Here is a 111,539-nt window from a genome sequence, read left to right as displayed (position 1 = left end):
GGGCGATCCGCTGCGCGACTACTACCTCGACCTGCGTCACCTGGGGGAGACCAGCGAGGCCGACGTCGAGCGGCTGCTGCAGAGTTTCTGGACGCGCATGCAGGGCAGCGAGGAGAAGGCTGCCGCCCTCGCCCTGTTCGAGCTGGAAGGCGCGGTCGACTATCCCGCCATCAAGCTGCGCTACCGGCAACTGGTCAGCCAGCACCATCCCGACCGCGGCGGCAGCACTGCGCGCCTGCAATCGATCAACAAGGCGATGGAAATACTGCAACGCTATTACAGCCGGCCGTGAAGCTTCGATTTGCTCTAAACCCGCGAGCGACGCGGGCTCGGGCCGTTCCTATACTGCGACATAAGGTCGCATAGGTCGGCCGAGCACCGGGTGGCGCTGTCCATGCGCGCCCGGCGCTTCGCTGGGGGGCGACCACATAAGAACGAGGAGGAAACGGCATGATCCATCATGTATGGGGGCTCTTCACCCATCCCGATCAGGAATGGCAGGAAATCCGTGGCGAAGAAGAAAGCATCAGCCACATGTACCTGACCCACATCCTGATCCTGGCTGCCATTCCGGCGATTTCCGCCTATATCGGCACGACCCAGGTCGGCTGGGTGGTCGGCGGCGGCGATCCGGTCAAGTTGACCCAGGCCAGCGCGTTGCAGATGACGGTCCTCACCTACCTGGCGATGCTCGCCGGGGTGGCGGTGATGGGCGCGTTCATCCACTGGATGGCGCGGACCTACGACGCCAACCCGAGCCTGACCCAGTGCATCGTGTTCGCCGCCTACAACGCCACGCCGCTGTTCATCGCCGGGCTGGCGGCGCTGTATCCGCACCTCTGGCTGGGAATGATCGTCGGGGTTGCGGCGATCAGCTACACGGTCTACCTGCTCTACGTGGGGATTCCCACCTTCATGAACATCCACAAGGACGAAGGCTTCCTGTTCTCCAGCTCGGTGCTGGCGGTGGGCCTGGTGGTGCTGGTGGCGATGATCGCCCTGTCGGTGATCCTCTGGGGCAGCGGGGTCGGCCCGGAATACACCAGCTGACGTCCAGCGAACGCATCGTACGACCGGGCCGCGGGCAACCGCCGCCCGGTTTTTTCTTGCCCGCCGCCGCGCTTGCCTGATCCTGCACCCCGGACGAGCGGTCGTCCCGACGCCTGCGCCCGCCCTCCTGTCTCCGGCATAATCGCCCGCTGCTGGAGTCTTCCCGAATGCCCGAACACCTCAACGCCCGCGTCGAGGCCTGCTATCGGCAGGCCGAACACTTCTTCCAACGCAGCTTCCCCCGCCCGACCGTCAGCTTCCGCCTGCGCGGCCAGAAAGCCGGGGTCGCCCATCTCGACGAGAACCTGCTGCGCTTCAATCCCCAGCTGTACCGCGAGAACCGCGAGCACTTCCTGGAACAGACCGTGGCCCACGAAGTCGCGCACCTGATCGCGCACCAGTTGTTCGGCCCGCGCATTCGCCCCCACGGCGAGGAGTGGCAGTTGATCATGCGCGGCATCTACGGCCTGCCGCCGGACCGCTGCCACACCTACGCGGTCAAGCGCCGCGCCACCACCCGCTACCTGTACCGCTGCCATTGCCCGGAGCACAACGACTTCCCGTTCTCCCCGCAACGCCACACCCTGGTGGCCAAGGGGCGCCGCTACTACTGCCGGCGCTGCAAGGCGACCCTGGTGTTCACCGGCGAAGTGCTCCGCGAGTGATTCAGGCGATGGCCCCGGCCGCCTTCAGCTCGGCGATCCGTTCGGCGGAGTAGCCCAGGCCTTCGAGCACCGCCACGGTGTCGGCGCCGAGCGCCGCGCCGATGTGGCGAGGCGCCGGCAGGCCGGCGGAAAACTTGATCGGACAGGCCATCTGCGCCTGGCTGCCGCCGTCCGCCAGCGGCACCCGGGCGACCAGCCCGCGCGCCTGCAACTGCGGGTGTTCCAGCGCCTCGGAGAGCGGCAGCAGCGGCTCCACGCAGGCATCCAGGGCGGCGAACACCGCCTGCCATTCGGCGAAGTCGCGTTTCTCGAACTCCATCTCGATCTCGCGCTTCAGCGCCCGCTGCTCTTCCGGCTTCGGCGACAGGCCGCGGGCGGCCAGTTCCGGGCGGCCGATGGCGGCGCAGAATTGCTGCATGAACTGCGGTTCCAGGCTGCCCACCGAGAACCAGCGGCCATCGCGGGTGCGGTAGTAGTCATAGAAGCTGCCGCCGTTCAGCGCCAGCGCCTCCATCTCCGGCTCGACCCCGGCCGCGAGATAGCCGGCGCCGGCCATGCCGTTCAGGCTGAAGGCGCAGTCGGTCATGCTGATGTCGACGAACTGCCCCTCGCCGGTCTGCTGCCGGTGGATGACCGCCGCCAGCAGGCCCATCACGCCATGCAACGAACCGCCGGCGAGGTCCGCCAGTTGCACCCCCAGCGGCAACGGGCCACGCTCGCGGCGCCCGGTGTAGCTGGCGACGCCGGCCAGCGCCAGGTAGTTGATGTCATGCCCGGCGCGCTCGCGGTACGGCCCGGTCTGGCCGTAGCCGGTGATGGCCACGTAGATCAGCCGCGGGTTCGCCGCCTTCAGCGCCTCGTAGCCGACGCCGAGCTTGTCCATCACCCCCGGACGGAACTGTTCGAGGACGATGTCGTATTCGCGTACCAGCTCCAGCACCACCTCACGTGCGCCCTGCCGCTTCAGGTCGAGGCCGATGGAACGCTTGTTGCGGTTCAGGTAGGCATGGCTGGCCGAGGTGCCGTCGACGTGCGGCGGCAGCACCCGCACCAGGTCCATGCGCCCGGGCGACTCCACGCGCAGCACGTCCGCCCCCATGTCGGCCAGCAGCAGCGAGGCGAACGGCCCCGGCAACAGGGTCGAGAAATCCAGCACTTTCAACGATGACAACGGGCCTTTCATGCTCCCTCCTCTGGGTCGCCGGGCATTGGTCGGGATCGCCTGCCGAGCAGCCTATCCACCCGCCGCGCGGCGCGACATGGCCGTGGCGTCAGAGCTTCATGCCGCGGCTGATGATCTCTTTCATGATCTCCGAGGTACCGGCGAAGATCCGCTGGATGCGGGCGTTGGCGTACATCCTGCAGATCGGATACTCCCACATGTAGCCCCAGCCGCCATGCAGTTGCACGCCTTCGTCGACCACCTTGCCCAGCAGCTCGGTGGTGAACAGCTTGGCTTCGGCGGCGACCTCGGGGGACAGCTTCTTCTGGTTGTGGTCCATCACGCAGCGGTCGGTGAAGACCTGCGCCACGTCGATCTGGGTACGCATTTCGGCGAGCTTGAAGCGGGTGTTCTGGAAGTGCGCCACCGGCCGGCCGAAGGCCTGGCGCTCCTTCACGTAGTCGATGGTCGCCTGCAACGCCGCCTCGGCCCCGGCCACCGCGCCGCAGGCGTTGGTCAGGCGTTCCTGGGCGAGCATGTTCATCAGGTAGAAGAAGCCGCCCTTGGCGTCGCCCAGCAGGTTTTCCTTCGGCACCCGCACATTGTTGAAGAACAGCTCGGCGGTGTCCTGGCTCTTCATGCCGAGCTTCTTCAGGTTGCGCCCGCGCTCGAAGCCTTGCATGCCGCGCTCCACCAGGAACAGGCCCATGGCGTGCTTGTTCGCCGGATCGGTCTTCGCCGCGACGATCACCAGGTCGGCCAGCAGGCCGTTGGAGATGAACACCTTGGAGCCGTTGAGCAGCCAGTGGTCACCCTTGTCCACCGCGGTGCTGCGCATGCCGGCCAGGTCGGAGCCGGCGGACGGCTCGGTCATGGCCACGGCGAGGATGGTCTCGCCACGGACGATCCCCGGCAACAGGCGGGCCTTCTGCTCGGCGCTACCGTATTCGGCGATGTACGGCCCGCACAACGCCGAGTGCAGCGGGATCATGAAGCCCGGTTCGTTGATCCGCGCCAGCTCCTCGCACATGATCTGCTCGTAGCGGAAGTCCTTGAGCCCGGCGCCACCGTACTCCTCGTCCGCCCAGGGCAGCAGGAAGCCCATCTCCCCCGCCTTCCTCCAGACAGCGCGGTCGACCACCCCGGCCTCTTCCCAGGCGTCCTGGTGCGGCACCACCTCTTTGTCGAGAAAGGCGCGGAAGGCATCGCGGAACAGGTTGTGTTCGGTCTCGAAGATCTGCCGTTGCATGTACGGGGACTCCCTGCGGTCAGTGGTTCCGCAGGGTAGGCGGCGCCGGCCGGCGCCCTCAATGACGCGAGCGCTCAGGCTCGGTTGACCGAATCGGTCAGCTACCAGTCCATGCTCGCCGGCTGCACGCCCGGGTGGGACGGGAACAACGGCAGCACCTCCTCGGCCAGTTCCTGGATGACTTCCGCTGCCGGCCTGGCGGCGAACTGGATGCCCAGGGCGGCATGGTTGACGCCCGCCGCGCGCCATTCGCCGAGCAGCTCGATCAGGCCGTTGCGCCCGGTGCGCAGGACGTAGCCGCCGTGCAACGGCGTACGCGGATACGCCGGGTCGTCCACCAGGTCCAGCCATTCGTTGGTCATGTGCGGGCGGAACCCGCCGTCCGCGATGGACATCCTCCAGGCGCGGATCTTCCGGGCCAGGCGACGTGGTCCGGACGCATCGACAGTCGACTCCGGATAGGTCAGCCAGCCATCCGCCTGGCGTGCCAGCCAGTCCGCCGGCTGCCGCGCGGAGCCGGTGACGACCAGCGGGATGGCGCCGGCCGGCGGACGCGGCAACAGTTCGGCGTCGTCCAGCGTACCGAGCGGCGAGGCGACGTGCCGGCAGCCGTGCAGCAGTTGGCGCAGGTAGTCCAGGCCCTGGGCGAACCGCTCGCCGCGCTGCGCATGCTCCAACCCGTAGGCGGGGAACTCCACCGGCCGGTCGCCGGAGGCGAGGCCCAGCACCAGGCGTCCGCCGGACAACCGGTCGACGCTCGCCGCGGCCTTGGCCAGGTCGACCGGTTGGCGCAGGGCAAGCACCGCGCTGCCGGTGGCCAGGGCGATACGGCGGGTCCGCGCGGCCAGATAGCCAAGGTAGGTGAACGGGTCGAACACTTGTCCGGCATCGCCGAAGCGTGGGTCGAACAGCGGTACGTCGCGTACCCAGACGGCGGCGAATCCCAGTCGATCGATTTCTTCGACCAACCGCGCCTGGCCCAGCAGCACCCGCATGTCGCCCTGGTAGAAACGCAACGGCAGGAACAGGCCCAGGGTCAGCGCGTCTGCGGCGAACATGCGCCGATAGCCAGGGTGCCCGACGAAGGCCGGCGCCGAGGCGCCTTGCAGCAGGGCGCTCATGGACCCACCGCCGGTTCCGGCAGGAGGATCCCGCGCTGCACCGCAGGCCGCAGGGCCATGCGCCGGTGCCAGTCGTCCAGGTGGCGATAATGGCTGAAGTCGAAGTCGACGATCCGCGCCGTATGGGTCCAGCCGAAGGTGGCGATATCGGCGATGGAGTATTGCTCACCGGCCAGCCAGGGCCGTCCGGCCAGGCGCTGGTCGAGGGTGGCGAAAACCTCCTCGGAGAGCCGCCGATAGCGTTCGATGGCCGGCGGGTACCGCTCTTCGGCGGAGATCTCGAAATGCACGCGCTGGCCGAGGATGGGCCCCATGCTGGAAGCATGGAAAGTCAGCCAGGTCAGGGCCTCCCAGCGTTCCCGGGGGGCGTCGGGAAGCAACCGCCCGCTGGTCTCCGCCAGGTACTGCAGGATCGCCGCCGACTCGAACAGGGTGATGCCGGCGGCCCGGTCTACCAGCACCGGTATCCGGCCATGTGGATTCAGGCGCAGGAATTCCGGGCGGCGTTGCTCGCCATGGTCGATGCGAACGTGGTGCAGTGCGTAGGGCAGCCCCAGTTCCTCGAGGGCGATGGTGATCTTGAATCCGTTGGGTGAACTGTCGCTGTAGAGCTGGAGGGAAGGCATGGCAAGTATCCTTGCAGCGCTGGACTATCCGGCGCCTGGGCGATGGGGGCGGCGCCGACCGGGGAAACCGCCTCGGCCGCTTCCCGCACACCGAAGAAAGCAGCTAGGCTAAAGTCTCTCGTTTCGCCACACATGCTGAAGCCCAGGCCGGTGGATGAAAAACGATCCTTTCTACAATCTGTTTATAGAAAAACTGAATTCATGGGTGCCGTCCTCCCGCTTCTCGCGCTACGCGCTTTCGTCGAAACCGCCCGCCATGGCAATCTCACCCGCGCGGCCGCGGCCATGGGCGTCACTCCCGGCGCGGTAAGCCAGCAGCTCAGGGCTCTGCAGGCGCGCACCGGCGTCGTCCTGTTCCAGCGCTTCAGCCATGGCATGCGCCTGACGCCGGAGGGCGAGCAGGTCTATCCCGGCCTCCGCCAGGCCTTCGAGCAGATCACCGCGAGCCTTGCCCAGCTGGAGGCGATCAATGCCCGCCAGACCCTCACGGTCAGCACCGAGCCCTCCTTCGCCGCCACCTGGCTGGTGCCGCGCCTCGGTCAATTCAGCGCGTCGCACCCGCAGGTGGAAGTCCGCGTGGAGGCTACGGCACTGCTCGCCGACCTGCGCCGGGAACGAATCGACGTCGCCATCCGCCACGGGCTCGGCGACTACCCCGGACTCGACGTGCAGGCACTGATGGCCCCGCCGCTGATCCCGGTGGCCAGCCCGCGCCTGCTGGCGGAAGGTCCTGAGATCCGCGAAGCGATCGATTGCCTGGCCTACCCGCTGTTGCAGGAGTCGGAGCGCAATGACTGGCGCCTGTGGCTGCGGGCGATGGGGGTGGAGGACGACCCGCGCAGCGAGAGAGGTCCGGCTTTCGCCGACGACCTGCTGCTGGTTCGCGCCGCCGAGGCCGGCCAGGGTATCGCGCTGGTACGGGAGATCCATGCCCGCGCCGAGATCGCCAGCGGCCGCCTGGCGGTCGCCCTCGAGCGGCCCTGGCCGAGCCGCTTCGCCTATTACGCGGTGAGCCTGCCAGGAGCGGCGCAACGAGCGCCCCTCTCGCTGTTCCTCGCCTGGCTGCGCGAGCAGGCCGCCGCCGAGGCATAAAAAAACCCGCCACGAGGGCGGGTTCGAAGGGCGGCAGGGAGCTCTTCACTTCCCCCTGCCGAACAGGTTTGAGCTTAGACCGCTTCGCGGCCGCCCACCGGAATATCGCTGGCAGGCGACGAAGCGTTGCCCTCGCCGGCCAGTTCGCGCTGCAAGGTGCCCTCGTCGAGCTGCTTGCACCACTTGGAAACCACTACCGTGGCCACGCCGTTGCCGACCAGGTTGGTCAGCGCGCGGGCTTCGGACATGAAGCGGTCGATGCCGAGGATCAGCGCCAGGCCGGCGACCGGCAGGTGGCCGACGGCGGAAAGGGTCGCGGCGAGCACGATGAAGCCGCTGCCGGTGACGCCGGCGGCGCCCTTGGAAGCGATCAGCAGCACCAGCAGCAGGGTGATCTGGTGGGTGATGTCCATCGGCGTATCGGTGGCCTGGGCGATGAACACCGCGGCCATGGTCAGGTAGATCGAGGTGCCGTCGAGGTTGAAGGAGTAACCGGTGGGAATCACCAGGCCGACCACCGACTTGTTGCAGCCGAGCTTCTCCATCTTGTCGATCATCCGCGGCAGGGCCGACTCGGAAGACGAGGTGCCCAGCACGATCAGCAGCTCCTCGCGGATGTACCTGATGAAGCGCAGGATGCTGAAGCCGTGGGCGCGGGCGATGCCGCCGAGGACGATGAGCACGAACAGGATGCAGGTGATGTAGAAGCACAGCATCAGTTGGCCGAGCTGCACCAGCGAACCCACGCCGTAGGCGCCGATGGTGAAGGCCATGGCGCCGAACGCGCCGATCGGGGCGACCTTCATGATCACGTTGATGATGTTGAACATCACGTGGGAGACGCGCTCGATGAACTCGAACACCGGCTTGCCGTAGCTGCCCAGGCGATGCAGGGCGTAGCCGAAGAGCACGGAGAAGAACAGGACCTGGAGGATGTCGCCGTTGGCGAACGCGCCGACCACGGTGCCGGGGATCACGTTCATCAGGAAGTCGACGGTGCTCTGCTTCTCGCCGGCAGCGGCGTAGGCAGCGATCTTGCTGGTGTCGAGGGTGTTCGGGTCGACGTGCATGCCGGCGCCCGGCTGGACCACGTTGACCACTACCAGGCCGATGATCAGGGCCACGGTGGAGACGACCTCGAAGTACAGCAGCGCCATGCCGCCGGTCTTGCCGACCGACTTCATGCTCTGCATGCCGGCGATGCCGGTGACCACGGTGCAGAAGATGATCGGCGCGATGGCCATCTTGATCAGTTTGACGAAGCCGTCGCCGAACGGCTTCATCGCCACCGCCGTTTCCGGGTACCAGTGGCCGAGCGCGATACCGATGGCGATGGCGACCAGAACCTGCACGTACAGGCTCTTGTAGAAGGGTTGTTTGGTCATGGGCAGAGTCCTCACGGGGGCGCTTCGCCAGTTCCCTGGAACGCGCTCACCGGTAGCGTTACCCCCCTTGCTGGGGAGATTTTTTGTCGTGAACCGCCGCGGCGGAACCTTGCCCAGGCATTGCAGAGGCTGTGCCAGGATGCTCTTTATCTAAATAAAATCCTTATATATCAACAAGTTAAATAATAAATGAAAATTGCATAGCGGGCTAAGCGTGGCGGATTACCGCCCGGCGGGCCGGCTGTGCCGCGCGAGCATGGCGGGAGTCCGCCACCACCCTTGTCGTCTTCCGGGTGGCGCCCTACCATCGCCGTTCCAACAACAAGGACGCCGCCATGCGTGAGCGCACCATCGCCAGCCATTTCGTCCGCGCCGCGTTGCGCGGGGCCACGCGCCAAGGCCTGGACGGCCCCGCCCTGCTGCGTCGCGCCGGCATCCAGCCGGCCCTGCTGGACGAACCGCGGGCACGCATCGCGCCGGAGCAGTTCACCCGCCTGATGCAGTTGCTCTGGGAAGTGCTGGACGACGAATACATGGGCTTCGGCGAAGTCCGCAGCAAGCGCGGCACCTTCGCCATGATGTGCCACACCCTGATTCATTGCCGGACCCTGGAAAAGGCCCTGCAGCGCGGCGAACTGTTCTACGGCCTGTTCCCCCAGGCGCCGCTGATCCACCTGCGGCGCGACGGCGACCTGGTGCGCCTGAGCCTCGAGGAACGCCACCTGTCGGACCCGGATCACTTCCTCGCCGAAAGCCTGCTGGTGATCTGGCACCGCCTCGCCAGTTGGCTGATCGGCCAGCGCATCCGCCTGGAGGAAGCCACCTTCAGCTACTCGGCGCCGGACCACCAGGCCGAGTACGACCTGCTGTTTCCCTGCCCCCGGCGGTTTTCCGCCGGCTGCACCAGCCTGCTGTTCGCCGCCCGCTACCTGGGCATGCCGCTGCTGCAGGACGAACGCACCCTCAAGCAGTTCCTCCAGTACTCTCCCGCCGACCTGCTGGCGCGCCCGGACGGCGGCGACAGCCTGACCAGCCAGATCCGCCGCCTGCTCGGCCGCGACTGCCGGCGCTGGCCAGACCTCGACCAGGTCGCCCGCCAACTGCACATGAGTTCGCAGACCCTGCGACGCCACCTGCGCGAGGAAGGCGGCAGCTTCCAGCAACTCAAGGACCACCTGCGCCGCGACCTGGCGATCTACCACCTGGGTCGGGACGAGCTATCGATCCAGGACATCGCCGAGCAGCTCGGCTTTTCCGAGCCCTCGGCCTTCCATCGCGCGTTCAAGAAGTGGACCGGCCTCACCCCCGGCGCGTACCGGCACCAGGCGGAAGCCTGAAGCTCAGCCCAGCTCCTGGCGACGAAGCCCGCTGCGCAGTTGGTCGAGCACCGTGGCGAACGGCTGCGGCCGCCCGACCGCGTAGCCTTGGGCGAAATCCACCCCGAGGCGCGCCAGGTGATCGAGGATTTCCCGGCTCTCGACGAACTCGGCCACGGTCACCGCGCCCAGGCGGTGGGCGATCTGGTTGATGGAGTCGACGATGGCCTGGTCCACCGGGCTCTTGTCCAGGTTACGGACGAAGCTGCCGTCGATCTTGATTACGTCGACGACGAAATTCTTCAGGTAATTGAAGGAACTCAGGCCGGAGCCGAAGTCGTCCAGCGCCACCTTGCAGCCGAGGTCGCGCAGCTTGGCGACGATCCGCGAAGCCACCGACAACTGGTTCATCAACGCCGTCTCGGTCAGCTCGAAGTACAGGCGCTCCGGCCTCAGCGGCGAGTGTTCGATGCGATCCAGCAGGTAAGGCAGGAACAGCGGGTCGTTGAGCGAGTTGCCGGACAGGTTGATGCCGATGCTCAGGCCCTCCACCGCGGCGATCCGCGCGCCGAAGTTGATCAGCGCCTCGTTGATCACCCAGCGGTCGATGCTGGCCATCAGGTTGAAGCGCTCGGCGGCCGGGATGAAGGCGCCCGGCGGAGTCATCTGGCCATCCGGATCGTACAGTCGCAGCAGCAGCTCGTAGTGCCGGTCGCCGTCGCGGCGGGGGCCGACCGGGACGATCTCCTGCGCCTGCAACTGGAAGCGGTCGTTCTCCAGGGCCTCGCGCAGCCCGCTGGCGAGGAGTATGTCGCGGTGCTGGCGCTCCACTTCCTCATGGCCGAACTGGTACACCGAAACCCGGTTGCGCCCGGCATGCTTGGCCGCGTAGCAGGCCACGTCGGCCTGGCTCATCAGTTCGCTGGTGCTGCGCGAGGTGGCGGTAAGGGCGGTGATACCGATGCTCGCGCCCACGTCGTAGAGCCGCCCTTCCCAGGGGAAGCGCACCGAGCAGATCTGCTCGATGAGCTTGCTCGCCACCTGCTCCGCCTCCGCCAGGTCGCAATCGAACAGCAGCAGGCCGAACTCATCGCCGCCCAGCCGCGCCAGGGTGTCGGAGGCGCGGGTGCGGTCGGCGAGAATCCGGCTCAGCTCGCGCAGCAGCATGTCGCCCGCCGCGTGCCCGGCGGAATCGTTGACCACCTTGAAGCGGTCGAGGTCGATGAAGCACAGCGCATGCTGGGTCGCCCGCTCCTGGGCGTTGGCCAGGGCGCGTTGCAGCTCCTCCTCGAACTTGGTGCGGTTGAACAGCCCGGTGAGGGCATCGTGGGAGGCGTGATAGCTCAGCTCGCGCTGCATCGCCCGGGCCTTGGTGACGTTCTGGAACACCAGCACGGTGCCGATGATCTCGCCATCGCGGGTGCGCACCGGCGCCGCGCAATTCTGGATATCGTGCTGCTCGCCCTTGCGGCTGATCAGCGTGGCGCCGTCCTCCAGGTAGAACACCCGGGTGTTCTGCAGGCAGCGTCGCACCGGGCTTTCCAGGGCCTCGCCGGTGTCGCTGTCGAGCACGTTGAAGACCAGTTCGTGGGGCGCGCCGATGGCGTCCTGCAAGGTCCAGCCGGTCATCGCCTCGGCCACCGGGTTCATGAAGGTCACGCGGCCGCCGGCGTCGGTGGTCAACACGGCATCGCCGATGGAATACAGGGTCACCTGCAGGCGTTCCTTTTCCTCGTGCAGGGTTTCCGCCAGGGTGCGGATCTCGGTGATGTCGCTGTTGATGCCGATCATCCGCACCGGCCGATTGTCCTCGTCGCGCGTCAGCGTGGCGATCGCCCGCAGGTGGCGAACCTCGCGGTTGGGGCGGACGATACGGAACTCGCAGTCGAATTTCTGCAACCCGCTGACGGCGCGCTCCAGCTCGCGCAGCACGCGGTCGTGATCCTCAGCATGCAGGCTCGCCTTCCACTGCTCCACCGTGGTCTCCCCGGGACCGCTGCGGATGCCGTACAGGTCGAACATGCGGAAATCCCAGTGCAGGCGGTTGCGCGCCAGGTCCCACTCCCAGATGCCGATCTGCCCGGCGTCGGTGGCCAGCTTGATCCGTTCGGCGAGGCGCTCGCGCTCCAGCTCGGCACGCTTGCGACTGTCGATATCCTCCACCTGGGTGACGAAGTACTGGGCGACTCCCTCCTCGTCGCGCACCAGCGACACGCTGATGCGCGCCCAGAAGGTTTCGCCGTCCTCGCGCAGGTAGCGCTTCTCCATCTGGTAGGAGTTGATACGCCCGGCGAGCAGGTCGCGCACCAGGTCGAGGTCCAGTTCCAGGTCGTCCACATAGGTGATCTCCTGGAACGACAGCTCGCCCAGGCGTTCGGCGGAATAGCCGAGCATCCGGCACAGCGCCTCGTTGACCTTGAACAGCCGCCCCTCCAGCGACACCAGGGCCATGCCGATCGCCGAGAATTCCATGGCGCCGCGGAACTGCGCCTCGCCGATGGCCACCTGATGCTGCTCGCGGCGGCTGCGCTCCATGATCACCGAGACCAGGAAGGCGGGAATGAGGGTCAAGGCCATCGGCAGGTACAGCAGCGGCTCGCCGAAACGCTGCTGGGACGACTCGGGGACGAACACGCCGAGGGCGATCAGCACGGCGATGAAACAGGTGTTCAGGCAACCGATCAGCGCGGTACCGAACACGCTGGTGCTGGCGGCGGCCACCAGCAGCGGCAGGAGCACGTAGATGAAGGCGTAGGGCAGGCGAGTCAGGGCCACGAAGCTGATCACCAGGGTCACCAGCAGGAGCATCGCGTTGTCCACTCCCGCCCGCCCCGACAGAGCGTGACGCCAGGCCGCCAGGTTGCTGGCCATGCACAATGGCAGCAGCGCGAGCATGCCCATCGCATCGCCCACGTACCAGCGCGCCCACATTTCCGGGAAACGCCCCATGCCGAAGACGCTGACCAGCACCGCGCCCACCGAGGCGCCGAGCAAGGGCGGGATCAGCGCGCCGGCCCAGAGCACGCGAACCGCCGAATGCAGGTTGAATTCGAAGTCCTCGCGCACCCGGTTGATGCGTAACAGCATCGCGGCGAAGATCGCTTCGCTCAGGTTGGCCGGCAGGAACGCCGCGCTCATCCACAGGCTGTCGCCATACAGGCGGTTGGCCGCCAGGTTGGCCACGGCGGAGCAGAGCAGGATCGCCGGCCACTGGCGCAGCGGCGCGCGCAGCAGGGCGGCGGTGAGGATCGCGTTGGGCAGCCAGATCGCAGCGATGGTGGCGGGCTGGCGCGACAGGTAGATGCAGGCCAGGGCGGCGAGAAAGAACAGCACACCGGCCTGGATGCCCGCCCACAAGCCCCTGTCGTCGGTTTTGCCACTGAACATCCGCTCGAATCCCCGGTACCTGCGTCAAAGGAACTGCGCCAGCCGAACAGACTTCAGCGTAGCGCGGAAACACCTCAGACGTAGGTAACGGCCGCCAAGTCTCAGACTGTAGCGAAACGTATGCGGAAGCAGGCGCCGCCCAGCTCGGAATCGTCCAGGCTCAGTTCGCCGTCGTAGCTCTCGATGATGTCCAGCGCCACGGCCAGGCCGATGCCCTGCCCCGGGTGCTGGGTATCGGCGCGCTCGCCGCGGCGGATGATTCGTGCGCGCTGTTCGGCAGGCACTCCGGGACCGTCGTCCTCGACCCACAGCTCCGAGTAACCCGGCCCCAGCCGGGCGCCCACGCGAACCCGGCCCAGGCACAGGCGATAGGCGTTCTCCAGCAGGTTGCCGAGCAGTTCCAGCAGCGCGCCGCGCTCCACCGGCACGCTGAAGGACGGCGAGAAGTCCCGCTGCAGGCTTACCCGCTTGTCGCGATAGACCTTGTCCAGCGCGTCGCACAGGGTCTCCACCAGCGGCGCCAGTTGCTCGCGATGGCGTACCAGGCCGCTCTTGCGCAGGCTGGCGCGCTGCAACTGATAGCCTATCTGCTGGCTCATGCGCTCGATCTGGCCCTGTAGCACCCGCACCTGCTCGCGGTTGCCGGGCTCCTCGGCGAGCTGGTCGCCGACCCCCTGCAAGACCGCCAGCGGCGTCTTCAGGCTGTGCGCCAGGTCGCCGAGGGAGTGGCGGTAGCGCTCGCGCTGCTTGTGCTCGCTGCGCAACAGGCGGTTCAGCGAGTGGGTCAGGCGCAGCAGCTCGCGCGGATGCTCCTCGCTCAGGCTCTCGCGCTCGCCGGATTCGATCTGGTCCAGCTCGGAACTCAACCCGCGCATCGCCCGGAAGCCCCAGGTCAGACCCAGCCAGAGCAGCCCGAGCAAGACCAGCAGGGCGCCGCCGAGCCACAGGTAGAGCTGCTCGCGGAACCCCTTGAGCAGGCTCTCGAACTCGCTGACCGATTGCATGGTGACGATGCTGTAGGCCGCCTGCTTGCCGCGCAGCAGGTCGATCTCGACGTCGAACACGAAGAACTCCTCGCCCTTCGCATCGCGGGTGGTGTGGAATTCGTTGCCGCGGCCGTCGTAGCGCGGCGTGTAGTTGATCGACTCGTCGGCCGCCGAGGTGGAGCGCCAGAGCAGATCGCCATTCTGGTCGTAGATATAGCCGAGGACCTTGGCCTCCGGCAGGTTGAACTCCTCCACCGGCAGGTGCTCGGGCATCACCAGGCGGCCCTTCTCCACCCGCGCCGCCGAGACCAGGGTCGCCACGTCGGCGGCCAGGCGCTGCTCGATGGTGTTCTCCAGGGCGATGCCGAAGGCCCGCTGCAGGGCCGGCAGCAGCGCCAGCATGAACAGCACCGCCAGGGCGGCGGCGCCGAGCATCAGACGGATGCGCAGGGAACGGATCACCGGCAGCGCTCGGTGAACAGGTAGCCCTGGCCGCGCACCGTATCGATCGGCTTGAAGCCGCCGCAGGCCTCCAGCTTGCGCCGCAGGCGGCCGACCAGCACCTCGATGACGTTGGCGTCGCGCTCCTCGTCGTCGGGGTAGAGCTGTTCCATCAGGCGTTCCTTGGCCACCACCTGCTGGTGATGCCGCATGAGGTATTCGAGGATGCGGTATTCGTAGGCGGTCAGCGCCACCGGTTGCTCCTCGACCAGCGCCTGCTTGCGGTTCAGGTCGAGGACCAGGGGGCCGGCCTCGATGGTCGACTGGACGAACCCCGAGGAGCGTCGCAGCAACGCGTTCAGGCGCGCTTCCAGTTCCTCGAACTGGAACGGCTTGACCACGTAGTCGTCGGCCCCGGCGGCCAGGCCTTCGACCTTGTCCTGCCAGTTGCCGCGGGCGGTGAGGATCAGGATCGGGAAGGACTTGCCCTGCGAACGCAGCTCGCGGATCAGGTCCAGGCCGCTCATGCCCGGCAGGCCGAGGTCGATCACCGCCAGGTCGTGGTGGTATTCGCTGACCCGGTAGAGGGCTTCCTCGGCATCCGGTACCGCGTCCACCACGTGCCCCTGTTCACCCAGGCGGGTATAGAGGTGGTGGCGCAACAGCGCCTCGTCTTCCACTACCAGCAGTTTCATGAGGTTCCTCCGGATGAGATGCGGCCGGACCTTCCGGCCCGGCCATCGAAGCATGCCCTCGCGGGCGCTGCGCGGTCATTTAGAACTTGTAGTTGGCGCCCAGGTAGAATTGCGAGCTGCTGTGCAGGTCCAGGGAGCCCAGCTTGTTGCCGCCATGCGGGGTCATCTCGGTGCTGGCGTTGGTGCGCAGGTAACGATAGCCGCCTTCGATCGAGGCATTCTTGCTCAGCTCCTGCAGGATACCGGCCTGCAGCCCGGCAGCGTAGCCGACATCGCTGTCGCGCTTGAAGCCCTTGCCGTCCTGTTCCAGCTTGACCAGGCCGAGGGTGGCACCGCCGAACAGCTTGGTGTTGTTGTCGCCGATCGGCAGGAAGGCGTCGTAGCTGCCGAGCAGGTTCTGCTGGCGCAGCTTGTTGCCGCTGCTGGTGTCGGAGATGTTCTCGTAGGTCGCGTAGTAGCGGCCCTGCTCGAACTGCTGGCCGGCGCGGATGCCCCAGGTGCCGGTGTTGTCGATCACCTTGTCGAGGTTCGGGCTGTTCAGGTTGCGGTTCAGCGACTTGGATTTCTGGATGTTGTTGCTGGTCTCGCCCCAGGTCAGGCCGACGAAGTTGTCGGCGGCCTGGACGCCGGCGGCGGAACCCAGCAGGGCGGTGGCGATGAAGAGAGTCTTGAGTGCTTTCATGGTGTTTCTCCGTTCTGCGAGAGTCGTGTCGTTCACGGCTTGCAGAGTACGGACAGGGTACTGAACCGCCCCTGAACGCTTGCTGAACCCGGGCTGAACGACTCGCGTTTGCCGGCGAACGCTCTGTTTCCAGGCTGCCGCGCGCCGGCTCGGCGAGGTTTTTGCCCGTACTGCAAGTAGGGTCTAGGCTTTCTACAGTCGCCTGCATAGAGGCTGGGCCAATGAACGAACAACCCGACCAGGGACGCGTCAAGGGCATGGAAGCCAGGCTCTTCCTGTTTCTCGTGATCTGCCTGTTCCCGCTGCTGTCCGTCGCACTGGTCGGCGGCTTCGGTTTCTGCGTCTGGATGTACCAGCTACTGGCCGGCCCGCCCGGGCCGCCGGCCTGAGGTCGGGTATGAGCAGTCGCCGAGAGCTGTTCCGCCGCCTCGGCGGGCACCCGCCGACGCGTCGCCCGCCGTGGACCGCCGCCGACTTCGCCGCAGGCTGCACAGGCTGCGCCGCCTGCGTCGAGGCCTGCCCGGAAGGCGTGCTGAAGCTCGGCGCCGGTCGGCTCGTCGAACTCGACCTCTCCAGCGCCGGCTGCACGCTGTGCGGGGAATGCGCCAGCCGCTGCGAGGCCGGCCTGTTCGATGGCGCGGGCCCGGCCTTCCCCTGGATCGCCACGATCGGCGAAGCCTGCCTGGCCCTGGCCGGGATCCACTGCCGCAGTTGCCAGGACGCCTGCGAACCCGCCGCGATCCGCTTCCGCCCGGCCCCCGGCGGCGTCGCCCTGGCCGAGCTGGACAGCCAGCGCTGCAACGGCTGCGGCGCCTGCCTGGCGCCCTGTCCGAGCCAGGCCATCCAACTGCGCGCGCTATCCACCAAGGAGTCTCCACGACATGCCTGAAGCCCTGCAGATCGCCAGCCTCATCCTGCATTGCCGACCCGAGCGACTGCCGGCGGTGAAGGCCAACCTGGCGCTGCTCGACGGCCTGGAGATCTACCAGGAAAGCCCGCAGGGCAAGCTGATCCTGGTGCTGGAAGCCGAACGCGAAGAACAGATTCTCGACACCCTGGGCCAGTTGCAGAACCTGCCAGGAGTGCTCAACGCCGTGCTGGTCTACCACGAGATCCTGCACGACGACGATAGCAACGACGCGGCGGCCATGACCGACCGCGCGATACCGTGCTCGCCCGAGGAGACAATCGATGAACCTCACCCGTCGTGAATTCGCCAAGGCCAACGCCGCCGCCATCGCCGCGGCGGCGGCCGGCCTGCCGATCCTGGTCCGCGCCAGCAACCTGGTGACCGAGGCGGACGTCACCAGCCTGGTCTGGAACAAGGCCCCCTGCCGCTTCTGCGGCACCGGTTGCAGCGTGATGGTCGCCACCCGCGACGGCCAGGTGGTGGCCACCCATGGCGACATCAAGGCCGAGGTCAACCGCGGGATCAACTGCGTGAAGGGCTACTTCCTGTCGAAGATCATGTACGGCAGCGACCGCCTGACCCGCCCGCTGCTGCGCATGAAGGACGGCAAGTTCGACAAGCAGGGCGAGTTCCAGCCGATCAGTTGGGAACAGGCCTTCGACATCATGGCCGAGAAGTTCAAGGCCGCGCTCAAGGCCAAGGGACCGGAGTCGGTCGGCATGTTCGGCTCCGGCCAGTGGACGGTCTGGGAAGGCTATGCGGCGAACAAGCTGTTCAAGGCCGGCCTGCGCAGCAACAACATCGACCCCAACGCCCGCCACTGCATGGCCTCGGCGGTGATGGGCTTCATGCGCAGCTTCGGCATGGACGAGCCGATGGGCTGCTACGACGACATCGAGGCCACCGACAGCTTCGTCCTCTGGGGCTCGAACATGGCCGAGATGCACCCGGTGCTCTGGTCGCGGGTCACCGACCGCCGGCTCAGCGCGCCGCAGGTCAAGGTCGCGGTGCTGTCCACCTTCGAGCACCGCAGCTTCGAGCTGGCCGACTTGCCCATGGTGTTCAAGCCGCAGACCGACCTGATCATCCTCAACTATATCGCCAACCACATCATCGAGAGCGGCGCGGTGAACCGCGACTTCGTCGAGCGCCACGTGCGCTTCGCCCATGGCGCCGAGGACATCGGCTACGGCCTGCGCCCGGACGACCCGCTGGAGAAGAAGGCGAAGAACGCCGACAAGGCCAACACCTGGAGCGATATCGACTTCAAGGCCTTCGCCGAGTTCGTCAAGCCCTATACCCTGGAGCGCACCGCGCGCGAAAGCGGCGTGCCGGCCGAGCGGCTGAAGGCCCTCGCCGAACTCTACGCCGACCCCAAGCGCAAGGTGGTGTCGTTCTGGACCATGGGCTTCAACCAGCACACCCGCGGGGTCTGGGCGAACAACCTGATCTACAACATCCACCTGCTCACCGGGAAGATCAGCGAACCGGGCAACAGCCCCTTCTCGCTCACCGGCCAGCCCTCGGCCTGCGGCACCGCGCGCGAGGTCGGCACCTTCTCCCACCGGCTCCCCGCCGACCTGGTGGTGACCAACCCGAAGCACCGGGAAACCGCGGAGAAGATCTGGAAGGTGCCGGCCGGCACCATCCAGGAGAAGGTCGGCTTCCACGCCGTGCAGCAGAGCCGGATGCTCAAGGACGGCGTGCTCAACGTCTACTGGACCCAGGTCAGCAACAACATGCAGGCCGGTCCCAACGTGATGCAGGAAGTGCTGCCCGGCTGGCGCAACCCGGACAACTTCGTGATCGTCTCCGACGTCTACCCCACCGTCTCGGCCCAGGCCGCCGACCTGATCCTGCCCAGCGCCATGTGGGTGGAGAAGGAAGGCGCCTTCGGCAATGCCGAGCGCCGCACGCAGTTCTGGCACCAGTTGGTGAAGGCACCGGGCGAGGCGAAGTCCGACCTCTGGCAGTTGGTGGAGTTCTCCAAGCGCTTCACCACCGACGAGGTCTGGCCCGCGGAACTGCTGGCGAAGGCCCCCGAGCTGAAGGGCAAGACCCTCTATGACGTGCTGTTCCGCAACGGCCAGGTCGACCGCTTCCCGGCCAGCGACCTGGCCAAGGGCTACGCCAACGACGAGGTCGACGCATTCGGCTTCTATATCCAGAAGGGTCTGTTCGAGGAATACGCCGCCTTTGGTCGCGGCCACGGCCACGACCTCGCCCCCTTCGACGCCTACCACGAGGCGCGCGGCCTGCGCTGGCCGGTGGTGGACGGCAAGGAGACCCGCTGGCGCTACCGCGAGGGCTACGACCCCTACGTGAGCAAGGGCAGTGGCGTGCAGTTCTATGGCTATCCGGACAAGAAGGCGATTGCCTTCGCCCTGCCCTACGAGCCGCCGGCCGAGGCGCCGGACCAGGACTACCCGTTCTGGCTCGCCACCGGCCGGGTGCTCGAACACTGGCACACCGGGAGCATGACCGCGCGGGTCCCGGAGCTGTACAAGGCGGTGCCCGACGCGCTGGTCTACATGCACCCGGAGGATGCGCGCCAGCTCAAGCTGCGCCGCGGCAGCGAGGTCAAGGTGGTGAGCCGGCGCGGCGAGATCCGCGCGCGGGTCGAGACCCGCGGGCGCAACAAGCCGCCCCAGGGGCTGGTGTTCGTGCCGTTCTTCGACGCCAACAAGCTGATCAACAAGGTCACCCTGGACGCCACCGACCCGATTTCCAAGCAGACCGACTACAAGAAGTGCGCCGTTCGCATCGAACTGCTCAACCTGGCCTGAGGAGCGCGCCATGAAACCTCTGCTGACTGCCCTGCTCCTCGTCCTGCTCGGCGCCCCCGCGGCCTTCGCCGCCGACCTCGGCTACCCGCTGGACGCGCCCGCCCCCGACGGCCGCCGCCCCGGCGGCACGCTGGCCGAAAGCCGCCCCGCGCCGCCGCTGGCGGCCGAGGAAAACAAGGACCTGAAACGCGAGCGCAACTACCCCGAGCAGCCGCCGACCATTCCCCACAGCATCGTCGGCTATCGCATCGACAAGGACAGCAACAAGTGCCTGTCCTGCCACAGCCGCGCCAACAGCGCGCGAACCCAGGCGGTGATGATCAGCATCACCCACTACATGGACCGCGACGGCCAGCCGCTGGCCGCCGTCTCGCCGCGCCGCTACTTCTGCGTGCAGTGCCATGTGCCGCAACAGGACGTAAAGCCGCTGGTCGACAACCGCTTCGAGAACATCGACCAGATCCTCGAGAAAGAAGCCGCCAATGCGGCGCGCAACCCCTGAGGGAGGCCGCATGAAAGCACTCATCGCCTGGCTGGCCGGTTACTGGCGGGTCCTGCGTCGTCCCAGCGTGCATTTCAGCCTGGGCTTCCTCACCCTCGGCGGCTTCATCGCCGGGATCGTCTTCTGGGGCGGCTTCAACACCGCCCTGGAGGCGACCAACACCGAGACCTTCTGCATTTCCTGCCACGAGATGCGCGACAACGTGTTCGTCGAACTCAAGGACACCATCCACTACAGCAACCGTTCCGGAGTCCGCGCCACCTGTCCCGACTGCCACGTGCCACACAAGTGGACCGACAAGATCGCGCGCAAGATGCAGGCCTCCAAGGAGGTCTGGGGCAAGATCTTCGGCACCATCAACACCCGCGAGAAATTCCTCGATCACCGCCGCGAGCTGGCCGAGCACGAATGGGCACGACTCAAGGCCAACGATTCGCTGGAATGCCGCAACTGCCACAACTTCGAGTTCATGGACTTCACCCGGCAGAGCGTGCGCGCGCGGCAGATGCACTCCACCGCCCTGGCCAGCGGCGAAGCCACCTGCATCGACTGCCACAAGGGGATCGCCCACCACCTGCCGGACATGACCGGGGTGAAGGGCTGGTAGCGCCGCCCGCGGACCGGGCGGCGCGGCGCAATCAGGGCTGGGCGCCCTTCAGCGCCTCGAGGATCTTGCGCCCGGCGCGACCGTCGGCCGGGGTCAGGCCGAGGCGCTTCTGCTCGGCCTGGATCGCCTTGCGCGTGCTGGTGCCGATCAGCCCGTCGGCCTCGCCGATGTCGTAGCCGCGCGCCAGCAACGCCTTCTGCAATTGCTTGCGCTCGAGCCGGCTGATGCCCGGGTCGTCGGTCGGCCAGGACGCCACCAGGCCGCTGCCGCCGCGCAGGCGGTCGGAAAGCAGGGCGATGGCCAGCGCGTAGCTTTCCGCGGCGTTGTAGGAATAGATCGCATCGTAGTTGCGATAGACCAGGAAGGCCGGGCCCTGGGCCCCGGCCGGCAGGAGGATCGCGGCCTTCTCGTCGCCGCCCGGCAGCGGCTGGCCGTCGACCCGCCTCACCCCACGGGCGACCCAGGCCGACAGCGGCTGGCGCTTGCCGCGCCCGGCCAGGCTGGCGGGGAAGTCGGCCGGCACCTTCACTTCATAGCCCCACGGCTGTCCCGTGCGCCAGCCAGCCTTCTTCAGGTAGTTGGCGGTGGAACCGAGGGCATCCGGCACGCTGCCTACCAGGTCGCGGCGACCGTCGCCGTCGAAGTCCACGGCGATCCGCGCGTAGGTCGATGGCATGAACTGGGTATGGCCGAAGGCCCCGGCCCAGGAGCCGGTGATGCCGGCGTCGCGGATGTCGCCGGCCTGCAACAGCTTCAGGGTGGCGAGGAACTCGCCCTGGAAGAACGACTGGCGGCGCCCGTAGCAGGACAGGGTCGACAGCGAGGTCAGCAGCGGACGCTTGCCGAAGATCCGCCCGTAGTCGCTTTCCACGCCCCACACCGCCACCACCGTGTACTTGTCCACGCCGTAGCGCGCGGCCACCTGGTCGAGCAGCTTGTCGTGCTGGGCGAGCATCGCCTTGCCATCGCTGACCCGCTGCTCGTCCACCAGACCGGCCAGGTAGTCCCACAGCGGGGTGGTGAACTCCGGCTGCGCGTCGAGCAGGTCGAGCACGCTGAGGTCGGCCTGCAGGCCGCTGGTGAAGCGCTCATAACTGTCGGCGGAAATGCCCTGCGCCTGGGCCTTCTTCTGCAGGCCGGCGAGGCAGGAAGGGAAGCTCGAGGCGTCGGGTTGCGCCAGGGCCAGGGCGGGTAGCAGGGCCAGCGAGGAGAGAAGAAGACTGCGCATGGGGTTTCCTTGTACGGTGAACGGTCATCCATGGCACCGGCGGGCTTCCCCCGGCGCCGAAGGCCTGGTGGCCTGTACGGTTGACTCGGTGATCGGCGTTCGACTGGTCGAGTCAGCCACACGGGCCACTAGCCTACCGTCCCGCCGGGTGCGGCGCCATCTCCGCCCTGAAAGGCGGGTGAAACCTTGCTCGGGCAGACTGGCGATGGAATACGCATGCCGGGTGTCTCGCGGCCGATCCGCCGCGTCACATCCGTGCCCGAACGCGCTGCGCCACCCGCGCGTCCGTTTTCCGGGCACTGGCCGGGCGTTCGCCGGTCCAAGCAGTGTTCCCCGCCTCCGTCCACAAGCCGGAGCCGGCCCCGACGGTCCCAGACCACCGCAGGAAAGCCGGGCGGCCGCCACCCGCCACCGCCCCGGGCTTTCCACCCTCACTACACGTTTCGGAGTACAACCTTGATCCACTGGTTGAGCGACCCGACGTTCTGGACAGCCCTGCTGCAGATCGTCGCCATCGATATCCTCCTGGGCGGCGACAACGCCGTAGTCATCGCCCTCGCCTGCCGGCACCTGCCGGCGCACCGGCGCAAGCAGGCGATCTTCGGTGGCGTCGCCGGCGCCATCCTGATCCGCATCCTGCTGCTGTTCTTCGCCCTGCACCTGCTCGACCTGCCCTACCTCAAGGTAATCGGCGCGCTCCTGCTGCTGTGGATCGGCATCAAGCTGCTGCTGCCGGAGGAGGAGAACGGCGACGACATCAAGGGCAGCACCCACCTGCTCGGCGCGATCAAGACCATCATCATCGCCGACGCGGTGATGAGCCTGGACAACGTCATCGCCCTGTCCGCCGCCTCGGCCGGGGATTTCTTCCTGGTCTCCCTGGGCGTGCTGATCAGCATCCCGATCATCGTCTGGGGCAGCCAGCTGATCCTGCGCCTGATCGACCGCTTCCCGCTGATCATCCTCTTCGGCGGCGGCCTGCTCGGCTGGATCGCCGGCGGCATGCTGCTCACCGACAGCGCCCTGAAGCCCTGGCTGGCGCCCTACGCGCAATGGGATTCCTACCTGCACTACGGTGCGGCGGCCTTCGGCGCGCTGTTCGTGATCCTCCTCGGCAGCCTCCTGGCGCGCCGCCAGTTGAAGCAGCGGCATGCCGCGCCGGCGGACGCCGCCGAAAGCGAAGGCCGCTAAGAGCAACGGGGCGCCCAGGGGCGCCCCGTCCTCTTTCTCCGGCTCAGATATTGGTGCTCGCCGGGATCCGGCTCGGCAACAGGTACTCGTAGGGCCTGCGGCGCGCCTGGTTGCGCGTGCGAATGGTCGCCTCGACCTCCTTCAGGCGTGCCTGGAAGCGCTCCAGCGGGCCGCCGCTGGCGGTCACCCGCCTGTCCGAAAACACCGGCGCGTAGGGGAACCCGGTCTGCCGGTAGTCGCCCAGGCGACCGTGGTAGACCGAACCGAGCAGGTGATAGATGTTCACCTTCTCCAGCGCCACCAGGGTCGGCGGCATCATCTTCAACCAATCGGCCTCGCTCTTGCCGCTTGGCGAGTCCGGTGCCGGCGCCGCGCTCATGGCACAGATGGCTGGTGCGTAGGTCATCATCGAAGGCTGGGGAAAATTGACCGCCGCATGCTGCGCGGAGGCAGTGAAGATCACCATGGTCAGCACCTCGACCAGTTGGCTGCGACCGGTGATCGGGCGGAACCCGGCCACCTTGCCGCTGCCGATCACTTCGCCGACCCAGGCCGCCAGTTCGACGTCAGCGGTGACGTCGCCGTCGCTGGCGTAGTACACCGCCACGTAGTCGGCCGCCCACTGGCGGATGGCATTCCATACCAGCAGGCCGTCGTCGCGATAGGGGTAGTCCGGTAGCGCCAGCGGGTCGTCGACGTTCCGCGCCTTCAGGCTCTCCGGCAACATGCCGCGGTAGAAGTCGAAACCCAGCCGATTGCCGCCGGCGGTGGCCTGGGTGTCCTGGATCGGCGCGGCGAACATCACGTCGATGAAGCCCGCGCTGGGCAACAGGATCCGCGCCGCCCCCTCGTTGATGAACAGGGTGCCCTCGAAGTGCGGGGCGAGCAGGACGTGCAGCGGATGGCTGGGCGCCAGGGTGCGCTGGGTGGCCAGGCAGAACGCCTCGCTCACCAGGTGGGTCTGGGCCAGGTGGACGAACATCTCGTGGTAGTTCTCCTCGGCGACCTGGACCACCGTCTTGGCCATCTGCCAACCCCAGTACAGATCACTCTCCGACTCGGCGGGACGCACGAACATCGGATGGGTAGCGGGGTCCTGACCGCACTGGATGGCCACCGGCAATAGCCTCGCCCGATCCTTGCCAAGGGCGAACAGGGCGATTGGCGCATAGGCGAAGCCCGTCCCGGTGAGCAGTTTGTCCACCGCTCCCGACGGCGCCAGCTTGCCCAGCTCGGCGTAGTCCAGCAGATACAGGCGGCGGCTGGCGGCGGCCTCCAGCAAGCTGTCGTCGGCGCCCATCACCCGGCGGAACTGCTCCTCGCCCAGCGGAAAGTTGGCCGGCAGCGCATCGACGCGACGGATCAGCAGCGGATTAGGCCCGGCCACCCGCCAGTAGGCGAACGCTTCGTCGTCACGGAAGCTGTCGGCGACCTCCGGCAGGCGCAGGGTGCCGAACACCGCGCGGAAGCGATTCAGGCCGTCGCCCTGTCCACCCTGGGTAACCAGGTTGCTGGCGCTCTTGAGGATGTCGTCGACCAGCAGGCCGACCCGCGTCAGCAAGGCGATCACCCGCGTCTGCAATTCCGTGAAGCGCAGCAGCAGGCTGCCGGCCGCGGCCGGATCGTTCTTCGCCTCCTCCAGCAACGCCTCGTGGACCTGGCGCGCCGCCTCCAGATCGCCGCTGAGCCCGGCGGCGATCCGCTCGAACTGCGCGGCGGCCGACGCCGGCAACGAGGCGACGAAATTGACGATCAGCTCGACGATCACCCCGGCGGTCTTCAACAGCCAGTCGACATTCGGCAACTCGCCCAGCGGCACCGAGCGGGCCATCGGCACGCCTTTGACATTGGCGAAGTTCTCGGTCCAGACATATACCAGTTTCTTGCTGGTCAATACCGCACGCCGCGCCAACTTTCCGGCCAGGTTGTCATATTGCGGCAAACTCGGCGGAATCAGGTTGTCCAGCAAACTTCGCGAGGCATCGATAGATCGCTGTTGTTCCGCCCCGAGGTATTTCAAGGGCGAAAAGAATATCGAGTCATTGGCCAGCGCGGTTCCACTCAGGGCGACACCCGACAAGAGCACACTCCTGCGTTTCATATCATCGACTCCATCAATGCATTAACCAGGAACGACTCGATGCCTGAGCATCGAATCGCTCTTTCAACAGGTTGCGATCAGCTGTAAAGCCCTTCGCCGCTTTCCTTGTTGTAATGCAACGGAACATTGTGGTTGTCGGTCCCGCCGAGAATCTTGCCGACGGTGATCGCCGCCACCGAAGGCACCTGGAAGGCCAGCAGGTCGACCAGCTCGTGGGTACGGTTGAGGCCGATGGCGCTGGCCGCGTTGCCGATGCTGGAGAACAGCGGCGAGTTCAGGAAGGAGTTGGCCGCGTAGACGCCATTGATGATGGCATCGCCCAGGAAAGTCCCGGCGCCAGAAACTTGTTCGATTTCACCCACACTTAGAACCGCCAGGGCATTCACCTGATTTTTCATGTCTGAATCTCCACGTATTCAAATGATCGAAACGAATGGTTCTCGCTGAAAACAGCAAAGAAACCTGTACGTCCGAACTTCTTCGGAACGTGGAGAAAGCAATAGCGAGAGGAAAAATCGGCAATAAGCTGACGCTTCGCACAGTTGACAGGAAAAGCCTGAAACAATAGTTATCCACAATAATTATTGACGGCAAACTTTTGACTTGCAAAGAACTACGCCGGACAACGGCAATAGCCGATTTTATCCCGCCAGGCCTCGACCCATTGTGCAAACCCGGCAGGCCGTTGCGCAGAACGTGGCATTTATTCGGGGCGATCCGCCAAGGCGATTTCATGTACTGAAGTACCAGAATCAGCGGATCGTGAGACCTATTCCCCCCTGGAAAGATACGGATATTTTTTCCCGCGCCCGGTTTCCTCTCTTCCGCGCCTGTCAGATCTGGCAGTTGCAAAACGCCACGGCAACGCGAAGTCCGCGGCGCAGACGCCTCGACCGCTCATTGATGGCTAACGCGCAGCTCGCTGAACGTCGCCCGCCCGCCCTCGCTGGACGGCCCGCGGTTGTCCTGCAGGTAGAGTCCGGCCTTGAAATAGAGGCCCTGGTAGGCCCACTGCGGGTCCAGTTGCTGCTCCAGGGCGCTGCCATTCACCGACACGCTGAGCAATCCGCTGCGAGACACGCCGATGCGGTAGCTGAACGACTGGCCGAGAGGAATCCCGTCCATCAGTGTGTAGGCTCTGGTCCCGCCGTCGTCCGGCCGCTCGCGGACCAGCGCCTGGACCCGCCCCTGGTCGAGCCGCAACTGGTAGAGCAGCTTCACCAGCGGCGCGGCCTGGCCGCTATTGCTGCCATCGCTGTGGATCTGGCCGATGATCATGCGCCGGGTCGAGGGCACCGCCTCGATGCGCAGAGTCGCCTCCAGCCAGTTGTCGGCCCTGGCGTAACGCCAGTTGTAGGGCCTGCCGCTGGACAGGGTCTCGCGCAACTCGCTGCGCGGGAACTCGCTGTTGCGCGTGTGGCTGCCGTTCACCGGCACCCAGAAGCGAATGCCGTCGGCGGTGCGCTGGAAATAGTCGCTGCGGTAGTCGCGCTGCAATTGGCTGGTGGAGATGGTGATGGCCGGGCGGCCCTGGGGAATGGTCAGGTTCCAGGTACTCAGGTCAGGCATCCAGACGGTGTCCTAGCGAGGGGAAGGGACTCGCCCATAGGGTAGATGAGCGGCGCACGCTTTGCCTGGCCGAATGGCCCGCGTTTGAGCGGCGCAAGGCCGGCACCGAGGGTTTTCCCCGCGTCCCGCGCACAAGCGTCTATCTTGATCGGGGACCCTTTCACGGAGAGATGCCATGCGCCTGTTCTGCGCCCTGCTGCTCATCGCCTGCGCCGCCAGCGCCCAGGCCGCTATCCAGACCCGCGAGATGCCTTACCGGAGCGCAGACGGCACGCGCATGGTCGGCTATTTCGCCTACGACGACAGCAAGCCGGGGATCCGCCCTGGGGTCATCGTGGTCCACGAATGGTGGGGGCTCAACGACTATGCCAAACGCCGCGCCCGCGACCTCGCCGAACTCGGCTACAGCGCCCTGGCCATCGACATGTACGGCGAAGGCAAGCACACCGAGCACCCGCAGGACGCGATGGCCTTCATGCAGGCCGCGACCCGGGATGCCGACGCCGCCAAGGCGCGCTTCCTCGCCGGCCTGGAACTGCTGAAGCGGCAACCGCAGACCGATCCCAGCCAGATCGCCGCGATCGGCTACTGCTTCGGCGGCAAGATCGTCCTCGACATGGCCCGCCAGGGCCTGCCGCTGGCCGGCGTGGCGAGCTTCCACGGCGCCCTCGGCACCGCCACCCCGGCCAGCAAGGGCAGCGTCAAGGCCAAGATCCTGGTGGAGCACGGCAGCGCCGACAGCCTGGTCCCGGCCAAGGACCTCGACGCCCTGAAACAGGAACTGAACGCCGCCGGCGCCGACTACCGGGTGGTGATCCAGGACGACGCCAAACACGGCTTCACCAACCCCGACGCCGACGCGCACAAAGGCCACGGCCTGGACATCGGCTACGACCGCCAGGCCGACCAGCGCTCCTGGGCAGACCTGCAGGCGTTCCTCAAGGACATCTTCGGGCAGGGTTGAACCCTGCGCCGACGCATAAAAAAACGGGAGTCCCCGGAGGGACTCCCGTCTTGAAAGGTCGAGACAGGACAGTATCCCGTCATCAACAAACAACCTCACCTGCATTCCACAGGAATGCGCGGCGCAGTCTGTCAAAACCGGGCCTCGCGGTCCGTTTTCCTTTGTTGCGCTTTTGCAATCTTGTGTAAGCGCCGCGTGACTGGTGGGCCACGTCGGGAACCGGCACAATGCGCGCCATGAACGACCGTCTCCCCTCCTTCTGCACCCCACTGGACGACCGCTGGCCGCTGCCCGTCGCGCTGCCCGGCGTGCAACTGCGCAGCACCCGCTTCGACCCGGCGCTGCTGCAACCCGGCGACTTCGCCCTGGCCGGCATCCAGCCGCCGGCGAACATCCTCCGCGCGGTGGCCAAGCGCCAGGCCGAGTTTCTCGCCGGGCGCCTCTGCGCACGCGCCGCCCTGTTCGCCCTCGATGGCCGCGCCCAGACGCCGGCCGTCGGCGAGGACCGCGCACCGGTCTGGCCGGCCGCGATCAGCGGCTCGATCACCCATGGCGACCGCTGGGCCGCCGCCCTGGTGGCGGCGCGCGGCGACTGGCGCGGGCTCGGCCTGGACGTGGAAACCCTGCTCGAAGCCGAACGGGCGCGCTACCTGCATGGCGAGATACTCACCGAAGGCGAGCGCCTGCGCTTCGCCGACGACCTGGAGCGACGCACCGGCCTGCTGGTGACCCTGGCGTTCTCGCTGAAGGAAAGCCTGTTCAAGGCGCTCTATCCGCTGGTGGGCAAGCGCTTCTATTTCGAACATGCGGAACTGCTGGAATGGCGCGCCGACGGCCAGGCCCGGCTGCGCCTGCTCACCGACCTGTCGCCGGAGTGGCGCCACGGCAGCGAGCTGGACGCCCAGTTCGCCGTGCTCGACGAACGCCTGCTCAGCCTGGTGGCGGTCGGCGCCTGATCAGGCGTTCCCCGGCGTGCGCCGCGACGGCCGCAGCGCGCGGCCTTCCGCCAGGCGCTCGACGGCGCGGGCGGCGGCGACCATGCCGAAGGTGGCGGTGACCATCATCACCGCGCCGAAGCCGCCGGCGCAGTCCAGCTTCACCCCTTCGCCGACGAAACTCTTCGACTGGCACACCGTGCCGTCCGGCTTCGGGTAGCGCAGTTGTTCGCTGGAGAACACGCAGGGCACGCTGTAGGTGCGCCCCGGCGTGCGCGAGAAGTTGTAGTCGCGGCGCAGGGTGGAACGCACCTTGGCCGCCAGCGGGTCGTTGAAGGTCTTGTTCAGGTCGGCGACCTGAATCTGCGTCGGGTCGACCTGGCCACCGGCGCCGCCGGTGGTGATCACCGGGATCTTGCGCCGCTTGCACCAGGCGATCAGCGCGGCCTTGGCGGCCACGCTATCGATGCAGTCGATCAGGTAGTCGAAGTCGACGATGTACTCGGCCATGGTCTCGCGGGTGACGAAATCGGCCACCGCGTGGACCCGGCAGGCCGGGTTGATGGCCCGGATGCGCGCCGCCATCACCTCGACCTTGGCCTTGCCCACCGAGCCTTCGATGGCATGCACCTGGCGGTTGGTGTTGGTCACGCAGACATCGTCGAGGTCGAACAGGGAAATCTCGCCGACGCCGCTGCGGGCCAGCGCTTCCGCCGCCCAGGAACCGACCCCGCCGATGCCGACCACCGCGACGTGGCTATCGGCCAGGCGTTGCAGCCCCTCGCGACCGTACAACCGGCCGATACCGCCGAAGCGCTGTTCATCCACCTGCATCACCAACCACCTCTGAAACCGAATCGCGGATTGCCGCGCGCATTATAAAAAGCCGCGGCCGCCGCGTCGCCTGCGTTCTTACGGCTCGTCGCGCAGGCCGGACTAGACTTGCAACAGACCCGCCGGCTCAGCGCCTGTACACCCCGGGGGGTGCGGGGTAGCATGCGCCGCCCCGTGTTCAGCGAAACATCCGGAACCTGGTTTCATCTCTATGTCTTCACGCAAGATCGGGCTCAACCTGGTGGTCATCGTCGCCCTGGCCGCCCTCTTCACCGGCATCTGGGCCCTGTACAACCGTCCGGTCAGCGTACCGGACTGGCCGGAACGCATCTCCGGCCTCTCCTTCTCGCCGTTCCGCCTCAACCAGAACCCGCAGAGCGGCCGCTACCCCAGCGCCGAACAGATGCGCACCGACCTGGAACTGGTCGCCCGGCACACCCACAGCATCCGCACCTATTCGGTCCAGGGCGCGCTCGGCGACATCCCGGCGCTGGCCGAGGCGTTCGGCCTGCGCGTCAGCCTGGGCATCTGGCTCGGCCCGGACCTGGCCAGCAACGAGGCCGAGATCGCCCGCGCCATCCGCATCGCCAACGAGTCGCCGAGCGTGGTGCGAGTGATAGTCGGCAACGAGGCGCTGTTCCGCCGCGAGGTGACGGCGGAACAGTTGATCGCCTACCTCGACCGGGTCCGCGCGGCGGTCAAGGTTCCGGTGACCACCGCCGAACAGTGGCACGTCTACCGCGAACACCCGGAACTGGCGCAACACGTCGACCTGATCGCCGCCCACGTCCTGCCCTACTGGGAGGCCACGCCGGTGGCCGACGCGGTGGACTTCGTGCTCGAACGCGCGCGCGAACTCAAGGCCGCCTTCCCGAGGAAGCCGCTGCTGCTCGCCGAGGTCGGCTGGCCGAGCAACGGGCGCATGCGCGGCAGCGCCGAGGCGACACCCGCGGACCAGGCCATCTACCTGCGGCGCCTGACCAACGCGCTCAACGGCGAAGGCTACAGCTACTTCGTCATCGAAGCCTTCGACCAGCCCTGGAAGGTCAGCGCCGAAGGCTCGGTGGGCGCCTACTGGGGCGTCTACAACGCCGACCGCAAGGCCAAGTTCAACTTCACCGGGCCGGTGGTGCCGATTCCCAAGTGGCGCGCCCTGGCCATCGCCTCGGCGGTACTCGCGGTACTCGCCTTCACCCTGCTGCTGATCGACAGTTCCTCGCTGCGCCAGCGCGGGAGGACCTTCCTCGCCGTGGTCTCGTTCGCCTGCGCCTCGGTGCTGGTGTGGATCGCCTACGACTACAGCCAGCAGTACAGCACCTGGTTCAGCCTGACCGTCGGCGCGTTGCTGGGCGCCGGCGCGCTGGGGGTGGTCATCGTGCTGTTCACCGAGGCCCACGAGCTGGCCGAGGCGGTCTGGACGCGCAAGCGGCGCCGGCCATTCCTGCCGATCACCGCCGCGCGGGCCTATCGGCCCAAGGTGTCGATCCACGTGCCCTGCTACAACGAGCCGCCGGAACTGCTGAAGCAGACCCTCGACGCCCTTGCCCGCCTCGACTACCCGGACTACGAAGTCCTGGTGATCGACAACAACACCCGCGACCCGGCCGTCTGGCAGCCGGTCGAGGCGCACTGCGCGCGCCTGGGCGAGCGCTTCCGCTTCTTCCACGTTGCCCCGCTGGAAGGCTTCAAGGCCGGCGCGCTGAACTTCGCCCTGGGCCACGTGGCGGCGGACGTCGAGGTGGTCGCGGTGATCGACGCCGACTACTGCGTCGACCCCGACTGGCTCAGGCACATGGTGCCGCACTTCGGCGACCCGCGGATCGCCGTGGTGCAGTCGCCGCAGGACTACCGCGACCAGCACGAGAGCGCCTTCAAGCGGCTCTGCTACGCCGAGTACAAGGGCTTCTTCCACATCGGCATGGTCACCCGCAACGACCGCGACGCGATCATCGAGCACGGCACCATGACCATGATCCGGCGCAGCGTGCTGGACGAGCTGAGATGGCCGGAATGGTGCATCACCGAGGACGCCGAGCTGGGCCTGCGGGTGTTCGAGAAGGGCCTGTCGGCCGCCTACTTCGAGCGCAGCTACGGCAAGGGGGTGATGCCCGATACCTTCATCGACTTCAAGAAGCAGCGCTTCCGCTGGGCCTACGGCGCGATCCAGATCATGAAGCGGCATACCGACGCCCTGCTGCGCGGCCGCGGTCCCGACGGCAGCCGCCTGACCCGCGGCCAGCGCTACCACTTCGTGGCCGGCTGGCTGCCGTGGATCGCCGACGGCCTGAACATCTTCTTCACCCTCGGCGCGCTGCTCTGGTCGGCGGCGATGATCATCGTGCCCAAGCGCGTCGACCCGCCGCTGCTGATCTTCGCTATCCTGCCGCTGGCCCTGTTCGCCTTCAAGGTCGGCAAGATCCTCTTCCTCTACCGGCGCACCGTCGGCGTCGACCTGCGCGACTCGTTCTTCGCCGCCCTCGCCGGCCTGTCGCTCTCGCACACCATCGCCAAGGCGGTGCTGTACGGCTTCGTCACCCGCGGCATCCCGTTCTTCCGCACGCCGAAGATGCGCTCCAGCCACGGCCTGCTGGTGGCCCTGGCGGAGGCCCGCGAGGAAGTCTTCGTGATGCTCCTGCTGTGGGGCGCGGCGGCCGGCATCGTGGCGGTTCAGGGCGTGCCGAGCCGCGACCTGCTGATCTGGGTCGCCATGCTCCTGGTGCAATCGCTGCCCTACCTGGCGGCGCTGGTCATGGCCCTGCTCTCGTCGCTGCCGAAACCGCGCGAGGAACTGGCCGGCGGCGCCGAGCAGATCGGCGGTTGAGGTCGGGCGAGGCGTCGGGACAGCCGGCCCCGCTCGCCTAAACGGCGTCCCTTCGCCCACGTTTATGCTTTAAGATTCCCCCTTTCCGCTCGACCCGCTCAGGATGCCCTCCCCATGACCGCCTCTTCGCCGAGTCTCTCGCCGACCCTCGAACTCGCCTGCGAGTTGATCCGCCGCCCCTCCGTCACGCCGCTCGACGCCGACTGCCAGGCCCTGATGATGCGCCGCCTGGAAGCCGCCGGCTTCGCCCTGGAGCCGATGCGCATCGAGGAGGTGGACAACTTCTGGGCACGGCGCGGCGGCGACGGCCCGGTGCTGTGCTTCGCCGGGCACACCGACGTGGTCCCCACCGGCCCGCTGCAGGCCTGGCAGCACCAACCCTTCGACGCCCTGATCGACGACCAGGGCATGCTCTGCGGGCGCGGCGCGGCGGACATGAAAGGCAGCCTGGCGTCGATGATCGTCGCCGTCGAGCGCTTCGTCGCCGACCACCCGGAGCACAAGGGTGCCATCGCCTTCCTCATCACCAGCGACGAGGAAGGCCCGGCCCACCACGGCACCAAGGCGGTGGTCGAGCGCCTCGCCGCACGCGGCGAGCGCCTGGACTGGTGCATCGTCGGCGAACCGTCGAGCACCAGCCTGGTCGGCGACGTGGTGAAGAACGGCCGCCGCGGCTCCCTCGGCGCCAAGCTGACCATCCGCGGCGTACAGGGCCATGTGGCCTACCCGCACCTGGCGAAGAACCCGATCCACCTGGCCGCCCCGGCGCTGGCCGAACTGGCGGCGGAACACTGGGACGACGGCAATGCCTTCTTCCCGCCGACCAGCTTCCAGGTTTCCAACCTGAACTCCGGCACCGGCGCCACCAACGTCATCCCCGGCGAACTGACCGCGCTGTTCAACTTCCGCTTCTCCACCGAATCCACCGTCGAAGGCCTGCAGAAACGCGTCGAGGCGATCCTCGACAAGCACGGCCTGGACTGGCACGTCGAATGGGCGCTGTCCGGCCTGCCGTTCCTCACCGAGCCGGGCGAACTGCTCGATGCGGTGGCCGCCAGCATCAGGGCGGTCACCGGCCGCGAGACCCAGCCCTCGACCAGCGGCGGCACCTCCGACGGACGCTTCATCGCCACCATGGGCACCCAGGTGGTCGAACTCGGCCCGGTCAACGCCACCATCCACCAGGTCAACGAGCGGGTCCTGGCCAGCGACCTGGAGCTGCTCACCGAAATCTACTACCAGACCCTGGTGAGGCTGCTCGCCTGATGCTGATCTGCCCGCTCTGCTCCGCCGCCCTGGGCGAGGTCGACAACGGCGTCGCCTGCCCCGCCGGGCACCGCTTCGACCGCGCCCGCCAGGGCTACCTGAACCTGCTGCCGGTGCAGCACAAGAAAAGCCTCGATCCGGGCGACAACGCCGCCATGGTCGAGGCCCGTCGCCAGTTCCTCGGCGCCGGCCACTACGCGCCGCTGGCCCGGCGCCTGGCCGAACTGGCCGCCGAACGCGCGCCGCGACGCTGGCTGGATATCGGTTGCGGCGAGGGCTACTACAGCGCCCGGCTCGGCGAAGCCCTGGCCGGCGCCGAAGGCTATGCCCTGGATATCTCCCGCGAGGCGGTGAAACGCGCCTGCCGCCGCGCGCCGCAGTTGTCCTGGCTGGTGGCGAGCATGGCCCGGCTGCCGCTGGCCGACGCCAGTTGCGAGCTGATCGCCAGCGTGTTCAGCCCGATCGACTGGAACGAAGCCGTGCGCGTCCTCGCCCCCGGCGGCGGCGTACTGCGCCTGGGCCCGGCCAGCGCGCACCTGCTGGAACTGCGCCAGCGGCTCTATGACGACGTGCGCGACTACGCCGACGACAAGCACCTCGCCGGCCTGCCCGCGCAACTGCGCCTGCGCCACACCGAGACCCTCGAGTTCCGCCTGGCGCTGGACAGCTACGACGCGCGGGAAAACCTCCTGGCCATGACCCCGCACGGCTGGCGGGTCAACCCCGAGCGCCGCGCGCGAATCCTGGCCGAACCCTTCGAAGTCAGCGTGGCGGTGCGCTACGATTGGCTGCAACGCGACTGACCGTCCCCGAGGACCCCATGCGCCAACCGGATATCGAGATCTACCTGAAAGACGCCGAGCACGCGGCCGTCGCCGCCTGGCTGGAACAGGCGCTGGGACCCTGCGGCCCATGGCAGGAGCGCGGCCAGACCCTCAAGTGCACCGCCCGCGGCGAGCACGGCGCGGTGCGCGTCACCTGGCTGCCGAAGGCGGTGGGCAAGTGGCACAGCCTGTTCTTGGAGAGCGACAGCACGCCCTGGGACGACGACCTCGCCTGCGCCAGGGCCGCGCATGCCGCGCTCGGCGTGGAGATCCGCTGCGCGCCGGGCGGCTGGGAGGAAAACCAGGGCGAAGAGGACGCCGACCGCTGGCTGCGGGTCGACGCCGGGGGCGTCGAGGAAATTACCTGGCGCACCGCCTGAACGACGAAAACCCCGCGCTGCGAGGGGCCACCCAACGGGGGCCTGGCGGGGTGGATGCGCTGGATGACAAAAGCCCGTCTCGCGACGGGCTTTTGCTTGCGGGAATCAGACCTTGGAGACGTCTTCCGCTTGCAGGCCTTTCTGGCCCTGGATCACCGAGAATTCCACTTTCTGGCCTTCCACCAGGGAGCGGTGACCCTCGCCGCGGATGGCGCGGTAGTGAACGAACACGTCCGGACCGCTATCGCGTTGAATGAATCCATAACCTTTGGCGTCATTGAACCACTTGACGGTTCCGACCTCACGATCAGCCATTACCACACTCTCCAACTTGCAATTTTTTATAAGTGGCCTTCCCAATCCGGGAAGACTTCGACGGTTCGGCTGCGCAACGCTGTTCTTGTTATCCGACCCCGGCAAAATGCCGTTGGAGCGGGCATTTCGAATGGCGTTCCACTAGCCACCGCGTCCCGGAGTATAAACAAACGAGTCCAACTGAAAAGGACTTTTTTAGCCCCTGGCGGAATACTCGCCACGCCCGGCGGGACTGGCCTTTCGATATGTTTTCGCTACGCCTGGAATACGTCTGCGCATGCACTTGCAGATAGCTAGCCGCCATATTTCCGTCGGCTTTTCAGCGGTCGCGCAGACCCGCCTTGCGCGGCCAGGCCAGGGTGAAGCAGGCACCGCCGAGAGTCTCGCTGCGGCCGATGGAGGCCCGGCCGCCATGCCAGTAGACGATCCGTCGGACGATGGACAGTCCCAGGCCATGCCCGCCGGAAGCACGGGTCCGGCTGTCGTCCAGGCGTAGGAATGGCGTAAAGAGCCGCTCCCATTGCGCCTCCGGCACCCCCGGCCCGTCGTCCTCGACATCCACCCGGCAACGCTCCAGGCTGACCCGGTAGCTGATCCTGACCCGACGATCGGCATGCCGCAGCGCATTGGTCAGCAGGTTCTGCAAGGCCCGATGCAGGTAGCGCGGCTCGGCCTCGATCCAACTGCCCAGCTCCTCAGGCACCAGCGCGCCCTCCTCGCAACTGACCAGCACCTCGCGGCGCAGCGGGGCGATCTCCTCCACCACCTGGCGCACCAGCACGCCCAGCTCCAGGCGCTGGTAGGTCAGCGGCGGCGAGCCCTGTTCCAGGCGCGCGTAGGTGAGCATCTCGTCGACCAGCTTGTCGAGGTCCTGGATATCGTTGTCCATGCCCTCCAGGTACTTCAGGCGGGCGCCGTCGGTCTCGGCGGTCTCGATCATCTCCAGGCCGAAGCGCAACCGCGCCACCGGCGTGCGCAGCTCGTGGGACACCGCGCGAACCATCTCGCGCTGCACCGTCAGCAGCCGGTGGATGTGCTCGGCCATATGGTTGAAGGCCGCGCCCAGGCGTCCCACCGAGTCGCCTCCGCGCACCTCGACGCGAGTATCCAGGCTGCCGCGGGCGATCCGCGTGGCGGCCGCCTCCAGGCTGCGCAGGCGCTGCTCCAGGCGACGCACCAGCAGGTAGGTGATCAGGCCGATGAAGCTCAGGCACAGCGCGCCGAGCAGCAACAGCAGCTGCGGCGGATAGGGGTTCATCTGGAACAGCGGGCCCAGCTCCAGCACCCAGGGCGTGTCGAGGATGCCGGCGAAGATGCGGATCGAGTCGCCGTCCTTGCCCAGCGCCATCACCGTGTCGCCCTCCACCACCCGCCGGCGCTGGTCGTCGTCGAGGTCCAGTTCCTTGACCTGGAGCAGGTGCACCGGGAAGCCGAAGCGCTTGTCGCGGACGATCCGCGCCAGGTGGTAAGGCTGTTCGCTGGCCGGGTAGCGCACCAGTTCGTCCATCAGCAGGTAAACCGTGGCCCGCGCCAGTTGCTCGCTGACCTGCTGCACCTCGCCGCTGAGCACCAGGTTCTCGGCGGCGCTGGCCTGGGTATAGACGGTGACGGCGTGCTCGGCGGTCTGCTTCACCAGCACCTGGCCGTTCATCAGGCGCGCGCGGCTGCGTCCGTCCATCCGCAGCTCATCCAGCCCGCGCAGTTGCAGGGGAATCCCCAGCAAGCGGCTCCACTGCGCCAGGGCGCGCTTGCGCTCGGTGGCGGTCATCGGTTGCAGGTTGTCGGCCATCAGGCGGAAGGTGCCGCGCGCCAGCTCCTCGCGGTAGTGCTCGCCGCGCACCTCGTTGATCCAGTGCAGGCCGAGCAGGCCCAGGCCGCTGACCAGCAGCAGGGCCAGGAGCATGCCGCCATAGATGCGCAGGAAGATGGATTTCATCGGCGAGCCCCCGGCCGCTGTCCGCTGCTGTTGATTCTGGCCGACCGGGACGCCCGCGCCCCGGCCCGCAGGAAAAAAGCGCCTCAGCCCTCGCCGACGAACAGGTAGCCCTTGCTGCGTACGGTCTTGATCAGCCGCGGGTGCATCGGGTCGTCGCCGATCTTCGGGCGGATCCGCGAGATGCGCACGTCGATGGAGCGGTCCTGGCCGTCGTACTCGATGCCGCGCAGGGCGTTGAAGATCTCCTCGCGGGAGAGAATGCGCCCGGCGTTCGCCGCCAGCAGCCAGAGCAGGTCGAATTCGGCGCTGGTCAGCTCGATGGTGGTCCCGTCCAGCCAGGCCTCGCGCATCGCGTTGTCGATCACCAGGCGACCGAACGCCAGGCGTTTGCTGTCCGCCGCCGGGGCGCCCGCTTCCGGCGCCTCGCTGCGCCGCAACAGGGCACGGATGCGCGCCAGCAGCACACGCGGGCGCACCGGCTTGCACACGTAGTCGTCGGCGCCCATCTCCAGGCCGAGTACCTCGTCCATATCGTCGGTGCGCGCGGTGAGCATCAGGATCGGACCGTCGAACTGCGGGCGCACCTGGCGGCAGATGGACAGGCCGTCCTCGCCCGGCAGCATCAGGTCGAGCACCACCAGGTCCGGGCGTTCGGCGAGGATACGCGCCGCCGCCAGTGCGCCGTTGGCTTCGATGTCGACCTTCAGGCCGTTGCCTTCCAGGTATTCCCGGGTCAGCTCGGCCAGGCGTCGATCGTCCTCGACGATCAGGATGCGCCAGGCTTCTTGCTCCACACAGCCTCCTCGTATCGCGGTCCCGGAGCCGCCGTGCGGCCCCCCTCAGAGCGGCCCGCATTGTAGCCAATACGGGGGCCGCGCGGCAGCACGCGAGGAACATCTTGCAAACACTACATATTGTGGGTAGGGTGCGCGCCCCGAAAGGTTGGGGAGTAGGTCTGCGCCGGTGCTTTCCGAGGGCGACGAATGGCATTCTCCAGCGCTGCCGCGGCCTACGGACGCTTCCTAGGACTCACGCACAGAAGACCCACACTTTATCCACAGGTTTCCCCCAGACTGTCACCTTGCAAACACCCCATTAGCGCATTATCTTGTATCCCCATCGTCGCCACCCCCTATATCTTGGGTTTCGAGCGCACGAACGGCTACAACGGAACCAACCGCGCACGGACCACTCTGATGGCTCCGGCGGCTCCGCAAAAAAGCATTTTCCAGACGTACTGAAAGCATCGACGGCGCTCACCGCAAGGAGCCCTTCATGACGTTGGAAAAGCGGTACGGGTGTTGCAACGGACGCTGTAAACAGACAGTCAACACCACTAGGTATTGTGTTCGACGGCAAAACGCCACGAACCCGCCAGGGCCAGGGAGGCACTCACAGTCCCCACCCTCAGCATTCGAATGAAGCAGCCGCCGCGAGGCCGGCTGCCCGGCTCTTTATCGATTCAAGGGAATGGGCGCCCCGGCGCCCGCTAGCAAAACCATTACGAGAACGTGGAGATACCCACCCATGCATACCGACACCACACGCGAGAACCCGCAGGCCAGTGCGCCGCAGGCCGCCGATTCGTCGCAGGATCTGGCCGCCACCGCGCCGGGCCAGCTGCGCGTGATCAAGCGCAACGGCACCGTAGTCCCCTACACCGATGACAAGATCACCGTGGCCATCACCAAGGCGTTCCTCGCCGTGGAAGGCGGCACCGCCGCCGCCTCGTCGCGTATCCATGACACCGTGCGCCGCCTGACCGAGCAGGTCACCGCCACCTTCAAGCGCCGCATGCCGTCCGGCGGCACCATCCACATCGAAGAGATCCAGGACCAGGTCGAACTGGCCCTGATGCGCGCCGGCGAGCAGAAGGTCGCCCGCGACTACGTGATCTACCGCGAAGCCCGCGCCGCCGAGCGCAAGAACGCCGGCGCCGCCAGCGACGTCGCCCAGCCGCACCCGAGCATCCGCATCACCCGCGCCGACGGCAGCCTGTCGCCGCTGGACATGGGCCGCCTGAACACCATCATCAGCGAAGCCTGCGAAGGCCTGGCCGAGGTGGACGGCGCGCTGATCGAGCGCGAGACCCTGAAGAACCTCTACGACGGCGTCGCCGAGAAGGACGTCAACACCGCCCTGGTGATGACCGCGCGCACCCTGGTCGAGCGCGAGCCGAACTACTCCTACGTCACCGCCCGCCTGCTGATGGACACCCTGCGCGCCGAAGCCCTGGGCTTCCTCGGCGTGGCCGAGAGCGCCACCCATCACGAGATGGCCGAGCTGTACGCCAAGGCCCTGCCGGCCTACATCGAGAAAGGCGCCGAGTTCGAGCTGGTCGATGCCAAGCTGAAGGAATTCGACCTGGAGAAACTGGGCAAGGCCATCGATCACGAGCGCGACCAGCAGTTCACCTACCTCGGCCTGCAGACCCTGTACGACCGCTACTTCATCCACAAGGACGGCATCCGCTTCGAACTGCCGCAGATCTTCTTCATGCGCGTGGCCATGGGCCTGGCCATCGAGGAGAAGGACCGCGAGGCACGTGCCATCGAGTTCTACAACCTGCTGTCGTCCTTCGACTACATGAGTTCCACCCCCACCCTGTTCAACGCCGGCACCCTGCGTCCGCAGCTCTCCAGCTGCTACCTGACCACCGTGCCGGACGACCTGTCGGGCATCTACGGCGCCATCCACGACAACGCCATGCTGTCGAAATTCGCCGGCGGCCTGGGCAACGACTGGACCCCGGTGCGCGCGCTGGGCTCCTACATCAAGGGCACCAACGGCAAGTCCCAGGGCGTCGTGCCCTTCCTGAAAGTGGTCAATGACACCGCGGTCGCGGTCAACCAGGGCGGCAAGCGCAAGGGCGCGGTCTGCGCCTACCTGGAGACCTGGCACCTGGACATCGAGGAATTCCTCGAGCTGCGCAAGAACACCGGTGACGACCGTCGTCGTACCCACGACATGAACACCGCCAACTGGATCCCCGACCTGTTCATGAAGCGCGTCTTCGACGACGGCTCCTGGACCCTCTTCTCGCCGTCCGACGTCCCCGACCTGCACGACCTCTACGGCAAGGCCTTCGAGGAGCGCTACGAGTACTACGAGGCCCTGGCCAGCTACGGCAAGCTGAAGCTGCACAAGGTCGTCCAGGCCAAGGACCTGTGGCGCAAGATGCTCTCCATGCTGTTCGAGACCGGCCACCCGTGGCTGACCTTCAAGGACCCGTGCAACCTGCGCAGCCCGCAGCAGCACGTGGGCGTGGTGCACAGCTCGAACCTCTGCACCGAGATCACCCTGAACACCAACAAGGACGAGATCGCCGTCTGCAACCTGGGCTCGATCAACCTGGTCAACCACATCGTCGACGGCAAGCTGGACACCGCCAAGCTGGAGAAGACCGTCAAGACCGCGGTACGCATGCTCGATAACGTCATCGACATCAACTACTACTCGGTCCCGCAGGCGCAGAACTCCAACTTCAAGCACCGTCCGGTCGGCCTGGGCATCATGGGCTTCCAGGACGCCCTGTACCTGCAGCACATCCCCTACGGTTCGGACGCGGCCATCGCCTTCGCCGACCAGTCCATGGAAGCCATCAGCTACTACGCGATCCAGGCTTCCTGCGACCTGGCCGACGAGCGCGGCGCCTACCAGACCTTCCAGGGCTCGCTGTGGTCGCAAGGCATCCTGCCGATCGACTCGGAGAAGAAGCTGATCGAAGAGCGCGGCGCCAAGTACATCGAAGTCGACCTGTCGGAAACCCTCGACTGGGCGCCGCTGCGCGAGCGCGTACAGAAAGGCATCCGCAACTCGAACATCATGGCCATCGCGCCGACCGCGACCATCGCCAACATCACCGGCGTCTCGCAGTCGATCGAGCCGACCTACCAGAACCTGTACGTGAAGTCGAACCTCTCCGGCGAATTCACCGTGATCAACCCCTACCTGGTGCGCGACCTCAAGGCCCGCGGCCTGTGGGACCCGGTCATGGTCAACGACCTGAAGTACTACGACGGTTCCGTGCAGCAGATCGAGCGCATCCCGCAGGACCTCAAGGACCTCTACGCCACCGCGTTCGAAGTCGAGACCCGCTGGATCGTCGAAGCCGCCAGCCGTCGCCAGAAGTGGATCGACCAGGCCCAGTCGCTGAACCTGTACATCGCCGGCGCCTCGGGCAAGAAGCTCGACGTGACCTACCGCATGGCCTGGTTCCGCGGCCTGAAGACCACCTACTACCTCCGTGCCCTGGCCGCCACCAGCACCGAAAAGTCCACCATCAACACCGGCAAGCTCAACGCCGTGTCGGCCGGTGGCAACGACGGCCTGCAAGCCGCCCCAGCCGCCGAGCCGAAGCCGGCGCCGGTGCCGCAGGCGTGCAGCATCGATAACCCCGACTGCGAAGCCTGCCAGTGATCGCGCGTCGCTGAACGGCGTCCGTGTCGCGGCCGGGCAAGCCGGACTCCTCGCGTGGGTTCGGCCTGCCCGGCGCCTGACGGTCGCTCGTCCAGCGCCACGCTGGCAGCGCAAGGCCCCTCGCCAGGGCCAGGAACAATCCCCTTCTTCCCTCCGGGGGAGAAGAACGGCCCGGCCAGACCGTGCCGGACCACCGCTTTCGCGTGCACCTCACGCCCCATATCCAGGCCGCCGAGACGGCCGCCAGACCAGGAGAGAGCAAGATGCTGAGCTGGGACGAATTCGACAAAGAAGACCCGACCGAAGCCAAGGCCGCGCCCGCCGCCGCCCAGGCCGTTGCCCAGGGCCATGACAAGCTGGACGACGAAGCCGCCGGCTCGGTGGAAGAAGCGCGCGCCGTTTCCGCCGACGACTCCGACGCCGTCGCCCGCGCCAAGAAGGCCCTGAACGACCTCGACATCCAGGAAGGCCTGGACGACCTCGAAGGCTCCGCCGCGCGCGTGCAGGTCGGCGACAAGCAGATGATCAACGCCCGTGCCGACCTCAACCAGCTCGTTCCCTTCAAGTACGACTGGGCCTGGCAGAAGTATCTGGATGGTTGCGCCAACCACTGGATGCCGCAGGAAGTCAACATGAACGCCGACATCGCCCTGTGGAAGAGCAAGGACGGCCTCAGCGAAGACGAGCGGCGCATCGTCATGCGCAACCTCGGCTTCTTCTCCACCGCCGACTCGCTGGTCGCCAACAACCTGGTGCTGGCCGTGTACCGCCTGATCACCAACCCCGAGTGCCGCCAGTACATCCTGCGCCAGGCCTTCGAAGAGGCGATCCACACCCACGCCTACCAGTACTGCATCGAGTCGCTGGGCATGGACGAGGGCGAGATCTTCAACATGTACCACGAGATCCCCAGCGTGGCGAAGAAGGCCTCGTGGGGCCTGAAGTACACCCGCTCGATCTCCGACCCGATGTTCCAGACCGGCACCCCGGAAACCGACCGCCAGTTCCTGCGCAACCTGATCGCCTACTACTGCGTGCTGGAAGGCATCTTCTTCTACTGCGGCTTCACCCAGATCCTCTCCATGGGCCGCCGCAACAAGATGACCGGCACCGCCGAGCAGTTCCAATACATCCTCCGCGACGAGTCGATGCACCTGAACTTCGGTATCGACGTGATCAACCAGATCAAGATCGAGAACCCGCACCTGTGGGACGCCCAGATGAAGGACGAGGCGACCCAGATGATCCTCCAGGGCACCCAGCTGGAGATCGAATACGCGCGCGACACCATGCCGCGCGGGGTGCTGGGCATGAACGCGGCGATGATGGAGGACTACCTGAAGTTCATCGCCAACCGGCGCCTGACCCAGATCGGCCTGAAGGAAGAGTATCCGGGGACCACCAACCCGTTCCCGTGGATGTCGGAGATCATGGACCTGAAGAAGGAGAAGAACTTCTTCGAGACGCGGGTTATCGAGTACCAGACGGGGGGGGCCTTGAGCTGGGATTGATGATGGTGTAAAAGGTCGAGACCATTAGTAGCGCTGTGCCACCACATGGATTGTTGGGGAAGCGATAGAAAGACCGAAGCCCCGCCTTGTGCGGGGTTTTTTATTGGAGAAAGAAATGCGACCACAAATTGAGTTCCGACACGTCCTTAGTGAATTATCCGTCAATAGAAATGATCCATGCGAAGTTCTTCGCGAGCTTATCTCAAACTCATACGATGCAGACGCTAAGAATTTATTTTATGCACCACTAAAGTCTGAAAAAGGTTTTATATTTTTTGACGATGGAACAGGCCTTGACACTGAAAAGAAGACAAATGGAGTAACTCCATACGAAGCATTTTTCTCCATAGGAAAGTCAACAAAGAAAAAAGGAGAAGCTATTGGATACAAATGCCAAGGCTCCAAGCTTTGCTTCGCCTGCGCTCGCATACTCATTGCAACAAAGTTTGGTAAAAAAAATACAGAATGGCATTTCAAGTCCGTCGAAAACCCTAGAAAAAACCTAGACATAAGCACCAACATTACCCCTGAAACCTCGGAAAATCTTGAGAAAATCATATCTAACTTTTTACCCGAAACATCAGCAGACACCCAACTTGCGATAGACTCATTAATAAAATTTATAAAAGAAAAAAACTGCCAAACCGGGACATTGATAATAATAGACGGATTAGACACAGAAAATTTTAGCAAATACTTCCAGTTTGGAAAAAAAATTGAAGAATCATATGCTTACAACTATGTTAGACTATATACAAAGCACGGAGATACTCGTGCTCTAAATAAAGATCAAGGCTTTAGCTCCACACAAATAACTCAGACTTCTGATGGATTCAAAAAATCAGAACTTATATTCTATGGAAACAAAAAAACGCATAACATCCCATTTGGTTTCCCATATCTAAAATCCAAAGAGACAGACGCAGAAGTAAAAACCCCATCTCAAGTTTCCCGACTCAGAGATGGGCGATTCTTTTCTCGAGCAGCAAAAAGATTTCAAATCTCAGGCACATATTACACTGTAATCATGGCTCTTGATGGGAATAGACGGGCTCACGAAGATTATCCAAACCTAGATAGAAAAGGTAAAACAAAATCCGGTATACGACTGGGAGATCAACGAGGGCTATTCATTTCTGTAAACGGCATAAAGATATGTAGATATATGGATATATTCTCTAGCCTGGAAGGCTATGAGATACTCGCAGAGGGCGAAAGCCCTAGCCATTACACGTTAATTCTAGATGGCGACTTCGACCTCGTTACAAACCGTAACTCACTTAGCAAGAAAGCTTTTGACGCCCTTTCCGACCCCGACCTCCTCAAAGAAATAAAAAAATTTCTAGATCACTTAAAGAAGACCGACAAGGTATTTCAAGAGCTTCTCTCTCGACTAAAAAAAGAGAGCACTGAAAACAAACTAAACGAGCAAATAGAGATACTCGACACATCAAAAGAAGACCTCAAGAGCAGAGAAAAATTCAGAATAAAAGATCAAAGCAAAAATAATCTAATCTTTGTATCCCCACAACCTGGCGAAGAGTACTTAGTTGGGGTTCTTTACTCATCCCTATATAACCTAATAGATCCGAGCAATGAACATTATGACAAATGGAAAAGAGTAATAACATTCTCCACCCAGGGGATTGACAGCCTCGGCATAAAAGACACAAGCACTACCCACCCCCTAGCAAGTGAAAATATCGTATCAATAGAATACAAGTACAACTTTAATAACTACGGCCCATTCAACCACGCCTTAGCAATTGTTGATTACATAGTAGCCTGGGAAGTGGACATAGAAGAAGAGCAAATAGTTCAAGACACTTTCACTTGCTCTGGAAGAATCAAGCAATCAGACAACACCGACTTCGAGTGGGAAATATACGAGATAGAAAGCAATGATGGAGCACAATACCCAAAAGAAGTAAAAGTTATCTGCTTAAAAAAACTCATAGAGAAAACTTTCAACACAAAGTTCAGATAAACTTAAAAACCAGGTATTTAACAGGATTTAAGCACTTCACGTTCTATACACCGCTACTTAGCAGAAATCCGTGTTTCGCCCCCCGGCGAGTCACTTTTGCCAATCGCGGCAAAAGTAACCAAAAACGCTTGCCCCTGCATCCGGCCCCAGTCGCTTCGCGACTGGGGTTCCCTCCCTCCATCGCCGTTCCGGGGGCACGCCGCCACGGTCCTTCGTGGACCGAGGCGGCTTTCGCGGCATCCTGCCGCTCAACCCCCTACACGACGATTCCGCTCGGCCTCCTGATGGGGCGGACCGGAGCGTCGGATATTTCTCTGGAAGAGGTAGGGCAAATCACGCACAGCGTGATTCGCAAGATGGGGCAGAGTTGCCAAGCGCCGGGCGGCGCAGGTTTGGTAAAAAGCCTTGTTTCATGTGGTTTCTTTGATAGAGAGAGTCTTTCAGCTTCGCTCATTCCGCTCGGTTGTTTCGTTCCTCTCGTCTCAATACTCTGCCACCGGCGCCTAAGAAACGCTAAACCACGCAGCGGCCAGACCGCTCCCGACAGCCAAGCGGCTTTTTTGAGTCTGCGGTATTCTCTCGCCCTCAAAATCTCTGCAACGCCGGGAGTGGACGAATACAAGACCCGAAAGGGAAATATGTCCGGCCCTCTGCGTGGGGTTTTCTTAACTCCCGGCACCCCAGCCCCAAGAAAGCTGGTCACATCACGCAGAGGTAACGGAAATGCCTATCACCAATCCCATATCTCCATCCACACCGCTTCATCCCACTACCTCCCCGGAGGTGCGCCATGTCTGACGCCCCCCTCCACTACAGCCGTTTCACCCACCACCATCGGGTCCTGCGCGCCGTGCTGCTGGATGAGGAAGGCTGGTTCGTGCTCTCCGACCTGGTACGGCTGCTGGGCCGTTACCTGGGCGGTCGGGCGCCGGCGGCGTTGTGTGACGAGGCGCCGTGTCCGCTGGCGACGGCGGAACAGCGCGAGCGCTTGTTCGCCCTCTGCCATGCGCTGGAGCGGCATCTGGACACCGATCAGTGGCGGCTCGCCTGGCTCCATGACGAACGCCACGGGCCACGCCAGGACTGCCTGGTCAGCGAGTCCGGGCTCTACGCTCTGCTCTGGCTCGCAGCGCCTGGCGCGGCACGGGGTTTGCGCCGTTGGGTCAGCGGCTCGGTGCTGCCACGCCTGCGCAGCCAGTCCCGCCCCAACGCCACGCCCCAGCGCGCCGTGCTGCACTGGAAAACCGCCGAGATCGACACCCTGCACTGGCAAGGCAAGACCTGGATCCCCCTCTCCGACTGCCCCCAACTCCTCGACAGTCCACGCCCGCTGATCCGGGCCTGACCCCGTCATACGCCCTGAAAGGAGTCAGGGCTTGAAGCAACAGAGTGATCTTTTCCCTCATGACCACTAAAAATCTAGGTTTTTCCAGTAACGCTCTCTTTCTTTACAACTATCAGGCCAAGGAAGAGCACTCTATTGCCAAATAGAATATTTTTAAATTTAAAAAGAACCCCCATGCAGCAGGACCTTCCTCTACAATCTATAGTTAGGCGTAAACCCCAATAAAATACTCCAATCCAACCGGAAGCTTTTCGCCTATAACCTCCTCAATCCTTACAACATCATCATTCTTAATAGGATATTCACCCTCAATATTCTCACCCTTCTTCCAACGCATCACCTCCATAACTTGCGAAATATATTCGAAAGGAACAGTTTTTTCATATTTCAAGGACTCATCATTTCCCGATGGTAGGTACCCAGAAATCAATACAGTCATGTTTCTACACTCCTTTTTGGATCAGCAGACTTCGTGCGAGCACCAGTATTAGAATCAAACCCTCCCAAGTGCCACCCTCTCTTGTCATACATCTCAAAACTGCCATGCTGAGAATCCCATTTATAGATATTCCCTTTTATCCTTCCAGTGCTTCCGCAACCCACCACCACCTTGAATAGAAGTTTTTGGCTTAGCTCTCAAGGCGTCGGGGAAGGCAGGTAGTGTTGCCGGAGCAGGATAGTAATACACAAGGCTTTCAATTCAAAATCGCAGACTCACGCATTTTGCGACTGACGCACTAACTGACAATTCGGCGATTTACATCTGCTCTCGAAGCATGGATTGGCTAAGAAACAGGCGAAGCCCATAAACTGACTTCGCCTGATCTATATCTTCGGATATAAAGGATCATCAGCTAGATATATTTATATTTCTTCAAAAGCTCTCTAACCTCCTGCTTTAGCTCCTCTTCATTTATCTCACCATCATTATCCTTCGGTCCATCCGTGAAGCAATCTGCCATTCCAAACATAAGCCTGAGGCAAGCGCCAAGATTATCATCATCCTTTTTCAGCAAGCCTGACGCACCTTCGCTACGCCACATTTCAAAGAATTTTTTTGTGAAACTCTTTCCGCTTAACGATCCATCCAAAAAATTTCTTGCAAGATCAATAAGTGCCATGCTCATTTAAATCACCTCATTCTCAAAATAGTTTTTTCCTGTCTGCTTCCTGGCTCAAGATACCACCCTGACAAAAACATTCCATCCTCTTTGAGAACAACCACAATACTAGTATCAGGACTGTAAAATAATTGGATCCTTGATACCTATGACAAACCCCTTGCAAATTATGTCGTGCTTTATCGAAGCGCTCCTGCCTTATCTGCATGACTTCTTCATAAATGTACGATTTGGCGTTGTCGCCTTCAGCTTCCCGCTGGACTCCCTTGACCTTACGAGTCATCCGCTCGTAATCTTCCGGCCACAACGCTTGCTCCATGCGCAACGATGCCTGACCCAGCAAATGCAGCAGGCCGAACAGGCGCATATCGTTGGTGGCAACGATGTGTTCTCGAATCCACTCTTGGGTTACTCCGCAGGCCAGATGTGTTTCTGGCGTTGATGTGCTGTCATAGTCGGCTCGGAATCCCGCTTCTTTGGCGAGCTGTGCCCAGTGCTGGCCAATGCCTGGATGTTGGATGTACTCATTTGCTCATCCACTTGCGCAGCAGGCGCTTTTTCAGGGACGCGCGTTCTTGCGGGTTGTGTCCCTTGAGGTTAGCGACACGATCTGCCGTAGCAGCCTGGCGTATGAGGGGCCAGTAGGAACGCCCATCCTTACGTGGCACCAGTGTTATTGACCTGACTTTCCAGTAGGGAGAGGTGGGCTGCTGGCCAACGTGGAGAGCTCGCTACGGCAGCTCGTGCGCCCGACGATGGGTGTTTTGCGGTGGTTGCGGCTCATAATGTGATTGTCTTCAAGAATATTCAGGACAGACTGTCAAGATAGAGCAGCGTCAACATGGAACAAGCCCCGTCGAAACGGGGCTTGTTGATGGCCAACTAACCGGCCTTAAAGCCAGGAAGCCCCTTGGAAGCACGCCATTCTTTAACTTCCTTTACAACTCCAGCTGGGCTATCTTCTCTATTTTCGTTGGGGTAGTAAAGAAGGTCTGAGCCGCTTGGGTGTTCCGTTAGTTTTTTAAATTCAAGCACGGCTTGAATATGAGACTCCTCGGTAGGGAACTTTTTCTTATTGTTTGTGTATATGTCTTTAACAAACTCAAGAAACTCTTTTTCCGTATATTCGGAAATCTTGGACTTCATATCACTCCCCTCCCTTGTGGATTTCTATATGACGTTTTGGCGTTACCGCAACAAGGTTCCCCATATTGTAAACGCCGCCTCCATCTGCTATTCGAACCTTGTGGTGGATTTCGATCTTTATTCTCCCGCCAGCCTGTTCTGACTCTCTGACATAAGGAGCACCTCCATCTCTCATTACAGCTAAACTACCAGGATTAAACTGTTTACTTAACTCAGGATCATTAGCCACAGCTATCCAGAATTGTTCCCGAAAGTCCCGCCAGTTTTTGAATGTCTTACCACGTAGTTTATCCGCAATCTGGCTTGGAATTGGAGCCCCCTCACCTTGAGAGGCGGCGCCGAGCCAATTACCGCTGACGGGCTGTCCCTTGCCAGTCGCAGCACCAGGTACATCCCGCGGATCCCTGAACATCACATAGATCGGCTTGATCCCCGAGTCGGCCGGGAAGCCGATGATCAGGTCTTCCGGTAGTGTAATCACCCCAGGATAGGTTTCCGGGGTAGCCTTCACCGGTGTAAGGGTCGCTCCCTCATATACCGGCACCGGCTTCGGTACGACCGGAGTGGTACTCGAAGGGTTCTGGTTTCCTGGAGGACTCGCCGGCGTCCAGGTCAGGATCAGTGGCGGCGCTTCTGCGGTCGTAGAGGGAACCGTAACCTCGTACAGGCCTGTCGTGGCATTGTAGGCCGCCATCCGGACCGGAACGGCTTTCGGAACGCTCACACCATCGGTGCTGACCACCGAAAGGGTCGTCGTGTTGCCTCGTGCCTCGTTGGTCAGGCGCATCGGCAGATCGACGGTACCGCTGGCTTTTGCAACCGCGTTCAGGTTTACGCTTGGGGGAAGCCCCAATTTAGCGGCATCCATGCCCAGGGCGTAACGAACGCTATCGGGCGTTTGGTCCTGCCATTGCTCGGCAGTCCGGGAGGAGTAGGTCAGACTGGCAAAGCCCACGGCCATCACCGAGGGTGCTGAAGCCAGGACCCGGCCCAGGACGGCAATCGCATCGGAGATCGCTTGAGCAAGGGATGCGGCGCCTTGTGCGACCTGGATCAGACCCCGGCCTGCGGCGGTGGCGACAACGCTGCCATTGGCTGGCATGGCATAAGTATTGGCAGCCCTGATCGCCGCTTGACGAGCGATTTCCTTGCGCCTTGCCGTTTCGGCGTTCAGCTTGTCCAGCCGGGCTTGCAGGCTGGCGATTTCATCCACTAGGAGATCGGCGTTGTAGGTTGCCTTTTGTTTCTCCAGTGCATTGGGTGCCTTGGCAATCAAGGCATTGTTTGCAGTCTGCAATTTCTTCTTATTGGCGATCGCCTGCGTAACCAGTTGAGTAGCGCGTTCAAGCCACTGCTCTGGCGTTGGATTGGTCAGTTGAGGCAAAGCATTCCCAGCCTGGTCAAGCTCGGACTGCACTTTTTTCTCGACATTTGCCTTCCTGGCCTTGTAGTCCGCCTCCACCTCAGCAGCGGCTCGCTGGGCTTCTGCTTCCAATGACCGGGCTTTATTCTCCAGCTCTTGAGACGTTTGTTTCAAGATAGCGATTTGCTCCTTATAGATATCGGCGCTGTACGCTTTGGCCAGCTCACTCATATGGCGATCCAGGAACTCTCCATAGAATTTTCGGCTGGCCAGCAACTGACTCTGGTACATCGACTCTGACTTCTGAGGAAAGTCTGAAGCCGTATAAAGATTGGCCGGGCGATCCTCAATGACCTTTAGCGATTTTGCTTTGGCATCCATGAGTGCATCAACGATACTCTTTTCATCGCGGATGTCATTGGCACTGACCGCTTTACCTGGCAACCCCGCTTCATTCTTGAGTTCATCAACCTCCTTCAGGGTTTCATTTTTCAGGTTTTTCTTGAGCTCTGAATGGGACTTATCAAGCGTACTTCTTAGCTTCCTGTACTCCTGCATTCCAGTACCGACATACGGACTTGGTCCTGGTGGGACAAATGGTGGAGTACCGTAGCTTGATCGAGCAGGAATATACTGGATTATGTCACGCCCACCACCCTGCACATGTGTAATAACCATCGAACCAGGTTCGTAATCATTGACAGCCATAGATCGCCCCTACATTAATTTGAAAGTGTAATGTATTGAGCGACTCCCACCTCGAGAACCCTCTCCCAGTCAATAAGCCCCAATGCATCGGCAATACACTGCAATCAACTTCAATATCCCGTGTTTAGATGATCCAGAAGGTGCGCTCTCTCGCCTCTTATAATCGCGCCTGCGTCAAACGGTCATTTCCTTAACGCACACCTCATCTACCCCGGCCAGTCACGGAAGCCGCATACCTTCGGTTCATTAACGAACTCCCACTTTCAAAATTCATCCATGCCGCCCCTTCGCGAGCTTCCGGACAAAACCACGCTGATTGCGAGCCCAGCGTTTTTGATTGCAAGCCGCTGCACTTGGTCAGGCCGTTTCCGCAGCGCATGAAGTCCTGGCCGATCTACCGGCAGGGCCAGCCATCGTTCGACGAATAAAGCCACCTCAGCCATGATGCCCTTTCCATCCCCAGCGGAACCCCGACATGGACGCCAAAGCCCTGCTCCTCGGCAGCCTCTGCCTGGCCGCCCCATTCGCCGACGCGGCGACGCTCGACAATGCCCTCTCCGCCTGCCTCGCCGCCCGGCTCGGTGCACCGCACACGGCGGAGGGCCAGTTGCACCTGCCACTCACCCTTGAGGCCCGGCGCTCCACCGGCGAATGCGGCTGTACCTCAGCGCTGGTGCGATATCGGCTGCTGGCCAGGGGCGCCAGCGCCGACAGCCTCGTGCTTCAAGAGGGGCTGCTCGATAGTCGCCAAGACACGCCGCGCACGCTGACCCTGGCGGCGGACGCCGGCTTGGCGAGCGGCCGCGAACTGGTCGTCACCCTGGGTTGCCAGGCGCCTGACTGACAGGCCGGGCTGCCACCACCAGGCCGAGATGGACGCCCTGCATGCACACGCCGATCGGCAAGCCTCCCGTTCGCACATTCACCACTCTGCAATCCAGTTCATAAATCCCATAAAAGCCCTCTTCCGCTCCCCGCCAGCCTCCCCGCATCCCTCACCCTAGACGCCCCGCCGCTCTCCGCCGGCTCGCCCGACAAGAAAAACCAACCGCTCGATCAGCCTCATCCTTCACCCATCACAGGAGCCATCGCGATGCACCTGATATCCCATTGGATCCCCCTGGTCGCCAGCCTCGGCCTGCTCGCCGGCGGCTCGTCCGCGTCCGCCGCCGAGGAAGCCTTCGATCTCTGGAACGAATGCGCCAAAGCCTGCGTGCTCGACCTCAAGGACGGCGTGCGTTCCAGCCGCATGAGCGTCGACCCGGCCATCGCCGACACCAACGGCCAGGGCGTGCTGCACTACTCCATGGTCCTGGAGGGCGGCAACGACGCGCTCAAGCTGGCCATCGACAACGCCCTCAGCATCACCAGCGACGGCCTGACCATCCGCCTCGAAGGCGGCGTCGAGCCGAACAAGCCGGTGCGCTACAGCTACACGCGCCAGGCGCGCGGCAGTTGGTCGCTGAACTGGCTGGTGCCGATCGGCCACGAGAAGCCTTCGAACATCAAGGTGTTCATCCACGAACTGAACGCCGGCAACCAGCTCAGCCACATGTCGCCGATCTACACCATCGAGATGGGCGACGAGTTGCTGGCGAAGCTGGCGCGCGATGCCACCTTCTTCGTCAGGGCGCACGAGAGCAACGAGATGCAGCCGACGCTCGCCATCAGCCATGCCGGGGTCAGCGTGGTCATGGCCCAGGCCCAGCCGCGCCGGGAAAAGCGCTGGAGCGAATGGGCCAGCGGCAAGGTGTTGTGCCTGCTCGACCCGCTGGACGGGGTCTACAACTACCTCGCCCAGCAGCGCTGCAACCTCGACGATACCTGGGAAGGCAAGATCTACCGGGTGCTCGCCGGCAACCCGGCGAAGCATGACCTGGACATCAAGCCCACGGTCATCAGTCATCGCCTGCACTTCCCCGAAGGCGGCAGCCTGGCCGCGCTGACCGCGCACCAGGCCTGCCACCTGCCGCTGGAGACTTTCACCCGTCATCGCCAGCCGCGCGGCTGGGAACAACTGGAGCAGTGCGGCTATCCGGTGCAGCGGCTGGTCGCCCTCTACCTGGCGGCGCGACTGTCGTGGAACCAGGTCGACCAAGTGATCCGCAACGCCCTGGCCAGCCCCGGCAGCGGCGGCGACCTGGGCGAAGCGATCCGCGAGCAGCCGGAGCAGGCCCGTCTGGCCCTGACCCTGGCCGCCGCCGAGAGCGAGCGCTTCGTCCGGCAGGGCACAGGCAACGACGAGGCCGGCGCGGCCAGCGCCGACGTGGTGAGCCTGACCTGCCCGGTCGCCGCCGGTGAATGCGCGGGCCCGGCGGACAGCGGCGACGCCCTGCTGGAGCGCAACTATCCCACTGGCGCGGAGTTCCTCGGCGACGGCGGCGACATCAGCTTCAGCACCCGCGGCACGCAGAACTGGACGGTGGAGCGGCTGCTCCAGGCGCACCGCCAACTGGAGGAGCGCGGCTATGTGTTCGTCGGCTACCACGGCACCTTCCTCGAAGCGGCGCAAAGCATCGTCTTCGGCGGGGTGCGCGCGCGCAGCCAGGACCTCGACGCGATCTGGCGCGGTTTCTATATCGCCGGCGATCCGGCGCTGGCCTACGGCTACGCCCAGGACCAGGAACCCGACGCGCGCGGCCGGATCCGCAACGGTGCCCTGCTGCGGGTCTATGTGCCGCGCTCGAGTCTGCCGGGCTTCTACCGCACCGGCCTGACCCTGGCCGCGCCGGAGGCGGCGGGCGAGGTCGAACGGCTGATCGGCCATCCGCTGCCGCTGCGCCTGGACGCCATCACCGGCCCCGAGGAGGAAGGCGGGCGCCTGGAGACCATCCTCGGCTGGCCGCTGGCCGAGCGCACCGTGGTGATTCCCTCGGCGATCCCCACCGACCCGCGCAACGTCGGCGGCGACCTCGACCCGTCCAGCATCCCCGACAAGGAACAGGCGATCAGCGCCCTGCCGGACTACGCCAGCCAGCCCGGCAAACCGCCGCGCGAGGACCTGAAGTAACTGCCGCGACCGGCCGGCTCCCTTCGCAGGAGCCGGCCTTCTCGGGGCCTGGCCATACATCAGGTTTTCCTGATGCCAGCCCAATCGAATATGAATTCATCCTGATAGGTAATCCGCCTAACCTGCGTCTGCCACGCTTTCGCTCGTCCCGGAAGCGGCCATAACAATTCCAATAGCCGACGAGGACTCTCCATGCTCACCCATCGCATCGGTGGCATCCGCCTTTCCCCTTCCCCGCAGCGCTCGCCCGGAGACCGCCATGACTGATCTCCGCGATACCTCCCGCGACGAACGCCTGCTGGCGGCCCACGGCTATCGCCAGGAACTGGAGCGCGGGCTGAGCCTGTGGTCGTCCTTTTCCGTCGGCTTCGCCACCATCTCGCCGGTGGTGGGCATCTACTCGGTGATGTCCCTCGGCGCCATGAGCATGGGCCCCTCCTGGGTCTGGGTGGTGCCGCTGTGCCTGCTGCTGCAGTTCGGCGTGGCGCTGGTCTACGCCGAGCTGTCCTCGCAGTTTCCGCTGGCCGGCGGCTGCTACCAGTGGGTGCGGCGCCTGGTGGGCGACCGCCTGGCCTGGTTCACCGGCTTCCTCTACCTGGCTTCGGCGCTGGCCTCGCTGACTACCGTGGCCTACCTCGGTGGCTTCTGGCTCGGCCTGCTGGCGACCGGCGCGCCGCCGTCGGCCAACGGCCAGGTGCTCTGCGGCGCGCTGCTGCTGGCGCTGGGACTGGCGGTGAACCTGCTGGGGATCAACCCGTTGAAGTACTTCGTCAATGCCGGGATCGTCGCCGAGGCCATCGCCTCCATCGGTATCGGCGTGCTGTTGCTGCTGTTCTTCCGCAACCATCCGCTCGATCTGCTGTTCAGCGGCCCGGGCGGCACAGGCGATGCGGACGGTTCCTACCTGGACGGCGTGCTGACCGCGCTGGCGGTGGGCGGCTGGGCTTTCCTCGGCTTCGACGCCTGCTCGCAGATTTCCGAGGAAACCACCGATGCCCGCGTCTCCACTCCCCGGGCGATCCTGCGCTCGATGCTGGTGGTGGGATTCACCGTGATGCTCACCGCCTTCGCCGTGACCCTGTCCTACCAGGACATCGGCGCGGTGGTCAGCGGCCAGGTGGTCGACCCGGTCACCCCGGCGGTGGTGGACGCCTTCGGCGCCTGGGCCGAGCGGCCCTTCGTCGCAGTGGTGCTGATCGCCTTCGTCGCCTGCGTGGTGTCGGTGCAGACCTACATCGGCCGGGCGATCTTCGGCATGGCGCGCGACGCCATCCTGCCCGGCTCCGCCCTGCTGCGCCGGGTCGACCGGCGCAAGGTGCCGATGGCGGCGATGGTCTGCAGCACGCTGCTGGCCAGCCTCGGCCTGGCCCTGGGGCTGAACGCCACGGCGGTCGGCACGCTGATCGCGTTCGGCAGCGGCGGTTTCTTCGTGGTCTTCCTGATCGTCGCCGCCTGCGCTCTCTGGGCCCGCCTCGTCGGCCGCTGGGACCCGGACAAGGGCGCCTTGCGCCTGGGGCGCGCGGGGCTGGCGGTGAACGTCCTGGCAGTCGCCTGGCTGTCGTTCGAGGCGCTCAACGTCGCCTGGCCGCGGGCCAGCCTCGCCCCGCCCGACGCGCCCTGGTTCCAGGTCTGGGCGGTGGTCGTGGTGTTCTCCGCGCTGGCCGCGTTCGGCCTGCTCTACATGGTCATCGCCAAGCCGCATCGGCGCATCGCCACCAGCCTCAGCTTCGCCGCTCCGCCGGCGGACTGACCCGCACGCGCCGGCCGTTCCGGCGCCTCCTCCGGTTGTTCCCGCACGCTGGCTTCGCGCCCGGCGGGGCCCGGCTCATCCTGCTTTCACGGAGCATCGCCATGAGCGACCTGCATTACTGGAACTACCCCACCGATATCCTCTGCGGCGTCGGCGCCCTGGAACAACTGCCGAGGCGTTGCGCGCTGGCGGGCGCACGCCGGCCCCTGCTGGTCACCGATCCCGGCATACGCGCCCTGGAGCCCCTGCGCCTGGTGCGCGAATGCCTGGAACGCGCCGGCATCGACCATGACCTGTTCCACGAACTGTCGAGCAACCCCAGCCTCGCTGAAGTCCACGGCGGCGCCAGGCGCTTCGAGGCTGGCGGGCATGACGCGCTGATCGCCCTCGGCGGCGGCAGCGCCCTCGACGCGGCCAAGGGTATCGCCCTGCTCAGCCGCGATCCGCACGGCCTCGAACGCTTCGAATGGACACAGACGCTGCGCAGCTATCCGACCCTCGCCGACTACCCGCTGCTCGGCCTGCCGCCGCTGCTGGCGCTGCCCACGACCGCCGGCACCGGCTCGGAACTGGGACGCGAGGCGGTGCTGACCGATACGCAACTGGGCATCAAGCGGGTCGTCGGCCATCGCGAGCTGCTGGCCGCCTGCGTATTCCTCGACCCGCGCCTGACCCGCGGGTTGCCGCCGGCGCTGAGCGCCGCCACCGGCATGGACGCCCTCACCCATCACCTGGAGGCGCTGTTCTCGCCGCTCTACCATCCGATGTCGGCGGGCATCGCCCTGGAAGGCGTGCGCCTGGTCAGGCAGCACCTGGAAAACGCCGTGCGCGACGGCAACGACCTCGCCGCCCGGGAAGGCATGCTGGTAGCCTCGGCCAGCGCCGCGGTGGCATTCCAGAAGGGGCTTGGCGGGGTCCACGCCCTGGCCCACCCGCTGGGCGCTCGCCATCACCTGCACCACGGCCTGCTGAACGCCGTGCTGCTGCCCTACGTTCTGCTGGCCAACCGCCCGGCGATAGAAGCCGACGCCGCGCGCCTGGCGCGCTACCTGGAACTCGACGAAGCGAGCTTCGACGGCCTGCTGGCGTGGATCCTCGAACTGCGCGCGCGCATCGGCATCCCGGCGAACCTCGCCGCCCTCGGCCTGGATGGCGAGGACGCGCAATGGGTGGGCGAGCAGGCGCTGGCCGACCTGTCGTCCTCGGCGACCAACGCCCTGCCGCTCGATGCCCGGGATTATGCGCGCATCTACCGCCAGGCGGTGGCCGGGACTCTCGCCTGAGCGCTCAGGACCCCAGGCCGTGGACCTGCAGCAGGTCGTCGATGAAGGCGCGGGCGGCTTCGCTGAGGGGGCGCCCGGCATAGACGATCATGCTGTGCTCCACCGGATAGCTCAGCCGCTCCGGCAACAGCGCGCGCATCCGCCCGCGCTCGATCCAGGCTTCGGCGTAATGGGTCGGCAGGTAGCCCAGGTGGGTGCCGGCCAGCACGGCATGGGCGACCGCTTCCATGTGGTAGGCGGTGGCGCGGCTGCGCGACGGGCGTAGCGGCAGGACCAGGTTTTCCGGCAGGAAGCCATGCATCACCCAGTCACAGGCGGCGATCCGCTCCAGGGTCGGCTGCGCCTCGGCGAACAGCGGATGGCGATCGCCACAGAACACGCCGATCTCTTCGCGATACAGCGGGCGGTATTCGAGGCTCGGCCGCGAACGGCTGAAATAGGAGATCGCCAGGTCCAGCTCGCCTTCGATCACCGCCAGTTCCAGCTCGGTGGGCGAATTGACGAAAAGGTTCAGTTGGACATCCTGGTCGCGCCGCTGGAAGCGCGCCAGCGCATCGCCGAAACGGGCCTGGGGCAAGGTCGCGAGATTGTCCGCCAGGCCCAGGTACAGCTCCCCGACCAAACGTCCGGATAACGCCTGCGCCTGGTCGCGAAACAGGCCGATGGCGTCGAACATCGTTCGCGAAGCCTCCAGCACCCGGCGACCCTTGGCGGTCAGTCGGAAGCCGCCCTTGCCGCGCTCGCAGAGCCGGTAGCCGAGGCGCTTCTCCAGGCTGGCGATGTGCATGCTGATGTTCGACTGGCTCATGTTCAGCTCGGCCTGGGCCGCGGTGAAACCGCCGCACTTCACCACGCAGGCGAAGATGCGCAACAGACGCAGGTCTAGGTCGGTGACGTTTCTCAGCATGGCGGTCCGATCCGGCGCGAGGTCCCGCAGTCTAGCCGAGCGCCGCGACACACGGCCATCCAGCGGCGGCGCACGGCGCGCCAGAGGCGCTGGCACATCATCGAAAATCTGGTCTATTCCAATTTCTTGAAAATACGCGGAAAAGTCCCGCCCAAAGGTGCAACCAGGACAAGAAAACGCACCAATACCGGGCAATCCCTCGAAAAAATCGAATGGTTTCGCTCTATTTTTGGTCTAGACCATAAAAATACCCGGTGCTAGATTGACCTTCGCCAGCCGGCCCAGCCTGACCGGATCGGCGCTACGCACCGCCGCCACACCTTCACAATCCATCTCAGCCTCGGCAGGACCGAGCAGGAGCGCGTCGACAGCCAACCTTGCGCACGAAAAAAGTCATGGGAAAGGCATCTGGCCTAGACCATGCATCCGGACAGCTTTGCAGCAGCACAACAAGAACAACCTCCCCGCACTGTCTAGACCCATAGGGACCCACATGAACAACCACAACGGTACCCTGCACCGTGGCTGGCAATCGCTCCAGCGCTGGCGCATCCAGATCTTCGTCATCACCTGGCTGGCCTACGCCGCCTTCTACTTCACCCGCAAGGCCTTCTCGGTGGCCAAGCTCGGCATCGCCGAAGACCCCTCCTTCGAGCTCGACAAGAGCGCCATGGCCGATCTCGATGCCCTCTACCTGGCCGCCTACGCCGTGGGCCAGTTCATGTGGGGGGTGTTCGCCGACCGCTTCGGCACCCGCGTGGTGGTGCTCGGCGGTTTGCTCACCTCGGCGCTGGCGGCGCTGGTGATGGGTACCTTCGCCACCCTGCCGATCTTCGCCGCCTGCATGGTGGTCCAGGGACTGGCGCAGTCCACCGGCTGGTCGGGGCTGTGCAAGAACATCGGCGCCTTCTTCGCCACCTACGAGCGAGGCCGCGTGCTCGGCCTGTGGAGTACCTGCTACGCCTTCGGCGGGCTGGTGGCGACGCCGTTCGCCGGCTGGTGCGCCTACCGGTTGACGCATGACTGGCGCATGGCCTTCCTGTCCTCGGCGGGAGTGGTGCTGGCGGTGGCCGTGCTGTTCTTCTTCCTCCAGCGCAACCGTCCGCAGGACGTCGGCCTGCCGCCCGTGGAGGCCGAGGCCGCGCCCCCCGCCAACGCGCCCCGGCCGAGCCATTCCGGCGCCCTGCTGAAGGCGCTCAGGAATCCCCACGTGCTGGTCCTCGGCATCGCCTACTTCCTGCTCAAGCCGGCGCGCTACGCGATCCTGCTCTGGGGCCCGGTGATCATCTACGAACGCATGCCGGAGATCGGCAAGGTCGCCTCGGCCATCGTGCCTTCGGCCTTCGAGGTCGCCGGGCTGGCCGGGCCGATCCTCATCGGCCTGGCCTCGGACAAGCTGTTCGGCGCCCGCCGCATGCCGGCCTGCGTGCTCAGCCTGGCGGCGCTGACCGTGAGCCTGGCGCTGTTCGTCCCGGCGATGCAGAGCGGCAGCCTGTACCTGGTGGTCGGCCTGCTGTTCATGATGGGCGTCACCCTCTACGGGCCGGACTCGATGATCAGCGGCGCCGCCGCCATCGACTTCGGTACCAGCGAAGCAGCCGGTACCGCCACCGGCTTCGTCAACGGCTGCGGCTCGGTCGGGGCGATCCTCGGCGGCCTGCTGCCGGGCTACTTCGACACCCTCACGGTGTTCTTCGTGTTCACCGCCACCGCGCTGCTCGCCAGCCTGCTGCTGGTGCCGTTCTGGAACAGCCGGCCAGGCGCGTGCCGCGTCGAACCGAAGGCGCATGCCGGCGGGCCGCTGCTGGCGGCCGGCAAGCCGCGTTGAAACCTCGCCGAACCACCGCCCGGCGCCAGGCGTGCCGGGCCAATCCCTAGCGAACAAGGAACCGCCTATGCCACTTGCCCTCTTCGACCTCGACGACACCCTGATCGACGGCGACTGCGCGACCCTCTGGGGGCGCTACATGACCGAACTGGGCTGGGTCGAGAAGACCGCCTTCCTGCACCAGGAACGCCGCCTCATGGAACTCTATGCCGAGGGCCGGCTGGCCATGGAGGACTACATGGACTTCAGCCTGGCGCCCATCGCCGGCCGCACCCCGGCGGAGATCGCCGGCGCCGTCGAGGATTTCGTCGCGCGGATCATAGCGCCGCGCATCCACGCCGACGCCCTGCGCTGCCTGGAACGCCACCGCCAGGCCGGCGACCGCCTGCTGATCATCTCCGCCTCGGCGCACTTCCTGGTCAGCGCCATCGGCCGCCGGCTGGGGGTGGACGAGGTGCTGGCGATCGACATCGAGGAGCGCGACGGCCTCTACACCGGGCGCACCCGCGGCACCCTCACCTACCGCGAGGGCAAGGTCCGTCGCCTCGACGCCTGGCTGGCCCAGGAGGGCGAGACGCTGGCCGGCGCGGCCTTCTATTCCGACTCGCGCAACGACCTGCCGCTGCTCTCGCGGGTCGACCGGCCGCACACGGTGAACCCCGACCCGGCGCTGCTCGGGCACGCCCGCGAGGCCGGCTGGCCGGTGCTGGAATGGCGCTGAGAAGGCGCGCCGCGCTATACCGCCGGCGGCCCGGAAGCATTACCCTGTAGCCCCCGGAGCCCCAGCGGAGAAGCGTCGATATGCGCGACGAGCCGTCCCGACCCCTGACGGTGATCTACCAGTCCCTGCGCGAGCAGATCGAGCGCGGCCTGCTCGCGCGCGGCAGCAAGCTGCCCAGCGAACGGCAGTTGAGCGAGCTGTTCTCGACCACCCGCATCACCCTGCGCGAGGCGCTCGGCCAGTTGGAGGACCAGGGCCTGATCTACCGCGAGGAACGCCGCGGCTGGTTCGTCTCGCCGCAGCGGCTGCTGTACAACCCGCTGGTGCGCAGCCACTTCCACGCGATGGTCGCCGACCAGGGCCGGGTGCCGGAGACCGAGGTGCTCGGCGCGGTGATGATCCCGGCCAGCGTCGACATCTGCCAGCGCCTGGAGCTGCCGGCGCTGTCGCGGGTGTTCCAGATCCGCCGGGCGCGGCGGGTCGACGGGCGGCTGGTGCTGTACGTCGAGCACTACCTGAATCCCGCCTACTTTCCCGGCATCGAGCGCTTCGACCTGACTCGCTCGCTGACCGATCTCTACGCCAACCACTACGGCATCCGCTACGGCCGGGTGCGCTTCGAGATGGTCCCGACCATCCTCCCGGCGGAGGCCGCCGGGCCGCTGCGGGTCTCGGTGGGCAGCCCGGCGCTGCAGATCGTGCGGGTCAACCGCGACCAGGCGGGCCGCCTGATCGACTGCGACCTGGAGTACTGGCGCCACGACGCGCTACAGGTCAACGTCGAGGTGCCCGAGTAGCGCTCCGCGGTCCTGTTCCTGGCGCATGCATGACCGCCTGGCGGGTTTCCCGCCGCTTCCAGCGCATTGGTCGACCGCTGGGCACGCTGCGTCGACGCTGAGCGGTTGCCGCTGACGGCACGGCCTGCTAAAAGCGGCGACGACATTCGAAAATGCGATACGACCATGAGCGACAGTGAAAAATCGAATAGCCGCCTGTTCGACCTCGACCTGCTCCGCGCCATCGTCACGGTGGCCGACTGCGGCAGCTTCACCACTGCCGCCGCGCGCCTGCACTCGACCCAGTCGACCGTCAGCCAGAAGGTTCGCCGCTTGGAGGAAATGGCCGGACACCGCCTGCTGGAGCGCGGCAACCGCGACGTGTTGCCGACCGACGCCGGCGATACGCTGCTCGGCTATGCCCGCCGCCTGCTGGCACTGAACGACGAACTGGCCGAGGCGCTATCCGGCGGCACGGTGGCGCTGACGGTACGTATCGGCGTGCCGGACGACTTCGCCGCCGGCCGTACCACCGAGCGACTGGCGGCCTTCAACCGGCGTTATCCACAGGTCAAGCTGGAAGTCACCAGCGGCATGAGCCGCGACCTCAGCGCCAGCTACGACCGCGGCGAACTGGACCTGGTGCTGCTCAAGCAGCGCCGCGCCAGCCGCGAGGCACTGGCCTGCTGGCCGGAAAAGACATGCTGGGTGGACAGCGCCAGGAACCCCTGCATCGACCTCGACCCGCTGCCCATCGTCACCTTCCCGCCGCGCGGGGTCTACCGCGACGAGATGATCGCCGCCCTGGAAGCGGTCGGCCGGCGCTGGCACATCAGCTTCACCAGTTCCAGCCTCAGCGGCCTGCAATCGGCCATCGCCGACGGCATGGGCATCGGCCTGCTGCCGCTGCGCGCGGTGAGCGCAGGCCATGCGGTGCTGCCGAAGAACGCCGGGCTGCCGGCGGTGGACGTGTTCGAAGTGGCGCTGCTGCACCGGCCGGCGGCGGATCCGATGGTGAAGGCGCTGGCGCGCGTGCTGTCGCGGGTGCTGGCGGAAGATACCCGGAGCCGCCCCGCATTCGAAAAATGAATATGCTGGATTCCAACATTTAATTTGTGCATGCGCCAGGCGCTGGATATCGTTGCCGTCAGCAACGGCTCGCGCCCGCCCATTTCGCTCCGGCGGCGCGTGCGCCGGCAGCAAGACAACAACGAGGAAACGCTCCATGTCCAAGTCCAGCTACTACGCGCCGCACGGCGGGCACCCGGCACAGACCGAGCTGCTCACCGACCGGGCGATGTTCACCGAAGCCTATGCCGTGATTCCCAAGGGGGTGATGCGCGATATCGTCACCAGCCACCTGCCGTTCTGGGACAACATGCGCATGTGGGTGATCGCCCGCCCGCTGTCCGGCTTCGCCGAGACCTTCTCGCAGTACATCGTCGAACTGGCGCCCAACGGTGGCAGCGACAAACCGGAGCAGGATCCCAACGCCGAGGCCGTGCTGTTCGTCGTCGAAGGCGAGCTGAGCCTGACCCTGCAGGGCCAGGTCCACGCCATGCAGCCGGGCGGCTACGCCTTCATTCCGCCGGGCGCCGACTACAAGGTGCGCAATACCACCGGCCAGCACACCCGCTTCCACTGGATCCGCAAGCACTACCAGAAGGTCGACGGCGTACCGCTGCCGGAAGCCTTCGTCACCAACGAGCAGGACATCCAGCCGCTGGTGATGCCGGACACCGAAGGCCGCTGGAGCACCACCCGCTTCGTCGACATGAGCGACATGCGCCACGACATGCACGTCAACATCGTCAACTTCGAGCCGGGCGGCGTGATCCCCTTCGCCGAGACCCACGTGATGGAGCACGGCCTGTACGTGCTGGAAGGCAAGGCGGTGTACCGCCTGAACCAGGACTGGGTCGAGGTGGAGGCCGGCGACTTCATGTGGCTGCGCGCCTTCTGCCCGCAGGCCTGCTATTCGGGCGGCCCGGGGCGCTTCCGCTACCTGCTGTACAAGGATGTCAACCGGCACATGCGCCTGACCCTCAATGCGCCGCATTGAGGGCGGGACAGGCTGAAAGGGAACCCGGCGCCATGGCGCCGGGTTTTTCGTTTGCGGAAGGCGCCCAGCCCTTCGTCAGCTCCGGGCGCGGAGGACTTCAGGGCGAACCGAACATGGCCGTCCAGTAGATTCCCGCGTCGCTCTTCGGATCGGTGGCGTAGGCCGCGCCCAGCTCGCGGTAGCCGGGGTTCATCAGGTTGGCGCAGTGGCCCGGGCTGGCCAGCCAGCCGTCGACCACCTTGTCCACCCCGTCCTGGCCGGCGGCGATGTTTTCGCCGATCAGCCCGCCGCTGTAGCCGGCCAGCTCGGCGCGGTCGCCGGGGGTGCGGCCGTCGCGGTCGAGGTGGTCGAAGAAGTTGCCGTTGGCCATCGCCCGCGAATGCGCTTCGGCGGCGCCGCCAAGGGTGGCGTTCCAGGCCAGCGGCTGGGCCGCTGCGTAAGGTTTGCCACCGCACTGGCGGGCTTGCCCGCGGGCGGCGTTGATCCGTTCCAGGAGCTTCTGCCCTTCCGCCTGCCAATCGCCCATGCCGCCGCGCAGCAATGGCCGGGCGAGGACGATGCGCCAGTCGCGGTCCTGGCGGCTGACGCCGACGTCGACGAATTGCGGGTCGAGCACCACGCGGCAGAAGCTTTCCTCCAGCGCCTTCATCGCCGCGCCGGCATCGCGCGGCCCGGAAAGGCTGATCGACTGCACGTTGACCATCGGGTAGGCGGCCTGTGCCATCGCCTGCTGCAGGTCGCCGGCGGCATTCACCGGCAAGGCCAGGCGCGGGTCGGCGGCCAGCGGCGGCAGTTCACCGCTGGCCTGCCCGCCGCAGGACTGCACCTGGCCACGGTAGGCGTTGATCGCCTCGATCAGTTGCGCCTCGTCGGCGGCACTGGCGGCCGCTGCGAGCGCCAGCCCGAGCGTCAGTACGGCCAAACGCGGGATGCTTGGGATTGCCATGGAAATCTCCTCGATCTGATGGCGCCGATGATGCGCGATTCCGCGGCGCGCCGCCGCATTCGACCGGAACCCGGCGCCGGCGTTGCAGGCTCAGGCCGGTGCTTCGGCGAACGCCTCCACCAGCTGCTCGATCACCGCGCGGACCCGCGCGGTGTGGCGCAGGTCCTTGTGGGTAACCATCCACACCTCGTATGGCCGGCGTCGCTCGCGCTGCGGCCAGACCCGCACCAGTCCGTCGCGCTCGCCCATGTACAGCGGCAGCTCGCAGAGCCCCAGGCCACGCGCCAGGGCCTGGCGCACCATCATGTTGGAATTCACCGCGATGACCACCCGGCCGTCGCGGATCGGCTCGCCGCCCAGGGTCAGTTCGCGCTGGCTGTGCCAATAGGGTTCGTACATCACCAGGTCGTGGCCGCGGAAACGCTCGCCGGGCACCGGTACGCCGTTGCGCCGCAGGTAGTCCGCGGAAGCGAACAGGCCCATGGGCCAACTGGCGAGTTTTCTCAGGATCAAATCGGGATTTTCCGGCCGCAGGGTGCGAATCGCGATGTCGGTCTCGCGCTTGGGCAGGTCGACCACGGCCGAAGCGCTGTCGAGCAGCACGCGGATATCCGGGTGTTCAAGGTGCAGGCGGGCCAGGGCGGGTAGCACGAAGTCGACGGCCAGGGAGTCGGTGGTGGACAACCGCACCTCGCCGGACAGTCGGTGGTCCATCCCGCGGGTCCGCCGTAGCAACTCCAGGGCCGAGCGCTCCATCTTCTCGGCCAGTTCGAAGGCCGCCTCGCCGGCCGGGGTCAGCAGGTAGCCGGACGAGGTGCGCAGGAACAGGGTCGAGCCCAGCGCCGCCTCCAGCGACGCCAGCCGCCGGCCCACCGTGGCCTGGTCGACGTGAAGCGCGCGGGCGGCGCCGCGCAGGGTGTGCTCGCGGCAGAGCGCGAGGAAGACGCGGGTGTCGTCCCAATTCATGGCGGTTTTCCTGATGCATTTTCGCATCAGTCTAATGAAAAAGCGCTGCGCGACCACGGCATCCGCGCTGCTTACCATGCGAACCAGGTCCGAACCATTTTCCCAGGAGCATGCGATGAGCAGTACGAACCGATTTCCCGAACGAATGACCGCCATCGAGATCGCCCGGCCCGGCGGCCCCGAGGTACTGGTGGCGACCAGCCGGCCGCTGCCGACGCCCGGCCCGCGCGAGGTCCTGGTCGAAGTCCGCGCCGCCGGCGTCAACGGTCCCGACGTGCTTCAGCGCAAGGGCGTGTACGACCCGCCACCCGGCGCCTCGGACATTCCCGGCCTGGAGATCGCCGGCACGGTGCGGGCGGTCGGCAGCGAGGTCAGCCGCTTCGCCGTCGGCGAGGCGGTGATGGCGTTGATTCCCGGCGGCGGCTACGCGCAGTTCGCGGTGGCAGACGAGCGCACCACCCTGCACCTGCCCGACGGCCTGGGCATGGAGGAAGCGGCGGCGCTGCCGGAAACCTTCATGACCGTCTGGGTCAACCTGTTCCAGCGCGGTGGCTTCAAGGCCGGCGAGACGCTGCTGGTCCACGGTGGCGCCTCCGGCATCGGCACCGCCGCGACCATGCTGGGCAAGGCCTTCGGCGCGGCGAAAATCTTCACCACGATCTCCAGCGAGGCCCAGCGCGAGGCCAGCCTGCGCCTCGGCGCCGACGTGGCGATCGACTACACCGAGCAGGATTTCGTCGAGGAAGTGCTGCGCGGCACCGAAGGACGCGGGGTCGATGTGATCGTCGATATCGTCGCCGGCGACTATGTGACGCGGAACTATCAGGCGGCGGCGATGAACGGACGGATCGTGCAGATCGGCGTGATCAAGGGCAAGGCCGCCGAAGTCGACCTGTTCCCGATGCTGAGCAAGCGCCTGGTCCATCTTGGCTCGACCCTGCGCTCGCGAAGCCACGACGAGAAAGGCGCGATCATCGCCGAACTGGAGCGCCAGGTCTGGCCGCACGTGCGCGCCGGCACTGTCCGGCCGCAGGTGTTCCGCACCTTCCCCCTGGAACAGGCGCGCCAGGCCCACGAACTGATGGACTCCGGCCAGCACATCGGCAAGATCGTCCTCACGTCAGCTCCCTGAGGCCGCTCAGACCTCGATATCGCCCAGGCGCAGCGCCCGCGCCACCGCCTGGGCGGTGGACGCCGCGCCGAGACGGCGGCGGGCGGCACGCAGGTGATTCTCCACGGTGCGCTCGGAAATCATCAGGATCGCCGCCACCTCCGCCTGCTGCTTGCCCAGGGCGATCCATTGCAGGACTTCCCGCTCGCGCTCGCTGAGCGCTTGCGCATCGCCCGCCGACACAGGGCCGCGCAGGCGCTTCAGGGCGAAGAACAGGATCGGGCAGAAGGCCTGGGCGGCGAGCTTGCAACCGGCATTCAGGTCCAGCCGCTCGCCGGCGAAAGACACCGCGCCCTCCAGGCCGTTGCGGCCGAACACCGGCACCTGCATGCCATTGACCTGGCCGAGGTCGCGGACCCCACGGACGATGCGGTAGGTCATGCGCTCGGGATCCTCCGAGGGGCTCTTCGACCAGAAGAACGGCTCGTCCAGTTCGAGGATGTGCCGGGTGACCGGACAGTGCAGAAGATAGGCGTCGCGCTCCTGGGCGCTGCGCCCTTCGGCCCAGTCGCCATGGACGAAGAACAGCTCGTCGATCAGTTCGTCCTCGTCGGGGCGGGGGAAAAGGCTGCAGACGATCACCCGGTCAAAGCCCAGGCGTGCGGCGAACTCCACCATCTCGCGGCAGACCGCCTCGGTGGTAGCGGCCTTGCGCAGCCGGGCGACGCTGTCGAAGAGAAGGCTGGCGTAGTCGGTCATGGAGCGGACGTTCCTGGCTTTTTCCGCATGATCCCCGGCTTGCCGGCAAAAGCCCATAGGGGAAAACCCTCAGGCGACCGATCGTGGGTTAGGGGATTTCCCCTATTTCGCCGGCCGGCGACCCCGCCTATCGTCTTGGTACGACCTCCATCACGCAGAAAGGAACGAGCCATGAGCAACGAGCGCGATACCAGCAGAACCCCGACGCCCGACCACGCCGAGCACAACGCGTTCTTTCCCTCGCCCTATTCCCTGAGCCAGTACACCTCGGCAAAGACCGACTTCGACGGCGCCGACTACCCGACCCCGTACAAGGGCGGCAAGAAGGTGCTGATGATCGGTACCGACGAACGCTACATCCTGATGCAGAACGGCAGCATGTTCTCCACCGGCAACCACCCGGTGGAAATGCTCCTGCCGATGTACCACCTGGACAAGGCCGGCTTCGAGTTCGATGTCGCCACGCTCTCCGGCAACCCGGTGAAGCTGGAGATGTGGGCGATGCCCGGTGAGGACGAGGCGGTGAAGAGCATCTACGCGAAGTACCTGCCCAAGCTGAAAGCGCCGCGGAAGCTCGCCGACCTCCTGGAGCAGGCCGTCGCCGACGACTCGCCGTACGCCGCGGTGTTCGTTCCCGGCGGCCACGGCGTGCTGGCGGGCATTCCGCACAGCCGGGAGGTGAAACGGCTGCTCAATGCCTTCCTCGCCAAGGACCGCTACATCATCACCCTTTGCCACGGTCCGGCCTGCCTGCTGGCACCGGCGGTCGACGAGAAGCCGGAGGACTACCCGTTCAAGGGCTACGAGATCTGCGTGTTCCCCGACGCTCTGGACACCGGCGCCAACCTGGAGATCGGCTACATGCCCGGTCCCCTGCCCTGGCTGGTGGGCGAGAACCTGCAGAAGCTCGGGGTGAAGATCCTCAACAAGGGCATCACCGGCCAGGTCCACCGCGACCGCAAGCTGCTCACCGGCGACAGCCCGCTGGCCTCCAACAACCTTGGCAAGCTGGCCGCCAAGACCCTTCTCGAAGCGTTCGCCCGCTGATTCCCCGCCGCGCCCCGTCCGTGCCCCACGGACGGGGACATCTCCCGTTCGTCCCGGCGTCATCGAACTTAAACCGGCCTGGCGCAGCATCGTCCTTCAGGAAGAGGAATGGCGCGTTGCCCGACGCCGTCCGGCGAAAGACGAATCGATGACCGCACAGAAAGAAAACTCTGACAGCACACCGACTAGTCGTCCTCCCTTCCCGCCGTTACGGTTCCGGGCTTGCGCACAAAGCCGAACCCAAGGGGGCCCCTCATGTCACTGCCGCCGTACCTCAAGCCCGGCGACAAGGTCGTGTTGTACGACCAGCACTGCCGCTTCTGCACGCTCTGGAGCGGTTTCCTGGCACGCCGCGCCGACCACCGGCTGAAGCTGCTTGCCGCGCAGTCCGCCGAAGGCCTGGCGATTCTCGATTGGTTCGGGCTGGCACCCGATCATTTCAACACCTGGCTGTTCGTCGACGGCGCCTACGCCTGCGACGACAACGATGCCCTGCTCGAGGTGCTGCGCCTGTTGCCGGGCCCCTGGCGTCACCTGCGCTGGCTGCGCCTGCTGCCAGCCTGGCTGCGCGACGAGTGCCACGAGGCGCTACGGCGCAACCGCTGGCGCTGGTTCGGCCGCCAGCGCCCACCCCTTCGTCGTCGCTCCTGGCGTCCCCGTCGAGCCTGACGCCTCTCCGCGCTGGCCGTGGCGGGTTATGCTGCCTGCGCACCAGCCTGCGGACCCATACTTGCCATGGCCCTTGACCCGAGCCAACGCCGACGACTGCGCCACGCGCTATCCGACGCCTTCGTCGACACTCTCCTGGAGCCCGAGGATATCGCCCGGCGGATAAAGGGCGTCGACCCGGCGTTGCTGGAGCGGTTGTTCTTCGAGGAAGTGGCGCCGGTCTGCCACGGCAACCTGCTCAGCCCCGCTCCGGCGGTATGGACCGCCTTCGACGAGGCCTGGCTGGAAGAGGCCATCGAGCGACGCCTGGCGCGGCAAAGGAGCTGCGCCCTGCGACGCTGGCACGAGCGCTGCCTGGTCGCCTGGCTGCGATGGCGATACGCCGACACCTGGCGCGCGATCGCCGGCGCTCTTTGAGCGAGCGCCTCAGCGAAATACCGAATGGATGAGCTTGCCGGCCTTCTTCGTGTCGACCGCCTGCTGGCGTACCGGCGGCAGCGGCTCGCGCTTGTCCTTGTCTGCCTCGTTCATCTGCGCCACCCAGGCGTCCACCCGATCGCGGCTGACGGCGCCGTAGTTGAGACGGCAGCTGTCGACGAGGGTCTTGCCCTTCTTCTCCTTGTAGCTGCACTGCACGCGGAAGTCGCCGATGTAGTTGGTGGCGAAGCTCTCGGCACGGAACGGCGCGGAGAACGGCTTGGAGGTATAGGTCTCGTAGTAGTAGTCGGTCTTGGTCAGCGGCGTAGAACGACAGTTGGACTCCACGTTTACCGCCGTGTGGGTGACGCTGCGCTTCCTTTTCCGGACCGTCTTCTCCAGCGCCTCGCCGTTGGCCTCGCAGCGCTCCTCGTACGCACCGGTCTCGCGGGTGACGGTATAGGACAGGTACCTCACCTCGAACTCGTAAAGCTCGTAGTAGCGCGGCGTCAGTGCGAGGCTGAACAGCTCGGAGTACGACGAGGTGGTGACGTGGGCCGCATGGGTCTTGGAGGCGGGATCGCGGAAACGCAGGGTCAGGCGGGTGGACGGGTCGTTGCTGCCGGTGTTCTCGAAGCCGACCACGCCGGTGACGAAGCTGGGCGGATCGCCGGCGCGCATGGAGAACCAGGACGACACCGAGCCCTGGTTCGCCGGGTTGATGTTGCAGCCCGCCAGCGCTGCCATGCAGGCGAGCACGGCAGGTAGCTTTCCTTTTCTGGGCGTCATTGAAATCCCTTTGCTCGCGACAGGAGGAAAATATCGTTAGGAAACAACGTTGAGAGGCCGGCAAGGATACCCGACTGGCGCACGGGTCGCATCATTATGACATCACGCCGCCCGCCGGCGTTGCCGCGACCGTTCGTCGAACCTGTGAATTCCGGTAGTTTCCCTTGCCGTCGCTGGCGTCCCAGGATCGGGATTTCCTGTGTTCGCCGGGAGGGTCCTGGCGTGTCCACGACCAGCCTCTGCCCCTCCGCCACGCGGGAACACGGTCCCGGCGCGAAACGCGTCCTGCCTCTGCTGTTCCTCACCTGCCTGCTGGATGCCGCTGGCGTCGGCCTGATCGTGCCCCTGCTGCCGACGCTGATCGGCAGCGTGGCGCCGCTGGCGATCCGCGACGCGGCCACCTGGGGCGCCGCCCTGGTGATGACCTTCGCGCTGCTGCAATTGTTCTTTTCGCCGGTCCTCGGCAGCCTCAGCGACCGCTTCGGACGCCGCCCCGTCCTGGTCCTGGCGATGCTCGGCTTCGCCCTCAGCTATCTGCTGCTGGCGCTGGCCGACAGCCTCTGGATGCTGTTCCTCGGTCGCGCGCTGGCCGGGCTCACCGGCGCCAGCGTGGCCACCGCGATGGCCTGCGCGGCGGACCTCGGCACGCACGGGCAGCGCACCCGGCACTTCGGCTGGCTGTACGCCGGCCTCGCCCTGGGCATGATCCTCGGCCCCGCCCTCGGTGGGCTGCTGGCGGTGCACGGCACGACGCTGCCGCTGTTGCTGGCCGCCGGCCTGTGCCTGCTCAACGCCCTGCTCGCCGGCCTGTTCCTCGAGGAAACCCTGCCCCCGACGCGACGCCGCCGCCTGGATCCGAGGCGGATGAATGCCTTGCGCTCGATCAGCGGCCTGGCTCGGCAACCGGGGGTCGGACGCCTGCTGGCGGTGCTTGCCCTGGTATTCCTCGGCTTGCAGGCGGTGATGGTGGTCTGGCCGTTCTTCGTGATCGAGAAGTTTCACTGGAGCAGCGCCTGGATCGGCTACTCGCTGGCCCTCTACGGCGTGCTCGCGGTGCTCGCCCAGACCCTCGGCGTGAACCTCTGCAAGCGGCGCCTGGACGACGCCCGCCTGCTGCGCCTGGGCCTCGCCCTGCAAGGCTGCGGCCTGCTGCTGTTCGCCCTGGTCGACTCGTCATTCTGGCTGGTCTGCGCGCTGCTGCCCTTCGCGCTCGGCAGCCTCGCCACCCCGGCCATGCAGGGGCTGCTCTCGGCCCGCGTGCCGGTCGACCGCCAGGGCGAGTTGCAGGGCGTGCTGAGCAGCCTGATGAGCCTCGCCGCGATCGTCGGTCCGCCGCTGATGAGCGGCCTGTTCCACTGGGGCAGCGGTCCGCTCGCGCCGCTGCCCCTGGCCGGCGCGCCATTCCTCGCCGGCGCCCTTCTCGTTCTGGCCGGGCTGGTCCTGGCCTGGCAACTTCGACCTACGGGAGAAGAACGATCATGGACCGGATAGACATGGGCGTGCTGGTGGTACTGTTCAATCCTGGCGACGACGACCTGGAACACCTTGGCGAACTGGCGGCGGCGTTTCCGCAACTGCGCTTCCTTGCCGTCGACAACTCACCGCACAGCGATCCGCAGCGCAATGCCCGGCTGCGCGGGCAAGGCATCGCCGTGCTGCACCACGGCAACCGGCAGGGCATCGCCGGCGCCTTCAACCAGGGGCTCGACGCGCTATTCCGGCGTGGCGTGCAGGGTGTGCTGCTGCTCGACCAGGACTCCCGTCCCGGCGGCGCCTTCCTCGCCGCCCAGTGGCGCAACCTGCAGGCGCGCAACGGTCAGGCCTGCCTGCTCGGCCCACGGATCTTCGACCGGGGTGACCGGCGCTTCCTGCCGGCCATCCATCTCGACGGACTGACGCTCAGGCAATTGTCTCTGGACGGCCTGACGACCCCGCAGCGCACCTCGTTCCTGATCTCCTCCGGCTGCCTGCTGACCCGCGAGGCCTACCAGCGCCTCGGCCACTTCGACGAGGAACTGTTCATCGACCACGTGGACACCGAATACAGCCTGCGCGCCCAGGCGCTGGACGTGCCCCTGTACGTCGACCCGCGGCTGGTCCTCGAGCACCGCATCGGCACGCGCAAGACCCGCCGCCTCGGCGGTCTCAGCCTCAGCGCGATGAACCACGCCCCGCTGCGCCGCTACTACCTGGCGCGCAACGGCCTGCTGGTCCTGCGCCGCTACGCCCGGTCCTCGCCGCTGGCCCTGCTGGCGAACCTGCCGACCCTGACCCAGGGCCTCGCGGTGCTCCTGCTCGAACGCGACAAGCTGCTCAAGCTGCGCTGCCTGGGCTGGGGCCTGTGGGACGGCCTGCGGGGACGCGGCGGCGCGCTGGAGACCAACCGCCCGCGCCTGCTGAAGCGCCTCGCCGGCCCGGCCGTGGCGTCCGTAGCTTCCGGCAAGGCCAAGGCCTAGTCGGCGAAACGCATTCCCGCATAGGGCGCTTGCCGGCACGCCGCGAGCCGGCTGCGCAGGTCGCCGACGTGGGCCTCCAGGCGATGGCCGTCCGGGTCGAGGAAGTAGAACGAATCGCCCTCGCTGCGGTTCTGCTTCCATTCGCGCACGCCATGCGCGCGCAGCTGCGCGGCGAAGCGGGCGAAATCCGCGGCGGCGATGCCGAAGGCATAGTGCGTGTAGTCCGCGGCCGGCCCGCCGTACTGCGGCTCCCGGGACAGGCACAGCCACAGTGAACCCAGTTCGAGATAGGCGCCCTGGTCCCAGCGTGCTTCCAGGCGAAAGCCGAGAAGATCGCGGTAGAAGGCGATGCTGGCCGGCAGGTCGGCGACCGCCAGGGTCAGGTGATTGAGACCGGTGAGCATGGGGGGCTCCTTGCAAGGTTTGGCGAGAGGACGATTCAGGCACGCCCCAGCCAGTCGCCGCGGATCATTTCCATCAGTTGGCGCAAGCCGGGTTGCGGCTGGCGTCGGCTCGGATAATAGAGGCAGAACGGCGCGCCCATCGAGGTCCAGTCCGGCAATACCAGTTGCAGCCGGCCGCTACGCAGCTCCTCGGCGATTCCCACTTCCAGGCAGTAGGCCAGGCCAACGCCGTCCAGGGCCGCGGCGACCGCCGTATTGCTTTCGTTGACGCTGAAAGGGCCGGGCACGTCGACCTCGACCATCCGCTCGCCGTCGCCCAGTTCCCATTTGTAGAACGAGTTGTCGCCCAGGCGCATGCGGATGCAGGCGTGCCGCAACAGGTCGTCCGGCCGCTGGGGCACGCCGTGGCGCGCCAGGTAATCGGGCGACGCGGCCACCACCCAGCGCAGCTCCCCGGTCAATGGCACCGCGACCATGTCCTGGGGCACCGTGCCGCCGTAACGGATGCCGGCGTCGTAGCCGTCGGCGACGATGTCGACCATGCGGTCCTCCACCGAAAGTTCCAGTTGCAGGTCCGGATACGCCTCGGTGAAGCGCCTGAGGACCGGCCCCAGCAGCAGCCGCGAGGCATCGCGCGGCACGTTCAGGCGCAGCCGGCCCACCGGCGAGGTGCGATAGGCATCGAGTTCGCCGAGCGCCTCGCCGATCACCTGGAAACCATCCTCCAGCTTGGCCGCCAGCGCGCTGCCGGCATCGGTCGGCACCACCGAACGGCTGGTACGGTTGAGCAGCTTCACCCCGAGCCGCGCCTCGAGGTTGCGCATGCTGTGGCTCAGCGCCGAGGTACTGACACCCAGTTCCTGGGCCGAGTGACGGAAGCTGCGGCGCCGGACGATGGTCATGAAGACGTTCAGGTCGGCGAGTTCGGAACGGGTGAAAGCCGGCATTCCCGGGCTCCTGGCAGTTCTCGGAGGTCAATGCAGCATTGAGCCACATTCAATCTCGGGTGATCTAGAGTAATCGCTCCGTGCCGCCGGGCGCATTGCCGGCAGCCGTTTTCCCGATCTGCAGGAGTATTTCCATGAGCGTTGAAAGCATTCGCATCGAGGGTATCGACACGCCGGTCTCGCGCATCGGCCTCGGCACCTGGGCCATCGGCGGCTGGATGTGGGGCGGCGCTGACGACGCGACGTCGGTGGAAACCATCCGGCGTGCGGTGGAATCCGGGATCAACCTGATCGACACCGCGCCGGTCTATGGCTTCGGCCATTCCGAAGAGGTCGTCGGCAAGGCCTTGCAGGGCCTGCGCGACAAGGCGGTGATCGCCACCAAGGCGGCGCTGGAGTGGAGCGACGCGGGCATCCACCGCAACGCCTCCGCCGCACGCATCCGCCGGGAGGTCGAGGACTCGCTGCGGCGGCTGAAGACCGATCGCATCGACCTGTACCAGATCCACTGGCCGGACCCGCTGGTGGCGCACGAGGAAACCGCCGGCGAACTGGAGCGCCTGCGCCGCGACGGCAAGATCCTCGCCATCGGCGTGAGCAACTATTCGCCGGAACAGATGGACGGGTTCCGCCAGTTCGCTCCGCTGGCCAGCGTGCAGCCGCCCTACAACCTGTTCGAGCGCGCCATCGACGCCGACGTGTTGCCCTACGCCGAGCGTAACGGCATCGTCGTGCTGGCCTACGGAGCGCTGTGCCGCGGCCTGCTTTCCGGACGGATGAACGCCGAGACCCGCTTCGATGGCGACGACCTGCGCAAGTCCGACCCGAAGTTCCAGCAGCCCCGCTTCGCCCAGTACCTGGCAGCGGTCGCGCAACTGGAGGAACTGGCTCGCGAGCGCTATGGCAAGTCGGTGCTGGCCCTGGCCATCCGCTGGATTCTCGATCGCGGCCCTACGGTGGCGCTGTGGGGGGCGCGCAAGCCGGAGCAGTTGAACGGCATCGCCGACGCCTTCGGCTGGCGCCTGGACGACGAGGCCATGGCCCGCATCGAGCGGATCCTCGCCGAGACCATCCAGGATCCGGTCGGTCCCGAGTTCATGGCGCCGCCCAGCCGCAACGCCTGATCGGACGGCCGGGGCGGCAACGCCCCTGGCCGCTGGCCTGACGGAGCGGCGGAAGGCAAAATGGCGGTTTTTCTCAAGGACTGCCGGATCAGTTATGGAAAACGTCTACAAGACCCCGGAAGCGCCCCTGGTGGAAACCCGCGGCGCGAAGCGGGCGCATTTCTTCGTCACTTCCCTGGGCAAGATGAGCGTGCTCTTCCTCGTCACCCTGGGGCTGTACGGCGTGTACTGGATGTACAAGCACTGGAAGGCCCAGCAACCGCAGATGGAGCGGCGGATCAGCCCGGTATGGCGGGCGATCTTCGGCATCTTCTTTTTCCACGCCCTCGCCCGGCGGATCCACCAGGCCCTGCCGGAAGAGCGCCAGGCACTATGGAGCCCGAGCAAGGATGCGACCTGGGCGGTGCTGCTGACGGTCGCGGCGAACCTGATCAGCCACCTCACCGACGTGGTCCCCGCGCTGGAGCCCTACTCGCTGCCCTCGCTCCTGCTGCTGCTCACGCCGCTTATCCCGATGCGCAACATCCAGCGCCAGGCCAACCTCGCCAGCGGCGACCCGCAGGGCACGGGCAACGCCGGCTATTCAGGCTACAACCTGCTGTTCATCGTGCTCGGCGCGCTCTACTGGCTGCTGATCCTGATCGGTTCCGCGGTGATCCTCTTCGGCTCGTCCCAGGGCTGAGCCGCCTCAGCCGGGAAACGCCCGGCGCAACAGTTCGGGCAGCACCTCGCCGGCCGGACCGACGAGACAGTGTTCGCGCGGATGGCGGGTGCGCACCGGTTGCGGGTTCACATGCACGACGCTGGCACCGTGCTCCAGCGCCAGTCCGGGTATCCGCGCCGCCGGCTGCACCACGCCGGAAGTGCCGACGCTGAGCAACAGGTCGCACTCGCAGGCCGCGGCGAAAGCCTCGCGCAGCGCCGCCTCGGGCAGCGCCTCGCCGAACCAGACCACGCCCGGCCGGACCTGTCCGCCGCAGGCCGGACAACGCGGCGGCTCGATCCGTCGTCCCTCTTCCGGCTCGACCGAATCGGGCAAGGCGTCCCGGTAGGCTGCCGCGCAGGTTGCGCAACGCGGCGCGTGCAGGCTGCCATGCAGGTGAAGGACGTCGCGGCTGCCGGCGCGTTCATGCAGATCGTCGACGTTCTGGGTGACCAGCCGGGTGTCGGCGATTCGTCCGCTCAATGCGGCAATCGCCCGGTGCGCGGGATTCGGCTGGACACCCAGCACCTTCAGGCGGCGCCACTCGTACCAGCCCCAGACCAGCGCGGGATCGTCGGCGAAGGCCGCGGGCGTGGCCAGGGCCGCCGGATCGTAGCGCGCCCAGAGACCGCCAAGGGCATCGCGGAAGGTGGGAATCCCACTTTCCGCCGACACCCCGGCGCCCGTGAAGATCACCAGGCGGCGGGCGCCGGCGAGCAGTTCGACGACAGCGCGCATCTCGCTCCTCCGCTTACAGCGCGGACAACGCGCGGTATTCGTCCTGGGCATGCTGGTCGGTCATGCCGCTGACGAAATCCTGGAGCATGCGGCAGCGGTGGTAGAACTCCCACTGCCGCTGCAACGGGTCCTCCGCCACACCTTTCATGGCCTCCAGGTAAGCCTTGATCTGCTGGCTCGGCAGGCGCCGAACCAGCAGTTGCGGATGCGGCGCGGCGGCCTGGCGACCTTCGGCGAGGGCCTGGAACTCCTCGGCCGGCAGGCGCAGCAGCGGCGCGTAGAAATCCAGCAGGCCCTGGATGATGCGGTAGCCCTGCAATTCCAGGGTTTCCACCTCCGGATGGCAGAACACCCATTCCATGGCCACGTCCTTGAACGTCTGGACGATGGCGTGCGGCAGGCTGCCGTCCTCCATCAGCGCGCGGCCGAGGGTGCCGGCATGAACCGCTTCGAGGTTGTCGATGAACTGCTGGGCGGCGTGCTGGACCAGCGGGTGGATCATTTTCACCCGCAGGCGGATGAAGAATTCGCTGACCTTGTTGATCGGCTCCCGCTCGGCCTTTTCCAGCGAGTAGTCGACCATCCGCTGGAAGCTCATGTTGTCCGCGTCGCCGGGAATCGGCGCGTCCGGCGAATGGTGGACGGCAAACTTCTTCACCAGCAGATCCGCCAATTGACGGATGTCGAGGATGCCTTTTTCCACCGAGTCTTCGATATCGGCCAGGCAATAGGAGATATCGTCGGCCGCTTCCATGATGTAGGCCACAGGGTGGCGAGTGCCCGGGCTCATGCCGAGGACTCGGCGCAGTTCGTCGACGAAGGCTTCCTCGGAAAGATAGAAGCCCGGCTTCTTGTTCAGGTAGTGGTTCGCCGCCGCCTTGTCCGGCTTCGGCTCGTAGGCCGGACGCACGTACTTGAGCAGGCCGGCGGTCTGCGTGTAGGTGAGGTTCAGGCGCAGCAGCTTCACCACCAGGCGGATGGCCTGGGCGTTGCCTTCGAAGTGCTTGAGGTCGGTGAGCATGCGCTGCTGCAACAGGCCGTCGCCCTGGCCCGGCGGTATGCGGCGCTCGAACAGGGCGTCGAGGTTGCGTTCGAACCAGTCGTTGATGGCGTACTCGCCGAAATGACCGAACGGCGGATTGCCGACGTCGTGCATCAGGCAGGCCATTTCCACCAGGCTTTCCAGCGCGCCTTCCAGCCCGTCCAGGCCGACCTCCGCGGCACGCGGGCCCAGTTGGCGGAACAGCGTGCGGACGATGAAACGCCCGGTCTGCTGCACTTCCAGGGAATGGGTCAGGCGGCTGCGCACCGCCGCGTTGCGCTCCAGCGGGAAGACCTGGGTCTTCTGCTGCAAGCGACGCACGGCGGCGGAATTGACGATGCGCCCGCGGTCGCTTTCCAACTGGTAGACGATGTCTTGCAGATCGGTATTCCCGGCATGTCCGTAGGTTTCCCTGTCATGCGGACGCTGGCGGGATATCCGCTCCTTGAAATCCACGGCCCCTGGCATCTGGCGCTGTTCTCCACTCGGTCGGCTGCGAACCCCGAGCCTAGCGCGTGGCGGCGGTTTAACCAAGGTCGCGACAATCCGTCCCACTACCGTTCGCGATCCCCCCTCTTCCCCGGGCGGCGGCAACTGGCAGAATACCCCGCTCGGCACCAGCGACCCCCGCCGCAGAACGGGGGCGCCGCCGATCATGCGTGCGCCCAGAGAAACAGGAACGTTCAGGGAGGTTCCGCATGAGCATCACATCCACCGACATCTGCCAGGCCGCCGATGCCCTCAAGGGGTTCGTCGGTTTCAACCGAAAGACCGGCCGCTACATCGTGCGTTTCAGCGAAGACTCCTTCGGCATGGACGTCGCCGACGACAGCATCACGCCCACCAGCGAGTTCGTCTGGAGTTCGGTACGCGACGACGTCATGCGCCTGGGCCGCGAGCAGTTGCAGATCCTGCTGGAACAGAACATCAACGAACGACTGAACATCGGCGAGCCGCTACTGGTCTATCTGCGCCGCCAGGACCTGCCGGAAATCACCGCACAACGCCAGTTGCGCTGAGCGCCGTCGATCGCCGCCCGCGCCGGGCGCTGCGCCACGCATTATGCTGGAAGCGTCCGCCGCCGTCCGGCGCCGCGGACGCCATCGGCCATCCGGCGCGCCACGCAGGTGCTGCGTGGGGAGGTGAACGCCATGAGCAAGGGACTGAACGCGAAGAAGGAAACTCGTAGGAAACCGCTGAAAACCGCCCAGGAGAAACGCCTGGCGAAACGAGCGAAAAAACACGCTCCGACGGCGCCGCTCGGCACCCCACCGCGGAGCTGAGCCAGGCCGGAGCAGAGCCGCAGGCGCAACCGCTCAATCGTCCGCGGCGGGGTCCAGGTCGGGGAACAGCACCTCGGTGAAGCCGAACTTGCTGAAGTCGGTGATTCGCGAGGGATACAGGCGGCCGATCAGGTGGTCGCACTCGTGCTGCACCACCCGCGCATGGAACCCTTCGACGCTGCGGTCGATCGGCTGTCCCTGCGGGTCCAGGCCCTGGTAGCGGATGCGCCGATGGCGCGATACCGCGCCGCGCAACCCCGGCACCGACAGGCAGCCCTCCCAGCCCTCTTCCATCTCGTCGTCCAGCAGGGTGATCCGCGGGTTCAGCAGGATGGTCGGCGGCACGGCCGGGGCGTCCGGATAGCGCTCGCTGCGCTCGAAACCGAAGATCACCAGCTGCAGGTCGACGCCGATCTGCGGCGCGGCCAGCCCTACCCCGCCGACGTGATGCATGGTTTCGAACATGTCGTCGATCAGCCGTTGCAGCTCCTCGCTGCCGAACAGTTCGGACGGCACCGGCTGCGCGATACGCAACAGGCGCTCGTCACCCATCTTGAGGATTTCCCGGATCATGCCGCCCCCTGATAAAGGTCAGTAACGCCCTACATGCTCAGCCAGAAAACCAGACAGGACAAGACGCAAAGCGCTTCCATCTCCGGCAATTGCGCCATTGATTTGACACCGAACGGCTTTCTTTCCCGGCACATCCGGTAATATTCGCCGCACACCGACTACACTGGCCAGTCGTGCCACCCCGCTACGTTTTCCTGGAGGAAACCTTTTTGCCTTCGTTGCCCACCTTGCAGCCCCTCGACCTCTACAGGCGCACCCTGGCCTGCCTGGTCCTGGCGGTTTCCTGCCTGGGCGGCGGAGGCCTGTGGGCGGACGACGCACGGACGTCGGTCGAGCAACGCAGCAATGCGGTCAGCCAGGTTCTGCTGGGCATATTCAGCTACGTGCGCTGGCCGAAGGAGCCGGCGGTCCTGCAACTCTGCGTGGTCGGACCGACCGAGTACGCCGACGGCCTGCTCCGCGGCATGGTGCAGGCCAATGGCAGGCGCGTGCATGCGGAACGCCGCGCGGTGGACAACCCGGACCTCGGCACGCTCTGCAACGTGATCTACCTCGGAGTGGTCGACGAGCGCGAGCGCCAGCAGGTGTTCCGCAGCCTGGCCGGGCATCCGGTGCTGTCCATCAGCGAGCGCGGCACCGAATGCAGCGTCGGCAGCATGTTCTGCCTCAACGTCGGCGGCCCGCGCATCACCTTCGAGGCCAATCTCGACTCCATCGCCCGCAGCGGCGTACGCGTGCACCCGAGCGTATTGAAACTGGCAAGGCGGCAGGCCACTCCGTGATGAACCGTCGTCGTCGCTATACGGGTTCCAATCCATCGCTGCGCCGGGTGCTCTATCGCGCGCACCTGGGCGTGGCGCTGGTCGCGGTATTCACCGCCGGGCTGGCGGTGACCCTGGTCGGCCTGCTGACCCTGCGCGCCTATGCCGACCCCAACCAGCAACTGATCGCCCGTTCCATCAGCTATACCGTCGAAGCCGCAGTGGTCTTCGGCGATGCCCAGGCCGCCGAGGAGTCCCTGGCGCTGATCGCCTCCAGCGAAGAGGTCTCCAGCGCCATCGTCTACGACCGCCAGGGACAGACCCTGGCCAGTTGGCATCGGGAAAGCACCGGGCCGCTGCACCTGCTGGAACAGCAACTGGCGCACTGGCTGCTCAGCGCGCCGACCGAACAACCGATCCTGCACGACGGCCAGAAGATCGGTTCGGTGGAGGTGAAGGGCTCCGGCGGCAGCCTGCTGCGCTTCCTGCTCACAGGTTTCGCCGGCATGGTCCTGTGCCTGCTGCTTACCGCCCTGGGCGCCTTCTACCTGTCGCGGCGGCTGGTACGCGGTATCGTCGGCCCGCTCGACCAACTGGCGAAGGTCGCGCATACCGTGCGCCGCGAACGGGATTTCGAGAAGCGCGTACCGGAAGCCGGCATCGCCGAGCTGAGCCAACTGGGCGAGGACTTCAACGCCCTGCTCGACGAACTCGAATCCTGGCAGGCGCGCCTGCAGGACGAGAACGCCTCGCTGGCGCACCAGGCCCACCACGACAGCCTGACCAGCCTGCCCAACCGCGCCTTCTTCGAAGGCCGCCTGAGCCGGGCGCTGCGCGATGCCAACGAGCATCGCGAGCAATTGGCGGTGCTGTTCATCGACAGCGACCGCTTCAAGGAGATCAACGACCGCCTCGGCCATGCCGCCGGCGACACCGTGCTGGTCAACATCGCCATGCGCATCCGTGGGCAGTTGCGCGAAAGCGACCTGGTGGCGCGCCTGGGCGGCGACGAATTCGCCGTCCTGCTCGCACCGCTGGCGTCCGGCGCCGACGCCCTGCGCATCGCCGACAACATCATCGCCAGCATGCAGGCGCCGATCCGGCTCAGCGACGGCAGCACGGTGAGTACCTCGCTGACCATCGGCATCGCCCTCTATCCCGAGCATGCGGATACCCCGGCGGCGCTGCTCCACGACGCCGACATGGCGATGTACATCGCCAAGCGCCAGGCCCGCGGCAGCCGGCGCCTGGCGGAACTCAACGACCCCCGCATCCTTCAGGAAGAAAAGGAGATAGACAGTGCTACCCCAGAGGCTCCACCCAAGTAGATTGCTTGCCCTCGCCCTGTTCAGCCTTGTGCTGGGCCTGGCCGGTTGCCAGACCAAGCCGCCGCAGACCGGCCTGAGCGCCGAGCAGATCGCCGTGCTCCAGGAGCAGGGCTTCGAACTCCGCGACGAAGGCTGGGAGTTCGGCATGTCGAGCAAGGTGCTGTTCGGCAACAATCTCGACCGTCTCAATCCCGACAGCCGCAACACCCTGACCAAGATCGCCCGCGCCCTGCTCGCGGTAGACATCGACAAGGTCCGCCTGGAAGGCCACACCGACAACTACGGCGACGAAGGCTACAATCAAAAGCTCTCCGAACGGCGCGCCGAATCGGTGGCCGCGGTATTCCGCGAAGCCGGCATGCCGGCGGCCAACATCGAGGTCCGCGGCCTTGGCATGAGCAAGCCGGTGGCCGATAACAAGACCCGCGCCGGCCGCAGCGAGAACCGCCGCGTCGCCATCATCGTTCCCGCCGAGTAATCCTGCGCTCGCGGGCTGCGTACGGCCCACCCGTACCTGGCCCGTCCATCGCCCGGCCCCGCCACTACCCCGCTTCCGGCCGGGAAGAAGCCAGCAGACCGGCGTACCGGCCGCCGCTGCCGCGGATGCTAGACTGAATGCTGCGCAAGAAACCGACAATCCCGGCCGACCTGCCGCTTGCGGGTGCTCCGGGATTCACCGACAGGGGGTATCGACCTTTGCCTGTTCGCCCAAGGAACAGGCCGTCAGACGATGGGAGGCATGTCATGAACCGGCATTACTACATCAGCGACAACCTCGACGAGCTGGAACGGCTCGAAGCCGAACTGGAAGCCAGCGGCATCGCCACCGAGCAGATCCACGTCCTCAGCGAAAAGGACGCGGAGACCGGCCAGCGCCATCTGCACGAAGTCTCTCCGTTCATGAAGAAGGATGTGGTCCGCTCCGGCCGTGTCGGCCTGCTGGTCGGCCTCGTCCTGGCCATCGTCGCCGTGGCCTTCGCCTATGCCAGCGGCTGGACGGAAACCGCCGCCGGCTGGATTCCGGTGATCTTCCTCGGCGCCATGCTCTGCGCGTTCTGCCTGTGGGAAGGCAGCTTCTTCGGCCTGCAGCGCACCAACCGCGCCTTCCGTCCCTTCGAAGAACGCCTGCACCAGGGGCAGCACCTGTTCTTCGTCGATGTGAAGAACGCCCAGGAGCCGATCCTGGTCAACGTGGTCAGCCACCACCCGCGCCTGCAGGACGCCGGCACCGGCCCCGCGGTCTCTCCGCTGCTGCTGGGCTGGCAGCAACGCTGGCGGCAGTTCCGGCGGATGGTCTGAGCGGCGGGGCCTGCGCACCGCGCAGGTCCTGCGGCGTCCCTCCGGCTGCTAGAATATCCGGCTACCCGCCCGCCATCCCGGCCGGCGCGGCCCGTCAGGAAACTCCATGAAACTCGATAAAGCGGCAGCCATCGCACAGCTCAACCAGGCCTTGGGCATGTCCGTGCTGGATGCCGGCAACACCCTGCTCGCCCGCTTCAACAAGAGCAAGAACGTCTGGTGGTTCGATATTCCGCTCAGCCAACTGAAGGCCGGCAAGTTCCTCAACCTGCTGCTGGCGAACCCGGCCGGCGATGCAGTGGAGCACCTGAAGGTGCCCACCGGTTTCCTTCGCCAGCAGCAGGACAGCCTGGAACTGCGCGACAAGAACGCCCGCCGGCCGACCCTCAGCCTGGAGCTGAGCGCGGACCCCGGCAAGCGCCTGCGCGACGTCCGCCCCGGCGGCGCTGGCCTGGACTTCGCCCCGTTCCTCCAGCCCTGAGCGGAAACCTCAGCGCGGCAGTTCGATGCGTTCCGGGTGGATCAGGATCAGGCCTTTCTTGTAGAGGCCGCCGATGGCCTTCTTGAAGGTCCCCTTGCTGACCCCGAAGAGCCGGTGGATATCTTCCGGCGAACTCTTGTCGCTGAGCGGCAGGCTGCCGCCGGCCTCCAGCAGCCGGGCGAGAATCTGCTGGCTCAGCTCGACGGCGGCCTCGGCGCCGACCGGCTGCAGGCTAAGGGCGATCTTGCCGTCCGCGCGCAATTCCTTGATGTAGCCCTGTTCGCGCATGCCGCTGCGGAGGAACTTGAACGCCTCGTTCTTGTGGATCAGGCCCCAGTGCTTGCCCTCGATGATCGCCTTGAAGCCCATCTCGGTACGCTCCACCACCAGCAGGTCGACCGCCTGGCCGACGCTGTAGCGCGGCGGCAGGTTGTCCAACTGCCGGTCCAGGCGCGCGGTGGCGGTGATGCGGTTGGTGCGCTTGTCCAGGTAGACGTAGACCACGCAGTAGTCGCCGACCTGCAACGGACGCTTCTCTTCCGAATGCGGCAGCAGCAGGTCCTTGGGCAGGCCCCAGTCGAGGAACAGGCCGATCCGGTTGATCTCCACGACCTTCAGGCTGGCGAAACCGCCGACCTGGACCTTGGGCGTCTGGGTGGTGGCGATCAGGCGGTCGTCGCTGTCCAGGTAGATGAACACGTTGAGCCAGTCACCCACTTCGCTGGGCTGGTCCTTCGGCACATAGCGCTTGGGCAGGAGGATCTCGCCGTGCTGGGTACCGTCGAGATAGAGCCCGAACTCCGTGTGCTTGACCACCTGCAGTGAATTGAAACGCCCGATGACCGCCATGTTGTCTCCCCCTGTCGAAGGGGCGGCATTCTACCGGGCGCCACGCAGGCGGGCGGAAGTTTTTGCCGGTACGCCGACGCCGCTCATCGCCTTGCCGGCCGTTCGCGCCGAAACATCCTGAACCACGCGGACATTTCCCAAATGCCGACTGTCTACTGGCAGTAAGCACAACGATGTTTCAAAATCGTGAACCCTAAAGACTTTTTTGGAACATCCTTATCAAGGATTCTCGCTGCCGCTCATCAGGAGTTCCTGTGCGTCCACTCAGCCGTTGGCTCTCATCTTGCGGCTCGCTTCTGGCGCTGGCCGCGCTGTTCCTGGTCGTTCCCCTCGCCGGCCGCTACTGGCTCGGCTGGTCGACGCCGTTCGGCTATCTCTCGGACCTGGCCCTCGGCAGCCTGCTGGTGCTGCTCCTGCATCGACGCTCCCTGTGGTTCGCGCTCCCGGTCATGCTGCTCTGGTGCCTGTTCCTGATCGGCAATGCCGAACTGGTCGGCGCGGTCGGGCGCATGCCGGAACCTTCCGACCTCAAGTACCTGCTGGATCCGCAGTTCGTCAGCAGCTCCACCCAGGGCGGCGGCCTCGCCCACCTGCCACTGGCGCTCGGCCTCGGTGGCGCGACATTGCTTTGCGTGCTGCTCTGGCGTCGCCGCGGTCCGCGCCTGCCGCGCTATGCCTACGCGCTGCCGGCGGCGTTCCTGGCGGCGCATGTCGGCCTGCAATACCTGCGTCCGAGCGATGCCGACCAATGGCAGCAGTACAACCTGCCGCACAAGCTGCTGGCCAGCGCGCTCAGCAGTGGCCAACTGGCGGTCGAAGACTGGCTCGCCGACGACCGTCCGGACACCCCGCCGGACGTCGCCGGGCTCAACCAGCTCGACCTTTCCGGAACGCCGCTGCTGGCCGGCGGAGGGCGCGCGCGCAACGTCCTGATCGTGGCCATGGAGGGAATCCCCGGCGCGTATATCGCCGCCAACCGCGCCGCCATCAACAGCAGCTACCACGAAGCGCCGATGCCCAGACTGAGTGGCTGGGCCGAACGGGCGATGACCACCCCGGACTACGTGCTGCACAGCCACCAGACCATCCGCGGCCTCTACGCCATGCTCTGCGGCGACTACAGCAAGCTCGACTCGGGCACGCCGAAGGGCGTCGAGCTGCTCAACAACCCGGCCCGGGCCAGGGAGTGCTTGCCCGCCCAGCTGCGCCAGCACGGTTTCAGCACGCACTTCCTGCAGGGTGCCGGCCTGCGCTTCATGGCCAAGGACAAGGTCATGCCGCAGATGGGCTTCGACAAGACCCTCGGGCGCGACTGGTTCCGCAACACGTCCTACCTGGAGTTTCCCTGGGGCATGGACGACAAGGCCTTCTTCGAGGGCGCCGCGACCTACGTGAAGCAGCTGCGCCAGCAGAAGAAACCCTGGATGCTGACCCTGCTCACCGTCGGCACCCACCAGCCCTACTCGGCGCCTGCCGACTACCTGGCCCGCTACCCGAGCGCCAAGCAGGCCGCGGTGGCCTATCTCGACGACGCGATCGACGCCTTCCTCGCCGACCTGGAGAAACAGGGCGTGTTGCGCGACACCCTGGTGGTGCTCACTTCCGACGAATCCCACGGTGTCGACCAGGTGCGCCTCGCCTCGGCCTGGGGCTTCAACCTGGTACTGGCACCGGAACAGGCGGCGCTGCCGCCGATCAAGAGCGGCGTCTACGGCCACGTCGACCTCGCCGCGTCCGTCCTCGACTATTTCGGCTACCGCGTGCCGGCGGGGATTTCCGGGCGCTCGCTGTTCCGCGACTACGCCAGCGGCCGCGAAATGATGTCCTACACCAACGGCATGCTGCGCCACCACGACGGCAAGGACACCTTCGTCGAATGCGATTTCCAGCAGGTCTGCCGGCGCTACCGCAGCGAGGGCTTCATCGCCGACGAAGCCGAGTTCCTCGGTCGCTTCAGCGGTCGCCAGGCACGCCTGGTCAGCCAGCGCGCCGCCGTCCTCGACCACTCCGTGCAACAGGCCGGCCAGTTGGGCCAGGAGTTCCAGTTCGCCACCCACGAACGCATCCGCCTGAAGCCGGAAACCCACAACGACTGGACCGACAACCTGATCGGCGCGCAATACCTGGAGATGCCGAAGAACAGCAGGACCACGGTCACCCTGAAGATCCGCGCCTTGCAGATGGACCGCAACGGCGCCCGGGTGACGCTGAAGACCAAGGAGTTCGAACGCGACGTTCCCATACCGGTACCGGACATCCCGCGCCTGCTCAAAGGCAAGCCGCTGGACATGAGCTTCACCTTCGACAACCCGGAAGCGCGCAAGGCCTTCTCCTTCCACTTGCTCGCCGAGGGCCGCGGGATCATCGAGATCAGCGACTTCCACGTGGTCACGGCGGCCAACCCGGAACCCGTGGAAAGCCGCAGCCAGGTCGCCGAAGCGGCGAAGGAACAGCCGCTGCTGAGCACCCTGAAAAGCCTGTTCGCCAACCGCCCCGAAACCGAGGAAGCGGAACGCGCGGACGCCCCTCGGGAGCGCACCGTCATCCCCGAACAGAAGGCCCTGATCCTTTCGCACTGACCGCGCCGGAGCGGCCCACCCGGCCGCCGCGCGCTCCCCGCTGAACCCAGCGCCGTCGCGGGCGTCGAAGATTCGCAAGCAACCAGGCGAAACGGAGAACGGCATGAAGCACCTGGCATTCCTCGCCCTCGGCGGACTCCTGCTGGCGCCCCTGGCCGAAGCGGCCAGCTTCGATTGCGAAAAGGCTGAGCGAGCGGACGAAAAGGCCATCTGCGCGAACCGGGCGCTGAACGACAAGGACGTCGAGATGAGCGTCAAGTACCACTTCCTCCGCGGCCTGTTCGCCATGGGCGGCCGCGGCGCCATGCAGGACCGGCAGCAGGACTGGCTGCGCGAGCGCCGGCGCTGCGGTGGCGACACCGACTGCCTCTCCCGCGCCTACGCGCAGCGTATCGACGAGCTGGACAAGCAGTACGCGGGCATCGACAAGCCGCTCTGAAGCTAGCGTCCGCCGGCAGCGAACTGCAGTTCCGCCAGGCGCGCATAGAGCGGGTTCTCGGCGATCAGCCGGGCATGGCTACCAATGGCCACCAGCCGCCCCTGGTCGATCACCGCGATGCGGTCGGCGCTCTGTACCGTGGCCAGGCGATGGGCGATCACCAGGGTGGTACGTCCGCTCATCAGGCCTGGCAGGGCCTGCTGGATCAGGTGCTCGCTTTCCGCATCCAGGGCGCTGGTCGCCTCGTCGAGCAGCAGCACCGGCGCGTCTACCAGCAACGCCCGGGCGATCGCCAGGCGCTGGCGCTGGCCGCCTGACAGGCCGATGCCGCCCTCGCCCAGGTGGGTGGCGTAGCCCTGCGGCAGACCCAGGATGAACTCGTGGGCATGCGCGGCACGCGCTGCGGCCTCGACCTCGGCGGCGCTGGCATGCGGACGGCCGTAGCGGATGTTTTCCTCGACGCTGCCGAAGAACAGCGCGGGGTTCTGCGACACCAGGGCAAAGCTGCGGCGCAAGTCGGCCGGGTCCAGTTCGACGATCGGCTGTCCGTCCAGCAGCAGCCGTCCCTGCTGCGGATCGAAGAAACGCAGGAGCAGATCGAACAGGGTCGACTTGCCGGCGCCGGAAGGTCCGACCAGGGCCAGGGTTTCCCCCGGTTCGACGGCCAGGCTGATGTCGTCGATGGCCCAGTGTTCGGGACGGGTCGGATAGGCGAAGCGCACCGCCTGCAATTCGATCCTCCCGCTCACCCGTGCCGCCAGCTTGCGTGGTTGCGCTGGCGAGCGGATCTCGCTGCGCGCCCTGAGCAGCTCGGCGATGCGCTCTGCGGCGCCGGCGGCGCGCTGCAATTCGCCGATCACCTCGCTGAGGGTGCCGAAGGCCATGCCGACGATCAGGCTGTAGAAGACGAACGCGGCCAGTTCGCCGGCCGAGATGCTGCCGGCGATCACGTCGCGGCCGCCGACCCAGAGCATGACGCCGACCGCGCCGAGCACCAGCACGATCACCACGGTGATCAGCCAGGCGCGCTGGGCGATGCGCTTGCGCGCGGTGTCGAAGGCGCGTTCGACGGTGCCGGCGAAGCGCTGGCGATCCTGCGCCTGGTGGTTGTAGGCCTGCACGGTCTTGATCTGACCGAGGGTTTCACCGACGTAGCTGCCGACGTCGGCCACCCGGTCCTGGCTTTCCCGCGACAGGCTGCGCACGCGGCGGCCGAACAGCAGGATCGGGGCGATCACCAGCGGCAACGCCAGCACCACGATGCTGGTCAGCTTGGCGTTGGTGACGAACATCAGCAGCACCCCGCCGACCAGCATCAGGGCATTGCGCAGGGCCATCGACAGCGAGGAACCGATCACCGTCTGCAGCAGCGTAGTGTCGGCGGTCAGGCGCGACTGGATCTCGGAGCTACGGTTGGTTTCGTAGAAACCGGGATGCAACTCGATCAGGTGGTCGAACACGCGCTTGCGGATATCGGCGACGAAGCGCTCGCCGATCCAGGACACCAGGTAGAAGCGCACGAAGGTGCCCACGGCCAGGCCGAGCACCAGCACGAAGAACAGCAGGATGTAGCGATTGAGCAATTCGGGCGAGGCGGTGAGGAACCCCTGGTCCACCAGCAGGCGGATGCCCTGGCCCAGGGACAGGGTGATCGCCGCGGTGAACAGCAACGCCACCAGAGCCCCGAGCATGCGCCAGCGGTAAGGCGCCATGAAGCGCCAGGCCAGGCGCAGGGCGATACGTTGGCGGGAGGAGAGAATGGCTGGCATGCGGCGCTCGCTCGGCGGCTGGGGTTCCGCAGGTTAGCACCGGGAACGCAGCGAGGCGATGCATGCCCCGGCCGGCAGCGCGATGATATCGACGTATATATCCGGGCAACTTAGCCGATAACTAATCGTGAACTTTTCATTATTCTCGATATAGGTGAGATAGAGGCCCGGAGAACTTTCTCGCATCAACTAATGCAAACATTGGAATTCATGCCGGGATGCGCGAAGGAGTTATCCACCTGGCGGTATCCTGCGTCGCCCGGGGTCGGCGGGACATCCAGCCGCGGAGACCTCGAGCAGTTCGCCGCAGGCTCGCCAATGCCGCAGCGCCTCGCTCGGGTATTGCCTAACGGACTTTATAGAAAACAGCAGGTTACGTCCGAAATCTGATCGACAATATTCAAGATGAAATAAAACGCCGCTTCGGTTATAATGAACGGCCATATTTAATGCAGAGACAGGTCCCCGGATATGGCCATCATGAAGAAAACCGTCGCGCCGAAAGCCGCCAAGCCGGCTCCCGCGGTCGAAACCCGCGAGTCCATCGAAGCGCAGGTCGCCGCCTTCCTCCAGGCCGGCGGCGAGATCCAGAAGATCGCCAAGGGCGTCAGCGGCCAGGTCTACGGCCCGTCGCGGCAGATCACCATCAGCAAGAAGCGCTGATCGCCCGCCCCTCGCCGGGGACTACGAAGGGGATGGCAGGCCGGCACGCAGATGTGCCACGCTCCATCCCCTTTTTCATTGCCTGAATCCCGAGCCCTTCATGCCTGGCCATCCCGATCCACTGCACGGCGTCACCCTGGAAAAACTGCTCACCGAACTGGTCGCCCACCACGGCTGGGCGGAGCTTGGCAAACGGGTCGACATTCGTTGTTTCAGGAACGACCCGAGCATCAAGTCCAGCCTCGCCTTCCTGCGCAAGACGCCCTGGGCCCGGGAAAAGGTCGAGGCGCTCTACGTCCAGCTCAAGCGCAACCAAGGCTGAAGGCTAGCGCGCCAACCCCAGGCGCAGCAATTGCCCGTCCTTCTGGTCGGTGAGCAGGTAGAGATAGCCGTCCGGGCCCTGCCGCACGTCGCGGATGCGCACCCCGAGATCGCCCAGCAGGCGCTCTTCGTGGACGATCCGGTCGCCATCCAGTTGCAGGCGGATCAGTTCCTGCGTCGCCAGCGCGCCGATGAACAAATTATGCTGCCAGGCCGGGAAGCGCTGCGCATCGTAGAACGCCATGCCGCTGATCGCCGGCGACTTCTCCCAGACATGGTGCGGCGCCTCGGTACCTTCGACGGCCTTGCCCCTGGCTTCGGGGATCGGCAGCAGGGTGTAGTTGATTCCATGGGTCGCCAGCGGCCAGCCGTAGTTCCCGCCGGCCTGGGGTATGTTGATCTCGTCGCCGCCGCGCGGGCCGTGCTCGTGGGTCCAGAGCCGGCCGGTCCAGGGATTCAGCGCGGCGCCCTGCTGGTTGCGGTGGCCATAGCTCCAGATCTCCGGCCGCGCGTCGGCACGGCCGACGAAGGGATTGTCCTTGGGAACGCTGCCGTCCGGATACAGGCGGACGATCTTGCCCTGCAACTTGTCCAGGTCCTGCGAGGTGCTGCGCTGGTTGTTCTCGCCGAGGGCGATGAACAGGTGGCCCTTGCCGTCGAAGACCAGGCGCGAGCCGAAGTGATGGCCGCTGGAAAGCTTCGGCAACTGCCGGAAGATCACGTGGAAGCCCTCCAGCCGTCGCTTGTCCGCCGATAACCGGCCACGTCCCGCCGCCGTTCCGGCGCGGCCGTCCTCGCCGGCCTCGGCATAGGTCAGGTAGACCAGCCGGTCCTCGGCGAACCCCGGCGACAAGGCGACGTCGAGCAGTCCCCCCTGGCCGCTGGCGAAGACCCTGGGTACGCCTTCCAGCGGCGCCGACAACTGTCCCTCGGGACTGACGAAACGCAAGCTGCCGGGCCGCTCGGTGACCAATATGCCCTGGTTGTCCGGCAGGAAGGCGACGGCCCAGGGATAGGCCAGACCGCCAACCACCGGGGTGACCTCGACGGCGCCCAGCTCGCTGTCGTGGCGACCGGCGTCCACCGCCTCGACCGACGGAGCGAGCAGCGCGACGGCGCTCAGCAGGATGGCATTCAAAGACAGGCCCGGCATGCGTTCTCTCCTTCCCCAAGCGAAAAACACCACTCTAGTCGCAGATCCGCCGCGCCTGGCAGTCCGCACACGGGCTGTAACAAACCCGCCCCTCAAAGCAAGGCGACCATTTCCTTGAGGGTCACCGCCCAGGTGCCCTTGGCATTGATATAGCGATAGCCGAACCGGGAACCATGCGCCTCGCTGGTGATCACCGCGTTCCAGGCCTGCCCGCGCGGCAGGTCGTGGGCCGGGTCGAGGAGCAGGAAGGCGCGCTCGCTCATGCCGATGGCCAGGCCCCAGTGGCGGATATCGCTGCCCTTGCGGCCGTGGAAACCGAGCACTACCGGAAAGCCGGCCTCCAAGTATTCGCGGGTGTGCCGGACCAACCTGCGCCCCTCGCCCTTGAGGGCGAAATGCTCGGTATCGTTGATCTCGGCCAGCAGCTCCAGCAGGTCGACGCCGGTGGTGCCGACGCGCAGCAGCGGGCCGTGCTGGTCCAGCGCCTTCATCAGGCGCCCGTAGCGACTGCGACTGTCGACCCGCTCCAGGCCCTTGGCCTGGCGCCGGCGCAGTTGGCCGCGGACCAGCATCGCCATGACCAGACAGTAGGGCCCGCAAGCGCCGTCCATGTCGCCCTGGCGCAGATGGACCTTGTCGCCATTGGCGTTGCACAGGCCGCCGCTGCCATCCTCGTCCAGGTCCCATTCCAGGCCATCGATCAGGCGTGACTGCATGAGGGTCTCCTCTCCGGTTCCTTAAGTTGGGACCGAGCGGGCGCCGAATCATTCCTCGGCGCCCATCGCCACAACGAGTAAACTGGCGGTCTTTCATTCCAGTAGCCTCGCCATGACCGACCCGATCCGCCTGTCCAAACGCCTCGCCGAACTCACCGCCTGCTCGCGCCGCGAAGCCGAGCTGTACATCGAGGGCGGCTGGGTCAGCGTCGACGGCGAAGTGATCGAGGAGCCACAGTTCAAGGTGCTCGACCAGCGCGTGGAGCTGCTGCCGGGCGCCCGCGCGGAAACGATCGAACCGGCCACCCTGCTGTTGCACAAGCCGGCCGGCTGGCGCCACGACGATTTCGAAGGCCTGCTCGCTGCGGGGCGGCGCTGGAGCGATGACCCCAGTCCCTTGCGAGCGCTGAAAAAACACTTCGCCCGCCAGCGTCCCACCCTTGCGCTGGACAGCGAGGCTTCGGGGCTGGTGGTGTTCAGCCAGCAGCACGGCGTACTGCGCAAGCTGGTGGACGACGGTGCACGGCTGGAGCAGGAATACCTGGTCGAGGTCGCCGGCGACCTGGCCGCCGGCGGCCTCGAGCGCCTGCGCCACGGCCTCGCCTACCAGGGCCGCAGGCTATCGCCGTGCAAGGTCAGTTGGCAGAACGAAAGCCACCTGCGCTTCGCCCTCAAAGACGTGCTGCCCGGCCAGTTGCGCTTCATGTGCGAAAGCGAGGGGCTGGAAGTGCGGAGCATCCGCCGCCTGCGCATCGGCGCGCTGTCGCTGGCCAGGCTACCGCTCGGCGAATGGCGCTACCTCGGCCTCCACGAACGCTTCTGAGCGCTCATTCGAGGCCACGCAGGGCGCGCCCCGGCGACTGCCCGCAGACCCGCCGGTACATGGCGATGAACGCGCTGTCGCTGGCGTAGCCCAGGGCGTGGGCGACCTCGGTCACCGAGCGGCCTTCGGCCAGGCGCCTCCGCGCTTCGAACAAGCGCGCCTGGGTTCGCCAGCGGGAGAAACCCAGGCCGGTCTGCTCGGTGAACAGACGCGCCAGGGTCCGCCCGCTGGCGCCGACCTCACGTCCCCATGCCTCGATGCTCCAGTCCAGCGCGGGTTGCGCCAGCAGCGCCTCGGCCACCTTCAGCGCCCGCGCATCGCGCGGCATCGGCAGGCTCGCGGCGTGTGCCGGCGCGCTCGCCAGTTCATCGAACAGTGCGCGCAACAGCGTCAGGTGCGGCCCTTCCAATTGCAAGTCGGCTGCCCAGCCGGTCATGCGCAGGATCAGTTCGCGCATTAGCGGCCCGACTTCGAGGACCTGGACGCTGTCCGGCAGCTCGGCGAACGCCGAGGGTTCGAAGTACAGGCTACGGTAGGCGAAGCGCCCGTGCAGGACCGTGCGATGCGGTACGCCGGCCGGCAGCCAGGCGGCCTGGAGCGGCGTCAATTGGCAAATGCGCTCGGCGAAATACAGCGTGACGCTACCGGCCGCCATGTACAGCAACTGCGCGCGCCGGTGGCAATGCCAGTCGCTGCGGTGGCCGGTGCTGTCGACCTCGAGGCCGACCACCGGGCAGCGGGCGAGATCGGGATCCTCGACCCGTTCGTAGGGATAGCGCGGCACCTTGTCCTCTTCGCGATGTTTTCCGTCCTGACCGCAGCATTCTGCCAGGCGCAGGCGGCCTAGGCTTGGCTCTTTTTTCCGGAGCCATCATGCCTGACCGTCCTCGCCCTCCCCTGCTGCTGGTGCTCGCCCTGCTAGCCCTGCCGCAAGTCGCCGAAACCATCCTTTCCCCCGCGCTGCCGGCCCTGGCCAGCCACTGGCGACTGGACGACGCTACCAGCCAGTGGACCATGGCGCTGTTCTTCGTCGGTTTCGCCCCCGGCATCTGGCTCTGGGGCTGGCTGGCCGACCGCCTCGGCCGGCGCCCGGCTCTGCTCGGCGGGCTCGGCCTGGCGGCCCTGGCGACCTTCGGTGCCTGGGCCAGTACCGACTATTCCTACCTGCTTGCCTGTCGCCTGGTCCAGGGCCTCGGCCTGGCGACCTGCTCGGTGACGGTGCAGGCCAGCCTGCGCGATGTGCTGCAAGGCCCGGCGTTGATGAGCTATTTCGTCACGCTCGGCGCGGTGCTGGCCTGGTCGCCGGCAGTCGGCCCCCTCGGCGGCCAGTGGCTGGCCGACCTCGGCGGGCACCCGGCGGTGTTCGCCACCCTGGCGGTGCTGCTCGCCTCGCTGGCGGCGCTGGTCGTCCCGGCCTGGCCGGAAACCCGTCCGCTGCTGGCGGGCACGCCCGAGCCCGCGACCCTGGCGATCTTCCGACGGGTCCTGGCCGACCGCCCGCTACAAACGCGCGCACTGCTGGTGGCGGTGCTCAATGTGCTGGTGTTCTCCTTCTACGCCGCCGGGCCGTTCATGGTCGGCGACCTGCCCGGCCTGGGCTTCGGCTGGATCGGCCTGGCCATCGCCATTGCCGGGAGCCTCGGCGCCTTGCTCAACCGACGCCTGCCGCGCACCTGGAACAGCGCTCGCCGGGTACGCCTGGGCCTAGCGCTGGCGGCCGCCGGCGCGACAGCGCAGACGCTGTTGGCCGCCGTCGGATACGCCGAAGGCCTGTATTGGGCGCTGCCAGCCCTGCCGATCTTCATCGGCTTCGGCGTGGCGATTCCCAACCTGCTGGGTCCGGCGCTGCACGCCTACGACGATTGCCGGGGACGCGCCGGAGCCCTGTTCGGGCTCGCCTACTACCTGCTGATCGGCCTCGGACTGGGCGCGTCCACCCTGCTACCGTTCGACCGTCCCTGGCCGCTGGCCGCGTACTGGAGCCTGCTGGGCCTGGTCGCACTGCTGCTGGCCAGGCGGCTGCCGGAATGAAAGCGGCGCCAGGTACGCCCGTGCAAACCGGACGACCGGCCCGGAAAGCCGGATAGGGCGGCCGTCGCGACGCTGCTATGCTGTGATGGCACAGCGCCCATGCGGACCCGCAGAACGTGGCCAGAACGACGCTCGAATCGATCCAGCACGCCATCGAGGTGAATTCGTCCCTGGCCCTTCCCATCGCCCTGGAGAATCTCTCGCGTCTGACCCACCTCGCGCTGCTGACCGTCCCCTTCAACCTGATCCACATCCTGGTGTTTTCCCTCAAGGACTTCCGCCCGGACCTCGGCCATCAGCTCTGGCGCCAGGAAATCATGTACGCCCATGGCGCCATGGCCCTGCTCTTCGGCGGCATCGGCCTGCTCGCGCTATGGCTGCGCCGCCAGCCGCCCAAGCTGTGGCGCATGCGCCTGCTGATCCTGCTGGGCGGCGCAGGGATCATAGGCTTCGGCGTCGCCATCGCCTGCATCGACCAGCGCATCACCAGCAACATCACGCCGCTGCTGCTGGCCTGTTTCGCCTGCGCCATGTTCATCCTGATCCGCCCGGCCTACGCGGTGCCCTTCTACGGTCTGGCGATGCTGGCCTTCGAGGTGGCGATGGACCACGCCCAGGCCGACCCGCAACTGCGCCTGTCGAACCAGGCCAACGGCCTCACCGCGTTCGGCCTCGGCCTGCTGCTGTCGCTGATCCTCTGGCACGGCCACGTGCGCAACCTGCGCCAGCAACGCAAGCTGGAGTTGCAGCGGCAGGAGCTGGAGGAGAAGAATCGCCAGTTGGAGTACCTGGCCGGTCACGACCCCCTGACCGGCCTGTTCAATCGTCGCGAGTTCGACCAGTTGGTGCTCATGGAGCTCGCGCGCATCGCTCGCCAACCGCAGCCGCTGAGCCTGCTGATGGTCGACCTGGATCACTTCAAGTACATCAACGACCGCTATGGGCACCCCTTCGGCGACGAGGTCATCCGCCATGCCGCCAACCTGCTGCGCGGCAATACCCGTAGCAGCGACAGCGTGGCGCGCCTGGGCGGGGAAGAATTCCTCCTGCTCCTGCCCGACACCGCCGAGCAGCAGGCTCGCAGCCTTGCGGAAAAACTCCGCGAACGCCTCGAAGGTACCCCGCTGGCGACGCAGGACGGCGTGCTCTGCCTGACCGCCAGCTTCGGCGTGGCCAGCCTCGACGGAGGCGGCCAGGCCAGCTACGAGCAGCTCTACAGCGCCGCCGACCAGGCTCTCTACCGGGCCAAGAGCAGCGGTCGCAACCGGGTGGAAGTGATTCGCCTGGCCAGCCTCGCGGAAAGCCTGCGGTAACAATTGATCGGCCGGCCCTGACGAGCGGTCGGTCAGCCGCCCGAACCTTGGTTAAGATGGTCCGTGGCGCTCTAGCTCGCCGCTCTTCCTGCCCTTCCGACCTGCCCGACCTCGCCCGGCCCCTTGCCGCGGCCTTGCCGTTGGCGTCGTGCGGGAAGACCGGCGCAGCGCCGTTGTCCGCATTACCAGGGGAGAACCATGCTCAAGCACCTGCTCGTGCTCACCTGTGCCCTGCTCGCCAGTTCCTCGGCCCTGGCCCAGGTGATGGCCCGCGACCTGGGCGATTTCGAACTCAAGCTGGCCACCAGTCCGACCCGCAGCATGGCCCAGGGCCTGGTCACCCCGGGCAGCTCCGGCAGTTTCCACGGCGGCCTCGACCTAAGCCACGAAAGTGGCTGGTACATCGGCAACTGGACCTCCAACCTCGACCCCGGCAAGCCCACCGAGATAGACTCCTACGCCGGCTTCAAGCGCCCGCTGAACAACCGCCTGGGCTACGAAATGGGCCTGATCCGCTACAGCCGCCCGGAGCAGCCGGCCAACGACGCAGCCGAACTCTACGGCGGCCTGTCGATCTTCGGCAGCCGGCTCGGCGCGGCCCTGAGCAGCGACCCGGGGCGCAACGACACCACCCTGTTCGCCGACCTCGGGGTCAACCCGCCGTTCGGTTTCGACGTCACCCTGAAGTACGGCAACCATCGCCTGGACAACCCGGCGAGCCTCAGCGGCGGGGGCTACGTGAGCGTCTTCAACGACTGGTCGGTGAACCTCTCGCGGCCCTGGCTGGGCATCGACCTGAACCTGTCCTACAGCGGCACCAGCCTGACCGGCAGCGATTGCAGCGCCTACTCGGGACACAACAGCTACTGCGACACCACATTCATGCTGAAGGCGTCGCGTCCGTTCTTCTGAGTCGTCAGTCGTCCTGGCGGCGGGTACGCTGGGCGAGTTCGTCGAGCTGTTTCTGCTCGCGCTTGTCCTCGGCCTGGCGCGCCTCTTCCAGGTAGCGCTCGACCAGCTTGCGCAGCCCTTCCAGGCGGGCGTATCTCTCCTGCCAGTTGAGCCGCGCCTTGTCCACCGCCTCGCGGTGCCAGGTCACGCTGTTGGCCTGCTGGGCGACGGCGGTCTCCAGTTGCGAGAGGAAGCGCTGGTAGTTCATCAGCCACTGGCCGCTGACGCCCTTCTGGCCCTGGCTGATCCATTGCTGCTGGTAGTCGTTGCGGTAGCGTTCCAGCTCCGCCAGCTTCTGCTGTGCCGCGAGCAATTGCTGCTGGCACCTGCCCAGCTGGGTCGCGGCATCCCGCTCGGCCTTGCTGGCCATGTCCACCACCGGCGCCAGCCGCGCCGCGCGCTTCTCCATGCCTCAGCGCGCCTCAGGCCTGCCCGCCGGCGAGCAGGCTCGCCAGCCGCGCACGGCTTTCCGCCAGGCTTTCGCTTTCGTCGAGGCCCTGGCGCAGGAACTGGCGCATGACCGGGAAGCGCGCGATGGCCAGGTCGGTCTCGGGATCGCCGCCGGCCACGTAGGCACCGACGCTGATCAGGTCGCGACTCTGCTGGTAGCGCGACCAGAGCTGCTTGAAGCGCTGGGCGTCGCGCAGGTGCTCGGCCTCGACCACCTGCGGCATCACCCGGCTGATCGAAGCTTCGATATCGATGGCCGGATAGTGGCCTTCCTCGGCTAGCCGCCGGGACAATACGAAGTGCCCGTCGAGCACGCCGCGAGCGGCGTCGGCGATCGGGTCCTGCTGGTCGTCGCCCTCGGAGAGCACGGTGTAGAACGCGGTGATCGAGCCGCCACCGGCTTCGGCATTGCCGGCGCGTTCCACCAGCTTCGGCAGCTTGGCGAACACCGATGGCGGATACCCCTTGGTCGCCGGTGGCTCGCCGATGGCCAGGGCGATCTCGCGCTGGGCCTGGGCGTAGCGGGTCAGCGAGTCCATCAGCAGCAATACGTTCTTGCCCTTGTCGCGGAAGTACTCGGCGATCCGCGTGCAGTATTGCGCGGCACGCAGGCGCATCAGCGGCGCGTCGTCGGCCGGCGAGGCGACCACCACGGAGCGCTTGAGGCCTTCCTCGCCGAGGATCTCGTCGATGAACTCCTTCACCTCGCGGCCCCGCTCGCCGATCAGACCGACGACGATGATGTCGGCCCTGGTGAAACGGGTCATCATCCCCAGCAGCACCGACTTGCCCACCCCGGTACCGGCGAACAGGCCGAGGCGCTGGCCGCGGCCGACCGTGAGCAGGCCATTGATCGAGCGGATGCCGACGTCGAGAGGTTCGCTGATCGGGTGGCGCTTGAGCGGGTTGATCGTCGGGCCGTCCATCGGCACCCAGTCTTCGGCGCGCATTCCGCCCTTGCCGTCGAGGGCGCGGCCGGCGCCATCGAGCACCCGGCCGAGCATCGACATGCCCATCGGCAGGCGCCCGGTGTCCGGCAGCGGCACGACCCGCGCGCCAGGCGCGATGCCGGCGAGGCTGCCGACCGGCATCAGGTACACCTTGCTACCGGAAAAGCCCATCACTTCGGCCTCCACCTGCACCGGGTGGTAGCCGCTTTCGTTGATCACGTTGCAGCGGCTGCCGACCGCGGCCTGCAAGCCTTCGGCTTCGAGGGTCAGGCCGACCATGCGCAGCAGGCGGCCCTCGACCACCGGCTGCGCCGGCAGCGAGACAGCCTCGGTGTAGCCCTCCAGGCGCCTGGCGAAACTGGTTCGCTCAAGGCGCATCGACGTCTCCGGGGGCGTCGAGGTCGATCCGGATGTCGCTGGCCAGCGGATGGGTCGCCTGTTCGCGCTGTTGCTCGAACAGTTGCTTCACTGCCTGCGCCAGGCGCGTCTCGATGGTCGCGTCGATGCGACTGTGCTCGGTCTCGATGCGGCAGCCGCCGGGCAGCAACGAATCGTCCTCGAGAATCCGCCAGCTCTCTTCGTGGCGCTCGCGCAGCGCCTTGACCCGCTCGAAGTCCTGCGGGTTGACATGGATACGGATGTTCGCCGCGCCCATCGGCAGCAGCTTCAGAGCCTCGCGCAGGACCTGGCGGACATGGCTGGAGTCCATGTGCAGTTCGCGCTGGATCACTTGGCGGGCAACGTGGTTGACCAGGTTGACCATGCCCTGCTCGATCAGGGCGTCCTGCTCGGCGATGGGTTCCAGAAGCTGCGTCATCAGACGCTCGAGACTTTGCAGACGCTCCTTCAGCGCCTCCTCGGCTTCCTGCCGCGCCTTCAACTGGCCGGCGTGGAAACCGTCGCGCTCGCCGGTGGCGAAGCCTTCGTTGTAGGCGTCCTGGCGGATCGCCTCGATCTCCTCCAGCGTCGGCGGCTTGACGGTCTCCAGCTCGACCTCTTCCACCGCCGGCGGCGCCGGCGCGGGTTCGGCGACCGCGGGCACCTGCGGCGCGGCAACGGCCGGCTCGTCGCGCGGCTCGTCGAAGCTCGGCAACGACCAGAGGCCGAAGGCCGCCACGTCCTTGCCGCGGATCAGTTCGCTGGGATTGTCTTTGTCCTTGTCGTGGGGGACCACCTCAGATCATCTCCTCGCCACCCTTGCCGCCCAGCACGATATCGCCGGACTCGGCCATGCGCCGGGCAATGGTGAGGATTTCCTTCTGCGCACCTTCCACTTCGCTGACCCGTACCGGCCCCTTGGCCTCCAGGTCGTCGCGCAGCAGCTCGGCGGCACGCTTGGACATGTTCTTGAAGACCTTCTCGCGGATCGCCTCGTCGGAGCCCTTGAGCGCCAGCACCAGTACGTCCGAGGAGACTTCCCGGAGCAGCGCCTGGATGCCACGGTCGTCGACGTCGGCGAGGTTGTCGAAGACGAACATCAGGTCCTCGATCTGTCCGGACAGGTCTTCGTCGACCTCGCGGATCGAATCCATCAGCTGGCCTTCGATGGAGCTGTCGAGGTAGTTCATGATGTCCGCCGCGCGCTTGACCCCGCCCATGGTGGTGCGGGTGGCGTTGGAATTGCCGGCGAACTGCTTCTCCAGGATCAGGTTGAGTTCCTTCAGCGCCGAGGGCTGCACGGTGTTCAGCGAGGAGACGCGCAGGACGATATCCAGGCGCACCTTGTGGTCGAAATGGCTGAGCACCTCGGCGGCCTGGTCGGGATCGAGGTAGGCGACCACGATGGCCTGGATCTGCGGGTGTTCGTAACGGATCACGTCGGCCACGGCACGCGGCTCCATCCACTTCAGGCTGTCCAGGCCGCTGGTGCTGCCGCCGAGGAGGATGCGGTCGATCAGGTTGTTGGCCTTGTCCTCGCCGAGGGCCTGGGTGAGCATCTTGCGGATGTAGCCGTCGGCACCGACGCCGAGGCTGGTCTGGTCGCCGACCACTTCGACGAACTCGCCCATCACCTGCTCGACCTGTTCGCGATGCACGTTGCGCATCGACGCCATGGCCACGCCGACCCGCTGCACCTCTTTCGGTCCCATGTGCCGCAGCACCTGCGCCGCGTCGGTCTCGCCGAGCGACAGGAGCAGGATGGCGGCCTTGTCGACCTTGGTCAGTTTAGCGGCGAGACGATTCTCACTCATGGCGCTTACTCATCGGCGTTGATCCACTCTTTCACGACCTGGGCGACGCGGCCCGGGTCCTGTGCGACCAGGTTCTTGATCGCGTTCAATTGCGCATCATACCCCTCCGTGGGGCTCGGCAGGAGGATGCTCGACGGCCCGCCGATGCTCACCCGGTCGTCGGCCAGCGAGCCTTCCAGGCCACTCTCGCCCAGCGCCAGGTCGCCGTCGCGACCGCCGCCGCCGGCCAGCGACTTGCCCTTGCCGCCGCCGGTGATGTTGCTCAGCACCGGACGCAGCACGCCGAACACCAGGACCAGGATGAACAGCACGCCGAGCACCTGCTTGACGATGTCCCAGAACCACGGCTGCGAGTAGAACGGAATGCTGTCGATCTCTTCGGCCTGGGCCGGGGCGAACGGCGCGTTGATCACGCTGACGCTGTCGCCGCGGCTGGCGTCGTAGCCCACCGAGTCCTGTACCAGGCGGGTGAAGCGCGCCAGTTCGTCGGCGCTCCAGGGCTGGTGGCTGACCTCGCCGGTCTTCGCGTCGACCTTCATCTGGTCGTCCAGCACCACCGCCACCGACAGTCGGCGCAAGCGCCCCTGCTGCTGCTTGGTGTAGCTGATCGAGCGGTCCAGTTCGTAGTTGCGGGTGGTCTGGTCGCGCTTGTCGGTCGGGTACGGCGCCAGCTCCGGCTTGCCGGTCTTCGGATCGATGATGGTCTGGCCGTTGGCGTCCTTCAGCGGCTGGCCCGGCGCGACGTAGTCGGCCGGCGCGCTGGCGGTGGCCTGCTGCGGCGCGCTGGCCGGGCCCGGCGGCTGGTTCGACAGCGCCCCCGGCACGCCCTGCGGCCCGGACGAATTCTGCCGTTCCTCGTTGTTGCGTTGCTCGCTGCGCAGGGCCGGCTGGTCCGGGTTGTACATCTCCGAGGTCGACTCGACCGCGCTGAAGTCGACGTCGGCGGACACCTCGGCCTTGTAGCGACCGTTGCCCAGCACCGGTTGCAGGATATTGTGCACGCGCTGGGTGAGCAGGCCCTCCATGCGCCGGGTGAAGTCGAACTGCTTGCCGGCCATGGTCAGCTCGGAGAGTTCCTGCTGGTCGGAGAGCAGGTTGCCCTTCTGGTCGACCACGGTGACCTGCGACTTGTCCAGCTCCGGCACACTGGTGGCGACCAGGTTGACGATCGCCATCACCTGGCTCGGCTCCAGGCTGCGCCCCGGATACAGCTCGACCAGCACCGAGGCGCTGGGTTTGCGGTCGTCGCGAACGAACACCGAACTCTTCGGGATCGCCAGGTGCACGCGGGCGGCCTTGACGTTGTTCAGGCTCGACACGGTGCGCGCCAGCTCGCCTTCCAGGCCGCGGCGGTAGTTGGTGGCCTCCATGAACTGGCTGGTGCCCAGCGCCTGTTCCTTGTCGAGGATCTCGAAACCGACGTTGTTGTCGGTCGGCGCCACGCCGGCGGAGGCCACCTTCATGCGTGCCCGGCCGAGGTCGTCGGCCTTGACCAGCAGCGCGCCGGAGTTGGGTTCGACCTTGTAGGGAATGTCCGCCGCGGTCAGCGCTTCCACCACACGGTTCGCGTCGACCCCGTTGAGGCTGCCATAGAGCGGCTTGTAGTCCGGCTGCTGGGACCAGAGCACGACGGCGAAGCCGATCGCCACGCTGGCGGCGAGACCGACCAGCAGGCCGATCTGGCGCAGCATGGTCATCTCGGAAAGGTTGTCGAGGAACGACAGTCCCGGGAAGGATTTCTTCAGCATCCCGGCACCGCCGCTCTTGGCGGGAACCTGGCTGTCGATCAGTGCATCGGCCATGAACTAGTTATCCTCGCGCCGCTCAGACCGGCATCTGCATGATGTCTTGGTAGGCCTGGACCAGTTTGTTGCGCACCTGGGTCATGGCCTGGAACGACACGCTGGCCTTCTGGCTGGCGATCATCACGTCGGTCAGGTCGACGCCGCTCTGGCCGACCTCGAAGGCGTTGGCCATCGCGGTGGAGGCCTGCTGGGTCTCGTTCACCTTGTCCACGGCCTGGGAAAGCATTTCCGAAAAGCTCGGCGCCCCCACTTCGGCCGGCGCCTGAACCGGTTTGGCCTTGGCCATGGCTTCCATTTGCATGGAACGCATTTCCAGCATCAGACGATTGAACTCGACACCCTGACTCATGACTCTTCCTCCAACAGCCGCGGCTTTTTTGACGCCGCCCGGCACTTTGCAGAGGAGTTAGCAACAAGGGTGCCAAGTCGACCCCAAGGCCCGGCATCGGCGTTCGCCGCCAATGCCCGCGACCGCTGCAGGGTCCGTCCCTGCTCCGGTTATCGGCAGGCGCGCACGCTCGAACAGCCCCGGGCGACGACCGGCGGCGGACGCAAAAGGCCCGCACGAGGCGGGCCTGGGGAACATGGCGAGCACTCAGATGGCGTAGAGATAGGCCTCCACGTCCATCCCCGCGTCGCGCATCTGGGCGAGCTTGTAGCGCAGGGTCCGCGGGCTGATGCCAAGGCGCTCGGCGGCCTCCTTGCGGCGGCCGCGCTCGGTGCGCAGGGTATCGATGATCACCTGGAATTCGCGGCGGCGCAGGTCGTCGCCCAGCGCGCCGCTAGCGTCCTGGCCTGCGGCCGGCGACGGAATCTCGACGCTCGGCGGGGTGGCCGGTGGCATTGCCGGCATGGGCACCGGCACCGGGGCCGCGAGCGGCATGCCGATCGGCGCGGTGAGGCACAGGTCGGCGGGCTGGATCAGGCCGCCCTGTTGCAGGATCAATGCACGCTGGATGGCGTTGTCGAGTTCCCGTACGTTGCCCGGCCAGGCATGCCGGACCAGGCACTGGGCGGCCTCGGGGCCGAGCGCCACCGCGCCGAGGTTCATCTTGCGGCTGTGCTTGCGCAGCAGACGCTCGGCCAGCGGCAGGATGTCCGCAGGGCGTTCGCGCAGCGGCCGCCAGGCCAGCGGGAAGACCGACAGGCGATAGTAGAGGTCCTCGCGGAAACGCCCCGCCGCGACTTCCGCCGCGAGGTCGCGGTTGGTCGTGGCAAGCACGCGGATATCCAGGTTGATCGGCTTGCGCGCACCGACCCGCTCCACCTCGCGCTCCTGCAATACGCGCAGCAACTTGGCCTGCAGGCCGAGGGGCATTTCCGATATCTCGTCGAGAAGAATGGTGCCGCCGTCGGCCAGCTCGAACTTGCCGGGCTGGGCGGCAATGGCGCCGGTGAAGGAACCTTTCTCGTGGCCGAACAGGGTGGCCTCGAGCATGTTGTCCGGGATCGCCGCGCAGTTGATCGCGATGAACGGCTTGCCGGCACGCGGCGATTGCTGGTGGATATAGTTGGCCAGGACTTCCTTGCCGGTCCCGGACTCGCCGGAGATCAGCACGGTGGAATCGCTGCGCGCGACCCGCGCGGCCAGTTCCAGCAACTGCCGGCTGGCCGGCTCCAGGGCCACCGGACCATCCTCCTCGCTGCCCGGCAACTGGCCCAGCGCATGGCGTGCCACCAGGTCGAGCAGCGCCCGCGCCTCGAACGGCTTGACCAGGTAGTCGGCGGCGCCCTGGCGCATCGCCTCGACGGCGCGATCGACCGCGCCGTAGGCGGTCATCAGCAACACCGGCAGGTGCGGGTAGCGTGTACGGATCAGGCCGAGCAACTGGTGCCCGTCCATGCCCGGCATGTTCACGTCGCTGATCACCAGGCTGAAGGCTTCGCGGGCCAGGACCGGCAGCGCCGCCTCCGCCGAGTCCACGGCGACGAACTCGTGACCGCCCAGCAGCAGGGTGTCGCTGAGGGCTTCGCGTAGTGCGCGGTCGTCTTCGACCAGCAGGACTTTGGCTGCCATGGGGTTACTCCTGAATCGCAGAAAGAGGCGCCGCCGGAATCAGCGGCAGGATCAAGGTGGCGCAGGTGCCGCGCCCCGGCCGAGAGCGCAACTGCAATTGCCCCTGGTGGGCGCGCGCCACGGCCTTGACCACCGCCAGGCCGAGCCCGGTACCGGTGGTCTTGGTGGTGAAGAAGGGTTCGCCCAGGCGCGCCAGGGTCGCCGGGTCCATACCCGGTCCGTTGTCGCTGACGCTGAGGCGCAGGCTGTCGGCGCGGGCATAGAGATGCACCTTCAGGCGCAGTTCGGGCCCGCAGGCCTGGATCGCGTTCTCCACCAGGTTGAGCACGGTGCCCACCAGGGTGTCGCGATTGCACAGCAGCTCGCCGCCGCGCGCCTCGCACTGCCAACGCACCTGGAGCCCCTGGACATGGACTTCGGCCGCCGCGCGCAGGCTGTCGAACAGCGCCTTCGGCGCCACCCGGTCGGTCAGTGGCAGCTCGCCGCGGGCGAACACCAGCATGTCGCGTACCTGATGCTCCAGTTCGTGCAGGCGCTCCTTCAGGCGCCCGGCGAAGCGTTGCTGCTGGTCGGTCGGCAGCGCCTGCTCGCTGAGGTGCCCGGCATAGAGCAACGCCGCCGACAACGGCGTGCGGATCTGGTGGGCCAGCGAGGCGACCATCCGCCCCAGCGCCGACAGGCGCTCGTGGCGCGCCAGTTGCTCCTGGAGACGGCGGGTATCGGTAAGGTCGTTGAGCAGGATCAGTTGACCCGGTTCGCCGTTCAGCGAGCGGGTGGCGATGGACAGGCGACGTCCGTCGCGCAGGGAAATCTCGTGGCCGTCATCCTCGCGCGGAGCGAAGCAGCGGGCGATCACCTCGCGCCAGAGCATGCCCACCAACGGCTCGCCAAGCAGGCCCAGGGCCGCCGGGTTGGCCTCGCGGACCACGCCATGGGCATCGATGACGATGACGCCGCCGGGAAGCAGGTCGAGCAGGCTCTGCAAGCGGTTCGCCAGGCGCTCCTTTTCCGCCAGCTCCTCCATGCGCTGCGCGCTGACCAGGGCCAGTTGCCCTTTCAGCTCGGTAACGCGCTCCTCCAGCAGGCTATAGGACTCGCTGAGCTGGCTGGACATCTGGTTGAACAGCGCGAAGGCCTGCTCGAGGCCGGCGCGGCTGGTGGCCTCGGCCGTATCGGCTGGCTGCTCGGGGAAGGCGTGGAGGGCTGGTTGCATTGCGTTTCTCTCGGTCGGCGCGACGTCATGGTTCTGTCGGTCGACGGAGATATAGCAATACCCGTGCCTAAATTTTTTTTCATTTGAAAATCAAAGCGTTGCGAAACGACCTGTCAATCATCCGACAGGTCGTCGTCGCGCCGGCTCATGCCGTACTTGCGCATCTTCTCCACCAGCGTGGTGCGACGGATGCGCAGGCGTTCGGCGGCCCGCGCGACCACTCCGCCGGCGTCGTCGAGGGCCTGCTGGATCAGGCCCTGCTCGAGGTTGGCCAGGTAGTCCTTGAGGTCCAGGCCTTCGGCCGGCAGCATCGCCGGCGCGTCCATTCCCGGCAGCCCGGCGTTGATCGCCGCGCGCTCTTCCAGCTCTTCGCGCAGGCTGCTGGCGAGTTGCTCGTCCTCGTCGTCGACATGGCGGAATTTCTTCGGCAGTTCGCCGACCCCGATCACCCCGTAGGGATGCATGATCGCCAGGCGCTCCACCAGGTTCGCCAGTTCGCGGACGTTGCCCGGCCAGTCGTGGCGGCAGAGCGACATGATCGCTGCCGAGTTGAAGCGGATCGACCCGCGCTTCTCATGCTCCATCCGCGAGATCAGTTCGTTGAGCAGCAGGGCGATGTCTTCCACCCGCTCGCGCAGCGGCGCCATCTCGATGGGGAATACGTTGAGGCGGTAGTAGAGGTCTTCGCGGAAAGTGCCGTCCTCGATCATCTTCTCGAGGTTCTTGTGGGTCGCGGCGATGATCCGCACGTCGACGTTCTGCGTCTTGTTGCTGCCGACCCTTTCGAAGGTGCGCTCCTGCAGCACGCGCAGCAGCTTGACCTGCATCGGCAGCGGCATGTCGCCGATCTCGTCGAGGAACAGGGTGCCGCCGTTGGCCAGCTCGAAACGTCCGGCACGACTGGTGATGGCACCGGTGAAGGCGCCCTTCTCGTGGCCGAACAATTCGCTTTCCAGCAGTTCCGCCGGGATCGCCCCGCAGTTCACCGGGACGAAGGGCCCCTCGCGGCGCTTGGAATGGTAATGCAGGTTGCGCGCCACCACTTCCTTGCCGGTGCCGGACTCGCCGAGGATCAGCACGCTGGCATCGGTATCGGCGACCTGCTGCATCATCTGCCGCACCTGCTGGATCGCCCGGCTGGTGCCGACCAGGCTGCGGAACAGGTTCGGCTCGCGGGAGCGGCCGCGCTCGCGGGCCTGGTCGTACATCTCGCGGTAGACCTGGGCGCGATGCAGGGAGTCGAGCAGCTTGTTGTAGCTGGGCGGCATCTCCAGGCTGGCGAGCACCCGGCGGCGCAGCTCTTCCGGCCAGTCGGCCGGGGCCGGCTCGCCGATCAGCAGGATCGGCAGGTACTCGTCCCAACTGGCCAGCTGCTTCAGCAGCTCTACCGCCCCGCCCTTCGACTCGACGCTGCCGAGCAGCACGCACAGGGCTTCGCGACTGTTGCTCAGGCCCGCCGCTACCTCTCGCCAATCCTCGCTGTTGCAGGTCAGCTGATCTTCGCCGAGGAAGTTGAGAATGACTGCCAGGTCGCGACTGCGATCGAGATTGTCGTCAATCAGCAAGAGTTTGGTTTCGCGCCACATTTTGATCAGCTGCCTTGCATCGAATGGGTCTCGCTCGACCCGAAAGAGGGCTGGGACTAATGCCTATTTCTAATAAGCAGCCAGCATTTGGCCACTAGTTAAGTCAAATGTGAACGATTAGTCAATTTTATGGCGTGTTTTTTTTGCTGTTTCCGACAGGGAGAGGCAATAAAAAACCCCTACAGACCGCATGGAAAGCAGTACTGGCAGGGGTTTTGGGGGATATGTAAATTTTTCCGAAAAGCCTTGCGCCAAAGTAACGGCACAAAGCCATGAAAAACTTATCCGAACATCTGGTAGACCTTGGCGCCTTGCTTCGACTGGTTCAGCTGGATCAGATCGGTGGCCAGCTTGCGCTGCTCGCCCTGGCAGACATCGATCAGCTCGCGATACAGCGCCAGCAGCTCTTCCATCCGCGCCCGCAAGGTGGCTTCGTCCTGTACATCGAGCATCGCCTCGTCGACGGCCTGGCGGCAACGCTGGTCGAGTTCACCGATGGCCTCCCAGTTCTGGCTGGCCAGGGCAACGCGCAGGGCGCTACCGGTTTCTTCAAGGATCTGTACAGCTGCACTCATTGCTTGGTCCCTCTGGGGATGCCTCTCAGGGGGCAATCGCATCCCAACCGGATTTGATGTTGCGCAACAGCTCGGAAACTTCCTCGAGCTTGCCCGCGTCGTTCTTCAAGTTGGCTTCCGTCAGGCGCATCGACATGTAGGCGTAAAGGCGGTCGAGGTTGGCTGCCAGCTCGCCGCCCGCCTCGAAGTCGAGCCCTTCGCGCAGGCCACCGACGATGGCGATGGCCTTGCCGATCAGCTCGCCCTTCAGCGCCACTTCGCCGCGCTCCAGGGCTCCGCGGGCCTGCGCCATCCGGGTCAGGCCGCCTTCCATCAGCATCTGGATCAGGCGATGCGGGCTGGCATCGATAGCCTGAGCCTGGGTACTGACATTCTGGTATTGCCGCATGGCTGCCATTGCGTTCATCGACGGTTGCCTTGTTCGGTGACTGATACGCTCTATATCGGTCGGCTACCGCGATTCTTTAGCGCCGTTCGCTGTCTTCGCCCTGCGCTTCGGCGCTGCCAATGGCATCCCAGGCCTGCTTGATCTGGCCCAGCAGCGCCTCGACCTCGTCCAGCGGACGCGGTGTGTCGTCCAGCGCGACACCAGCCAGGCGGCGGGTCATGTAGTCGTACAACGCATCCAGATTGCCGGCTATCTCGCCGCCCTGCTGGTGATCGAGGCCAGCCTGCAAGGCGCCGATGATCGACAACGTGGTGCCTACCGCTTCGCCGCGCAGCGCCGGGTTGCGCTCCAGCACCGCGCGCCGGGCCAGGGCGATGCGTTCGAGCGCGCCGTCCAGCAGCAGCTTGACCACCTGGTAGGGCGGGACGTCCTGTGCGCTGCCTACCTGCCGGTAGGTATCGATAGGACGCGACATCAGCTTTTCTTCACAAGGCCAGGCAGGCTGCTAAGAGCCTGGGCCATGCGTCCGCTGGTCTGGTTGAGCTGGCCGATCAACTGGTCCATGGCGGTGAACTGCTTGAGCAAACGATCCTGCAACTGCTCGACCCGGCGATTGAGCGCTTCGCGCTGGGTATCCACCGACTTGATGGTGTCCTGCAATCCATCCAGGCGCTGCTGGAGCACACCGCCGGTCTGGGTGTAAGGCGTGAGCTTGTCGTCGAGACGCTTCATCAGGCCGGTATCGCCGGTGAACAGAGCGGAAACCGACTCGAACTTGTCCTTCAGAACCTTGTCGAGTTTCTTGTCGTCGATTTCCAGGGTGCCGTCTTTCTTGGTGGTGATACCCATGTCGGCGAGCATGCGAACATCGGTACCTTGCCCCGGCTGGACCATCTCGTTGCGCATGGTGGTGAGCAGGTTGCGCACGCTGCTGTCACCGACCAAGGCACCGACCACGGGAGCCTTGTCGTCGCCCACCTTGGTCACGCCGGTCAGTTCCGAAGTCACGCCGACCAGCTTGTTGTAGGCCTCGACGAACTTCTTGATGTTGTCCTTGACGCCGCCACGGTCCTGCTCGACCGAGATGGTGATCGGCTTGTTGGTGTCGGTGACCGTCTTCAGCTCGAAGGTGACGCCGTTGATGACCTTGTCGACCGTATTGGTCGGACTTTCCAGGGTCAGGCCGTCGATGCTGAACTTGGCATTCTTCGCCTGGGTGATATAGCCGCTGCTGCTGGAGGAGCTACCGTCCAACTGGGACAGGGTCAGCTTGCCATCGGCGCCGACGCTGCCGATGTTGAAGTTCTCCAGGCCGGAACTGCCCTGGACGAACACGTCCTTGCCGGCGCCGGAATCCTTGCCGGTGAAGACCAGTCGCGAGGTTCCGTCTCCAGGGTTGTTGACGATGTTGGCGGTGATGCCCTTGTCCTTCAGCTGCGCGTTGAGCGAGTCGCGCACTTCGGCGAGGGTCGCGCCCGCCGCGACGTTTACCGTGACACCGGCATCGTCGGCACCCTGCTTGATGGTCAGGGTTCCGCCGGAAGTGGTCTTGTAGCCATCGGCAAACGACGCGGTGGCCACCTTGCTGACGCTGGCCAGCTGGGTCACTTCGAGCTTGTAGATACCCGGCAGGGCGTCCTTGGTCGCGGTGGCGGTGGCGAACTTCTCGTCGCTGGTACTCGCCGAGCGCTTCTGGAACAGCTCGGGCTTGTTCAGTTCCTTGAGGATGGTCTGCAGGTCGGAGATCGCGCTCTTGAGCTGGCCGATGCCGGTGAACTTGGCGGTGGTGTCGCTTTCCAGACGCTTGAGCTGCGCCTCCTTCGGCGCCTTCTCGGCCGCCACCAGGGTGGAAACGATGTTCTTGATATCAAGGCCCGAGTTGTAGCCGTTGATCGTCGTACTGTTCGCCATCTTGCTTCACCTCGTCAGCTCATTGACGCTTTGTCCTTCCAATTCCAACAGACACTCAAAAGACGTGCCAATTCCGCTCAGGCTTCCGCCTTGAACAGCAGGCTGCGCGCTTCGTCCAGTCGCTCTGCCAGGCGCAGGGCCTCTTCGGAAGGGATTTGCCGGATGATTTCTCCGGAAGTCGAATCGGTCACCTTGACCACTACCCGCCCCGTGGAGTCGTCCAGGCTGAAACTCAGATCACGACGGATGCTCTGGGTGAACTTCTCGATGGAGGAAACCGCCTCCTCGACCGCAGCGCGTTGCTCCTTGTCGCCCATCCTGACGTCGCCCGTCCGTTGCGCGCTTGCGCTGGCGGCCGCCTCGCCGGCCTGACCGGCCGGGCGTGCGCCATCGGAAGAAGACGCCGAGCCGAACAGCCGGATTACCGGAGCAGCCGTCGAATTGTTGACATTGCTGACGTCCATCGTCGCTACCTCTCAATGAGATACGAGGGGAAGCGCGCCAGCGCTCCCCCTCGTGACTTCACCTTGACCTCGCCGAAGCTTAGCGCAGCAGGCTCAGAACCGACTGCGGCAGCTGGTTGGCCTGGGCCAGGATCGCGGTGCCGGCTTGTTGCAGCACTTGGTTCTTGGTCAGGTTGGCGGTTTCGGCTGCGAAGTCGGTGTCTTCGATCCGGCCGCGAGCAGCCGATACGTTCTCACCGATGTTCTTCAGGTTGTTGATGGTGTTGTCGAAGCGGTTCTGCACCGCACCGAGGTCGGCACGCTGGGCGTCGATCTGCTTGATCGCCTCGTCGATCACCAGCACGGCGGACTGAGCGCCCTTCGCGGTGGAGATGTCGATCTTGGCGACGGTGTCGTTGGTCTTGGCGAAAGCGGTAGCGGAAGGGGTTACGCCAGCCGCGGTGCCTACGCCGGTGCTGCCGGTGTCAGCGATGACAACGCCGGAAACCGCGCTAGTGATCGCACCGGAGCCATCCTTGCCAGCTTTGGAAACATAGCTGATGGTATCGCCGTCGCTGAAGGCACCGATGCCGACGTTGGCGTCGTTGACCGCAGCGGCGATCTTGGCAGCCGCCTGCTCGGCGGTTTCGTTGCCCTTCATGTCGACCTTGACGTTCACGGCGCTGCCGCCGGTGATGCCGATCGCGATGTCGACGGTGCCCGAAGCGGTTGCAGCAGTGACCGCGCCGCCGCCGTCAGCCTTGAAGTAGGTGCCGTTCAGCGACTCTGCGCTCATCTCGTCGATGCCGACGCTGATGATTTCGTTGGCGGCCGAACCCACCTGGAAGCTGGCGACGCCGAAGGAACCGTCGAGCAGCTTGCGGCCACCGAAGGTGGTGGTGTTGCTGATACGATCCAGTTCTTTCTGCAGTTGCTTCACTTCGCCGTTCAGAGCGGTACGCTCGGAGTCGCTGTTGGAGCCGTTGGCCGACTGCAGGGACAGGTCACGCATACGCTGCAGGATGTTGGTCGACTGCTGCAGGGCGCCTTCAGCGGTCTGCGCCAGGGAGATACCGTCGTTGGCGTTCTTGGTAGCCACGTTCAGGCCGTTGACCTGGCTGGTCAGACGGTTGGCGATCTGCAGGCCGGCAGCGTCGTCCTTGGCGCTGTTGATGCGCGAACCGGTGGACAGACGCTGCAGCGAAGTGTTCAGCGACGCGGAAGAGTTGTTCAGGTTCCGCTGAGTGTTCAGCGAAGCGATGTTGGTGTTGACGGTCAAGGCCATCTTGATGCCCTCCAAGGACGATATGTTTGCCTGAGCTTGCGACCTCGGGTGGGCATCGCCCAGGCACCCCTAAAGTTCGCATTCGTGATCTTTATCGGCGCTTCCCTGGGGAGCTTTAGGTTTTTTTTTGACCATCCTCGTTTTTCATGCATCGGCCCCGTCGGAGGGGTTCGCGCAAGGCCTCCCGAGCGCTGCGGACAGCGACGGAAAGCCCCGCCGGCCGCTCAGTCCGGCATCCAGGCACGATACCAGGCGCGCAAATGCTCGCCGTCGAGCATCCAATCCGCCAGCACCCGTTCGCGCAGGTTATC

The 111,539-nt window shown here is 65.8% G+C and carries 107 protein-coding genes and 3 pseudogenes (2 of these 110 only partly in view); 54 read left to right on the top strand and 56 right to left on the bottom strand.

The features are described 5' to 3' along the window. The 3 genes from FHW81_RS14610 to FHW81_RS14600 all read left to right on the top strand — a co-directional run. Positions 1-292 carry the end of a DNA-J related domain-containing protein gene (locus FHW81_RS14610; RefSeq protein WP_003082458.1) on the top strand. 302 nt of this gene lie to the left of the window's left edge, so 292 of the gene's 594 nt are visible here — the last part of the coding sequence; its start codon lies off the left edge, out of view; the stop codon is at positions 290-292. 158 nt (positions 293-450) lie between these two features. Beyond that, a complete protein-coding gene (locus FHW81_RS14605; RefSeq protein ID WP_003082455.1) occupies positions 451-1,050 on the top strand; it encodes a Yip1 family protein in 600 nt (199 codons plus the stop codon). A 167-nt stretch (positions 1,051-1,217) separates the two neighbouring features. Beyond that, positions 1,218-1,715 carry a SprT family zinc-dependent metalloprotease gene (locus FHW81_RS14600; protein WP_003082453.1) on the top strand — a complete coding sequence of 166 codons (498 nt, stop codon included), beginning with the start codon at positions 1,218-1,220 and terminating at the stop codon, positions 1,713-1,715. Between the two features lies 1 nt (position 1,716). Here the strand turns inward: FHW81_RS14600 and FHW81_RS14595 are convergent, their stop codons facing one another. From FHW81_RS14595 to FHW81_RS14580, 4 genes are all read right to left on the bottom strand, one after another. Then, entirely contained in the window at positions 1,717-2,898 is a 1,182-nt protein-coding gene (locus tag FHW81_RS14595; RefSeq protein WP_003082450.1) for a CaiB/BaiF CoA transferase family protein, read from the bottom strand. Between the two features lie 88 nt (positions 2,899-2,986). Next, positions 2,987-4,126, bottom strand: a complete 1,140-nt coding sequence (locus FHW81_RS14590) for an acyl-CoA dehydrogenase family protein (protein WP_003082447.1) — start codon at positions 4,124-4,126, stop codon at positions 2,987-2,989. A gap of 101 nt (positions 4,127-4,227) precedes the next feature. Then, positions 4,228-5,247 (bottom strand): LLM class oxidoreductase, encoded by a 1,020-nt coding sequence (locus FHW81_RS14585; RefSeq protein WP_003112461.1) that lies wholly within the window; start codon positions 5,245-5,247, stop codon positions 4,228-4,230. Next, positions 5,244-5,873, bottom strand: a complete 630-nt coding sequence (locus FHW81_RS14580; RefSeq protein WP_003145423.1) for a glutathione S-transferase family protein — start codon at positions 5,871-5,873, stop codon at positions 5,244-5,246. Before FHW81_RS14580 ends, FHW81_RS14585 begins: the two co-directional genes overlap by 4 nt. Positions 5,874-6,074: 201 nt before the next feature. Here FHW81_RS14580 and FHW81_RS14575 point away from each other — a divergent pair, with 201 nt between their 5' ends. Continuing rightward, positions 6,075-6,965: a LysR substrate-binding domain-containing protein gene (locus FHW81_RS14575; RefSeq protein WP_003109209.1), complete on the top strand. Its 891-nt coding sequence runs from the start codon at positions 6,075-6,077 to the stop codon at positions 6,963-6,965. Positions 6,966-7,039: 74 nt separating this feature from the next. Here FHW81_RS14575 and dctA read toward each other — a convergent pair whose 3' ends face one another. Next, positions 7,040-8,350, bottom strand: a complete 1,311-nt coding sequence (gene dctA / locus FHW81_RS14570) for a C4-dicarboxylate transporter DctC (RefSeq protein ID WP_003082442.1) — start codon at positions 8,348-8,350, stop codon at positions 7,040-7,042. A gap of 335 nt (positions 8,351-8,685) precedes the next feature. On the opposite strand from dctA, the gene FHW81_RS14565 reads away from it, so the two are divergent. Beyond that, positions 8,686-9,687 (top strand): AraC family transcriptional regulator, encoded by a 1,002-nt coding sequence (locus FHW81_RS14565; RefSeq protein WP_023084496.1) that lies wholly within the window; start codon positions 8,686-8,688, stop codon positions 9,685-9,687. A 3-nt stretch (positions 9,688-9,690) separates the two neighbouring features. On the opposite strand, the gene FHW81_RS14560 is transcribed toward FHW81_RS14565, so the two are convergent. From FHW81_RS14560 to FHW81_RS14545, 4 genes are all read right to left on the bottom strand, one after another. Continuing rightward, complete coding sequence (locus FHW81_RS14560; RefSeq protein ID WP_019725966.1) at positions 9,691-13,053, bottom strand: diguanylate cyclase; 3,363 nt, start codon at positions 13,051-13,053, stop codon at positions 9,691-9,693. Positions 13,054-13,154: 101 nt separating this feature from the next. After that, on the bottom strand, positions 13,155-14,501 hold the full coding sequence (gene phoQ / locus FHW81_RS14555; protein WP_003082438.1) for a two-component system sensor histidine kinase PhoQ: 1,347 nt from the start codon (positions 14,499-14,501) through the stop codon (positions 13,155-13,157). Beyond that, positions 14,498-15,175, bottom strand: a complete 678-nt coding sequence (gene phoP / locus FHW81_RS14550) for a two-component system response regulator PhoP (protein WP_003082436.1) — start codon at positions 15,173-15,175, stop codon at positions 14,498-14,500. Before phoP ends, phoQ begins: the two co-directional genes overlap by 4 nt. A gap of 79 nt (positions 15,176-15,254) precedes the next feature. Continuing rightward, a complete protein-coding gene (locus FHW81_RS14545) occupies positions 15,255-15,857 on the bottom strand; it encodes an outer membrane protein (RefSeq protein ID WP_003082431.1) in 603 nt (200 codons plus the stop codon). Between the two features lie 221 nt (positions 15,858-16,078). On the opposite strand from FHW81_RS14545, the gene napE reads away from it, so the two are divergent. The 6 genes from napE to FHW81_RS14515 are packed head-to-tail and all read left to right on the top strand — an operon-like array spanning position 16,079 to position 20,662. Then, complete coding sequence (gene napE / locus FHW81_RS14540; protein ID WP_003082429.1) at positions 16,079-16,246, top strand: periplasmic nitrate reductase, NapE protein; 168 nt, start codon at positions 16,079-16,081, stop codon at positions 16,244-16,246. Between the two features lie 8 nt (positions 16,247-16,254). Then, positions 16,255-16,746, top strand: a complete 492-nt coding sequence (gene napF / locus FHW81_RS14535) for a ferredoxin-type protein NapF (RefSeq protein WP_003162642.1) — start codon at positions 16,255-16,257, stop codon at positions 16,744-16,746. After that, positions 16,739-17,068: a chaperone NapD gene (locus FHW81_RS14530; RefSeq protein WP_003082422.1), complete on the top strand. Its 330-nt coding sequence runs from the start codon at positions 16,739-16,741 to the stop codon at positions 17,066-17,068. Before napF ends, FHW81_RS14530 begins: the two co-directional genes overlap by 8 nt. Further along, complete coding sequence (napA, locus tag FHW81_RS14525; RefSeq protein ID WP_003162643.1) at positions 17,049-19,553, top strand: nitrate reductase catalytic subunit NapA; 2,505 nt, start codon at positions 17,049-17,051, stop codon at positions 19,551-19,553. The genes FHW81_RS14530 and napA overlap by 20 nt, the downstream gene beginning before the upstream one ends. A 10-nt stretch (positions 19,554-19,563) precedes the next feature. After that, positions 19,564-20,055: a nitrate reductase cytochrome c-type subunit gene (locus FHW81_RS14520; RefSeq protein WP_012614385.1), complete on the top strand. Its 492-nt coding sequence runs from the start codon at positions 19,564-19,566 to the stop codon at positions 20,053-20,055. A 10-nt stretch (positions 20,056-20,065) separates the two neighbouring features. Continuing rightward, positions 20,066-20,662, top strand: a complete 597-nt coding sequence (locus tag FHW81_RS14515) for a cytochrome c3 family protein (protein ID WP_003082412.1) — start codon at positions 20,066-20,068, stop codon at positions 20,660-20,662. A gap of 31 nt (positions 20,663-20,693) precedes the next feature. Here FHW81_RS14515 and FHW81_RS14510 read toward each other — a convergent pair whose 3' ends face one another. Next, positions 20,694-21,890, bottom strand: a complete 1,197-nt coding sequence (locus FHW81_RS14510) for a lytic murein transglycosylase (protein WP_003082409.1) — start codon at positions 21,888-21,890, stop codon at positions 20,694-20,696. Between the two features lie 456 nt (positions 21,891-22,346). Between FHW81_RS14510 and FHW81_RS14505 the strand changes: the two genes are divergently transcribed. Next, positions 22,347-23,081 (top strand): TerC family protein, encoded by a 735-nt coding sequence (locus tag FHW81_RS14505; RefSeq protein ID WP_003106697.1) that lies wholly within the window; start codon positions 22,347-22,349, stop codon positions 23,079-23,081. 43 nt (positions 23,082-23,124) lie between these two features. Here the strand turns inward: FHW81_RS14505 and FHW81_RS14500 are convergent, their stop codons facing one another. The 3 genes from FHW81_RS14500 to FHW81_RS14490 all read right to left on the bottom strand — a co-directional run bounded on the left by FHW81_RS14500 (position 23,125) and on the right by FHW81_RS14490 (position 26,751). Beyond that, positions 23,125-25,182 carry a lipoxygenase family protein gene (locus FHW81_RS14500; RefSeq protein ID WP_003082403.1) on the bottom strand — a complete coding sequence of 686 codons (2,058 nt, stop codon included), beginning with the start codon at positions 25,180-25,182 and terminating at the stop codon, positions 23,125-23,127. 77 nt (positions 25,183-25,259) lie between these two features. Continuing rightward, positions 25,260-25,580, bottom strand: a complete 321-nt coding sequence (locus tag FHW81_RS14495) for a hypothetical protein (protein ID WP_003082401.1) — start codon at positions 25,578-25,580, stop codon at positions 25,260-25,262. Between the two features lie 499 nt (positions 25,581-26,079). Further along, on the bottom strand, positions 26,080-26,751 hold the full coding sequence (locus FHW81_RS14490; protein ID WP_003082396.1) for a polysaccharide lyase family 7 protein: 672 nt from the start codon (positions 26,749-26,751) through the stop codon (positions 26,080-26,082). A 175-nt stretch (positions 26,752-26,926) separates the two neighbouring features. Between FHW81_RS14490 and FHW81_RS14485 the strand changes: the two genes are divergently transcribed. After that, a complete protein-coding gene (locus FHW81_RS14485; protein WP_003082385.1) occupies positions 26,927-27,715 on the top strand; it encodes a dienelactone hydrolase family protein in 789 nt (262 codons plus the stop codon). A 227-nt stretch (positions 27,716-27,942) separates the two neighbouring features. Further along, positions 27,943-28,671, top strand: a complete 729-nt coding sequence (locus FHW81_RS14480) for a 4'-phosphopantetheinyl transferase family protein (protein WP_003082383.1) — start codon at positions 27,943-27,945, stop codon at positions 28,669-28,671. Here FHW81_RS14480 and tcdA read toward each other — a convergent pair whose 3' ends face one another. Further along, positions 28,672-29,484, bottom strand: a complete 813-nt coding sequence (tcdA, locus tag FHW81_RS14475; RefSeq protein WP_003086553.1) for a tRNA cyclic N6-threonylcarbamoyladenosine(37) synthase TcdA — start codon at positions 29,482-29,484, stop codon at positions 28,672-28,674. Positions 29,485-29,695: 211 nt separating this feature from the next. Between tcdA and ndvB the strand changes: the two genes are divergently transcribed. From ndvB to FHW81_RS14455, 4 genes are all read left to right on the top strand, one after another. Continuing rightward, on the top strand, positions 29,696-32,305 hold the full coding sequence (ndvB, locus tag FHW81_RS14470; RefSeq protein ID WP_023109067.1) for a glycosyltransferase NdvB: 2,610 nt from the start codon (positions 29,696-29,698) through the stop codon (positions 32,303-32,305). Between the two features lie 114 nt (positions 32,306-32,419). Further along, complete coding sequence (dapE, locus tag FHW81_RS14465; protein ID WP_003082377.1) at positions 32,420-33,571, top strand: succinyl-diaminopimelate desuccinylase; 1,152 nt, start codon at positions 32,420-32,422, stop codon at positions 33,569-33,571. After that, positions 33,571-34,374 carry a putative RNA methyltransferase gene (locus tag FHW81_RS14460; RefSeq protein ID WP_003101808.1) on the top strand — a complete coding sequence of 268 codons (804 nt, stop codon included), beginning with the start codon at positions 33,571-33,573 and terminating at the stop codon, positions 34,372-34,374. Before dapE ends, FHW81_RS14460 begins: the two co-directional genes overlap by 1 nt. A gap of 17 nt (positions 34,375-34,391) precedes the next feature. Next, a complete protein-coding gene (locus tag FHW81_RS14455; RefSeq protein ID WP_003163102.1) occupies positions 34,392-34,775 on the top strand; it encodes a hypothetical protein in 384 nt (127 codons plus the stop codon). 105 nt (positions 34,776-34,880) lie between these two features. On the opposite strand, the gene FHW81_RS14450 is transcribed toward FHW81_RS14455, so the two are convergent. The 3 genes from FHW81_RS14450 to FHW81_RS14440 form a co-directional block, all read right to left on the bottom strand. After that, entirely contained in the window at positions 34,881-35,090 is a 210-nt protein-coding gene (locus FHW81_RS14450) for a cold-shock protein (RefSeq protein WP_003082372.1), read from the bottom strand. 319 nt (positions 35,091-35,409) lie between these two features. After that, the gene (locus tag FHW81_RS14445) at positions 35,410-37,026 is read right to left on the bottom strand and encodes an ATP-binding protein (RefSeq protein ID WP_003086549.1); all 1,617 of its coding nucleotides are present in this window, start codon (positions 37,024-37,026) and stop codon (positions 35,410-35,412) included. A gap of 83 nt (positions 37,027-37,109) precedes the next feature. Then, positions 37,110-37,820, bottom strand: a complete 711-nt coding sequence (locus tag FHW81_RS14440) for a winged helix-turn-helix domain-containing protein (RefSeq protein WP_003082360.1) — start codon at positions 37,818-37,820, stop codon at positions 37,110-37,112. A gap of 733 nt (positions 37,821-38,553) precedes the next feature. On the opposite strand from FHW81_RS14440, the gene FHW81_RS14435 reads away from it, so the two are divergent. From FHW81_RS14435 to FHW81_RS14420, 4 genes are all read left to right on the top strand, one after another. Then, a complete protein-coding gene (locus tag FHW81_RS14435) occupies positions 38,554-41,445 on the top strand; it encodes a ribonucleoside-diphosphate reductase subunit alpha (RefSeq protein WP_003082358.1) in 2,892 nt (963 codons plus the stop codon). Between the two features lie 263 nt (positions 41,446-41,708). After that, positions 41,709-42,956: a ribonucleotide-diphosphate reductase subunit beta gene (locus FHW81_RS14430; RefSeq protein ID WP_003086547.1), complete on the top strand. Its 1,248-nt coding sequence runs from the start codon at positions 41,709-41,711 to the stop codon at positions 42,954-42,956. 115 nt (positions 42,957-43,071) lie between these two features. Continuing rightward, positions 43,072-44,943 carry an ATP-binding protein gene (locus FHW81_RS14425; RefSeq protein ID WP_139148139.1) on the top strand — a complete coding sequence of 624 codons (1,872 nt, stop codon included), beginning with the start codon at positions 43,072-43,074 and terminating at the stop codon, positions 44,941-44,943. A gap of 790 nt (positions 44,944-45,733) precedes the next feature. Then, on the top strand, positions 45,734-46,288 hold the full coding sequence (locus tag FHW81_RS14420; protein WP_058175499.1) for a BRO-N domain-containing protein: 555 nt from the start codon (positions 45,734-45,736) through the stop codon (positions 46,286-46,288). Positions 46,289-46,493: 205 nt separating this feature from the next. Here FHW81_RS14420 and FHW81_RS14415 read toward each other — a convergent pair whose 3' ends face one another. From FHW81_RS14415 to FHW81_RS14380, 8 genes and pseudogenes are all read right to left on the bottom strand, one after another. Further along, positions 46,494-46,727, bottom strand: coding sequence for a pyocin S6 family toxin immunity protein (locus tag FHW81_RS14415; RefSeq protein ID WP_003116336.1), 234 nt, complete (start codon positions 46,725-46,727; stop codon positions 46,494-46,496). Beyond that, positions 46,724-46,976, bottom strand: a pseudogene (locus FHW81_RS14410) (colicin E3/pyocin S6 family cytotoxin). The gene FHW81_RS14415 and the pseudogene FHW81_RS14410 overlap by 4 nt, the downstream one beginning before the upstream one ends. Before the next feature lie 166 nt (positions 46,977-47,142). Then, complete coding sequence (locus FHW81_RS14405; RefSeq protein ID WP_058355026.1) at positions 47,143-47,415, bottom strand: colicin immunity domain-containing protein; 273 nt, start codon at positions 47,413-47,415, stop codon at positions 47,143-47,145. A gap of 16 nt (positions 47,416-47,431) precedes the next feature. After that, positions 47,432-47,776, bottom strand: coding sequence for a hypothetical protein (locus FHW81_RS14400; RefSeq protein ID WP_003082347.1), 345 nt, complete (start codon positions 47,774-47,776; stop codon positions 47,432-47,434). A 157-nt stretch (positions 47,777-47,933) separates the two neighbouring features. Continuing rightward, positions 47,934-48,193, bottom strand: a pseudogene (locus tag FHW81_RS14395) (hypothetical protein). Between the two features lie 98 nt (positions 48,194-48,291). Beyond that, positions 48,292-48,555 (bottom strand): pyocin-S1/S2 immunity protein, encoded by a 264-nt coding sequence (gene imm, locus FHW81_RS14390; protein ID WP_003112475.1) that lies wholly within the window; start codon positions 48,553-48,555, stop codon positions 48,292-48,294. A 1-nt stretch (position 48,556) separates the two neighbouring features. Further along, complete coding sequence (locus tag FHW81_RS14385; RefSeq protein ID WP_225045387.1) at positions 48,557-49,423, bottom strand: S-type pyocin domain-containing protein; 867 nt, start codon at positions 49,421-49,423, stop codon at positions 48,557-48,559. A 337-nt stretch (positions 49,424-49,760) separates the two neighbouring features. Beyond that, a pseudogene (locus FHW81_RS14380) lies at positions 49,761-50,626 on the bottom strand (hypothetical protein). Positions 50,627-51,101: 475 nt separating this feature from the next. Between FHW81_RS14380 and FHW81_RS14375 the strand changes: the two are divergent. The 4 genes from FHW81_RS14375 (at position 51,102) to FHW81_RS14360 (ending at position 56,669) form a co-directional block, all read left to right on the top strand. Beyond that, positions 51,102-51,470, top strand: a complete 369-nt coding sequence (locus FHW81_RS14375) for a DUF2195 family protein (RefSeq protein WP_003112477.1) — start codon at positions 51,102-51,104, stop codon at positions 51,468-51,470. 249 nt (positions 51,471-51,719) lie between these two features. Beyond that, complete coding sequence (gene toxA / locus FHW81_RS14370) at positions 51,720-53,636, top strand: exotoxin A (protein WP_003120572.1); 1,917 nt, start codon at positions 51,720-51,722, stop codon at positions 53,634-53,636. A 259-nt stretch (positions 53,637-53,895) separates the two neighbouring features. Then, entirely contained in the window at positions 53,896-55,386 is a 1,491-nt protein-coding gene (locus tag FHW81_RS14365; protein WP_003082330.1) for an APC family permease, read from the top strand. 101 nt (positions 55,387-55,487) lie between these two features. After that, positions 55,488-56,669, top strand: coding sequence for an iron-containing alcohol dehydrogenase (locus FHW81_RS14360; RefSeq protein ID WP_023089999.1), 1,182 nt, complete (start codon positions 55,488-55,490; stop codon positions 56,667-56,669). 4 nt (positions 56,670-56,673) lie between these two features. Here FHW81_RS14360 and FHW81_RS14355 read toward each other — a convergent pair whose 3' ends face one another. Beyond that, positions 56,674-57,576, bottom strand: coding sequence for a LysR family transcriptional regulator (locus FHW81_RS14355; RefSeq protein WP_003116332.1), 903 nt, complete (start codon positions 57,574-57,576; stop codon positions 56,674-56,676). 493 nt (positions 57,577-58,069) lie between these two features. Between FHW81_RS14355 and FHW81_RS14350 the strand changes: the two genes are divergently transcribed. From FHW81_RS14350 to FHW81_RS14330, 5 genes are all read left to right on the top strand, one after another. Next, positions 58,070-59,404, top strand: a complete 1,335-nt coding sequence (locus FHW81_RS14350) for an MFS transporter (RefSeq protein ID WP_003145458.1) — start codon at positions 58,070-58,072, stop codon at positions 59,402-59,404. 67 nt (positions 59,405-59,471) lie between these two features. After that, the gene (locus FHW81_RS14345) at positions 59,472-60,125 is read left to right on the top strand and encodes an HAD family hydrolase (protein ID WP_023090738.1); all 654 of its coding nucleotides are present in this window, start codon (positions 59,472-59,474) and stop codon (positions 60,123-60,125) included. 80 nt (positions 60,126-60,205) lie between these two features. Then, positions 60,206-60,922, top strand: coding sequence for a UTRA domain-containing protein (locus FHW81_RS14340; RefSeq protein ID WP_023090739.1), 717 nt, complete (start codon positions 60,206-60,208; stop codon positions 60,920-60,922). A 165-nt stretch (positions 60,923-61,087) separates the two neighbouring features. Further along, positions 61,088-61,990 carry a LysR family transcriptional regulator gene (locus FHW81_RS14335; RefSeq protein ID WP_023086496.1) on the top strand — a complete coding sequence of 301 codons (903 nt, stop codon included), beginning with the start codon at positions 61,088-61,090 and terminating at the stop codon, positions 61,988-61,990. Between the two features lie 136 nt (positions 61,991-62,126). After that, positions 62,127-62,963 carry a bifunctional allantoicase/(S)-ureidoglycine aminohydrolase gene (locus tag FHW81_RS14330; RefSeq protein ID WP_003086528.1) on the top strand — a complete coding sequence of 279 codons (837 nt, stop codon included), beginning with the start codon at positions 62,127-62,129 and terminating at the stop codon, positions 62,961-62,963. 97 nt (positions 62,964-63,060) lie between these two features. On the opposite strand, the gene FHW81_RS14325 is transcribed toward FHW81_RS14330, so the two are convergent. Beyond that, positions 63,061-63,909 carry a CAP domain-containing protein gene (locus FHW81_RS14325; RefSeq protein ID WP_023090740.1) on the bottom strand — a complete coding sequence of 283 codons (849 nt, stop codon included), beginning with the start codon at positions 63,907-63,909 and terminating at the stop codon, positions 63,061-63,063. Between the two features lie 90 nt (positions 63,910-63,999). Next, on the bottom strand, positions 64,000-64,875 hold the full coding sequence (locus tag FHW81_RS14320; RefSeq protein WP_003145465.1) for a LysR family transcriptional regulator: 876 nt from the start codon (positions 64,873-64,875) through the stop codon (positions 64,000-64,002). Between the two features lie 145 nt (positions 64,876-65,020). Between FHW81_RS14320 and FHW81_RS14315 the strand changes: the two genes are divergently transcribed. Next, entirely contained in the window at positions 65,021-66,007 is a 987-nt protein-coding gene (locus FHW81_RS14315; protein ID WP_003112484.1) for an NAD(P)H-quinone oxidoreductase, read from the top strand. A 6-nt stretch (positions 66,008-66,013) separates the two neighbouring features. Here FHW81_RS14315 and FHW81_RS14310 read toward each other — a convergent pair whose 3' ends face one another. Next, a complete protein-coding gene (locus FHW81_RS14310; protein WP_003112485.1) occupies positions 66,014-66,745 on the bottom strand; it encodes a PA1136 family autoinducer-binding transcriptional regulator in 732 nt (243 codons plus the stop codon). Between the two features lie 171 nt (positions 66,746-66,916). Here FHW81_RS14310 and hchA point away from each other — a divergent pair, with 171 nt between their 5' ends. The 3 genes from hchA (at position 66,917) to FHW81_RS14295 (ending at position 68,878) form a co-directional block, all read left to right on the top strand. Then, on the top strand, positions 66,917-67,792 hold the full coding sequence (gene hchA / locus FHW81_RS14305) for a glyoxalase III HchA (protein WP_003082292.1): 876 nt from the start codon (positions 66,917-66,919) through the stop codon (positions 67,790-67,792). 255 nt (positions 67,793-68,047) lie between these two features. Then, a complete protein-coding gene (locus tag FHW81_RS14300; protein WP_003116330.1) occupies positions 68,048-68,461 on the top strand; it encodes a thiol-disulfide oxidoreductase DCC family protein in 414 nt (137 codons plus the stop codon). A gap of 66 nt (positions 68,462-68,527) precedes the next feature. Further along, on the top strand, positions 68,528-68,878 hold the full coding sequence (locus FHW81_RS14295) for a DUF7079 family protein (protein WP_003082290.1): 351 nt from the start codon (positions 68,528-68,530) through the stop codon (positions 68,876-68,878). A gap of 9 nt (positions 68,879-68,887) precedes the next feature. Here FHW81_RS14295 and FHW81_RS14290 read toward each other — a convergent pair whose 3' ends face one another. After that, positions 68,888-69,577, bottom strand: a complete 690-nt coding sequence (locus FHW81_RS14290) for a hypothetical protein (RefSeq protein ID WP_003123148.1) — start codon at positions 69,575-69,577, stop codon at positions 68,888-68,890. A 312-nt stretch (positions 69,578-69,889) separates the two neighbouring features. On the opposite strand from FHW81_RS14290, the gene FHW81_RS14285 reads away from it, so the two are divergent. Both FHW81_RS14285 and FHW81_RS14280 read left to right on the top strand, forming a co-directional pair. Beyond that, complete coding sequence (locus FHW81_RS14285) at positions 69,890-71,158, top strand: MFS transporter (protein WP_003145470.1); 1,269 nt, start codon at positions 69,890-69,892, stop codon at positions 71,156-71,158. Further along, positions 71,146-72,123, top strand: coding sequence for a rhamnosyltransferase (locus FHW81_RS14280; RefSeq protein WP_003112489.1), 978 nt, complete (start codon positions 71,146-71,148; stop codon positions 72,121-72,123). The genes FHW81_RS14285 and FHW81_RS14280 overlap by 13 nt, the downstream gene beginning before the upstream one ends. Here FHW81_RS14280 and FHW81_RS14275 read toward each other — a convergent pair. Together FHW81_RS14275 and FHW81_RS14270 are read right to left on the bottom strand one after the other, a co-directional pair. Continuing rightward, positions 72,120-72,527, bottom strand: a complete 408-nt coding sequence (locus FHW81_RS14275; protein WP_003082280.1) for a FosA family fosfomycin resistance glutathione transferase — start codon at positions 72,525-72,527, stop codon at positions 72,120-72,122. The two genes, FHW81_RS14280 and FHW81_RS14275, sit on opposite strands and share 4 nt — an antisense overlap. Positions 72,528-72,562: 35 nt before the next feature. After that, positions 72,563-73,474, bottom strand: a complete 912-nt coding sequence (locus tag FHW81_RS14270) for a LysR family transcriptional regulator (RefSeq protein ID WP_003086503.1) — start codon at positions 73,472-73,474, stop codon at positions 72,563-72,565. 134 nt (positions 73,475-73,608) lie between these two features. Here FHW81_RS14270 and FHW81_RS14265 point away from each other — a divergent pair, with 134 nt between their 5' ends. Together FHW81_RS14265 and FHW81_RS14260 are read left to right on the top strand one after the other, a co-directional pair. Beyond that, positions 73,609-74,598 (top strand): aldo/keto reductase, encoded by a 990-nt coding sequence (locus FHW81_RS14265; RefSeq protein WP_003082273.1) that lies wholly within the window; start codon positions 73,609-73,611, stop codon positions 74,596-74,598. A 94-nt stretch (positions 74,599-74,692) separates the two neighbouring features. Next, positions 74,693-75,280, top strand: a complete 588-nt coding sequence (locus FHW81_RS14260) for a DUF4234 domain-containing protein (RefSeq protein WP_003082271.1) — start codon at positions 74,693-74,695, stop codon at positions 75,278-75,280. Positions 75,281-75,286: 6 nt separating this feature from the next. Here the strand turns inward: FHW81_RS14260 and FHW81_RS14255 are convergent, their stop codons facing one another. Further along, a complete protein-coding gene (locus FHW81_RS14255; protein ID WP_003086499.1) occupies positions 75,287-76,039 on the bottom strand; it encodes an SIR2 family NAD-dependent protein deacylase in 753 nt (250 codons plus the stop codon). Between the two features lie 13 nt (positions 76,040-76,052). Beyond that, positions 76,053-77,549, bottom strand: coding sequence for a dGTPase (dgt, locus tag FHW81_RS14250; protein WP_003082267.1), 1,497 nt, complete (start codon positions 77,547-77,549; stop codon positions 76,053-76,055). A gap of 230 nt (positions 77,550-77,779) precedes the next feature. Here dgt and FHW81_RS14245 point away from each other — a divergent pair, with 230 nt between their 5' ends. Beyond that, positions 77,780-78,100, top strand: coding sequence for a DUF2025 family protein (locus FHW81_RS14245; protein WP_003082265.1), 321 nt, complete (start codon positions 77,780-77,782; stop codon positions 78,098-78,100). Between the two features lie 132 nt (positions 78,101-78,232). Further along, positions 78,233-78,364 carry a hypothetical protein gene (locus tag FHW81_RS14240; RefSeq protein ID WP_254919836.1) on the top strand — a complete coding sequence of 44 codons (132 nt, stop codon included), beginning with the start codon at positions 78,233-78,235 and terminating at the stop codon, positions 78,362-78,364. A 33-nt stretch (positions 78,365-78,397) separates the two neighbouring features. On the opposite strand, the gene def is transcribed toward FHW81_RS14240, so the two are convergent. Further along, the gene (gene def / locus FHW81_RS14235; RefSeq protein ID WP_003120589.1) at positions 78,398-78,937 is read right to left on the bottom strand and encodes a peptide deformylase; all 540 of its coding nucleotides are present in this window, start codon (positions 78,935-78,937) and stop codon (positions 78,398-78,400) included. Positions 78,938-79,146: 209 nt separating this feature from the next. Here def and yfiR point away from each other — a divergent pair, with 209 nt between their 5' ends. The 5 genes from yfiR (at position 79,147) to FHW81_RS14210 (ending at position 82,806) form a co-directional block, all read left to right on the top strand. Further along, positions 79,147-79,719 carry a diguanylate cyclase inhibitor YfiR gene (gene yfiR, locus FHW81_RS14230; RefSeq protein ID WP_003082257.1) on the top strand — a complete coding sequence of 191 codons (573 nt, stop codon included), beginning with the start codon at positions 79,147-79,149 and terminating at the stop codon, positions 79,717-79,719. Beyond that, the gene (tpbB, locus tag FHW81_RS14225) at positions 79,719-81,026 is read left to right on the top strand and encodes a diguanylate cyclase TpbB (RefSeq protein ID WP_003082256.1); all 1,308 of its coding nucleotides are present in this window, start codon (positions 79,719-79,721) and stop codon (positions 81,024-81,026) included. Before yfiR ends, tpbB begins: the two co-directional genes overlap by 1 nt. After that, entirely contained in the window at positions 80,998-81,504 is a 507-nt protein-coding gene (locus FHW81_RS14220) for an OmpA family protein (RefSeq protein ID WP_003082254.1), read from the top strand. Before tpbB ends, FHW81_RS14220 begins: the two co-directional genes overlap by 29 nt. Positions 81,505-81,770: 266 nt before the next feature. Further along, the gene (locus FHW81_RS14215; protein ID WP_003112496.1) at positions 81,771-82,325 is read left to right on the top strand and encodes a magnesium transporter; all 555 of its coding nucleotides are present in this window, start codon (positions 81,771-81,773) and stop codon (positions 82,323-82,325) included. 106 nt (positions 82,326-82,431) lie between these two features. After that, positions 82,432-82,806 (top strand): hypothetical protein, encoded by a 375-nt coding sequence (locus FHW81_RS14210; RefSeq protein WP_003082252.1) that lies wholly within the window; start codon positions 82,432-82,434, stop codon positions 82,804-82,806. Positions 82,807-82,815: 9 nt separating this feature from the next. On the opposite strand, the gene FHW81_RS14205 is transcribed toward FHW81_RS14210, so the two are convergent. Next, positions 82,816-83,655 carry a CvfB family protein gene (locus FHW81_RS14205; protein WP_003082250.1) on the bottom strand — a complete coding sequence of 280 codons (840 nt, stop codon included), beginning with the start codon at positions 83,653-83,655 and terminating at the stop codon, positions 82,816-82,818. 254 nt (positions 83,656-83,909) lie between these two features. Between FHW81_RS14205 and FHW81_RS14200 the strand changes: the two genes are divergently transcribed. Both FHW81_RS14200 and FHW81_RS14195 read left to right on the top strand, forming a co-directional pair. Then, positions 83,910-86,234 (top strand): LTA synthase family protein, encoded by a 2,325-nt coding sequence (locus FHW81_RS14200; RefSeq protein ID WP_003082248.1) that lies wholly within the window; start codon positions 83,910-83,912, stop codon positions 86,232-86,234. Positions 86,235-86,337: 103 nt separating this feature from the next. Next, positions 86,338-86,673, top strand: coding sequence for a lysozyme inhibitor LprI family protein (locus FHW81_RS14195; protein WP_003086480.1), 336 nt, complete (start codon positions 86,338-86,340; stop codon positions 86,671-86,673). A 2-nt stretch (positions 86,674-86,675) separates the two neighbouring features. Here the strand turns inward: FHW81_RS14195 and hcuC are convergent, their stop codons facing one another. Continuing rightward, the gene (hcuC, locus tag FHW81_RS14190) at positions 86,676-88,442 is read right to left on the bottom strand and encodes a hydrophobic compound transporter HcuC (RefSeq protein WP_003082245.1); all 1,767 of its coding nucleotides are present in this window, start codon (positions 88,440-88,442) and stop codon (positions 86,676-86,678) included. A gap of 471 nt (positions 88,443-88,913) precedes the next feature. Between hcuC and FHW81_RS14185 the strand changes: the two genes are divergently transcribed. Then, positions 88,914-89,105, top strand: coding sequence for a hypothetical protein (locus tag FHW81_RS14185; protein WP_003109112.1), 192 nt, complete (start codon positions 88,914-88,916; stop codon positions 89,103-89,105). Positions 89,106-89,205: 100 nt separating this feature from the next. Next, positions 89,206-89,427: a VF530 family DNA-binding protein gene (locus FHW81_RS14180; protein ID WP_003082243.1), complete on the top strand. Its 222-nt coding sequence runs from the start codon at positions 89,206-89,208 to the stop codon at positions 89,425-89,427. Between the two features lie 3 nt (positions 89,428-89,430). Here FHW81_RS14180 and hcuB read toward each other — a convergent pair whose 3' ends face one another. Then, positions 89,431-90,579, bottom strand: coding sequence for a hydrophobic compound transporter HcuB (hcuB, locus tag FHW81_RS14175; RefSeq protein WP_023090742.1), 1,149 nt, complete (start codon positions 90,577-90,579; stop codon positions 89,431-89,433). Between the two features lie 92 nt (positions 90,580-90,671). After that, positions 90,672-91,295, bottom strand: coding sequence for a hydrophobic compound transporter HcuA (gene hcuA / locus FHW81_RS14170; RefSeq protein WP_003086467.1), 624 nt, complete (start codon positions 91,293-91,295; stop codon positions 90,672-90,674). Positions 91,296-91,407: 112 nt separating this feature from the next. Here hcuA and FHW81_RS14165 point away from each other — a divergent pair, with 112 nt between their 5' ends. After that, entirely contained in the window at positions 91,408-92,118 is a 711-nt protein-coding gene (locus tag FHW81_RS14165) for an rRNA pseudouridine synthase (protein ID WP_003086466.1), read from the top strand. A 4-nt stretch (positions 92,119-92,122) separates the two neighbouring features. Here the strand turns inward: FHW81_RS14165 and FHW81_RS14160 are convergent, their stop codons facing one another. Then, positions 92,123-92,902, bottom strand: a complete 780-nt coding sequence (locus FHW81_RS14160; RefSeq protein WP_003082235.1) for an AraC family transcriptional regulator — start codon at positions 92,900-92,902, stop codon at positions 92,123-92,125. An 89-nt stretch (positions 92,903-92,991) separates the two neighbouring features. Between FHW81_RS14160 and FHW81_RS14155 the strand changes: the two genes are divergently transcribed. From FHW81_RS14155 to FHW81_RS14145, 3 genes are all read left to right on the top strand, one after another. Continuing rightward, entirely contained in the window at positions 92,992-94,149 is a 1,158-nt protein-coding gene (locus FHW81_RS14155; protein ID WP_003082230.1) for a multidrug effflux MFS transporter, read from the top strand. A gap of 116 nt (positions 94,150-94,265) precedes the next feature. After that, on the top strand, positions 94,266-95,462 hold the full coding sequence (gene roeA, locus FHW81_RS14150; RefSeq protein ID WP_003082226.1) for a diguanylate cyclase RoeA: 1,197 nt from the start codon (positions 94,266-94,268) through the stop codon (positions 95,460-95,462). Between the two features lie 198 nt (positions 95,463-95,660). After that, positions 95,661-96,374: a TorF family putative porin gene (locus tag FHW81_RS14145; RefSeq protein ID WP_003086461.1), complete on the top strand. Its 714-nt coding sequence runs from the start codon at positions 95,661-95,663 to the stop codon at positions 96,372-96,374. Positions 96,375-96,378: 4 nt separating this feature from the next. On the opposite strand, the gene fliJ is transcribed toward FHW81_RS14145, so the two are convergent. The 16 genes from fliJ to FHW81_RS14065 form a co-directional block, all read right to left on the bottom strand. After that, complete coding sequence (gene fliJ / locus FHW81_RS14140) at positions 96,379-96,822, bottom strand: flagellar export protein FliJ (RefSeq protein WP_003082220.1); 444 nt, start codon at positions 96,820-96,822, stop codon at positions 96,379-96,381. A 13-nt stretch (positions 96,823-96,835) separates the two neighbouring features. Further along, positions 96,836-98,191 (bottom strand): flagellar protein export ATPase FliI, encoded by a 1,356-nt coding sequence (fliI, locus tag FHW81_RS14135; protein WP_003086458.1) that lies wholly within the window; start codon positions 98,189-98,191, stop codon positions 96,836-96,838. Continuing rightward, positions 98,181-98,987, bottom strand: a complete 807-nt coding sequence (gene fliH, locus FHW81_RS14130) for a flagellar assembly protein FliH (RefSeq protein WP_003082217.1) — start codon at positions 98,985-98,987, stop codon at positions 98,181-98,183. Before fliH ends, fliI begins: the two co-directional genes overlap by 11 nt. Position 98,988: 1 nt before the next feature. Further along, complete coding sequence (gene fliG / locus FHW81_RS14125) at positions 98,989-100,005, bottom strand: flagellar motor switch protein FliG (protein ID WP_003082212.1); 1,017 nt, start codon at positions 100,003-100,005, stop codon at positions 98,989-98,991. Between the two features lie 5 nt (positions 100,006-100,010). Continuing rightward, the gene (gene fliF, locus FHW81_RS14120) at positions 100,011-101,807 is read right to left on the bottom strand and encodes a flagellar basal-body MS-ring/collar protein FliF (protein ID WP_003109118.1); all 1,797 of its coding nucleotides are present in this window, start codon (positions 101,805-101,807) and stop codon (positions 100,011-100,013) included. 22 nt (positions 101,808-101,829) lie between these two features. Next, positions 101,830-102,159, bottom strand: a complete 330-nt coding sequence (fliE, locus tag FHW81_RS14115; protein ID WP_003086454.1) for a flagellar hook-basal body complex protein FliE — start codon at positions 102,157-102,159, stop codon at positions 101,830-101,832. A gap of 246 nt (positions 102,160-102,405) precedes the next feature. Further along, positions 102,406-103,827 (bottom strand): sigma-54-dependent response regulator transcription factor FleR, encoded by a 1,422-nt coding sequence (gene fleR / locus FHW81_RS14110; RefSeq protein ID WP_003082202.1) that lies wholly within the window; start codon positions 103,825-103,827, stop codon positions 102,406-102,408. Between the two features lie 4 nt (positions 103,828-103,831). Next, complete coding sequence (gene fleS / locus FHW81_RS14105; protein WP_003082199.1) at positions 103,832-105,040, bottom strand: sensor histidine kinase FleS; 1,209 nt, start codon at positions 105,038-105,040, stop codon at positions 103,832-103,834. 113 nt (positions 105,041-105,153) lie between these two features. Next, positions 105,154-106,626: a transcriptional regulator FleQ gene (fleQ, locus tag FHW81_RS14100; protein ID WP_003086448.1), complete on the bottom strand. Its 1,473-nt coding sequence runs from the start codon at positions 106,624-106,626 to the stop codon at positions 105,154-105,156. A 281-nt stretch (positions 106,627-106,907) separates the two neighbouring features. Continuing rightward, positions 106,908-107,201 (bottom strand): flagellar protein FliT, encoded by a 294-nt coding sequence (locus FHW81_RS14095; protein WP_003086445.1) that lies wholly within the window; start codon positions 107,199-107,201, stop codon positions 106,908-106,910. Positions 107,202-107,226: 25 nt separating this feature from the next. Then, positions 107,227-107,607 (bottom strand): flagellar export chaperone FliS, encoded by a 381-nt coding sequence (fliS, locus tag FHW81_RS14090; protein WP_003158217.1) that lies wholly within the window; start codon positions 107,605-107,607, stop codon positions 107,227-107,229. A 58-nt stretch (positions 107,608-107,665) separates the two neighbouring features. Further along, the gene (gene fliS / locus FHW81_RS14085) at positions 107,666-108,064 is read right to left on the bottom strand and encodes a flagellar export chaperone FliS (RefSeq protein WP_003086441.1); all 399 of its coding nucleotides are present in this window, start codon (positions 108,062-108,064) and stop codon (positions 107,666-107,668) included. Continuing rightward, a complete protein-coding gene (gene fliD / locus FHW81_RS14080; protein WP_003449042.1) occupies positions 108,064-109,500 on the bottom strand; it encodes a flagellar filament capping protein FliD in 1,437 nt (478 codons plus the stop codon). Before fliD ends, fliS (FHW81_RS14085) begins: the two co-directional genes overlap by 1 nt. 77 nt (positions 109,501-109,577) lie before the next feature. Then, positions 109,578-109,964 carry a flagellar protein FlaG gene (locus FHW81_RS14075; RefSeq protein ID WP_023090746.1) on the bottom strand — a complete coding sequence of 129 codons (387 nt, stop codon included), beginning with the start codon at positions 109,962-109,964 and terminating at the stop codon, positions 109,578-109,580. Positions 109,965-110,043: 79 nt separating this feature from the next. Continuing rightward, complete coding sequence (locus FHW81_RS14070; RefSeq protein WP_003120600.1) at positions 110,044-111,228, bottom strand: flagellin; 1,185 nt, start codon at positions 111,226-111,228, stop codon at positions 110,044-110,046. A gap of 224 nt (positions 111,229-111,452) precedes the next feature. Further along, positions 111,453-111,539, bottom strand: partial view of a glycosyltransferase gene (locus tag FHW81_RS14065; RefSeq protein ID WP_031771997.1) — the 3' end only. It continues 3,420 nt past the right edge of the window; the window shows 87 of its 3,507 coding nt (coding positions 3,421-3,507); its start codon lies beyond the right edge, outside the window; its stop codon occupies positions 111,453-111,455.

This window comes from Pseudomonas sp. RC10-4-2 (assembly GCF_050433085.1).
In the GTDB taxonomy this organism is placed as follows: Bacteria; Pseudomonadota; Gammaproteobacteria; order Pseudomonadales; family Pseudomonadaceae; genus Pseudomonas; species Pseudomonas aeruginosa.
This window is presented reverse-complemented; position numbering and strand designations above follow the sequence as displayed.

Excerpts from the sequence above, each read along its gene's own strand:
- FHW81_RS14355 (WP_003116332.1), bottom strand. The coding sequence starts at position 57,576 with ATGCTGAGAAACGTCACCGACCTAGACCTGCGTCTGTTGCGCATCTTC.
- dapE (WP_003082377.1), top strand. The coding sequence starts at position 32,420 with ATGACCGCCTCTTCGCCGAGTCTCTCGCCGACCCTCGAACTCGCCTGC.
- FHW81_RS14445 (WP_003086549.1), bottom strand. The coding sequence starts at position 37,026 with ATGAAATCCATCTTCCTGCGCATCTATGGCGGCATGCTCCTGGCCCTG.
- FHW81_RS14095 (WP_003086445.1), bottom strand. The coding sequence starts at position 107,201 with ATGAGTGCAGCTGTACAGATCCTTGAAGAAACCGGTAGCGCCCTGCGC.
- hcuC (WP_003082245.1), bottom strand. The coding sequence starts at position 88,442 with ATGCCAGCCATTCTCTCCTCCCGCCAACGTATCGCCCTGCGCCTGGCC.
- FHW81_RS14385 (WP_225045387.1), bottom strand. The coding sequence starts at position 49,423 with ATGGATGCCGCTAAATTGGGGCTTCCCCCAAGCGTAAACCTGAACGCG.
- FHW81_RS14245 (WP_003082265.1), top strand. The coding sequence starts at position 77,780 with ATGAGCATCACATCCACCGACATCTGCCAGGCCGCCGATGCCCTCAAG.
- FHW81_RS14455 (WP_003163102.1), top strand. The coding sequence starts at position 34,392 with ATGCGCCAACCGGATATCGAGATCTACCTGAAAGACGCCGAGCACGCG.
- FHW81_RS14205 (WP_003082250.1), bottom strand. The coding sequence starts at position 83,655 with ATGGCGGTCATCGGGCGTTTCAATTCACTGCAGGTGGTCAAGCACACG.
- fliJ (WP_003082220.1), bottom strand. The coding sequence starts at position 96,822 with ATGGAGAAGCGCGCGGCGCGGCTGGCGCCGGTGGTGGACATGGCCAGC.
- FHW81_RS14500 (WP_003082403.1), bottom strand. The coding sequence starts at position 25,182 with ATGAAACGCAGGAGTGTGCTCTTGTCGGGTGTCGCCCTGAGTGGAACC.
- FHW81_RS14315 (WP_003112484.1), top strand. The coding sequence starts at position 65,021 with ATGACCGCCATCGAGATCGCCCGGCCCGGCGGCCCCGAGGTACTGGTG.
- FHW81_RS14560 (WP_019725966.1), bottom strand. The coding sequence starts at position 13,053 with ATGTTCAGTGGCAAAACCGACGACAGGGGCTTGTGGGCGGGCATCCAG.
- fleS (WP_003082199.1), bottom strand. The coding sequence starts at position 105,040 with ATGCAACCAGCCCTCCACGCCTTCCCCGAGCAGCCAGCCGATACGGCC.
- FHW81_RS14565 (WP_023084496.1), top strand. The coding sequence starts at position 8,686 with ATGCGTGAGCGCACCATCGCCAGCCATTTCGTCCGCGCCGCGTTGCGC.
- FHW81_RS14270 (WP_003086503.1), bottom strand. The coding sequence starts at position 73,474 with ATGCCGGCTTTCACCCGTTCCGAACTCGCCGACCTGAACGTCTTCATG.
- FHW81_RS14070 (WP_003120600.1), bottom strand. The coding sequence starts at position 111,228 with ATGGCCTTGACCGTCAACACCAACATCGCTTCGCTGAACACTCAGCGG.
- toxA (WP_003120572.1), top strand. The coding sequence starts at position 51,720 with ATGCACCTGATATCCCATTGGATCCCCCTGGTCGCCAGCCTCGGCCTG.
- napE (WP_003082429.1), top strand. The coding sequence starts at position 16,079 with ATGAACGAACAACCCGACCAGGGACGCGTCAAGGGCATGGAAGCCAGG.
- FHW81_RS14450 (WP_003082372.1), bottom strand. The coding sequence starts at position 35,090 with ATGGCTGATCGTGAGGTCGGAACCGTCAAGTGGTTCAATGACGCCAAA.
- fliF (WP_003109118.1), bottom strand. The coding sequence starts at position 101,807 with ATGGCCGATGCACTGATCGACAGCCAGGTTCCCGCCAAGAGCGGCGGT.
- FHW81_RS14585 (WP_003112461.1), bottom strand. The coding sequence starts at position 5,247 with ATGAGCGCCCTGCTGCAAGGCGCCTCGGCGCCGGCCTTCGTCGGGCAC.
- FHW81_RS14275 (WP_003082280.1), bottom strand. The coding sequence starts at position 72,527 with ATGCTCACCGGTCTCAATCACCTGACCCTGGCGGTCGCCGACCTGCCG.
- FHW81_RS14265 (WP_003082273.1), top strand. The coding sequence starts at position 73,609 with ATGAGCGTTGAAAGCATTCGCATCGAGGGTATCGACACGCCGGTCTCG.
- FHW81_RS14210 (WP_003082252.1), top strand. The coding sequence starts at position 82,432 with ATGAAACTCGATAAAGCGGCAGCCATCGCACAGCTCAACCAGGCCTTG.
- FHW81_RS14545 (WP_003082431.1), bottom strand. The coding sequence starts at position 15,857 with ATGAAAGCACTCAAGACTCTCTTCATCGCCACCGCCCTGCTGGGTTCC.
- FHW81_RS14295 (WP_003082290.1), top strand. The coding sequence starts at position 68,528 with ATGGCCCTTGACCCGAGCCAACGCCGACGACTGCGCCACGCGCTATCC.
- FHW81_RS14600 (WP_003082453.1), top strand. The coding sequence starts at position 1,218 with ATGCCCGAACACCTCAACGCCCGCGTCGAGGCCTGCTATCGGCAGGCC.
- phoP (WP_003082436.1), bottom strand. The coding sequence starts at position 15,175 with ATGAAACTGCTGGTAGTGGAAGACGAGGCGCTGTTGCGCCACCACCTC.
- FHW81_RS14375 (WP_003112477.1), top strand. The coding sequence starts at position 51,102 with ATGGACGCCAAAGCCCTGCTCCTCGGCAGCCTCTGCCTGGCCGCCCCA.
- dctA (WP_003082442.1), bottom strand. The coding sequence starts at position 8,350 with ATGACCAAACAACCCTTCTACAAGAGCCTGTACGTGCAGGTTCTGGTC.
- FHW81_RS14185 (WP_003109112.1), top strand. The coding sequence starts at position 88,914 with ATGGCCATCATGAAGAAAACCGTCGCGCCGAAAGCCGCCAAGCCGGCT.
- ndvB (WP_023109067.1), top strand. The coding sequence starts at position 29,696 with ATGTCTTCACGCAAGATCGGGCTCAACCTGGTGGTCATCGTCGCCCTG.
- FHW81_RS14460 (WP_003101808.1), top strand. The coding sequence starts at position 33,571 with ATGCTGATCTGCCCGCTCTGCTCCGCCGCCCTGGGCGAGGTCGACAAC.
- FHW81_RS14605 (WP_003082455.1), top strand. The coding sequence starts at position 451 with ATGATCCATCATGTATGGGGGCTCTTCACCCATCCCGATCAGGAATGG.
- FHW81_RS14280 (WP_003112489.1), top strand. The coding sequence starts at position 71,146 with ATGGACCGGATAGACATGGGCGTGCTGGTGGTACTGTTCAATCCTGGC.
- FHW81_RS14335 (WP_023086496.1), top strand. The coding sequence starts at position 61,088 with ATGAGCGACAGTGAAAAATCGAATAGCCGCCTGTTCGACCTCGACCTG.
- FHW81_RS14320 (WP_003145465.1), bottom strand. The coding sequence starts at position 64,875 with ATGAATTGGGACGACACCCGCGTCTTCCTCGCGCTCTGCCGCGAGCAC.
- def (WP_003120589.1), bottom strand. The coding sequence starts at position 78,937 with ATGATCCGGGAAATCCTCAAGATGGGTGACGAGCGCCTGTTGCGTATC.
- hchA (WP_003082292.1), top strand. The coding sequence starts at position 66,917 with ATGAGCAACGAGCGCGATACCAGCAGAACCCCGACGCCCGACCACGCC.
- FHW81_RS14365 (WP_003082330.1), top strand. The coding sequence starts at position 53,896 with ATGACTGATCTCCGCGATACCTCCCGCGACGAACGCCTGCTGGCGGCC.
- FHW81_RS14430 (WP_003086547.1), top strand. The coding sequence starts at position 41,709 with ATGCTGAGCTGGGACGAATTCGACAAAGAAGACCCGACCGAAGCCAAG.
- FHW81_RS14330 (WP_003086528.1), top strand. The coding sequence starts at position 62,127 with ATGTCCAAGTCCAGCTACTACGCGCCGCACGGCGGGCACCCGGCACAG.
- napF (WP_003162642.1), top strand. The coding sequence starts at position 16,255 with ATGAGCAGTCGCCGAGAGCTGTTCCGCCGCCTCGGCGGGCACCCGCCG.
- fliS (WP_003158217.1), bottom strand. The coding sequence starts at position 107,607 with ATGAACGCAATGGCAGCCATGCGGCAATACCAGAATGTCAGTACCCAG.
- FHW81_RS14590 (WP_003082447.1), bottom strand. The coding sequence starts at position 4,126 with ATGCAACGGCAGATCTTCGAGACCGAACACAACCTGTTCCGCGATGCC.
- dgt (WP_003082267.1), bottom strand. The coding sequence starts at position 77,549 with ATGCCAGGGGCCGTGGATTTCAAGGAGCGGATATCCCGCCAGCGTCCG.
- FHW81_RS14520 (WP_012614385.1), top strand. The coding sequence starts at position 19,564 with ATGAAACCTCTGCTGACTGCCCTGCTCCTCGTCCTGCTCGGCGCCCCC.
- FHW81_RS14345 (WP_023090738.1), top strand. The coding sequence starts at position 59,472 with ATGCCACTTGCCCTCTTCGACCTCGACGACACCCTGATCGACGGCGAC.
- FHW81_RS14155 (WP_003082230.1), top strand. The coding sequence starts at position 92,992 with ATGCCTGACCGTCCTCGCCCTCCCCTGCTGCTGGTGCTCGCCCTGCTA.
- FHW81_RS14260 (WP_003082271.1), top strand. The coding sequence starts at position 74,693 with ATGGAAAACGTCTACAAGACCCCGGAAGCGCCCCTGGTGGAAACCCGC.
- fliD (WP_003449042.1), bottom strand. The coding sequence starts at position 109,500 with ATGGCGAACAGTACGACGATCAACGGCTACAACTCGGGCCTTGATATC.
- fleR (WP_003082202.1), bottom strand. The coding sequence starts at position 103,827 with ATGGCAGCCAAAGTCCTGCTGGTCGAAGACGACCGCGCACTACGCGAA.
- tcdA (WP_003086553.1), bottom strand. The coding sequence starts at position 29,484 with ATGCAGGTGGATGAACAGCGCTTCGGCGGTATCGGCCGGTTGTACGGT.
- fliS (WP_003086441.1), bottom strand. The coding sequence starts at position 108,064 with ATGTCGCGTCCTATCGATACCTACCGGCAGGTAGGCAGCGCACAGGAC.
- FHW81_RS14310 (WP_003112485.1), bottom strand. The coding sequence starts at position 66,745 with ATGACCGACTACGCCAGCCTTCTCTTCGACAGCGTCGCCCGGCTGCGC.
- FHW81_RS14510 (WP_003082409.1), bottom strand. The coding sequence starts at position 21,890 with ATGCGCAGTCTTCTTCTCTCCTCGCTGGCCCTGCTACCCGCCCTGGCC.
- FHW81_RS14530 (WP_003082422.1), top strand. The coding sequence starts at position 16,739 with ATGCCTGAAGCCCTGCAGATCGCCAGCCTCATCCTGCATTGCCGACCC.
- FHW81_RS14485 (WP_003082385.1), top strand. The coding sequence starts at position 26,927 with ATGCGCCTGTTCTGCGCCCTGCTGCTCATCGCCTGCGCCGCCAGCGCC.
- FHW81_RS14575 (WP_003109209.1), top strand. The coding sequence starts at position 6,075 with ATGGGTGCCGTCCTCCCGCTTCTCGCGCTACGCGCTTTCGTCGAAACC.
- FHW81_RS14400 (WP_003082347.1), bottom strand. The coding sequence starts at position 47,776 with ATGCGCCTGTTCGGCCTGCTGCATTTGCTGGGTCAGGCATCGTTGCGC.
- hcuA (WP_003086467.1), bottom strand. The coding sequence starts at position 91,295 with ATGCAGTCACGCCTGATCGATGGCCTGGAATGGGACCTGGACGAGGAT.
- FHW81_RS14180 (WP_003082243.1), top strand. The coding sequence starts at position 89,206 with ATGCCTGGCCATCCCGATCCACTGCACGGCGTCACCCTGGAAAAACTG.
- FHW81_RS14340 (WP_023090739.1), top strand. The coding sequence starts at position 60,206 with ATGCGCGACGAGCCGTCCCGACCCCTGACGGTGATCTACCAGTCCCTG.
- FHW81_RS14350 (WP_003145458.1), top strand. The coding sequence starts at position 58,070 with ATGAACAACCACAACGGTACCCTGCACCGTGGCTGGCAATCGCTCCAG.
- hcuB (WP_023090742.1), bottom strand. The coding sequence starts at position 90,579 with ATGCCGGGCCTGTCTTTGAATGCCATCCTGCTGAGCGCCGTCGCGCTG.
- FHW81_RS14580 (WP_003145423.1), bottom strand. The coding sequence starts at position 5,873 with ATGCCTTCCCTCCAGCTCTACAGCGACAGTTCACCCAACGGATTCAAG.
- FHW81_RS14075 (WP_023090746.1), bottom strand. The coding sequence starts at position 109,964 with ATGGACGTCAGCAATGTCAACAATTCGACGGCTGCTCCGGTAATCCGG.
- FHW81_RS14325 (WP_023090740.1), bottom strand. The coding sequence starts at position 63,909 with ATGGCAATCCCAAGCATCCCGCGTTTGGCCGTACTGACGCTCGGGCTG.
- fliE (WP_003086454.1), bottom strand. The coding sequence starts at position 102,159 with ATGAGTCAGGGTGTCGAGTTCAATCGTCTGATGCTGGAAATGCGTTCC.
- FHW81_RS14165 (WP_003086466.1), top strand. The coding sequence starts at position 91,408 with ATGACCGACCCGATCCGCCTGTCCAAACGCCTCGCCGAACTCACCGCC.
- FHW81_RS14255 (WP_003086499.1), bottom strand. The coding sequence starts at position 76,039 with ATGCGCGCTGTCGTCGAACTGCTCGCCGGCGCCCGCCGCCTGGTGATC.
- napA (WP_003162643.1), top strand. The coding sequence starts at position 17,049 with ATGAACCTCACCCGTCGTGAATTCGCCAAGGCCAACGCCGCCGCCATC.
- FHW81_RS14480 (WP_003082383.1), top strand. The coding sequence starts at position 27,943 with ATGCGCGCCATGAACGACCGTCTCCCCTCCTTCTGCACCCCACTGGAC.
- fleQ (WP_003086448.1), bottom strand. The coding sequence starts at position 106,626 with ATGTGGCGCGAAACCAAACTCTTGCTGATTGACGACAATCTCGATCGC.
- FHW81_RS14300 (WP_003116330.1), top strand. The coding sequence starts at position 68,048 with ATGTCACTGCCGCCGTACCTCAAGCCCGGCGACAAGGTCGTGTTGTAC.
- FHW81_RS14515 (WP_003082412.1), top strand. The coding sequence starts at position 20,066 with ATGAAAGCACTCATCGCCTGGCTGGCCGGTTACTGGCGGGTCCTGCGT.
- fliG (WP_003082212.1), bottom strand. The coding sequence starts at position 100,005 with ATGAGTGAGAATCGTCTCGCCGCTAAACTGACCAAGGTCGACAAGGCC.
- fliI (WP_003086458.1), bottom strand. The coding sequence starts at position 98,191 with ATGCGCCTTGAGCGAACCAGTTTCGCCAGGCGCCTGGAGGGCTACACC.
- FHW81_RS14495 (WP_003082401.1), bottom strand. The coding sequence starts at position 25,580 with ATGAAAAATCAGGTGAATGCCCTGGCGGTTCTAAGTGTGGGTGAAATC.
- FHW81_RS14195 (WP_003086480.1), top strand. The coding sequence starts at position 86,338 with ATGAAGCACCTGGCATTCCTCGCCCTCGGCGGACTCCTGCTGGCGCCC.
- FHW81_RS14435 (WP_003082358.1), top strand. The coding sequence starts at position 38,554 with ATGCATACCGACACCACACGCGAGAACCCGCAGGCCAGTGCGCCGCAG.
- FHW81_RS14405 (WP_058355026.1), bottom strand. The coding sequence starts at position 47,415 with ATGAGCATGGCACTTATTGATCTTGCAAGAAATTTTTTGGATGGATCG.
- imm (WP_003112475.1), bottom strand. The coding sequence starts at position 48,555 with ATGAAGTCCAAGATTTCCGAATATACGGAAAAAGAGTTTCTTGAGTTT.
- FHW81_RS14240 (WP_254919836.1), top strand. The coding sequence starts at position 78,233 with ATGAGCAAGGGACTGAACGCGAAGAAGGAAACTCGTAGGAAACCGCTG.
- FHW81_RS14415 (WP_003116336.1), bottom strand. The coding sequence starts at position 46,727 with ATGACTGTATTGATTTCTGGGTACCTACCATCGGGAAATGATGAGTCC.
- FHW81_RS14425 (WP_139148139.1), top strand. The coding sequence starts at position 43,072 with ATGCGACCACAAATTGAGTTCCGACACGTCCTTAGTGAATTATCCGTC.
- FHW81_RS14215 (WP_003112496.1), top strand. The coding sequence starts at position 81,771 with ATGAACCGGCATTACTACATCAGCGACAACCTCGACGAGCTGGAACGG.
- FHW81_RS14490 (WP_003082396.1), bottom strand. The coding sequence starts at position 26,751 with ATGCCTGACCTGAGTACCTGGAACCTGACCATTCCCCAGGGCCGCCCG.
- FHW81_RS14420 (WP_058175499.1), top strand. The coding sequence starts at position 45,734 with ATGTCTGACGCCCCCCTCCACTACAGCCGTTTCACCCACCACCATCGG.
- FHW81_RS14145 (WP_003086461.1), top strand. The coding sequence starts at position 95,661 with ATGCTCAAGCACCTGCTCGTGCTCACCTGTGCCCTGCTCGCCAGTTCC.
- FHW81_RS14360 (WP_023089999.1), top strand. The coding sequence starts at position 55,488 with ATGAGCGACCTGCATTACTGGAACTACCCCACCGATATCCTCTGCGGC.
- FHW81_RS14595 (WP_003082450.1), bottom strand. The coding sequence starts at position 2,898 with ATGAAAGGCCCGTTGTCATCGTTGAAAGTGCTGGATTTCTCGACCCTG.
- tpbB (WP_003082256.1), top strand. The coding sequence starts at position 79,719 with ATGAACCGTCGTCGTCGCTATACGGGTTCCAATCCATCGCTGCGCCGG.